Below are 111,104 nucleotides of genomic sequence, written 5' to 3' on the forward strand. Positions count from 1 at the left end.
AGTTTTCCAGCGCGGCCAGTTCGTCTGCCGTCTGCATGATCTGCAGTCGTTCCGGGCGTTCCAGTTCAGCCATGGCGCTTCCTCGCTCAGGACCAAGAATACGTTGAGTTAGTATCTACCTCACTCGGCTTATAATTAGGATACACCTCATAACGCGTCAAGACCCTGCGATGGGTGAACAGCGCATCACACACATGATGAGCATCAAACGCCGGCTGCGCATTTGTGTAACTATGCTAACCAACTGATTTATATCGATAATTTATAGATTTCACTTGCCATTGCGTAGCGCCTGACGCATGGTGGAATCTGAACAGAAAACCGTTCCCTTTGGGAGGTTTCGATGCGGTATGATTATTCGGCACGCCTGCGCGATGACGTCAGTTCAGCCGTACAGACGGCATTCAAGACGGCGGGCATTGTCAACATCACGGTGGTGGCTGAACAGGTCAGGGTCAGGAATCTTGCCGAAAACGTCGCCCTCGAGGACATTGAACATCTGGTCCTGCAGGCTGCGCAACTCATTGGCGCGGCAATCGAATTCGACGGATTGAGCAACGGGTTGGCCCTGCTCGAAGATGGCCGCGCTGACGATCACGGCGAGCGCTCGAGCACGCCGCTCGATCTGGCTTATCCAATTTCGATCCAGTAGAGCAATTCCGGGAAAAAGAGCAATTTTGGGAAAAGTGTGAGGCCCTGCCGATGCGGAGCGGCGCGCGGCTGGCCGGCGCGCTCGGTGTCACGCCCTATGCCGTCAATCGCGACGCGGCGGAACGGCTGTGGGAATTGAGCGAGCGGCTGCTATAGTCTGGTGACCCCACTGGAGAACGCCAGCCATGACCCTGAAAATCCGCAAGCTCGGCAGCCAGGGGCTGCAAGTCTCGGCCATCGGCCTCGGCTGCATGGGCATGAGCCAGTCCTACGGTCCAGCCGATGAGGCCGAATCCATCGCCACGCTGCACCGCGCCATCGAACTTGGCTGCACCTTCGTCGACACTGCCGAGGTCTATGGCCCTCATACCAACGAGGAACTGCTCGGCCGGGCTCTGAAGGGCAAGCGCGACCAGGTGACCATCGCCACCAAATTCGGCTTTCGCATCGAAAACGGCAAGCAGCTCGACGGAACCGATAGCCGGCCCGAGCATATACGCGGGATCGTGGAAGCCTCGCTTAGCCGGCTCGCCACCGACCATATCGACCTGCTCTACCAGCACCGCGTCGACCCGGCGGTGCCGATCGAGGATGTCGCAGGCGCGGTCGGCGAACTGGTCGCGCAAGGCAAGGTGCGGTTCTTCGGCCTGTCCGAGGCGGGGGCGGCCAACATCCGCCGGGCGCATACCGTGTATCCGGTGTCGGCTGTGCAAAGCGAGTATTCGCTCTGGGAGCGCAATCTGGAGCCGGAGATCATCCCGCTGCTCAGCGAACTCGGCATTGGCCTGGTGCCGTTTTCGCCGCTCGGCCGCGGTTTTCTCACCGGCGAGGTCAAACGCGCGGAGGACTATCCCGAGGGCGACTACCGCCGCAGCGACCCGCGCTACCAGGGCGAAAACTACGACGCCAATGTCGAGGCGGCGGCCAAGGTGCGTGACATCGCGGCAAGCAAGGGCGCCAAGCCCGGCCAGGTCGCGCTGGCCTGGCTGCTGGAAAAGGGCAACGGCTTTGGCGTCGACATTGTGCCGATCCCCGGCACCAAGCGGATCAAATATCTCGAGGAGAACATCGCCGCCGCCGCGATCAAGCTAGACGCCGCCGAGATGGCCGCGCTTGACGAAGCCCTGGCGCCGGGAAAAATCGCCGGCCCGCGCTATGGCGAGCGCGGCATGGCGATGGTCGATCGGTAGGCGCCCTCCAAGCATGATCCCGGAAAGTGGAATCCGGTTTTCGCTGGAGATCATGCTCAAACAAGAGATATCCAGTGCGCCCGCCACTGAATCTTACGAATTTGTATTCCAGCGGAAATGCGCGGGAAACATAAATGGGTCATTGCTTCGGGGGAGAACGGAGTTATCTCGATGAACAGGATCGCTGAAATCTTCTGGATTGCGTTCGCGCTGGTTCTAGGCGTGGCACTTGCAGTCGTCGCGGTACCGATCGTTGCCGTCGTTTGCTTTTTGGCGCTCGCGCTTCCCGTGGCAATGCGGAGGGTTCGTCGGCACCGCGATTGCGGCGATGTCGTTTCTCCCTCCACTCGAAAAGGCCCGGCTGATCGGTCCCGTGTTCCTCCGACCATAGAGACGACCTACACCGTCGTTGGGCAATCGTAGCCTGTGAGTGTCTCTGCGCTTGCGACAACGGTCGCTGCCGCCATTGCGCCGGATACGTTTCGGACGTTGCCGCATCGAACTGGTATCCTGGGTATCGTCCGCAACAAAAAGCATCAATGAATGTTGGATGAAAAAGCCCAAGAACCACCCGCAATACCATTGGTTCCACAGATCGACGGATGCAGCGGAAACGATGGCCTCGCCTTTCAAGGCGCGCCTGGCTGGCATCTGACACCACCCCGTGCATCGGTCGTCGAGACACTCGATGGCACAGGCGCCACTGGCCTGCACAATTTTATCGCGCAACAGTTTTCCATGCCGGAGGGGATAAGCGGGCGTGCGGCCGGGGCAGTTATGGGTCTGATAAACCACCTGCCCAACAGGCGAGCCATCGAATTGTTGGACATCGGCGAGCAGGATGACGTCCTCGAAATGGGATTTGGGCCAGGTTGGGCGCTCAAGAAAATGGTCAGACTTGCGCGCGGCGGTACGATTACCGGGGTGGATCGGTCGCCGACGATGTTTCGTCTGGCCCAGGCTCGAAATCGAGCCGCAATTCAAGATGGAAGGCTGAAACTGATCCAGGGAAGCTTCGAGACGTTGCCGCTGGAAAGCGCCTCGGTGGACAAGGTTCTGGCCGTTAACGTGCTCTATTTCTGTTCGCCGACCGGAGCCGCCCTCGCGGAAGCCCGCAGGGTTCTGCGTCCAGGCGGAACAATGTCGATCTACGCGACGGATTGCTCTTCCATGAGGAGATTGCAATTCATTGGTCCTGAAACCCGGCAAACATTCGATCTGAAAGGACTTGAGGATTTCCTCCGCAAGACCGCATTTGGGTCGGATCAGATCGACATTCAGATGATTTGGTTGCCATTCGGCTTTCGCGGCCTGGTGGCTCGATTGTGCAAGCGGTGACGTGGGGTGCTGACGGCCTAGCGCGCGGCCAGCTGACCATCTTCGAAGCACCTGTGGAGCCGGTGCCAACCACTGCGCTAGACGCAGGCGATTTGGTCTGGCAGTCCGATGATGAATGCCGCCATGCCGGGTCTACAACAGGTGGAAACGAGCTTGCATCGAGATGCGATCCCTGGTGACACCAGGAAAGCAGCCAATAGAGAATGGTCGACTTGGTCCAATGCCAACCTAAGGCAGGCGAAACGATGCCAAACAAACTTGTGATGATCATTCGTCATGCCGAAAAGCCGATTCAAGGGGGTCCGGACCTCGGGGTTACCGAACAGGGCGAAAGTGATCCCGCGTCACTGACGGTGCGCGGCTGGCAACGCGCGGGAGGCCTTTGCCGATTTTTTTACGAGCCGCCTCTACCTCTAGGCAGGCCAGCATCAATTGTTGCGTCGGGCACGATCAAAAGAGATGATTCCGGCACTCGGAGCAAGCGGCCTAGCCAGACAATCACTCCACTGGCAAGGCGCCTTGGTCTTGAACCGGATGTCACCCATTCAAAGGGGCAAGAGCAGTTAGCGGCGGATGCCATCCGCACAGCCCAATCACCGGTGTTGGTCAGCTGGCAACACGAGTCCATTCCTGCTCTGGCAGCCGCGCTTGTCGGCGGCACAGGGATCGCTCCACAATCATGGCCCGATGATGATTTCGACAGCATCTGGGTGCTGGAGGCTGATCAGGCAAATGTCTGGTCTTTCTCGCGGGAACGCCAGGCACTCCTGGATGGTGATGACACCGGTCAAATGAGTTGAGTGTCTGCCTTGGGTCACATCGCGTCATGCGAGGCTCGCAACTGAACGGCCGCAGTGTCGAATCCGGCCGTTCGGAGTGATCGGGTTTTGACCCTAACTCGCAGACGCTGCCTGAACTTTCCCGGGCGCGGCCCGCTGCCGGCGCTGGCGGCGTTTGGCGACGAGCTTGAGGGCAACCGGCGGCTCTTTTGACAGCGCCCCCACCACGGCGTCCACCATGCCATGCGCGACGAAATCCGCGCTCATGTCATGGGCCAGTCTGTCGGTCGTCTCCTTGTCGTCATTGCCGGTCTCCGACCAGAACACGATGCCCACCCGCAGTCCCGCCTTCGCACGCTTCAGCCGGCGAACCAGAAAGCGGGCATGCTTGACGGAATCCCGATTCAGGAAGCCGACCACGACGGTGTCGATGGTTTCGAGCTCAAGGCGGCGAATGCTCGCCGGTTCCATGTCGGCGAAGCCTGCTTTTGACGCTGTCGCACCCTGCACTTCCAGCACCTGCGCCAGCATCGCGGCGGCGGCATCGTCAAGTTCGCCACGCCCGCCGGCGCAAAGCACCGACATGCCGGTGCCATCGGGCAGGTCGATCTCGTCCTCGCCGGCGGCATCGCCATGGTCGCCCGGCTCCGCGGCCTCGGGCGGGACATCCTCCTCGGCCGCTTCCTCTTGCGCGCTGTCGTCGAGGTTGGCCACCAGCATCAGGGCACTGGCCGCCACCTGACGTCGCTGCAGATCGCCCATGACGCCGCGCACACGGTCCCGCTCGCCCAGCAGAAGTGCCGGAATGGCAACCTTGTCGTAGAATTCGAACAGATATTTCTCCTCCAGCATCTCCTCGGCGTGGTCGGTGGCTTCCTCCGGATCACCGGCCAGCAGCCGCTGGTAGAGGCGTGCATGGGGTTCGAGCACGGGCTCGTTGCCGAACAGCACGTCGAGGAATTCGAACTGCGGCACGTGCCTGCCCAGCACCACCAGACAGACGGTGAGCGGCGTCGACAGGACCAGTCCGAGCGGCCCCCATAGCCATGTCCAGAAGATGGCCGCAACGATGATCGCCAGCGGCGACAGCCCCGTTCGCGAACCGTAGAGCCAGGGTTCGACGACGTTGCCGGTGACCAGCTCCATCACCACGAACAGGGCGGCCGTCCACAGCACGAGCGACCAGCCGGGAGCCACGGCCAGCGCCAGGAACAGCGGCAGCAGCATGCCGATGGCCGGGCCGATATAGGGAACGAAACGCAGCGCCAGCGCAAGCAGCCCCCACAGCAGTGCATTCGGAATGCCGAGGATCCACAGCCCGGCCGCAATCGGTATGGCGTAGACGATGTTGACGACCAACTGCATCAGCAGATAGCGACCCACCCGCTTGCCGGCATCCCGAAGCGCCTCGGTGGTGCGGTGAAGGTCGCCGTAACCGACAAGCCGGATGAAGCGGTCGCGCAGATCCTCCCGCTCGAGCAGCATGAATATGACGACGACGATGATCAGTCCGGCCGACCCGAGCGGGCTGATCAGCGGGCCGACTATGTTCTGCAGGACTTCGAGCGGCCTTTCGCGCGAGACGATCTCGACGGGCACCGGCTCGCGCGGCGGCTTGTCGGGAGTAGCGGCCGGCAGCGAGGCGTCCTGCCTGTCGATCTCCTGGCCGACACGCTCGACCACGCTGCTCAATCTGGCAATGATGCCTCCTCCGACGCCGGTTTCCTTGAGTGAACGGATCTTGGCCAGGATGTTCGTCTGGTAGGCCGGGATGTTCTGCGCCAGTTCACTGACCTGCGTGGCGACAATGAAGGAGAACAGGGCAAGTGCCGCGAAAGCGCTAAGAACGCTGACGATGACGGCGGCAATCCTGGGAATGCCGACCCGTTTGAGCGCCGAGACAAGCGGCGCGAGTGCGAAGGTCAGCAGCAGCGCGATGGCGATCGGCAGGAAAACCTCGCGCCCGAAATACAGCGCCGCCACAGTCGTGACAGTGGTTGCCACGTTGGGCAATGCGGTTCGCGGGTGGGGCGCGGCGGCCGCAAGAATGTCCTCCAGCCCCGGAGACGCCATGTCGTTTCGACGATTGGCCACCACTTGGTTTCTCCCCTGCCAACCGTCATGATCGGGCATATTGAGCCGGCGTGCAACTTTCGCCGGTGACGAACCGCTCCTCACATGTTGATGCGAAGCGTCGCGGCCCCCCAGGCCGCGACATCGCGCGCCATGGTGATGATGGCGCAGGGCTGGGTCCAAACCGATCCGGGCGGCGCGGACGCACGGCTCACTATCGAAGAGAGCGTTCCCAGCCCTAGCCGGGCAGCCGTGAGCCTGGATGCGTCCGCATCTGCCGGCGGCCTCACGCTACAGTGATTGGCAAGGATGAAACCCCGCGCTGCCAGAGGCGTTTTATGGCTGCAATGCAGTCGAGGTTCCAATGCAAACCGCATGGTTCTCCAAACCCGTGGTGGTTTCAGTCGGCATCGCCGGTTCCACCCGCAATCTGTCCAATGCCCACCAGGCCATCGAATTGCTCACGACACATTGGCGCGACGCCGGCAGCGCGAAACATCAGTCCGCGCTACGCGCCTGCCGCCGGGCGACGAGCGGCGAAGTCTCCCCCGACATCGCCAGGGAGGCTTTTGTCGAGGCCGCGCGCGAGGCGCATATCCTGGTCGAGTAAGCCGGGTCGGGCAAGCTAGCTCTGTTCACGCACTGTAGCGGTCGTTCACAATTTCGTGACCGACGGAACCGTTTGAAACGGCAGGCGTTTTTTTGCAAGCGTCTTTTCTCAGGCAACGTTAGGAGGCGTTTATGCGCATCATGAACCTCGTCACCCTCGCCCTCATCATCCTTGGCGGTCTCAACTTTCTGTCCATGGGTGTAACGGGCTATGACATAATCGGCACGGTCCTCGGCGGCGCCATGTTGGCCCGCCTGGCCTATCTGATCGTCGGCCTTGCCGCCATATGGCAGCTCATGCCGGGCTTCCAGAGCTTTACGGTTGGAGAAGTCGATGCCGAAAGGCATATCCATCATCATCCGTGACTGGTAAGATCTGGTAAGATATGGGGCGGCGGAAAAATCCGCCGCCCCATATCGCGTAAAGCCCGATCAGGCGGCCGCCATCGGTGTTCCCCGGCGAAGACTCAGACTGTTCGCGTCCTATGCCTGGCCAGCGCGTGCTCGATCAGCACGTCGATGGTCTGGCTGTAGCCTATGCCAATCGCCGCCAGCGCCTTGGCGTACATCGAAATGTCGGTGAAGCCGGGAAGCGTGTTGACCTCGTTGACCAGCAGCGAACCGTCGGCGCGCAGGAAGAAATCGACGCGCGCCATGGCTTCGCAACCGAGCGCCTGGAAAGCCTGCCGCGCCATGTCGCGCGCTTTGTCGGCGACCGCGGCCGGGACATCGGCCGGCACCTTGACCACCGCGCCGTCGGCATCGAGATATTTGGCCTCATAGGTGTAGAAGCCGTGCTTGCCGGCCGGGATGATCTCGCCAGGCAGCGACACCGTCAGCGTGCCGTCGGCCCGCTCCAGCACCGAGCACTCGATCTCGCGGCCTTCGACGAATTCCTCGATCAGCGCCTTGCCGTCATAGCGGAAAGCCGTCTCAATGGCCTGCTGGAAGCCGTCCCTGTCATCCACCTTGCTCACCCCGAAAGACGAGCCCTGGCGCGCCGGCTTGGCGAAGAACGGCAGACCGAGCGCCCCGGCAATCTCCTGGAACGAACTGACATCGTTTCGATGCAAGGTGACCGAGCGGGCAACGGCAAGGCCGGCCTCGCGCATCAGCCGCTTGGCGACATCCTTGTCCATGGCGGCAGCCGAGGCGAGGATGCCGCAGCCGACATAGGCGACGTCGGCGACCTCGGCATAGCCCTGCACCGAGCCGTCCTCGCCGAACGGCCCGTGCAGCACGGGGAAGACGACATCGACCGGCGGCAGGTCAGGCTGCGTTCCATCCCGCGCCACGGCAACCAGCCTGCCCTTGCCGCCGGGCAGCAGCGCGACCTCCACACCGTCCTCGGATACCGGAGCCCCTGCCGCATCGCCGGTCGACGAGCCTTGCAGCAGCCACCTGCCGTCCCTGGAAATGGCGATCGGAACGATCTCGTAGCGGGTCCGGTCGATGGCCTTCAGCACATTGGCGGCCGAGAGGCGCGACACGTCATGTTCGGCCGAACGCCCGCCGTAAAGAATGGCCACTCTTGTCTTGTCCGTCATCGAAATCCCTCAACTGTCAAAAATCAAATGGTGACGGCAATGCCGCGATTGGCGAAGAAGCGGTCGAAACCGGCCGGCGCCAACACTGCGTTCTCCTGTGTGGCGCTGGTATGGCCGGACGGATTGTGGAAGCGGAAACCCTCGTCCGACGCCGCCGTGACCAGCACCAGATGGCCGCCCTTCGAGGGCGGCTCGCGTTCGGGCCAGCGGATCGAGCTGCTGACCGAAGCGATGAAGAAGCGCGACCGCGCCAGGATCGCCGGAATGTCGGATGTCGCGACATTGGTCATCACCTCGGCTTGCAGGCCGAAGTCCTCCTGCACGAAGCTGACGAAAGGCGCGTAGATCAGCCCCTTGATCGAGCCCGCGGTAGCGACGTAGCCGCCATATCTGGTGCAGCGCCTGGCGAGTTCGATCGTCGGCACGATCTCGCCGCGCGTCGCCAGGATCATCTTCAGGCACGCCATGCCGCAGATGTTGGCGGCCCAGAGCGCGTATTCGTCTGATGTCTCCGCCCCCGAATTTTGCCACAAGGGATCCCGCCGCAGCGCAATGTCGGCGCCCTCGGCGAGCACCTCCATCGTCATGTCGGGCGTTTCCCACTGGCTGAAAAACGGCACGGCTTCAGGCAGTCGGCTCATGCGGTTCCTCGGCTGTCTTCGGATTCTCGTATACGAGGATACGGGGCGAATGAAAAGCGTCATAAGGTGTGTTGAAATTCAGGGTCAGGCCGAATCGCAGCAAGCCATTGTTTGCAGATCGGCTGAATATCAGCGCGCCTTAGAAGGTGATCTTCACGGACGGAGCACTGCGCACCGCCGGACCGTGGTGGACGGCCTCGATGTTGTTGCCGTCCGGATCGAGCAGGAAGGCGGCGTAATAGCCGGGATGATAGGGTCTTTCGCCCGGCGCGCCATTGTCCTTGCCACCGGCGGCGCGCCCGGCCTTGTGGAAGGTATCGACCATGGCGTGGTCCTTTGCCTGGAAGGCGAGATGATGGCGGCCGGTGAGCTTTCCCTGCGCCGCCCGGCTGTCGGCACTGGAGACGAACAGTTCGTCGGCCCAGAAATAGTCGTCGCCGACACCGCCGATCGGCACATCGAGCGCCTGCAGGACCGCCTCATAGAAACGCCGGCTGGCAGGGAGATCCCTGACCACCAGATGGATATGGTCGACAAGCCGGCCGCGATGCAATTCCATGAAGGTTCCTCCTCGCAAGGCTTTCGAATTTAGGCTTGGACAGGGCGCCGTCAATGCGGGCGCATGCTGACCGCCAGGTTCTACCACACGTTCGGCCCATGGCCCCGGGCCTGTCCTTCAAACAAAAAGCCCGCCGAGAGGGGGGAGCCGGCGGGCCTTTGGAAAGCTCAAACCGAGCTTTCTGATGTCTGAGGGGGGATCAGACATGGTGAGAACTTCTATGTGCCGCAGAGGTTCCACCGGAACGAAAAAAACCGCCAGCGAGTTGTCGGTTCACGGAAGCCGGACGTGCGTCAGGCGTTCAATCCCGCTCAACTGGAACCTTTTGTCCGGAGCCAAGTTTTGTGGCGCGGCTGGGAGGAATTGAATTGGACAGTTTTCAGAGGCTCGAAGCGCTGGTCGACAGCGCCGGCGTCGACGGCATCGAAGAAGCGAACGCTTTGTTGCGTCGTTTCAAAGGCAGATCAGAAGCGGTCACCGCGGCCATCGAAGAGTTCATGCTGGATTTCATGACCTTGGTCTTCGTCGTCGAAACCGGCGAGGACGATTTCGAAAAACCGATCCGCAAGCTGGCCCGCACCAGGCTTTCAAATCTCAAGGGCCTGATAGGCGTGGCAGCGTAGGAGCGCCGACTTCCGGCGCCGGGCTTGCCCCATCAGCAGGGCCGCCAGATGCCCTCGGTCGCAGCGCGGCGGTCGGCGAGCGTGAACGACAGCCGCAGCGTGTTGCGCCCTGTGACATCGGCGACCTTACCGAATTGTATGAACCGTCCGATTGTCAAACCATCGGATCAGGACGATGCTTTGCCGAGCCTGTCAGCCGCGCGGTACGCGGCCATGAAAGATCGACAGATGCGCATTGAAATCAAGCCCAACGGCACGCGCTTGCGCATTGATCCGGCGCGCCGGCAATTCCTCCTTGGCGTTGCTGGAACACTGCTTGCCGGCCCCGCCATCGCCAATGTGCCGGTTGCCTATGATGCCAACGCCATGCCGCCTATGGACAGCCGCGCCGGCTTCATCGAGTGGATGAAGAAGAACCGGGGCGAGGATGCCGGCTTCCTCGGCCAGCGCTGGGACCGCTTCCAGGCCCTGCTCGCCCACAAGGACGTCTGGGACAAGCGCGACATGCGGGCCTATCTGATGACGCCGCGCGAGGAGTTCGTCACCAAGGCCAATCTGAGCCGCGCCTATGAGTGGCACTATCTCGATATCGGCTACGGCGTGACGATCACCGGCCCGCACAGCGTCGCGCGCATGACCAATTCGCTCGAAATCCGACGCGGTGACAAGGTGCTCGAGATCGGCACCGGCTCCGGCTACCAGTCCGCCTATCTGTCCAACCTCACCGACAAGGTGTTTTCGATCGAGATCATCAAGCCGCTGGCGGCAAGGACGCGCGCGCTCTACGACGGGCTGATCGCCAAGGGCTATTCCGAATACAAGGCGATCCACACCCGCAACGCCGACGGCTATTATGGCTGGCAGGAAGAAGCGCCGTTCGACAAGATCATCGTCACGTGCGGCATCGACCACATCCCGCCGCCGCTGCTGCAGCAGCTGAAACCGAACGGCATGATGGTCATTCCGGTCGGCCCGCCGGGTGCCCAGCATGTGCTGAAGGTCACCAAGCACCAGGAGGCCGACGGGACGTTCAATGTCGTGCGTGCCGACATCTACAATGGCGGCACGCTGTCCTTCGTGCCCTTCACCAAGCTTGAAGGCGGCGCCATCAAGGGCACTCACAACGGCCCTTGAGCCCATCCGGAACCGCGGATTTACCCCTTCAGGATGGCCGCCAGCCGTGGGATGCCCTCGCTCACCGCGCGCCGGTCGGCGAGCGTGAAGGAGAGCCGCAGCGTGTTGCGCCCTGTGCCGTCGGCAAAGAAGGCGCTGCCGGGCACGAAGGCGACGCGCGCTTCCTTCACCGAACGCGCCAGAAGTGCCGTGGCGTTCGCGCCTTCAGGCAGCGTCATCCAGACGAACATGCCGCCTTCCGGGCGGCTCCAGGTCACGCCCTCAGGCATGTTGGCTTCGAGCGCTGCGAGCAGGCCATCGCGGCGCTCGCGGTAGGCGCCGATGAGTTTTTCCACCTGGCCGTCGAACACGGCTTCGGCGACGCGGTGCATCACCACCTGATTGATTGACGGGCTGTGCAAATCGGAGGCCTGCTTCATCAGCACCAGCTTCTCGACGACGTGGCGCGGCGCGCACACCCAGCCGACGCGCATGCCCGGCGACAGGATTTTCGAGAACGAACCGCAATAGAGTGTGCGCGCTCTGTCGATGCCGCCGGAACGGGCGCAGTCGAGCGCCAGGATCGGCGGCACGCCCTCGCCGTCATAACGCAGCGCGCGATAGGCGGCGTCCTCGATGACGGCGATGTCGAGTTCGCCTGCAAGGTCGAGCACCGCCTCGCGTTGCTGGTGGTTCAGCGTGTTGCCGGTCGGGTTGGCGAAGTCCGGCACCAGATAGGCGAACTTGACCTTGCCGCCATTTGCCGCGGCCGCCGTGCGATAGGCATCGGGCGTCATGTTGCCGCCTTCCGGCCGCAGCCGGTCGTAGCGCGGTTCGTAGGCGTTGAACGCCTGCAGCGCGCCGAGATAGGTCGGCCATGTGACCAGGGCGGTATCGCCCGGCGACAGGAACAGCTTGCCAAGATAGTCCAGCGCCTGCTGCGAGCCGGAGGTGATGAAGATGTTGGCCTCGTCGCAGGTGACACCGAGCTTGCCCATCTGCCCGGCCAGCCAGCGCCGCAGCGGCAGATAACCTTCCGAGACCTGGTACTGCAGCGCCGCCCCCGCCTCGCCGCCGCCCAGCACATCGGCGTAGGCGTCACGGATGGCATCGGCCGGAAACAGCGCCGGGTCCGGAATGCCGCCGGCGAACGAGATGATGTCGGGCTGGTCGAGCAGCTTCAGCAGCTCGCGGATTTCGGACGCTTTCATGCGCGACGAGCGCGAAGCCAGCAGATTCATCAAGGTCAAGGCACGCCTCCCGCGACAGTTTTGATATAGGTCAACCTGACTGACCTATATCAGCCCTTCCCGGCAAATTGAATAGAGCCTGAAAGCCTTCCGCTATACGCCAGACACCGCCGGTCCGGAACGGTGCCGGGCATTACAAGGTTTTCTTGTAGCCGAGATGGTTGCCGGTGAAGCCGAGGCTCTCATAAAAGCGGTGCGCGTCCGCCCGCCCCTTGTCGGTGGTGATCTGGACCCGGCCGCAGCCGCGCGCCCGGCATTGCGCGATCGCCCATTCGAACATCAGCCTGCCGATGCCGCCCGAGCGCCGATGGCTGGCGACGCGGACCGCCTCGATCTGGCCACCCCAGGCGCCCTTGCGCGAGAGCCCGGCAAGGAAGGTGATCTGCAAGGTACCAATCACCTCGCCGCCATCCACGGCCACCGCCAGCAGTTGGTTCGGATCGGCATCGATGGCGTCGAAAGCATCGACATAACCCCGCGCCAGCGGCACCGAGGCATCCTCACGGCCAGCGCCAAGCGGATCGTCGGCCAGCATCGCGACGATATCAGGCAGGTCGGACGCTTGCGCTCGGCGGAAGGTGATCATGGTTGCATGACTTACGGCGCGGCGCAGGTGGCGGCAAGGCACTTGAGTTGGCAGCGCAGGCGCCGCCCCTCATCTGCCTGCCGGCATCTTCTCCCCGTATAGTGACGGGGAGAAGGGCGCCGTGTCCGAAGATTTCGCCAATCGCCAGCGTTGCAGAAAAGAGCGCCGGCGTTGAAGCTGCCCCTTTCTCCCCGTCACTATACGGGGAGTTGAGGAGTGGTCCGCATAGCGGACGAAAAGCCAATTGCTTGGCTTTTCGAACGACGAACGTCCGGCAGGACAATGAGGGGCAGCACGAACCTTGCAGGCTACACCCCGCCCTCATACGCCAGCTGCGCCTGCATCAGCGCCCGATCGAGCCTTTCGCCCTCCGCATAGCCAGACAGATTACTCGGCCGCTCGATACCGGGCAGCAGCCTTGGACACGGCTCGGCGGCGCCGACCACCGTCCGCACCGGGATGACACCGGCCCAGACCGGATGCCCGTAATCCTCCTCGTCGTCGCCGACGCCCTTGGCGCGCACTTTTGCCGACGCCTCCTCGATGCGCATGCCGATCACCGTCGTCGCCTTGGCTTCCTGCGTCGAGATCGGCCGCAAGGTCGCGCTGCGGCCGGGATAGAAGCGGTCGACGACGCCGGCCAGCGCCTTCAGCTTCTCCTCAGGCTCATCGACGATCCGCGCCGTGCCGAAGCACATCGCCGAGCGGTAGTTGGCGGAATGGTTGAAGCCCGATCGCGCCAGCACCAGCCCGTCAAGATGCGACACCGTGAGACACGCCGGCGTGCCGCCGCGCAGCTGGCGCAGCATGCGGCTGGCCGACGAGCCGTGCCAGTAGAGCATGTCGTCCTCGCGCCAGTGGATGGTCGGCGTGCAATAGGGCTGGCCGTCGAATGTATACGCGACATAGCACAGCAGCCCGGCATCCAGCACCGCGAACACCGCCGCGTGGTCATAGCTGCCGCGCTCGTGCAGGCGCTTCACCCGGTTGCGGCTGGTGGTCGGAAAGCTGGCGGCGACGTCGTTCACGGCTTGCATCCTTGTTGGTTGTCTGCCAACCATGCGCCATGACATTGGTCGATAAAAGAACCAATCCTGCCAAGAAAACTCAGACCAATCAGCCGGATTGGTCCGAACTGATCCCGGTCCTGCCGGGCGACGGCCCGCGCAGCCGCGAGCTTTACGCGGCGCTGCGGCGGCTGATCGAGACCGGCGCGCTGGCCGCCGGGGCCAAGCTGCCGACCACCCGCGATCTGGCGCAGCGCTTCGGCCTGTCGCGTTCGGCGGCGGTCGCCTGTTTCGAAACGCTGATCTCGGAAGGCTTTGCCACAGCCAAAGTCGGCGCGCCCAATGTGCCGCATCTGCCGATGACGCTGGTCAAGGCGCGTCCACCCGAGATCGATGTCGCGGCGTCGCTGCCCTGCGGCCTAGGCGTGGCGGTGTCCGATCCGCGCACGCTGAACCTGTTCCGCATCCTGTTGTCGCGCCACCTCGCCCGCCCCGGGCCTGAGCATTTCCGCTATGGCGACCCGCGCGGTGGGCTCGCCCTGCGCAGCGCGATTGCCAACTATCTGAGGACCGCGCGCGGCGTACGCTGCGATGCCGGCCAGATCGTGCTGACCTCCGGCACGCAGCAGGGACTCGATCTCCTGGTGCGCGCCACCATCCGGCCGGGTGACCCCGTGTGGCTGGAAAACCCCTGCTATCCCATGGCGCATGCCGTGCTGGCCGGCAGCGGCGCCAGGGTTTTCGGCGTGCCGGTCGACGAGGAAGGGCTCGATCCCGAGATCGGCGAAAGCCTGTGCCCTGGGGCGCGCGCGGCCTATGTCACGCCCTCGCATCAATATCCGCTCGGCGTGACGATGACGATGCGCCGCCGCCTGGCGCTGCTCGACTGGGCACGGCGCAACGATGCCTGGATCATCGAGGACGATTATGACAGCGAGTTCCGCTATGCCGGGCCGCCGCTGACCTCGCTGCAAGGCATGGATGGTTCGGGCCGCGTCGCCTATCTCGGCACCTTCTCGAAAATCCTCTTCCCCGGCCTGCGCATCGGCTATGTCGTGGTGCCGGAAGCGCTGCTCGATGCCGTCATGGCGGTCAGGGCGCGCGCCGACCGCTTCCCCTCGACGTTGGCCGAAGGCGCGCTGACAGACCTGTTGAATGAGGGCCATTTCGCCGCGCATCTGAGACGCGTGCGCCGCCGCGTCCAGGCCGCGCGCGACGTGCTGGTCGCCGGCCTCAACGCCCATTGCGACGACGCTCTCGAGGTGACCGTGCCCGAACAGGGGCTGCACCTGATGGCGACGCTGAAGGGTGCCGGACCGGACACCGAAATCGTCGAGGCGGCGAAGGCCGCAGGCGTCGGTGCCCGCGCTCTGTCCTCGATGTTCATCGACGGTCCGGCACGCCACGGCCTGGTGCTGGGTTTTTCCGGTTTTCGGACGAGGCGCTTTTGGCCGCGACGGTCAGGCTGGGCAAGGCGATGCGGTAGCGCCGCCACCGCGTCACCACTTCACCAAGGCACGGTGCGGCCGAGATAGTCGACATAGTGCAAACCCGGGGTGCCCTGCTTCGAAAGCAGGACATTGACCAGGCTTGGGATGCTCTCTTCGATGCTGAGCCGCCCGTCCGGTCCGCCGAGCTCGGTGCGGACCCAGCCGGGGGCCATTGTCACCATGGCACGTGAGGGCCGGCGGGCCGCGAAGCTGCGCATGAACATGTTCGGGGCCGCCTTGCTGCCACGGTAGACCTCCCTTTGGCCGCTCTCATTGTTGGCGATGCTGCCTTGTCCGGATGACATCACACCAATCAGGCCCGTCGCGGGAACATATTGCTCCAGGCTCTCGATAACCCGCATCGGGCTCAGCGCATTCGTGACCATGACCCTTATGAACTCCTCGGTCGTCACATCCGCGATTGTTTCAGCCGGATTGTTCGTCACCCCGGCGTTGACGAACAGCATGTCGAACACCCGGCCCGACAGGCGGTCGCGCAACGCAGCGACCTGATCGGGCTCGCAGATGTCCAGTGTCTCGATTTCGACCCGGCCTTCGGACGCGTCGGCGAGATCGCGCAGTTTGGTCCGGCTTCCGCCGCCTCGCACCGTGCCGACGACGTTCCAGCCTTTCTTCACGAATTCGGCGGCGATCGCGAGGCCGAGACCGCGAGATGCGCCGATGAGAAGGATTGTGCCGGCGGGGGCACTCGAAACGCTTGTGGGCATGGGTCAACCTCTTTCGTTGGTGACCACACATATGGGCGACCGGAAGCTAGGCGCCAGACGCGTCAAAATCAAAGTATGGTTGCACCCAACGCTATGTCAGGCAAAGCGGATGGAGTAGGCTTGGCTTGATGAACGATGTGGACCTGAACCTTCTCGTGGCGCTGGATGTGCTGCTCGCCGAAGGCAGCGTGACGGGTGCGGCCCGCCGCCTCGGCTTGAGTTCCTCGGCCATGAGCCGGACCCTCACGCGGCTTCGGTTGGCAACAGGCGACCCTCTGCTCGTCAGGGCCGGGCGCGGGCTTGTGCCGACACCGCACGCCACCGAGTTGCGCGAGCGCGTTCATGAGCTGACCCGGGATGTGCGAGCGGTTCTGCGGCCGCAAAACACGCAGTTGGGCGTGGCAGCACTCGAACAGACGTTCACCATCCGCGTCAGCGAAGCGTTCCTTGAATTCCTCGCCGGCCCCGTCGTAACCGCCGTGGCGCAGGCGGCACCACGCATCCGCCTGCGTTTCGTGGCCAAGCCCGACAAGGACGCGCGTCCGCTTCGCGAAGGTCTCATCGATCTGGAGATCGGCTTGCTTGGAACGTCGGCGCCCGAGATCCGCACCCAGCTCCTGTTTTATGACAAGCTCGTCGGCGTGGCCCGGATTGGACATCCGCTTCTGGCAGGCACGGTTACATCAGAACGATATGCGGCCTGCAACCATGTCGTGGCATCCAAGGAAGGCGACAGGATCGAGCCGATCGATGGCGCCTTGGAGAAGCTTGGCCTTGCACGAGCCATAATGGTTGTCGTGCCCGGCTACCCCGACGCCATGCGGATCGCGCGCCAATCGGATTTGGTCGCGGCCGTGCCGCGTTCGTGTCTTGGCAACACCATGGCAAGCGACCACGCCGCCACGGCAGGCCTCGAGAGCTTCGAGCTTCCCTTCCCCATGCCGGAGTTCAAGATATCGGCGATGTGGCATCCCCGCCTGGACGCCGACCCTGCCCATCGCTGGCTGCGCGACACCGTGATGTCGGTTTGCCGGGCCGCGTATCCGCGGCGATGAGGGATGGCCCTGCCTGGTCAGGCTGGGCGGGGTTATAGCAGGTTGCAATGGACAAGCGTCGCGCCGCCCCTCATCCGCCTGCCGGCACCTTCTCCCCGTATAGTGACGGGGAGAAGGGAGATGGCCGCAACCTCGCCGCCCCTTTTTGCAACGATGGAGATTGGCGAAATCGCTGATGACAGCTTCTTTCTCCCCGTCACTATACGGGGAGTTGAGGAGTGGTCCGCGTAGCGGACGAAAAGCCAATTGCTTGGCTTTTCGAATGACGAACGCCCGGCAGGGCAATGAGGGGCGGCGCGCACGTTTGAATTCAGTGACCAGGCGTTCGCACGCAACGCCCGCCAACCTCAATCCGCATCCGCCGGCGCGGCCTTGCCGCACTGCGCCAGCACCTTGCCAATTGCCCCGCTCGATCCCTTCAGCGGAAAGCTGATCTCACCGTATTTGGCGGCGCTGACGCTGACATCGCCTTTCGAGCGGAACAGGTCCAGCAACGGATCGGTTTTGGTGAGATCGACCACGAAGTAGTTGTACATGGCTTCGAGCTGCAGCGTCTTCGTCACTGTCTTGCCGTCGGCCTTGAAATCGAACGCGCCGCTGAGGCCGGGCTCCAACTGCTGGCCGGTGGCGCCAAGGTCGTAGCTCAGCACCGGCGCATCGAAACAGGTCAGCATCAGATGCGCATCGCCTTTCGGCCCGCCGCAGACCGAAGCGGTCAGGACGCTGCCACCCTCGTCTTCCTCCATCTTGGCGCTCCAGCCGCTGCACGACGCGGCAACCGCCGGCTGCGCGGCCTGCAACGCCGCCAAGACACCGGCGACAATGAGATATCGCATGACTTCTCCCCTCACACATTTGCCGCCGCACCCGTCGGCATCCTATAGGAAAAGCCTTCCGGTGGCATTGCCCGTCGCGGCAATATCGTCCGGTCCTGATTTTTGCGGAGCGTGGTGTGAGAGCTTTCATTCGTCTGTGCCTGCTGGTGGCAGCCCTGCTGGCTTTGCCGCTGGCCGCCCATGCCGACTGGAAGCCGGTCGAGAAGGTCGAGACCTACGCCATCTCGGGCCAGTCCGGGCCGGAGCTGTACCGCTCGATCGGTGAGAACGGGCCGAAGCTCGGCGTCGGTCGCGCCATCGCCCACACCAATTTCAAGCTGACCTGGACCAGGGACTATCAGGCGCGAGCCGGAGCCTGCGTGCTGGTCTCGGCACGGCCGAAGCTCATCATTACCTACACCTTGCCCAGCCCCACTTCGCCGCTGCCGCCAGCCATCCAGAAGAACTGGGAGGTTTTCATCGCCGGCGTCAGCGCCCACGAGAAAGTGCATGGCGCTGAAATCATCGACATGGTGCGCAAGATCGAGACAGCGACCGTCGGCCTCAGCGTCGCCGACGATCCCAAATGCGGCAAGATCCGCACCGAAATGACGAAACGCCTGTCCGAACTGTCACAGGCACAGCGGCAGGCGAGCCGCGATTTCGACAGAGTCGAACTCGGCCAGGGCGGCAATCTGCAAAAACTCATCCTTGCCCTGGTGAATGGCGGCTGACGCAGGCCATGGCGCCATGCCGCCGCACCTTTGCGATGCGACGGCACCATACGACTTTCTTCGGCCTGACCCGCCCTATCGGCTCAGATCGAGCGCCGCGCTCAGGTCGCCCATCGGCGGCTGGTCGTTGTCGCGCAGCGCCTTGTCGCGGGCGACGATGCCGGACAGCACCGGCAAATCGTAGCGCGCGGTGATGAAGCGCAGAATCGACGTCGTGTCGTATTGCGTGTGGTCGACCGTGCCCATCTTCGCATAGGGCGAGATGATGAAGGCGGGGATGCGGTTGCCCGGCCCCCATCGGTCGGCCTTGGGCGGCGCGACATGGTCCCAGAAGCCGCCATTCTCGTCATAGGTGACGACCACCAGCATGTGGCTCCATTGCGGGCTTTTCTCGAGATGCGAGACGAGGTCGGCAAGATGCTGGTCGCCGCTCGTCACATCGGTATAGCCGCCATGCTCGTTGAGATTGCCTTGCGGCTTGTAAAAACTCACCGCCGGCAGCTTGCCGTCGTCGATGTCTTTGATGAACGCGGCGCCATCCAGGCCGCCATCCTTGAGGTGTTCGGTCCGGGCAGCCGTGCCGGGCGCATAGGCGGCGAAATAGTTGAACGGCTGGTGGTGGAACTGGAAGTTCGGCACCGGCGTCGCGTTCTTGCCGTCGAGCGTGGCCTGCCAGGCACCGGCATACCAGGCCCAGCTGACGCCTTTCAGCGACAGCAGGTCGCCGATGGTGATGTCGTGCTGCGGCGGCAGCGTCGTCGGCTGCGAAGGGTCGGCCAGCGCCGCATCGCCGCCTTCGGCCGGCTTGTTGGCGCTCGGCTGGTAGGGCGGCTGCATGGTGTTGACGGCATGGAAATCGGGCGTGATGGCGCCGTCATTGACGAATTTCGGCGCGCCGCCGAGTGCCGAGGCCGGCGAATTGTCGGCAACCTTCAGCGTCGTGCCATCAGCCTCGACGACGGCGATCTGCCCTTTCACCGGGCTGGTGTCGGCATGCGGATAGACCGGCGTGCAAGCGCAGGCGAGCTCGAAATGGTTGAGGAAGGAGCCGCCGAAGGCGCCCTGGAAGAAATTATCGGCCAAAACATATTTCTTCGCCACCGCCCACATCGGCAGCACCGACCCGTCATAATGGCCCATCACCAGGCCGCCGGAATCGGCCCAGGCGACGAACTTGTCGTTCTTCCCGCCATTGATCTGCATCTGCTCCTGATAGAAGCGGTGCCAGAGGTCGCGCGTGATGACCGAGGTCTTCTCGTTGAAGCCGCTGGCGTCGTCGATGGCGAAGCTGGCATTGGCCAGATGCGCCGACTGCGCCTCGGTCACCGGCGGCGTCACGCCCTTGGCGGTCAGCCCGCCCCAGGCCGGCGGCAATTCGGTCAGCGGCTTGCCGTCGCGGTCGAGTTGGCGCGCCTGGTCGGCCGAGACGTTGGCCAGCCCATTGGCGCCGGGGAAGCCGCCATAGAGATTATCGAAGCTGCGGTTCTCGGCATAGATGACGACGACGGTGTCGATCTTGTCGAAGCCGGGAGGGGATGCCTGGACGGCAGAGGCGACCGATGCCAGCGCCGTCGAGGCGAGGCAAAGGGAGAGAAAGGACCTGGTCATGGGAAGATGCCTCGTGGCTGGGGGATGGCTGGAGGAACCCTTGGACGCTAGGACCGGGGCTTGTCAGCTTTGTGACATCGCGGCAACCGTTCCGCGCGACGTCGGTGAAATCAGCTGATACGTCGGCGGGACAGCACCCCCTCTGTCCTGCCGGACATCTCCCCCACACGGGGGGAGATCAGATGTCGCCTCGGCTTTGGCCAATCACCAAAGTTTGAAAGCAAGCGAGGCCGCGCAGCTGCCAATCTCCCCACTCGTGGGGGAGATGTCCGGTAGGACAGAGGGGGCGCGAAGGAACGCGACGCAGGCAAAAATTGGACCTCCCCAAACGGTCATCACTCCGTAGCAAAGCCGGCATACGCAAATGCAGAAACGGACTGGAGTGCCATGAGACGATGGAATTCCGCTGCCTTGGCGGCACTTGCCGGCATCGCAATCCTCTGGCCCGCCGACGGCCTGCCAGCAGGCAGCGTCCATCCCGGGCCGCTATCGCGCGCGGATGCCTTCGCGCGGACGCAGGCGCTGACAGCACTTGGCCGCAAAATGTTCTTCGACCCGTCGTTGTCCGCCTCCGGCAGGCAATCCTGCTCGTCCTGCCATGACCCGCACCATGCTTTCGGTCCGGCCTCGGCGGCACCGGTCGAGATGGGCGGACCGAATCTCGACCAGCCAGGACGGCGCGCCGTGCCGTCGCTGCGTTACCTCCAGGCGGTGCCCGCCTTCACCGAGCATTTCCACGATTCCGAGGATGAAGGCGACGAGAGCGTCGACAACGGCCCGACCGGCGGCCTGACCTGGGACGGCCGCATCGACCGCGGCCGCGACCAGGCCAGGATCCCGCTGCTGTCGCCGTTCGAGATGGCCAACAAGGATGCCGCCGCCGTCAGCGCCGGATTGCGCAAGGCGGCGTACGCCGACGACTTCAAGGCCGCCTTCGGCGATACCGTGTTCGACAACCCGGACGACGCCTTTGACGCCGTCGCCGAGGCACTTGGCACCTTCGAGCAGAGTGCGCCCGACTTCTATCCCTACTCCAGCCGCTACGATGCCTTTCTCGCCGGCAAGGCGACGCTGTCGGTGCAGGAATTGCACGGCCGCGCGCTGTTCGAGGACGAGACCAAGGGCAATTGCGCCAGCTGCCATCTGAGCGAACCCGCCAATGACGGCGAGCCGCCGCAATTCACCGATTTCGGCCTGATCGCCATCGCCGTACCGCGCAACCCGGCGATCCCGGCCAATGCCGACCCAGCCTATTTCGATCTCGGCCTGTGCGGCCCGCTACGCACCGACTTCCGTGGCCGGGCGCAGTATTGCGGCCTGTTCAAGACGCCGACGCTGCGCAATGTGGCGCTGCGTAAAAGCTTCTTCCACAATGGCACTTTCCACACGCTGCGCGATGCAGTCGCCTTCTACGCCAGCCGCGACACCGACCCCGGCCGCTGGTATCCCCGCAACGCCGATGGCACGACCAAGCAAAATGACGATTTGCCAAAGGCTTACTGGGCCAACCTCAACCAGGACCCACCCTTCGGCAAGAAACCCGGCAACAGACCGGCTCTGACCGACCCCGAGATCGACGACATCGTCGCTTTTTTGCAAACGCTGATTGATGCCGATCAGCCGTGACGCACCCTTGCCTTCTCCCCTTGTGGGAGAAGGTGGATCGGCGCGCAGCGCCGAGACGGTTGAGGATGTTGGAAGATATGAGGCGTCGGCGTTCTCAGGAACACCCCTCATCCGACCTCGCTCCGCGAGGCCACCTTCTCCCACAAGGGGAGAAGGGAAGTCCCACCGATCGACGCCTCACACAGCGCGAATAATGCCGCCGTCGACGCGGATGTTCTGGCCGGTGATGTAGCCGGCGCCTTCGGAAGCCAGGAAGGCGATGGTCGCGGCGATCTCTTCCGAGGTACCGTAGCGCTGCATCGGCACGCTGTCGCGGCGCTCCTCGGTGGCCGGCAGGCTGTCGATCCAGCCGGGCAGCACATTGTTCATGCGCACATTGTCTGATGCATAGGTGTTGGCGAAGATTTTTGTGTAGGCGGCAAGGCCGGCGCGAAACACCGCCGAGGTCGGGAACATCGGGCTCGGCTCGACCACCCAGGCCGTCGAGATGTTGATGATGGCGCCGCCCTTCTGCTTGACCATCTGCGGCGCGACGATGCGCACCGGCCGGATGACGTTCAGCAAATAGACATCCATGCCGGTGTGCCATTGCTCGTCTGTGATCTCGAGGATCGGCGCGCGCGGCCCGTGGCCGCCGCTGTTAACCAGCACGTCGATGCGGCCAAAGCGTTCCAGCGTCAGGTCGACGAGACGCTGCAGATCGTCATTCGACTGGTTGGAGCCGGTGACGCCGAGACCACCAAGCTCCTTGGCCAGCGCCTCGCCCTTGCCCGAGGATGACAGGATGGCGACCTTGAAGCCATCCGCCGCCAGCCGCTTCGCCGCCGCCGCACCCATGCCGCTGCCACCGGCCACGACGACAGCCACTTTTTCTGAACTCATCTGATTTTCCTTCTTGGGTTGGCGCGAGCGAAGCCTCAGGCGGTGGTATAGCCGGATTCTTCATCCGGTTCGAACCAGAAAGCCTGAACCAGCATGCAGAAAAACTCTCGCATGTCGCCGGGAATTCACGGAGGACCCTGCAGGAGACTGGCCAGATTCGTTGCTTATGTCGGCGCCGCCCCTCATTGCCCTGCCGGGCATTTCTCCCCGTATAGTGACGGGGAGAAAGAAGCTGTCCGCAACGCTGGCGATTGGCGAAATCAACGATGACAGCGTCCCTCGCCCCGTCCCTATACGGGGAGAGGATGCCGGCAGGCAGGTGAGCAACTGTGTTTGTCAGGGTCGGGCTGGGTTCCACGGTTCGTTGTTTCGGATCATGGCACTGAGGATGGTCAGTATCTTTCGCGCGACGGCGATGAGAGCGACTTTCGGCGCCTTGCCGTTTGCAATGAGGCGCTGATGGAAAGCCTTGAGCACAGGATTGGAGCGACTGGCGGTGAGTGCTGCCATGTAGACCACCCTGCGCACGTCATGACGGCCACCCCAGATGCTGCGCTTGCCTCGGAAAGTGCCGGTGTCGAAGTCGTAGGGCGCGAGGCCGGCAAGGGCTGCGATCTCTCGTCGCGAGGCCTCACCAATCTCGGGAGCCAGAGCAAGCACGGTGTGGCTGAACACTGGGCCGGCACCGCAGAAGGACTGGATCAGGCGATCCCTGGCCGCGAGCGCTGGCTGGCTGGCGACGAGTTCGGCCATCCGTTTGGCAAGCAGAGCGATATCGAGCTCGATGCGCCGCAGCCGCCGGGTGAACATGCGCTTGACCGTCGGCTCGCGTATCTGCTCGAGCTGGTTGGCGAGGCTGACCTTGTCGTCGCTGAGCTGCCTGCGGGCAACGACCAGATCGGCGAGTTGCTCGGCGATTGGGTCACAGCGCACCGGCCGGGTCGGCAGTTCGGCGGTGTAGCGCGCAATCAGCAGCGCATCGATGCGATCGTTCTTGGCCAGCCGGCCAAGGGCGCGGGCATAGTGGCGCAGCTTGTGCGGATTGACGTTCCTGGCCGGCAGGTTCGCCTTGCGCAGCGCCTTGGCCACACCGCGCTCATAGCCGCCGCTCGGCTCCATGCCGATGGCGCGCACATTGCGACCCGTCAGCCACTTGATCAGCTCGGCCCAGCCGTCCTTGTCGTTGTCGAAACGGGCTCGTTCTAGCGTCTGAAACACCGACACATCGAGCCACCACTTGGCGACGTCAATACCGACGTCCTGAACCGTCTCTTCAGCCATCTCCTCAATCCCTTCCTTGTGTGCGGGGGCTTGCCCCTTGCAACTGTTCGGGTTCACAAAGAAGGCGGTCGGGCCCCAGCTCACCTACGGTTTAGGCCACCTGAGGGGCGACGGGCTCTCGACCGCCGCCACGAACCGGAACATCCACCGGTTCGTGGCACCCTCCATTATGCATATTCCAAACACACAAGGGGCAGCGCAGACGGCCAAGGGAGATGCGCGATGGCCGCCCCCTACCCCTCCACCGTCTCCAGCACACTCAGCAGCGTGCCTTCCATGTCCGGCTCGTCGCCGGAGCAGACGCACAGCATCTCGGCGTCGCCCTCGCCCACCGAGAGGTAGGCGTGGCCCATGGTGGAATCGATGTAGACGCTGTCGCCCTGCTTCAGCCGCACCGGCGCGTACTGGTCGGTGTGCAGTTCGATCTCGCCCTTGAGCACGATCAAGAATTCCTCGCCGGCATGTTTCGTCAGCGGGCCGAACTCCTGCGGCGTACGGGCGCGGGCATAGGCGTGGATCGGCACCATGCGCTTGCGCACCAGATCGGTCGCCAGATAGCGGTAGTCGTAGTTGCGGGTCAGCTGGCGCAGCGTGTTGGACTGCGAGGTCACCGAGCGGCGGGTGCGCGCCGCCGGCTGCTTGCGGTCGCCGCTGAGCAGCTCCGTCACATGGATGCCGAGCCCCTCGCAGATCTGCAGCAGCTTGTCGTAGCTCAGCGACATCTGGTCGTTCTCGACCTTGGACAGCGTCGACACCGCGACGCCGGTCAGCGAGCTGACCTCCTGCAAGGTCCAGCCATGCGTTTTCCTCAAGCTGCGCAGGCAATCACCGAGGTTCGGTTGCTCCGACATCGTCAGCTCCATGGCGCGGCGTCAAGCCGCTTCTCCACCCTAGGTAGTCCAACTTCCTGTCGCCATCAACAACGCTAACAATTTTCTTATACGCTAAATATTGACTGGATACGAAATTATTTCTACGCGTGGTGGATGCAGTCGAATTCCCCCAGAAAGATCGTCGTCATCGGCGGCGGCATTGCCGGCCTCTCGCTGGCGGCCGCCGTGCAGCTGTGGGCCGAGGTCATCGTGCTCGAGCGTGAGCCGCATCTCGGCTATCACGCCAGCGGCCGCTCGGCGGCACTGTTTTCCGAGACCTATGGCAATGCGCTGGTGCGGGCTCTGTCGCTGGCCAGCCGGCAGCAAATCGTCGATGGCGGCTTTGCCGCACACCGGCGCGGCGCATTGCATGTCGGCGGCGTGGATGACGGCGAAGCCATCGACCGCATGGCCGCCGATTTGCAGGCCCTGGTGCCGCGCGTGCGCCGCCTGTCCGCATCCGAGGTCAATGCGCTGGTGCCGGTGATCGCCACGCAAACCACCTGCGGCGGGGTGCATGAACCCGGTGCGCTCGATGTCGACACGGCCAAAATGCTGGCGGCTGCAGCCTCGGCATTGAAGGCCGGCGGCGGGTTAATCCGCACCGGCGAGGAAGTGCGGGAGATCGCTCGCACGGCAGCCGGCTTCCGCGTCACCACCAACGCTGGCACCCATCAGGCCGACATCGTCGTCAACGCCGCCGGCGCCTGGGTCGATGTCGTCGCCGGGCTGGCCGGTCTTGCCGGCCTCGGCTTTCGGCCAAAGCGGCGCACCGCCTTCCTGTTCGACCCGCCTGCCGGCACCGACATCGCCGCATGGCCGCTGGTGGTCGACCTGCACGAGCAGTTCTACTTCAAGCCGGATGCCGGCAGGCTGATCGGCTCGCTGGCCGACGAGACCGATTCCGAGCCTTGCGACGCCTGGCCGGAGGACATCGACGTCGCCATCGCCGTCGACCGCATCGAACAGGCGACCAGCTTGCGCATCGGCCGTCCGTCGACGCCGTGGGCCGGCCTGCGCACTTTTTCGCCCGACCGCAGCCCGGTCGTCGGCTTCGATCCGCGCCTGCCCGGCTTCTTCTGGCTCGGCGGCCAGGGCGGCTACGGTTTCCAGGTCTCACTGACGCTGGCGCGGCTGGGCTCGGCGCTGCTGCGCGGCCAACCCTTGCCGGACGATCTCGCGGCGCTCGGCGTCACCACAGCGGCGCTTGCGCCCGACCGTTTCATCACCTCGGCGACGACGCCATGAACTTCACCGGCCTGCCCTTCCCTCAACCCGTAAAGTGTCATCAGGAGCGTTTGCGATGAAATCCACCGTTCTGCGCGCAGTCCTTGTTTCCACGTCACTCCTGGCCTCATCCGTCCTTCTCGGCGGGCAAGCCCAGGCCAAAACCCTGGTCTACTGCTCGGAAGCCAATCCCGAGACCTTCAATCCGGCCATCGGCACCGCCGATTCCACCATGGACGCCGCCGCCAAGACGATCTTCAACCGGCTGGTCGAGTTCAAACCTGGCACGACCGAGGTCGGACCGGCGCTGGCCGAAAGCTGGGATGTCTCGCCCGACGGCAAGACCTACACGTTCCATCTCAGGCATGGCGTGAAATTCCAGTCGAACGACCATTTCACGCCATCGCGCGACTTCAACGCCGACGACGTGCTTTACACCTTCAACCGCCAGCGCGACGCCAGCAATCCCTACCACAAGCTCGGCGGTGGCGCTTACGAGTACTTCAATGCGCTGGGCATGGGTACGCTGATCGACAAGATAGACAAGGTCGACGACTACACCGTGCGCTTCACGCTGACGGCCGCCAACGTCACCTTCCTGCCCGGCATCGCGCTCGACTATCTCTCGATCCTGTCGCTGGAACAGACCGAGAAGATGGTCGCCGCCGGCACGCCGGAACTGATCGATAGCGAACCGGTCGGCACCGGCCCGTTCATCCTGCAGGCCTATGTGCCCGACAGCCAGATCCGCTACGCCGCCAACAAGGATTACTGGCGCGGCGCGCCGAAGATCGACACGCTGGTGTTTGCCGTCACGCCGGAGCCGACCACGCGCGTCCAGCGCCTCAAGGCCAATGAGTGCCAGGTCGCCGCCCCGCCGCCGCCGAGTGCCGTCGCCGACTTGCGCGCCGACCCCGACATATCAGTGCTCGACCTCAAGGGCCAGAACATCGGCATCCTCGGCTTCAACGTCGAGCACAAACCGCTCGGCGATGTGCGCGTGCGCATGGCTTTGGCCAAGGCCATCGACCGCAAGGCGATCGTCGACGCGGTCTATGCCGGCGCCGGCACCGTGGCCGGCAGCGTCGTGCCGCCGGCGCAGATCGGCGCCGTCACCGATGCCGGCATCGACTATGATCCCGATGGCGCGAAGAAGCTCTTGAAGGAGGCCGGCCACGAAAGCGGCCTGTCGATCAGCCTGTGGGCGATGCCGGTGTCGCGGCCCTACAATCCCAATGCCAAGCGCATGGCCGAGATGATCCAGGCCGACTGGGCGGCCGTCGGCGTCAAGGCAGAGATCGTCAGCTTCGAATGGGGTGAGTATCTGAAGCGCACCGCCGCCGGCGAACAGGACGCCTTCCTGCTTGGCGGCAGCAGCGACAATGGCGACCCCGACAACATGCTGAGCTATCTGCTCTCCTGCGACGGCGTGAAGGGTGGCTCCAACCGCTCGCGCTGGTGCGATCCGGCCTTCGAGAAGCTGCTGCAGGACGGCCGCGTCGCCGCCGATCCCAAGCAGCGCGCCGACATCTATGCCAAGGCGCAGGCGATCCTCAAGGTCGAGGTGCCGGTGGCGCCGATCGCCCATTCGGTGGTGGCGATCCCGATCCGCAAGAGCGTGCTCAACTACGTGCTCGACCCCTTCGGCCGGCAGAATTTTGCGGCGGTGGATTTGGCCGAGTAGGACTTGGCGCCTGTCCTTCTCCCCCTGTGGGAGAAGGTGGATCAGCGCGCAGCGCCGAGACGGATGACGGGTGCTGGACGGAATGAGACGTTGGTGTTCCCTGGAACACCCCTCATCCGACCGAGCTGCGCTCGGCCACCTTCTCCCACAGGGGGAGAAGGGAAGAACTGACAACAAAGCGAGATCACCATGCGCGAAAATTTGAACGCCCTCCTCAATACCTACCTTGCCGACGGCGCGGTGGGCGCCTCGCTGGCTTATTCGCTGAACGGCGCGGCACCAACCGCCATCACCGCTGGCCTCGCTGACCGGGAGCACAACATTGCCGTCCTGCCGGACCGGCAGTTCAAGATCGGCAGCTGCACCAAGACCTTCGTCGCAGCCGCCCTGGTCAAGCTCGCCGAAACCGGCAAGCTCGACCTTGGCGCGCCGATCGCCTCCTGGTTCCCCGATTTGCCGGGTGCCGCCGCCATTTCGGTGCGCCAGCTGATCAATCACCGCAGCGGCCTGCCCGAATTCGAATATTACATTCCGATGGATCCGGGCCGGCAGTGGACGCCGCGGCAGCTGGTCGACATTGCCTTCGCCTCGGACACCCAGAGGGCACCGGGCGGCCCTGCGGTCTACAACAACACTGGCTATGTGCTGGCCGGCATGGTCATCGAGGCGGTCTCCGGCCAGTCGCTGGGCGGTTATGTCAGAAGCGCGGTGCTGCAGCCGCTCGGCCTGAAAAACACCTGGTCGCCGGCGACCGAAGCCTTTCCGGAAAAGTCGATGGTGCGCGGCTACTACCACCGGCCGCCGCCGCCGGCGAATGCACCGACCGACATCGCCTCCGGCGGCGAGATGTGGCGCATGGACGGCGTGCTGCCCTATTCCGACGAATTGCAGGATTCCTCCGATTCCTTCCCGTTTGGCGCCGCCTATGGCTGCGGCGACATGGTGTCGACGCCGTCCGACATGGTGGGTTTCATGCGCGGCCTGTTCTCCGGCAGGCTGTTGTCGCCGCCCTTCTTCGCCGAGATGTTCGAACACCGCGTGCCGGCCAGCTTCCCGGGCACCCGCATGCGCGAGACCGGTGCCGGCATGTTCCAAAGTGCCTACGCCGGCCGCGCCTTCTACGGCCATCAGGGCAGCATCCCCGGCTACGTCGCCGTCATGCTGCACGACCCGAAGTCAAGCCTGACCATCGCCATGACCAGCAATGTCGGCTCCGGCAACCGGCTGTCCTTCCAGGCCAGCGGCCTGCACCCGGTCGTCGATCAGGCGATCGAGATCATTCTCGGGTAAGCATCAGGGCCGCGCCTGGCGCACCAAATCGGCGACGGATCAAGGTGTGTTGAGATTCAGGTCAGGCCGAGCCGAAAACGGTGGCTTTCGAGAACTGGAGCGGACTTTCGGGTCCGTGAGCACCGGAAGCGCAGGAAGCCGTCGTTTGCAGGCCGGCGTCACCTGAATATCAACGCACCTTGGGCAAGCCGGGCAGCATCTGGCTTAGCACGCGATCGCGAAGAAAGACGTGATGGAAGATGGCCGCCGCGGCGTGCAGGCCGGCGAGCCATAGGATGATATCGCCGAGCGTGCCATGGATGTCGGCCAGCGCGGCGCCGGCGTCCCATGGGCCGAAAAACGGACCGATGGCTCCGAAGCCATAGACCGTCACCGGGTGACCGCCGAACCATGCGCCGAGCATGGCCGACGCCGGGACCGCAAACAGCAGCGCATTGAGCGCCCAATGCGTTATCTTCGAGGCGACCTCCATCCAGGCCGGCATCGGCGGGGAGTCGGGAATGCGGTCGAACAGGCGCCAGACCAGACGGATGACCAGCAGCCAGAAAACAGCAAAACCGAGAGACTCGTGAAACAGTAGCGTCGAGGCGTTGGCCGCGGAATAGACGCGCGTGGGCGGACCGCCTGCCGAGACCAGGAAGGCGATGAGCACAAGCAGCGCCGTCAGCCAATGAAATGCCTGGGCGAGGCTTCCGTAGCGAGTTGTCGTACCGGACAGCGACATGCAAAAGCTCCGTTGGTCTCCGCAACATTGCCTGAACGTGGCCCTATATCGGTTGTTCCTCAAGTGAACATCTGCGTTTTGCCGTTTGTGTGACGGCGGGCCGCGCGACGGCAAGGGTACCGCTGGCGCGACGGCAAAGATGCCGCGCGGCGACGGCAAGGTGCCGCACAGAGGTGGAACGCCTCGCCGGGATATGAGACGGTATCCGCAAGCCACCACTGGAGATGCCGGATGAAACCCACATTGCCGCTGCTGTTGAGCCTCAATGGCGGCTATGTCGATACGGCCGGGTTCCTGGCGCTGCAGGGCCTGTTCACCGCGCATGTGACAGGAAATTTCGTCACCCTGGGCGCCTCGCTGGTGCTCGGCATTTCGGGCGTGCTGGCAAAACTTCTGGCGCTGCCGGTGTTCTGCATCGTCGTCATTCTGACCCGGCTGGCCGGCGAGCGCTTGCGCAGGCATGACCGGCCGGCGCTCGCCGTGTTGCTGGCGGACAAGCTGGCGCTGCTGACCGCCGGCGCCACGCTGGCGATCCGCTTTGGCCCCTTCGCCAGCGGCGACGGCGCGGCGGCGATCGTCACCGGCATGGTCCTGGTCGCCGCGATGGCGATCCAGAACGCGGTGCACCGCGTCCACCTCGCGGCGGCACCGCCCTCGACGCTGATGACCGGCACCACCACCCAGATCATGATCGACCTCGCCGATCTCATCGGCGGCGTGACGCCGGAGGCCCGCCCTGCCCTCATTGCCCGGCTGCGGCGCATGGCGGCGGCGGTCGCCGTGTTCGCCGCCGGCTGCGCCGCCGCGGCGCTCGGCTTTGCCTTCGCCAATGTCTGGTGCTTCGTCGTTCCGCCGGTGATTGCGCTCTTCGCCCTGCTGCTGCGGCTTTCGGAGCCTTACGAGGAAGCGAGACCGTAGATCAGCGGGCTGGCATCGGCCTAAAGATCGCCACCGCAGCCGCGGCGATCGCCGCATTGTCCTTCGCGATAGTCCCATCGGCGAGCGTCTTGCCGTCTTCCAGCCCGACCCGCGTCGACCAGCGCTGGCGATGCGCAAGCGCGACGAACGGCCAGACGGTGGCGTCGACGCCGTGCAGCAGGATCGGCCTCAGCACCTTGGCGCGCCCGAGCACGGCGGCGATGCCGTGCGCCTCGTCCAACGCCGCCGGCAGGTCCTGGATGTCGATCTCGATCAGGATGCGCAGCACGCGGTTGTGGTCGGCCAGCCCGACGAAGCGCTCCGCATCGGCTGTTGTGGCAAGCCCCGCCTCGATGCCGATGCCACGGCCGCGCAGCAGCTCCATCACGGCGGGCGCGTCGGCCTCCGACAGATTGACCGAGGCATAGTCGGGCAGTTCCCGCCACGCGGCGATCGCCGCACGGGTCCGCTCGACATCGTTCTCGATCCAGGCGCCGGTCGACACGCCGACCAGCGTGCCCGGACAGGCCTGGCGCACCGCCAGCACGGTGGCGTCGACGGCCACCAGACTTTCGCGCCCGTCCGCGCCGCGCGGGTGGATGTGCAGTTCGGCCGCACCGGCGTCGACGCAGGCCGCCGCGTCATCAGCCATCGCCTGTGCGTCGAGCGGCAGCTTTGGGTGGAAATCGCGCGGACGCGCGCCGTTGATGCAGGCCTGGACGATCATGCGGTCTCACCTCGGACAGGGAAGCCGCAGTCTAGCCGCACGGCCGCGAAACTGCCAATCTCCCCCTCGTGGGGGAATTTGGCAGTTCCACGGCCGCGCGGGCAAGGTTGGCGGCATTTGAATAAAAGCCGCCTGTGGATATTTACCCCACGTTCCGCCAGGCCCGGCAAGATACATTAGGGCGGGATCATGGAGGGACCATTGACCAGCGATTTTTCAGCCGCCCGTCTCCATCTCGAACGCGCCTATCACTATCTGCGTGGCAATGACGAGACCAGCCGCGAGGCATGTGAGGCCCTCGATCTGTTGATCGAAATGGTGGCGGAGGCCCAGCACAAGCGGCCGGTGACAGGCGTCATAGCCTTTCCGCGATCGGCGACGCGGTGACGATTTGACCGGGCTCGAACAGTCTTGCCCCAGGTGACTGGAGCAGCGAACCCGTCACGATGCCCTTCGCCTGCCCGGCGTCCCGGCGTCCGCCGTCGCCCGCGCGACGATCTGCTCCAGCGGCTCCGGCCGGTGCAGCAAAAACCCCTGGCCGAAGGCGACGCCCATATCGGCGAGCATGGCCAGCGTGTCCTGCCGTTCGATCTTCTCGCCGACCACGTCGCAGCCGAGGCTGCGGGCGATGCTGGTGATGGCCAGCACGATCTCGCGGTCGAAGCGGCTTTGCGTGATGTGCTCGATGAAGGAACCATCGATCTTGATCGTGTCGACGGGGAAGCGCCTGAGATATTCGAACGAACTCATGCCGGCGCCGAAATCGTCGAGGCTGACCCGGCAGCGCCGCTCGCGCGCCTTGCGCACGAACTGTTCGGCGGCGTCGAAATTGGTGACGGCCGCGGTTTCGGTGATTTCGAAACCGATGCCCGAATGCGGCGCCCCGGTCTCGTCGATGACGCTGTCGACGAACTCCCAAAGCTGAGGATCGCTCAGCGTCTGCGCCGACAGGTTGAAGCCGAGCGTCAGCGCGCCCGAGCGCAAGGCCGCGCCATGCCGCGACAGCGCGGTGCGGATGATCCAGCGGTCGAGCCTGGAAGCGATGCCGAACCGCTCGGCCACCGGAATGAACTCGCCGGGCGGCACCAGCCGGCCATTGCGCCCAGCGAGCCTGGCCAGCACTTCGACATGGCGGCTCTCTTGCCAAGGCTTGCCCAGCAGATGGATTTCCTGGCCGAACAGTTTTAGCCGTCCGTCTTCCATGGCATCGACGGTGTCGGCCGCGACGCGCGCCGCGTTGAGCCCGCCGGAACCGGATGTCGTCCTGGTGGAGAAGACGGCGAAGCGGTTGCGGCCGGCAGCCTTGGCCGCGTAGCAGGCATCGTCGGCGCAGGCGAGCGCATCGGCCACCGTCGTGCTGGCGTCATCGATGAAAGCAATGCCGATCGAGGCCGCCAGCTTGCGCGATGACGTGGCCGGGCCGAGATCGGCTTCGCGCACCGCGCCAAGCACGGCCGTGGCGATCCGCTCGGCCTGCGCGGCGTCGCAATGCGGCACCAGCAACGCGAATTCGTCGCCGCCCAGCCGCGCCGCATGCGCGGCCTGCGGCAGGCAGCCGCTGATGCCGGCGGCGACGCTCTTCAGTGCCAGGTCGCCGGCGGCGTGGCCGGCAAAATCGTTGAGCGCCTTGAAGTAGTCGAGGTCGACATAGAACACCGCCAACGGCGCCCCCGCCGCGATATGGTCTCTGAGCAGCCGGTCGAAGGCGGACCGGTTCCACAGGCCGGTCAGCGCGTCGTGGCGGGCCGCATAGGCAAGTTCCAGCTCGCGCAATTTTTCCTCGGTGATGTCGCGGACCGTGCCGAGGATCTGGCCGACAGCACCCGCGGCGGCGACGAAGCGCACCAGCGATTCGATATGGCGGATCTCGCCGTCTCGCCTGATGATGCGGTATTGATTGGCAATGACGCCGTCCGTTCCGATCGGCGCGCGGTGGGCGCGCTCGGTGGCTTCCTTGTCGTCGGGATGCAGATAGCTGTGCCAGAGGTCGGCCGGCACCACGTCGGTGTCAGAGACGAAGCCGAACATGTCCCTGGTGCGGCTGTCCCAATAGCTCTTGTTGGTGGCGATGTCGTAATGCCAGATGCCGGTGCCGCTGGCGGCGAGCGCCAGGCGGAAGCGCACATTGACCTGTTCGAGCTCGGCTTCGGCCGCCTTCTGCTTGGTGATGTCGGTCTGCACGCCCATCAGCCGCAGCGGCTTTCCGGACGCGTCGCGCTCGACGATGCCGCCGCGATCGAGCACCCACACCCAATGGCCCTGCTTGTGCTTCAGCCGGAGCTCGGTCTCGATGGCATCGGTCTGTCCGGCAATGTGGCGATCGCCGCTGGCCAACGCCCGCTCGCGATCATCGGGATGGGTCAGTTGCAGCCACAGGTCGCTGGTGTTGGCTAGTTCGCTTTCGTCATAGCCGAGCATCCGCGCCCAGGTCGCCGAATAGAAGCAGTCGCCGGTCGCAAGATCCCAGTCCCAGACGCCAAGATGGGCGCGTTCCAGGGCCTTCGCCCAGAACGTTCCATTGCGACTTTTCTTGTCCTGACGCGCCATCATCTGCTTCGCTCATCCCGCCACGCGGCAATCTGCAGCAAACCAGAGAAGAAACAGTTACCGCTGGAAGGCCGGCCATGGCGGCGATCCGGCGTTGCCGGCTGTGTGAGCGTTACCGGTCGTGAAATGTCCCCGTAGCCCTTCGATTGGCCGGCAAGAACCGGAGTTTTGCGCCCGCCGGATCGTCTTACTGCTTGCCCGGGGTCATCGGCGCGGATCGGTGACCTCTGGCAAACAACAAGAGGACCTCCCAATGACCAAACAGGAAGACAACAAGGCCGTCGTCATCAGATGGTTCACCGATTTCTGGGGTGAAACCTGCGATCTGTCGGTCGTCGACGAGATCGCCGCACCGGACATGCTGCTGAAATACTCGCTGCATGAGCCGCGCCGTGGCCGCGACGACATCAAGGCCTTCATGACCGACTTCCGTGCCGCCTTCCCTGACCTCAGCTTCTGGGCGACCGCCGACCTCATCGCCGAAGGCGACTACGTCGTCGGCCAGTGGGAGGGCGGCGGCACCCACACCGGCCCGGCATTCAGCGATTTCCTCGTCGGTTCGCTGCCGGCCGCCACCGGCCGCACCATGCGCTTCACCGGCACCACCGTGCTGAAGGTGGTCGACGGCCGGATCGTCGAGGAGATCGGCCTCGACGACGGCCTCGCCGCCCTCACCCAACTCGGCCTGATCAAGGCCGCCTGAGGAAACGCAGGCAATGAATGAATGAGGTCCGCATGGCCGTGATGCGGACCTCTTTCCGTTTGCCCGATCAGGCTGGACCCTCCTGACAGTTGGCAGGAAACGGGTGGCGAAGCTGGCTTCCGGCGGCTTCAATGCGGCCATGTTCATCACCCTGGCCAAAAATCTGAAATCCACGCCGCTGCAAGTCGCCGATGATCCGCGCTGGGCGCGTATCGTCGCGCGCGACAAATCGACCGACGGAGAATTCTGGTACTCGGTGGCGACGACCGGAGTCTATTGCCGGCCCTCCTGCCCGTCACGGCGCGCCAACCCCAAGAACGTGCAGTTGCACCACACACTGGGTCAGGCCAAGGCGACCGGCTTTCGCCCATGCCGGCGCTGCAACCCGGACGGCCCTTCGCTGGAGGCCGGCAACGCCGCGATGGTTGCCGATGCCTGCCGCAGGATCGAACGGAGCGAAGAAGAGCCGTCGCTCGGCGACCTGGCCGCCGCCGCCGGTCGCAGCCCCGGTTATTTTCATCGCGTCTTCAAGGCTGTCACCGGGCTGACGCCGAAGGATTATGCCGCCGCGCAGCGTGCCGCCAGGGTGCGCCAGGGCCTGGAAGACGGCAGCAGCGTGACAGCGGCGATCTACGATGCCGGCTTCAATTCGAGCGGGCGTTTTTACGAGAAATCCACCGGCATGCTGGGCATGACGCCGACGCGCTATCGCGCCGGCGGCGCGCATGAAGAGATCCGCTTTGCCGTCGGCGAATCCTCGCTCGGCACAATCCTGGTCGCATCGAGCCAGAAAGGCGTTGCCTCGATCCTGCTCGGCGGCGATCCGGACATGCTGGTGCGCGACCTGCAGGACCGTTTCCCCAGGGCACGGCTGATCGGCGGCGACCGCGACTATGAGGCGCTCGTCGCTCGCGTCGTCGGTTTCGTCGAAGCGCCGGCGCTCGGCCTCGACCTGCCGCTCGACGTGCGCGGCACCGCGTTCCAGCAGCGCGTCTGGCAGGCCTTGCGAGACATCCCGGTCGGCCAGACAGCCTCTTATGCCGAGATTGCAGAGCGCATCGGGGCGCCAAAGGCGACCCGCGCCATCGCCGCCGCCTGTGCGGCCAACACTCTTGCTGCCGCCATTCCCTGTCACCGAGTGATCCGCAAGGACGGCGCGCTGTCCGGCTACGCCTGGGGCGCGGAGCGCAAGCGCGCGCTGCTCGACCGGGAGGAGGCGTCTGGTGGACCGGGCGCGGTGAAGACAGCTGATAACGCGTACCGGTCTACGCGAGCCTGACGAGCACCGGGCGGCAATGCGCGCGATGGCAAGGTCTCCCACCACCGATGCGACCATCCAGGCCCGCAACGGCGGTGCAATTAGCGCCCGTGCCCAAGACGCGAAATCACTGGTGATGGCTGCTATTGGCGAGCTTGTCGGTGACGACAAGGCCGAGTGGAGCCGCACCGCGACCGGCGAGATCGAGTTGCGGCTGTTGACCGGCGAAGTGTTCTTGCTGGGCGAGCTTTCCGTCACGCGTGTCGCCTGACGAAATGTAACGGTTCGAAATCAGCGCTCTACGGCGCCCCCTCTGTCCTGCCGGACATCTCCCTCCTTGTGGGGGAGATGTCCGGCAGGACAGAGGGGGCGCCACAGAACTCGACGGCGGGTGTTGAGTTTTTCACAGGCTACGATCTTGAATTTGAAAGCAAGCATCGGAGTGAGAGGCGGCCTGCACGTAGCTAGGGTTCAGGCACAAACAAAGGAGTGGAAGGCAATGAACCTCATGCAAACCAATATGCCGGCGACTTTCCACAAACCCGCCGCCCTCGACACCATCGCCTATGCCATCGGCGAATCCGCGATCGGCAAGATCCTGGCGGCGCGCAGCGAGACCGGCGTCTGCGCCATCCTGATCGGCTCGCACGGCAGCGAACTGGAGCAGGACCTCGCCAACCGCTTCCCCGGCAAGGGGCTGGTCGAAGACGAGGCCGCCTTGCGCGACGATCTGGCGGCGATAGCACGCTTCATCGAAACGCCCAGCGTCGGTCTCGACCTGCCGCTCGACATGCGCCACGGCACGCCGTTCCAGCGGCGTGTGTGGGACGTGCTGCGCGCTATCCCCTGCGGCGCCACCATCACCTACACCGCACTTGCCCGGCGCCTCGGCCAGCCGAACGGCGCCCGCGCCGTGGCGACGGCCTGTGCCGCCAACGCGATCGCGCTCGGCATTCCCTGCCACCGCGTTGTCCGTGCCGACGGCACGCTGTCCGGATACCGCTGGGGCGTCGAGCGCAAGCGCGCGCTGCTCGACAAGGAGGCCGCGCTATGAACGCCCACGCCAAGGTTGCCACATCCGTGGTCGAGGCAGCGCAGACACGCGTTGCCGCTTACGACTGGCCGGCCGTTGCCGCCGAACTCGACGGCTTCGGCTGCGCGGTGATCGAAAAGCTGCTGTCGCCCGAGGAATGCCGGCAGGTTGCCGGCCTTTATCCGCAGGAACAGCATTTCCGCAGCCACATCCACATGGCCAGGCACGGCTTCGGCAAGGGCGAGTACCGCTATTTCCGCTATCCTTTGCCCGACCTGCTTGGCGGCCTGCGCAGCGCGCTCTATCCCAGGCTGGCCGAGGTCGCCAACCAGTGGAACGAGCGCATGGGGCAAGCCATGCGCTATCCCGCGACGCATGCCGCGTTTCTCGAACAGTGCCATGCCGCCGGCCAGACGCGGCCGACGCCGCTGCTGCTGCAATATGTGCCCGGCGACTTCAACTGCCTGCACCAGGACCTCTATGGCGACCTCGCCTTCCCGCTGCAGGTGGCGATCCTGCTCTCCGAACCGGGCAAGGATTTCACCGGCGGCGAGTTCGCACTGACCGAGCAACGGCCGCGCATGCAGAGCCGGGTCGAGGTGGTGCCGCTGCGCCAGGGCGACGCCGTCGCCTTTGCCGTCCACAACCGGCCGGTGCAGGGAACCAAGGGCAATTACCGCGTCAATTTGCGCCACGGTGTCAGCCGGCTGCGCTCAGGCATGCGCCACACGGTCGGCATTATCTTTCACGATGCCAAGTGAGCGTGGTGGGGAAGCAATCTGGCGGTCGAATGACCCCGCCCTTCGCAAGCTCAGGGCGTTCGACGCCCGAAAGCCAAGCAATTGGCTTTTCGTCCGCTAGCGCGGACCGCCTCTCACCCCACAGGGCAGGGCTATCGCATATGGGAAGCCGTTTTCGCCCTACGAGTACCCCCACCCCTAACCCCTCCCCACAAGGAGGAGGGAGACTCTCGTAGACGCTGACACCGGCAAAACTACCCAAGTTCGACGCTGAGTATGATGGACAAAGGCGCGCGGCAGCATTCCCTCCCCCTTGTGGGGAGGGTTAGGGTGGGGGTACTCATAGAGCGAAAGCCTCAGCTTCCCATATGCGAGCCCTGCCCCACCGGGGGAGAAGGCAAGGCGCTGCTTCATCCAGCGTCGGCGGACGCCATATCCAGGATCCACGGGCAGGCATAATAGTCGGTGATATGGTCGATGACGCCGTCGGCGGCGTGGATCCGCACCAGATACGCCGGCCGCCACACCTCGCCATATAGCCTGTCGAGGACCAGCACAATTTCTCCGCCGATCGCGCCCCGCCGCATGCGCCAGGGCAGCTCGCTGCGCTCATACTCGACGAAATAGGGCGAGCCCGACAGCAGGCCGTTGTAGCAGTCCGAGACCCGCAACCGCGCATCGGCGCTGGCCAGCGCCCGCACGCCGTCCCAGTCCCTGATATTGAAGAGCTCGACATAGCGATCGAGCAGCCGCGCCAGTTCGGGATCGTGTGCCGGTACCGCGACCGGCTGCGCCGGCAAGGTAGCGAGCTTGGCGCGGCCGCGGTTGAGCGCCGATTTGACACCGCCTGTGGTCGAGCCGACTAGATCGGCGATTTCGTCCAGCGAATGGTCGAAGACATCCTTGAGCAGCACGCAGGCGCGCTCCTTCGGCGGCAGATACACGACCAGCCGCTCGATGGCATGGCCCGCGCCGGGACCGGCGGGCTCGACGGGCAGCACGAGGTCGTCGCCGGCATAGCCGGCCTCGGCCCGCTGTAGCGCCTGACGGTTGCGGATGAAGTCGATGCAGCGATTGTGGGCGATGCGGAACAGCCAGGGCCGTAGCGCCTGCGCATCGTCGAGCCGTTCGATCTTGCGATAGGCCTCGAACAGCGCCTCCTGCATGATGTCCTCGCCATCGAGGGCCGAACCGGTCATGCGCGCGCAGTACCGGTGCAGCTTGACGCGCAGATGCGAAACCGTCTCCAGGAACGCTGCGTAGCGCAGGTCGAACAGACCTTCGGGGCGCGGCTGCATCCCCTGCGCTGTCTCACGAGATTTACGGACCTGCTGGTTCATCGCGGCACATAGGTCAGGGTCACCACGCCATTGTCGAAACGATGCGTGCCGACGAGATCGAGGTTGATGGAATCGACATCATCGAAGGCGCGCTTGCCGTGCCCGACCCGTATCGGCACGATCGACAGATGATACTCGTCGACCAGCCCTGCGGAAAGCAGCATGCGGTCGAGCCGCGACACCCCGTATTTCAGGATATCGCCGCCCGGCTGCCGCTTGATCGCGGCGAGTGCTTCAGCGACGTCACCGTCGAGCACGGTTGCATTCCACCCCGCCGCCTTCAGCGTCGTCGAGGCGACCAGTTTCTTCATGCCGTTGATGCGGTCCATATACGGACCCTTGATGTCGGGCCAGCGCGCTGAGAACATCTCGTAGGTGACGCGGCCGAGCAGAAAGAAGTCGACGCCGGACAATGCCTGCAAGGCGTGCGCCTGGTTCTGCTCGTCGAAGAAGGGCGACGCCCACGCCATCGGCGCTTCGATGACACCATCGAGCGATACGAAGCTCGACACGATCAGCCGGCGCATCGTCAGGCCGCCTTGTCGCTGCTGTTGATGTCCGGCAGCCCAAGCCTCGGCCGCACCCAGGCGGCGAAGCGGCCGATCGCGTCGTCGGCTTCCGGCGCCCGGCCGGCCATCATCTGGAAGGAATGCAGCATGCCGTCAAAGACGTCGAGCCGCGTCTCGACGCCGGCCAGCCTGGCGCGATCGGCGAACATGCGGCTTTCGTCCACCAGCGTCTCGTCCGCGCCGGCTTGCAGAAAGACAGGCGGAAGACCGCTGAGGTCGGCATAGAGTGCACTGACCTCCGGATCGAGCCGGTCGCCATCGCCGATGAAGTTCGTCACCAGCCAGTCGACGCCGGCCTTGGCGAAAGCCGGATCCTTGTCGCGGTTGGTTTCGTAGCTGGCGCCGGTCAGCGCCATGTCGAACCAGCCGGAGATGATCAATGTAGCAACCGGCAGCGGCCGCCCTTCGGCACGCAACCGCTGCAGCACGCCATAGGTGAGCACCGCGCCACAGGAATCGCCGGCAAGCGCGATGTGCCTGGTGTCGACGCCTTGCCCGGTGCGGTCGGTGAGCCAGGTCCAGGCTGTCATCGCCGCATCGCGTTGGGCCGGATGCTTGGCCTGGTGCGCCAGCGGATAATCGTAGAGCAGTGCCCGACAGCCAACCGCCTTGGCCAGATGGCCGACCAGCTTGCGGTGCGTGTACATCGAGCCGCCTATGAAGCCGCCGCCATGCGCGTAAAACAGCACCCGCTGCTCGTCGGCGCCCTTCGGCACGATCCACATCGCCGGCACGCCGCCAGCATCGACCTCGATATAGTCGACGCCGCCCGGTTCGCCGGTCAGCGCCGTCCAGTGCGTGTCGTTGAAGTCGATGATCGCTTGCGGGCTGGTCAGCTTGCCCGCATTGGCCGCGATCGCCGCGTAGTGGTTCCTGTTTGCCTCGCTCTGTATGCTCGCCATCATGGTCTCCCGGGGTTGCGGATCGCGGGCCGCGCGACCTTCAAAGCCTAGGACGAACGGGAGGGCAGAAAGGATACGTCGCAGCGGATGCTTTTTTGCGGGCGCGGCTAATTCCCGCCGCCAAACATCGCGGCATGACGCCGGGCGAATTCGACGAACGGCGTTGCGCGCACGCCAAACATCTCATGCGTCGCCAGATGCACCCGCGATTTCGGCCGCCGCAGCCGCTCGGCCAGTTGCTCGTCCAGCGCATCGGCGAAGTCGGCTGAAATGCCGTTGGCCAGCAGACTGCGCCGCCGCACGTCAGGGCTGACATCGACATAGCGGACCGGCCTGCCAATCGCTTGCGATATCCGCGCCGCGACATCGCTCATGGTCAGCGCCTCGGGCCCGGTCATGTCGAGGCTCTCGCCTTCATGGCCGCCATCGCGCAGCAGCCGGAAGGCCACCTTGGCGATGTCCTCGACATCGACCGGCGACAATTCGGTGTCGCCGAGCGCAAGGTAAAAAGCGCCCTCGGTGGCGATGATCGACACGTCGCGCAGATAGACCTGCATGAACTGGCTGGGGCGCAGATGCGTCCACGCCATGCCTGCCCCTTCCAGATAGCGCTCGATCTCCTCATGCATGCGCGTGAAGCGGAATTTCGTCGCGTCATAGCCGATGTTGGATTCCGCGCCGGAAAACTTCACCATATGGGCAATACCAGCCTGTTTGCAGGCATCGATGAAGCAGCACTGCGTTTCCGTCATGTCCTCGGCGGCGGTCGATATCATCAGCACGCGGTCGATGCCGTCAAGCGCGGCGCCCAGCGTTTCAGGCCGGCGCATATCGCCCTCGACCAGTTGTACGCCGATAAGCTCGTCGAGGCCCGCCGCCGATGCCCGTGCCGGATTTCGCACCAGCGCCCTCACCTCATGCTTCTGCCGTGCGAACTCGCGCACGATCGCCTTGCCGTTCAGGCCGGTGGCGCCTGTCACCAGGATCATGGTCTTGTCTCTCCGTTCAGGGTTGCCACGGCCGCCCTGGCGACCGCACCTTGAAGACGAAGAGACGCGGGCAAAGGATTCCGCCCAAACAACTTTTTTGTCGGCGAGATGCCTTTGCCATGCCACCGGTCAGCCAGCCGGCGCGTAGCGATTGACCACCATGCCGCAGGCATAGGCCTTCGAGCCAAGCAGGCGCAGGGTCTTGAAGCCGCCCTGATCAAAAATCCGGCGCCCAGCGCCCAGCACTGCCGGGTTGACGAACAGCTGGAATTCGTCGACCAGCCCGGCCGCGATCAGCGCCGACGCAAATCCTGCCCCGCCGAAGACGGCCATGTCGCCGCCATCGCCCGCCTTCAGCGCCTTGACCTCGCGCGGCAGGTCGCCGCTGGCGACGCTCGTGCGCTCCCATCGCGAGGCTTTGAGCCTGTCGCTCAGCACCACCTTCTGCGCATCGACGATGCGCTGCGCGAAGGCATAGAACGGATCGCTCGGAAATTTCTTCGCCGCATTGCCCCAATGGGTGAGATACCCCTCCTCGGCCATCTTGCGGCTGAGTAGTATGGTGTCGATGCCGGCGAAGACGGCGTTGAAATCCCGCTTCAGCCCGTCGTCCCAGGCGCTGTCGTCGCCCCATTCCCAGAGCTGCCAGGGACGGTCCTCATTGGCGCCGACAAAGCCGTCGACCGACATCTGCATCTGCAGGATCAGCTTTTTCATCGTCATTCTCCTCGGTTTGTCAGGGCTCGAGGGTGCGGGCGAAGTCCAGTACCCAGCGATCCCTCTACGACCACAACGGTTTACATTTGGAATCATTGACGCGGAGCAAAAATGGTGTCAATAGTAAATTGATTTAAAAATAGAACCATAGAAATGTCGACGCGCGAAAAATCCGGTTGCCCGATCAACCTGTCGCTCGAACTGCTCGGCGACCGCTGGACGCTGCTCATCATCCGCGACCTTATCTTCGCCGGGAAAAAGCATTTTCGGGAATTCCTGCGGTCCGACGAAGGCATCTCCTCGCGCACGCTGGCCGAGCGCCTGCAGACGCTGCAGGACGAAGGAATCCTCACCCGCGGCGACGACCCGACGCATGGGCTGAAGACGGTCTACCGGCTGACCGAGGCCGGCATCGACCTGCTGCCCGTGCTGGCGACCCTCGGCGCCTGGGGCAGCAAGCACCGCAAGGCCAACGATCAACTGGCGCGGATCGCCAACGAGCTGGCGGCCGGTGGCGACGCCGCGCTGGATCGCATGAAGGTGGCGTTGCGGGCGGAGCATATTGTCTAGGCGAATGCATTTGAGCAGAATTCGGTCGAAACCAGAACCGCTCTTCTGCCCAGAACCGCTCTCTTCTGCGAAGCCGGCGCCGCCCTCATTGCCCTGCCGGGCATTTCTCCCCCGTAGAACGGGGAGAAAGAGGCTGGCCGCACGCCGGCGCCCTCTTTGCACCGCTGACAAATAGCGAAAGCGGCTATGGCAGCACCCCCTCTCCCCGTCTCTATACGGGGAGTTGAGGAGTGGTCCGCGCAGCGGACGAAAAGCCAATTGCTTGGCTTTTCGAATGACGAACGCCGGCAGGCAGGTGAGGGCAGCGCCAACGCTCGAAACTAAGCGACGCAAACTCAGCATTCCAAAACTCACGCCATCTTGACAACCATCTGCTTTTGTTCTCTATCTGTTCTCATCTATCAGCAACTGCGGATGTGGGGATGGAAACGACAGCCACCATCCTGCATGCCGATCTCGATGCCTTCTATGCCTCGGTCGAGCAGTTGCTCGATCCGTCGCTGCGCGGCAAGCCGATCGCTGTCGGCGGCGGCGTCGTGCTGGCCGCTTCCTATGAGGCGCGCGCCTTCGGCGTGCGTGGCGGCATGCCGGGACGCAAGGCGCGCGAGCTCTGCCCGCAGTTGATCTTTGTCGGTGGCAATTTCAGCGACTACCAGCGGCTGGGCGACGCAGCGATAAAGGTACTCGACGATTTCACGCCCGTGGTCGAGCGCATTTCCATCGACGAGGCCTTTGCCGATGTCGCCGGCTGCACGCATCTGTTTGGATCCCCGCAAGAAATCGCCACGACCATCCGCCACCGCGTGCGGGCCGAACTCGGCCTGCCGATCTCGATCGGCGTGGCGCGCACCAAGCATCTGGCCAAGATCGCTTCGCAGGTGGCCAAGCCCGACGGGCTGGTGGTGGTCGACCCCGGCACCGAGCTTGCCTTCCTGCATGACCTGCCCGTCGGGCTGATGTGGGGCGTCGGCCCGGCGACCAAAGCGCGGCTGGCCGAGATCGGCATCGAGACCATCGGCCAGCTGGCCAGGACGCATAGCGGCGCGCTGACGCGGCTGCTCGGTCCCGCCGCCGGCGAAAAGCTGTCGGCGCTGTCCTGGAACCGCGACCTGCGCAGACTGGAGACGAAACGTCGGGCGCACTCTGCCGGCGCGCAGTCGGCGCTTGGGCAGAAACCCGCCGTGGCGCGGGTCATCGTACCCACTCTGCTGCATCTGGCCGACCGCGTCGCCAGCCGGCTGCGCGCCAAGGCTCGGCCCGGGCGCACGGTGACGGTGCGCGTGCGCTTTGCCGACCTCAGCACTGTTTCGCGCTCGATCACGCTCGACCAGCCGATCTCGGCGACAACGATCCTGGCCGAGATCGCCGGCGATCTGGTGCGCGGCGTGCTTGCCGACCACCGCCAAGAGAAAACAATCTCGCTGCTGGCGATCTCGGTCTCGCATCTCGAGGAAAGTGCCGAGTTGCAGCTCGAACTGCCGCTCGGCCTCGCCGACGAGAAACGCCGTCCCGGCACCCGCAAAGGTCTGGCCCGCTTCGGCGCCGACCGCGCCATCGACAAGATCCGCGAGCGTTTCGGCAAGCAGGCGGTCGGCTACGGCACGGTGGCGCTGGAGGCGGCGCGCTCGGTTCCCGACGAATTCAGGGAGTTGGCGGAGAAGGAATTGTGAGCGGGGAACGGCGAAGCATCATTCCGTCGCCTCGCCATCCCAGTACTGCCTCACCGCAGCCATGTCGAAAATGCCGTCGCGCCGGCGCAAGGCGTCGACCGCGACCTTGTTCGAGTCGGGATAGACGCACACCTCATTGGGGTTGTGCTCGCCAATCATCAGGTAGCGGCACGGTCCGGTACCGCTGTTGAGGAAGGAATGGCCAACCGGCCGGCCGGCGGGAAAGCAGACATAGTCGCCGGCCTTCATCTTGTAGTGCTCCTCGCCAAGCAGCAGTGTCACCTGCCCTTCCAGGATCAGCGCATGCTCCTCCTCCAGCATGTGGTAGTGCCTGGGCGCCAGGCGCATGCCGGGGGCAGGCGCCTCGATCAGCATGCCGACATGATAATCGGGCCGCCCCAAGGCGGCATAGGTCAGATGCCTGGACCGGCCGCCGAAGCGCGGGCCTTCGCCTTCGACCTTCCATTCGACGGTGTCGCTGGCGATCGGCGGGATCGGTGCGGCCGCGGCCTTCGTGACACCGGCCGTCACATCCGACGGCAACGGATCGCCGGTGGCCAGGCCGGTGTTCTCGCCGTCCCAGTAGGTTCGGGTTGCCGCGAGATCGAAGAGCGCGCGACTGCCCAGGGCGCGCACCAGCACCTTGTTGGAGGCGGTGTAGACGACCACGTCATTTTGGTTGCGCTCGCCGACGATGACATAGCGGCATGGCGCGGCGCTGGTGTTGACGAGGCAATGCCCCGCCGCGGCACCCGCCGGAAAGCAGATATAGTCTCCAGCCTTCATCTCATAGGCGGCGTCGCCGACATAAGCGGTCAGCATCCCTTCTAGGATGAAGACATGCTCCTCCTCGAAAATATGGTAGTGCGCCGGCGAGGTCTGCTTGCCCGCCGGCAACTCCTCGATCGCCACGCCGACATGATAAGTCTCGCCAAGGGCGGCAAGCGACAAATGCCGGTAGCGCACGCCGAACCGCGGCACATCGGACCATTCGGTCCACGGCACCTCATCCGATGCGAACGGCACTGGCGCTTTGTCGTCTGCCATCGGAGCCTCCTGGTCTGTCGCGCTGCCCTCATCGCACAGCCATGCTGCAAGAGGGTCTACGACAGAACCAAGCTGCCAGCTTCCGGCATCGTCGCCAAGTGGCGCTCCGCTAGGCTCCTGACACAGCCAGACAGGAGCCGCTTGCGATCACTCCCTGATCGCCTTGCCGGCCTTTTGCAGCAGCTCGAACGCCGCGAAGCGCTTGGCGTGCCAGCCGGCCAGCGAAGCATCGGGATGGTAGACCTCGCCGAGTTCCGACATGCCGGCCATGGCCGCCGTGACATCTTGGTAAGCCCCGGCAGCGACAGCGCCCAGCATCGCCGAGCCGAGCAGCACCGGCTCCGGCGAGGTCGACGCCACCACCACCATGCCCGTCGTGTCGGCAAGCAGCTGGCGCACCAGCGGGCTTTGCCCGGCGCCGCCGCTGACCACGATGGTGTCGACGGGAATGCCCTTGTCATGCTGCGCCCGCACGATCTGGCGCGCGCCGTAACCCAGCCCGCAGACGCCCGCGACATAGAGCCCGATCAGGCTGTCGAGGGCGGTGTCGAGATCGAGCCCGGCAATCAGCGCGCGCGAATCGGGGTCGGCGAAGGGCGCGCGGTTGCCGAGGAATTCCGGCACGACATGGATGCCGCTAACCAGCGCCGGCGCGGCCGCCGCCCCTTTGCGGCTTTGCGCCTGCAGCGCCAGCCAGGCGCTGAGGCCGAGGCCCTCGACCTGAGCCTTGGCCGTCGCCTCGCCGGCCGCCGGGTGCATGCGCACGAGATGGTCGATCGCGGCACCCGCCGCCGATTGGCCGCCCTCGTTCAGCCACAGGCCCGGCACCATGGCCGAGAAATACGGCCCCCAGACGCCGTCGACGAAGGCCGGCTCGGCCGTCGACGACAAGGTGCAGGCCGAGGTGCCGAAGACATAGGCCATGCGCGACAGAACGCTGCCGAAATCGCCGCGCGCGCCGACCGTGCCGACGCCGCCGGCATGCGCGTCGATCAGCCCGGCCGCCACCGCGGTGCCGGGACGCAGGCCAAAGTCCGCCGCCGCTTGCGCGGTCAGGCCGCCGCCGAGTGCGGCGCCGGCCGGCACGATCTCGGTGCCGATGCGCGCGAACGCCTCGTCGGCCAGCGAACCCAGGCCGATCTTGCGGAAATAGGCCTCATCCCAGCGGCTCTCATGCGCCAGATAGGTCCATTTGCAGGTCACCGTGCAGACCGAGCGGGCAAGGCTGCCGGTCGCCCGCCAGGTCAGGAAATCGGCGAGGTCCAGGAACTGCCAGGCGGTGTTGAAGGTGGCGGGCATGTTTTCCGCCAGCCACAGAAGTTTCGGCGTCTCCATCTCCGGCGAGATGACGCCGCCGACATAGGTCAGCACCGCCTCCCCGCTGCGGTTGACGCGGCGCGTCTGCTCGGCGGCGCGGTGATCCATCCAGACGATGATGTTGCGTTCGGCATTTCCCGATTTGCTTGCCGGCAAGGGCACGCCGCCCTCGCCCAGCACCACCAGCGAACAGGTGGCGTCGAAGCCGATGCCGGCGATCGCCTCGGGCACTATGCCGGCATCGGCGACAGCGGCGCGGGTGGCGGTGCACACCGCCCGCCAGATGTCGTTGCTCGACTGCTCGACAATGTCGCCGGGCTCGCGCCAGACCTCGATGTCCTGCTTGGCCGAAGCAAGCAGGTTTCCCGTGTGGTCAAACACCCCGGCACGCGCGCTACTGGTGCCGACGTCGATGCCGAGATAGTGGGGCATGGGATCTCTCATAGGGAATAGGCAGTAGGGCAGTAGGGCAGTAGGGCAGTAGGGCAGTAAAGATTAGCGAGACGGGGTAGGAAGCAGAAAGCGTTTTCTAACGGAGGTCGGACAGCAAGGCTGTGTCTACATCTTCCCCTACTGCCCTACTGCCCTACTGCCCTATTCCCCTCACAAATCATTGCTCTGCGGCAAAATCACCAGGTCCCGGATCGTGACGTTGCGCGGGCGGGTCAGCATGAACATCACCGCTTCGGCCACTTCGCGCGGCTGCATCAGGCCGCCGGCGGCGAGCTCTTCCTCGAGCTTCGCCTTCGGCCAGTCGTCGACCAGCGCCGTCACCACCGGGCCGGGCGCCACCGCGCCGACGCGCAGGCCGTGCTTGGCGACCTGCCGGCGCACCGTGTGGACGAAGGCCTGCACGGCGTGCTTGGAGGCGGTGTAGATCGGCTCCCAGACCACCGGAACCAGCCCGGCGATCGAACTGGTGACGATGATGTCGCCGATCTTGCGCTCGACCATGTGCGGCAGCACCGCGTGTATCGAGCGGAACACGGCATTGATGTTGAGGTTCAGCATGCGATCCCAGGCGTCGGGATCGCCTGCCAGCACCTCGCCGCCGACATAGGCGCCGGCATTGGCATGGAAGATGTCGAGTTGGCCAGCCTTCTCCAGGATCCGCGGCATCATGGTGGCGACGCTTGCCGGCTGCATCAGGTCGATCACCAGCGGGATCGCCTTGGGGCCAAATTCCGCGCACAGGCTGTTCAGCGTCACCTCGGCGCGGTCGACCAGCACCACGCTGGCGCCCGCCGCCAGCATGTATCTGGCACATTCGAGGCCGATGCCCGATGCGGCACCGGTGATTGCCGCAACTTTTCCAGACAGTTCCTGACTCATGTTCTTCTTCCTGTTGATGGATTCAGGCCCGGCCATGGGAAACACGCGAGCGGCGAGCCAGCGAGTCGACGATGACTGCGATGGCAAGCACGGCGCCTGTGATCATGTACCGAAGCGACGAGGACAGATCGAGCAGCGTCAAGCCGCTGGCGATAGACTGGATGACGATGATGCCGAGCAGCGCCGAATAGGCACTGCCGCGGCCGCCGAACAGGCTGGTGCCGCCGATGACGGCCGCCGCGATGGCGTTGAGGTTGACGTCGCCGGTGCCGGCCTGCTGGCTGGCCGAGGCAAGGCGGGCCGCCGACAGCACGCCGCCGAAAGCGGCCAGCATCGAGCACAGCACGAAGGCGCTGGAATAGATCAGCCGCACATTGATGCCGGCGCGCCTTGCCGCCTCGCGGTTGCCGCCGACCGCCGACATCGAGCGGCCCCACTTCGTCCGCGTCAGAGCATAATGCATGGCGATGACCATGCCGACGAACAGGCCGAACATCCACGGAATGCCACGCGCCTGGTTGAGATAGAAGACGATGAGTTCGAGAATGACGGTGATCACCACCGCCCGCGTGATCAGGCCACCGGTCGACGGCGCCGACAGATTGGCGGCGCGGCGCCGTGCAACGGTGCGCAGGCCGGTGACCAGCATGACGATGCCGGGCACGGCCGCCAGAGCGAACGACACAAATTTCGGCATCACCAGCAGCTGGCCGAAATTCACCAGGTTCGAGCCGTAAGGCAGGTTGATCGAGCCGGTCGAGCCGAGGATGTAGAGCTGCAGGCCAAGCACCGCCAGCAGGCCGGCCAGCGTCGAGACGAAACTCGGCATGCCGAGCCGGTTGAACAGCAGCGCATAGAGCGCGCCGATGAAGCCGCCGACGGCGATCGCGGCGAGGATGGCGAGCGCCACCGGCCAGCCCTGGTTGACCCACAGCGTGCCGACCAGGGCCGAGGCAAAGCCGCTGATCGAGCCGACCGACAGGTCGATCTCGCCGACCATCAGCACGCAGACGATGCCAAGCGCGATGACGCCGACCGTGGAGGAATCGAACAGCAGATTGACCAGATTGCTGCTCGACAGGAAGATCGGATTGATGCTGGCAAACACCGTCCAGATGATGACCAGCCCGACGATGACCGGCAGCGAGCCGAGATCGCCCGAACGCACCCGGTCGAAGAACGCGCGGATGCTGCCGCCAAGCCCGGCCTCGTGCTTGACGCGCACATCGGCGCGGTCGAGCTGCGGCGGCACGGGGACTGCGTGTTCCACTTCGCGGCTCATGGGCGTGGCTCCTGCGTTTGATCCTGCCTGGCTTGGCGGCGCTCGGCGCGCCGCGACACCGAATTGTTCGAGGCGCCGGTGATGGCGCTGACCAGCTCCTGGTTCGAGGCTTCGGGGGTGAAAATGCCGTTGTTGCGGCCAAGCCGCAGCACGACGATACGGTCGGCCACCGCCCGCACATCCTCCATGTTGTGGCTGATGATGACGACGCCGAGGCCGCGGTCGCGTACCCGCTCGATCAAATTGAGCACTTCGGCGGTCTGCGCCACGCCTAGGGCCGCCGTCGGTTCGTCGAGCAGGATGAGCTTGGGTTCGAGCAGCAGCGAGCGGGCGATCGCCACCGTCTGGCGCTGGCCGCCCGATAGCGACGCGACCACTTCGCGCACACTGGGGATGCGCGCCGACAGCTCGTTGAGCAGCGTCCAGGCGCGCACTTCCATCGCCACCTCGTCCAGCCGCAGCGGGTGGAGCTCGCGGCCGAGGAAGATGTTGGCGACGATGTCGAGGTTCTCGCACAGCGCCAGATCCTGGAACACGGTGGCGATGCCGAGCGTCAGCGCCGCACTCGGGTCGGCAAGCGCGACCTGCTTGCCGCGAAAGCTGATGGTGCCCGAGCTTGGCTGGTGCACCCCGGCCAGGATCTTGACCAGCGTCGACTTGCCGGCGCCATTGTCGCCGACCAGCGCCACCACCTCGCCGGCATGGACATCGAGATCGATGTCGGTGAGCGCCGAGACGGCGCCGAAATTCTTCGAAACGCCGCGCAGGCGGAGCACCAGCTCGCCTGTCGGAACCGGTCCGTCCGGGATATCGATCATGCCTGGAACACCTTTCATAAGAACCGGTTCAAAAGCGGTGAGCGCTGCCTGGCCACCGCGCAGGCGACCAGGCAGCGGAGCGGGCAAAGGTCGCGGTCAGTTCCCGATGCCCAGTTTCTTGCAGCCTTCCGCGTAGCGATCGACGCAGAGTTCGGCTGCGGTGTTGATCTTCTTGTCGATGATCTCGGCCTTCAGGTTTTCCTGCGTCACCACGGCCGGCGTGAACAGCTGCGATGGCGTGTCGTAGAGCGTCATCTCGGCCTTCGGCGTCTCCCCCGACAGCAGCTTCACGGCGATGTTGGCGGCGGCTGCCGCCACGATCTCGCTCGGCTTGGAGATGGTGTTGTACTGGTCGCCGGCGATGATCAGCTGCAAGGCTGCGATCGTCGCGTCATTGCCGGTCACCGGCGGCACCGGATCGACGCCGGCCGCCTTGAAGGCGGCGATGGCGCCACCACCGGTACCGTCATTGGCGGCAACGACGCCGAGGATTTTCGGGCCGAAGCGGGTGATCTGGCCGCCGGCCCATTGCTGCGCCTTCGGCGGCGCCCATTCCGGCGTGTCGTATTCGGCCAGGATCTGGTAGCCGCTGTTGTCGAGCCCTTCATGGATGCCCTTCTTGATCAGGCCGGCCGCCGCGTCGGTCGGCGAGCCGTTGATCTGCAAAACGCCGCCAGTGGCCGGATCGACCTTCAGCGCCTTCAGATGCGCGACCAGCGAGTCGGCGATCGCCTTGCCGATGCCTTCATTGTTGAACGAGACATAGAAATCGGCCGGCGCGGTCGGGATCGGCCGGTCATAGGCGATGACCTTGATGCCCTGGCTCTGCGCCAGCTTGACCAGCGAGGCGGCGGCGGTCGAGTCCACGGGATCGAGCACGATCGCCTTGGCGCCCTGCGAGATCACCGAGTTGAACTGCTGCTGCTGGCGCGAGGCATCGGCATCGGCGTTCTGGTAAAGCACCTTGCAGCCTGGGCACAGCTTCTTCATCTCGGCGGCGAAGCCGGGAAAATCATGCTGTTCGTAGCGGGTCGAGGCCTGGTCGGGCATCAGGAAGGCGACAGTGGCGTCGGTGACCTCGGCGGCCCTGGCGATCGCGGCGGTGCCGGCCAGCAGCGACAGCGCAAGCGCTGCCATGCCGGCGGATTTGATTGAAAATTTGGTCATTCGGTCTTCTCCGTTTCTGGATCTGGTTGTAAGAAGGTCGTTGACTGCTTTTGTCTGACGACGCGCCTCCGCCCTCGCCCCAACTGCAATTGGGAACCAGGGCCCGGCGCCGGCCTTTCAAGCCGCGCCGACATCCTCCGCTGAGGGAGGATTTTCGAGACAAGCGCTCTCCATCGCGGACCGCGTCATGCGGCCCACCTTGTCATGCGAAAAACTGTGGTTCCTCCCTTGGTTCCTCCCTGGCTCCTCCATTAAGCGGCTTTTCCCGCGTTGATGTTGTCGGCCAGCAGGCGCCTGAAACGCGAGGGCGGCATGCCCTTCTCCGCCAGGAACTGCCGGTTGAAATTGGACAGATTGTTGAAGCCGACCTCGTAGCAGATGTCGGTGATCGAGGCCTGCTCGTCGCTCATCAGGATCTGGCAGGCGAGGTTGATGCGCAGCCGCTTGACATATTGTACCAGCGACATGCCGGTGTGGCGGCGAAACGAGCGCGAGAAGGCGCCGGTCGACTGGCCGGCGATGGCTGCCAGGTCGGCTTCGTCGAACAGCTGCGTCAGGTTTTCCCTTATATAGGCGAGCGCCTTGTTCATGCCGGCGGTCATGTAGCCCGAGGGATCGGGCCGGTAGCTGGCGCTGGCCAAAAGCTGGAACTCCTGCGCACGGCTGAGCAGGCCTGATATCATCATGAACAGCTCGATGCGGCGCACCCCTTGCGCCTGCATCATCTCTTCCATCAGCGGCGCCAGCTCCTTGCTGGTGCGGCTGGAAAACAGCACGCCGCGCCGCGATGCCTCGAGCAGAGGCGCGAGCCCGGCCAGCTCCGGCAGCACATGCATGGCGTCGCCGATGAAGCTTTCGGAAAACTGGATGATGCGGCCGCGCAGCGGGATGGACGTGTCCCTCGGGATATCGCTCACCCAATTGTGCGGCAGGTTGGGCCCGGTCAGCACCAGATTGCCCGGCTCGAACTCGCCGATGAAGTCGCCGACGAAATAGCGGCCATTGGTGAAGATCACCTGGTGCAGTTCATATTCGGGATGGAAATGCCAGCGCACCGTGTGGAAGGGGTAGCCATGCGACCACGCCTTGAAGGACTCACCACGTCGTATCTGGACAACTTCCAGGTCCGGTTCCATGTCCGTTTCCTCCCGGGCCGGCACGGATCGTTGCCGCGTTCGGCCCACATTCCCTAAACCGGCCGAATTGGTTTCGGCTCTGCATTTCGGGACCACGCTACCGGCTCATGACTTGAGGCGCCACCACGATTCAGGGCAACGGATGATACTTTTTTGACCGACAGGGGATGCGAAGAAGCGATATTCGGGCAGGATGGGTCAGCTTTGCTGACACGCCGGCCGTGGTTCGGGGGTCAACAGCAAGTCCTGCCCGTACCCGTCAGAGTCCTTCCGGTCCGGATAGAAGCGGTCATGTTTGGGCGGACCGAGTCCCGCGTCGCCCTCACCCGAACCGCCATCCACGCCCAGCCGGCGCATTCGAATCCACGTCATTCCGTTGAAAAGGTGGCCCGGCAAAGCGGCCGGCCATGCCGCGTCGGTCGGCCGGTCAGGGCCGATTTCGCATAATACCTTGGGGTTATGGTCGCCGTGCGCCGGCTAAGTCATGTTTCCTCTCATCTTCAAGAAATGCGAACGGAAGCCTGCGCGGAACAGTTCGATCTCAAGCCCGCCCTGGTCTCCGGAAAAAGCATCGGACACATCTTCCCGGAGGCGGAACAATGAAAGACACTGTCAAACTCGACCGCGCGCTCGGACTCTGGTCCGTCGTGCTCTTCGGACTGGCCTACATGACGCCGATGATCGTCTTCGGCACCTTTGGGGCGCTGGCGGCGACAAGCCAGGGCACCACCGCGATGGCTTATCTCGTCGCGGCCGCGGCCATCCTTCTCACCGCCATCAGCTACGGCGTCATGGCGCGCGTCTATCCCGTCGCCGGCTCGGCCTATACCTATGCCCGCCGCTCGATCAACCCCAGCGTCGGCTTCCTCGTCGGCTGGGCGGTTCTGCTCGACTATTTCTTCTTGCCGATGGTGATCTGGCTGATCGGTGCCGCCTATCTCACCTCGGCCTTTCCCGCGGTTCCCGCCTGGCTGTGGATCGTCGGCTTCATCGCGCTGACCACGCTGGTCAATGTCGTCGGCATCGCCTTCGCCAACCGCGTCAACTTCATCCTGATGCTGGTGCAGCTTGGCGTGCTCGTCGCCTTCCTGGTGCTGGCCGCCCGCTATGTGGTGGCGCTGAACGGCCCTGGCGGGCTCGTCTCTGTCACGCCCTTCTTCAAGAGCGGCGTGCCCTTCTCCGCCTCGGTCGCGGGTGCGGCAATAGCCGCTTATTCGTTTCTCGGCTTCGATGCGGTGTCGACGCTGACCGAGGAGACCAGGGACGCGCGCCGCACCATGCCGAAGGCGATCCTGATCATCGCGCTCGCCGGCGGCCTGATCTTCATCGCCTCGGCCTATGTCACCCAGCTCGCCCATCCAGGCGCGGATTTCGTCTCGGTCGACGCCGCCGCCACCGAAATCGCCAAGGCCATCGGCGGCGACCTGTTCGTCACCATCTTCCTGGCGACGCTGGTCGTGGCGCAATTCACCTCCGGCCTTGCCGCGCAGGCCAGCGTCGGCCGGCTGCTCTACGCCATGGGGCGCGACACCGTGTTGCCGACCTCGTTCTTCGGCAATCTGCATCCGAAATGGCACACGCCGATCCTCAACCTAATGCTGGTCGGCGCCGTCGGCCTCGCGGCACTGACCATGGACGTCACCACCTCGACATCGTTCATCAATTTCGGCGCCTTCCTCGCCTTCACCGCCGTCAACGTCTCGGTGATCGCTCTCTATCTGAAGCGCGACCAGCAGGTCCGTCCGCTCGGCGTGCTGATCGGGCTGGTCGTCCCGGCGCTGGCGGCGGTCTGCGACCTCTTCCTGCTGTGGAATCTCGACGAGAACGCCAAGGTCCTCGGCCTTATCTGGCTAGCGGTCGGCGTCGTCTATCTCGCCTACCTGACCAGCTTCTTCCAGGTCGCGCCGCCGGAAATGGACTTCGCAGAGTGACGCGGACTTGTTCCAAAGGGTGTTGAGATTCAGGTCAGGCCGAGTCGAAAACGACGGGTTCCGAGAACCGGAGCGGAGCGTACTTTTCGTACGTGAGCACCGGAAGCGCGGGAAACCGCCGTTTGCAGGCCGGCATCACCTGAATATCAGGCGAGGAACAGCCGGAACAGCTCCGCCTGGCTCGATATGGCCAGCTTGGAATAGATCTGCCGGCGATGCACCTTGACGGTGTTGGGCGACAGCGAAAGGACCGCGGCGAGCGAGAGGTTGGAATGCCCCTTGAGAACCAGAGTGACGATTTCAAGCTCGCGCCGGGTCAGCAACGGATGCTCGATCCTCGCCGTTGGGCCCGCGTTCTTGAGGTCAAGCGAGAGGCCAGGAGCATGAAACCAGTGTCGCGCCGCAAGCGCGCAGACGACCGGCGCGGCGGATCTGAACCGCTCCAGTTCGTCCACGGCAAAAAGCGGCGCCGTGCCGGTTCGCGACAGCGACAGAACACCGGCAAAGCCGCTTTCCAGCTTCAGCACGAAACCGATCTCGTCGACGATCTCGGTCGTAGCGTAATGCTGTCGATGATATTCGCTCTGCAGAAAATCGTCGGGCGCCAGCTCCCGCATCACGATCATGCGCTCGGTGCCGTCACTACGAACAGCGTCATAAAACGGGTCCAGCACGAAGGCACCGGCAAGGTAGCGGTCGACGATGATCGAGCGCGCGGCTACGATCTTCTCATTGTAAAGGTCGAAGGCGCGACCGCCCGGCGAATAGAGGAAACCGTTCATCATCTGGAAGGGCGCAAGCAGGCGCAGCGCCGCCGCCAGCGCATCGGGAAATCCGCGCGAGCCGATCGCGTTGGCCGCCGCGCCGAGGCTGGCATTCCAGGCATCGAAGGACGCATGCGAGCCGGCTTGTCTGGCTGCGGACTTCATCGAAACGGTAGACCTCATGCTTGCGGCGTTGGCGAGATTGCGCAGGTGCGCCCGCGCGGCACAAGCACCTATTGCATGTCACAGGTCCTTGCGGGAGGCGAAAACCGCCCGGCATCAAAGCACCCCCGGAGACCCGAACCATGACCCATCCGCTGGACCTGACCGCCAGGGCGATCGCTGACGGCATCCGCTCGGGTGCCTTCAGCGCCGAGACGGTCGTGGGCGAGTCCATCCGCCGCGCCAAGACGGTCAGCCAGACGCTCAATCCCTTCGCCGTCATCCGCGAGGAACAGGCACTGGAAGCGGCGTGCCAGGCCGACCTCGCCGTGGCGCGCGGCGAGGCGACCGGGCCGTTGCATGGGGTGCCGTTCGCGGCCAAGGACCTGACGCCGACCGCCGGCGACCTGACGACGCTCGGTTCATGGACCCGTGGAACCTGGATACCGACGCAGACGGCGCTCTGCATCCGCCGCCTGCAAGCCGCCGGCGCCATCTTGATGGGCAAGACGACGACGCCGGAGTTTGCCTTTTCCAGCTTCACCAACAGCCCGCGTTGGGGCGTTACCCGCAATCCGTGGAACCCGGAGCGCACCAGCGGCGGCTCTTCCGGGGGAGCTGGGGTCGCCGTGGCAACGGGCGTCGTGCCGTTCGCGGAAGGCACGGACATGGGCGGCTCGGTGCGCATTCCAGCTGCCTTCTGCGGTATCGTCGGATTGAAGCCCAGCCTCGGCCGCATCCCGATGACCATCCTGCCCAGCGTGTTCGACAACATCTCGCATTTCGGGCCGCTGGCGCGCAGCGTTGGAGACGCCGTCGCCTTCATGGAGACGGCGGCGGGCGGCAGCGACGAGGACATTGCCTCGCTGCCGATCGGATTCGACGGTTCGGCGGCGCGGACCGGCGGGCTCGAAGGCAAGCGCTTCGCGCTATCGATCGACCTCGGCTATTACGCCATCGCGCCGCAGGTCGAAACGGTCATCCGGCAAGTGGTCGCCGAGATGCGCAAGGCTGGCGCCATCGTCGACGAAGTGCCGATGGGCTGGACGCGCGCCGTCAACGACGAATGGTTCGATCTCTGGTGCGTCTTCATGTCGGCCTTCTTTGGCGGCGAACTCACCGAGCATCGCCACCATATGGACCCGTCAATCGTGTCGATGATCGAACGCGGGCTGGCGATGAACGCGACCGCCTACAAGCGGGTGGAGCTGCTGCGCACCGCGATGTGGCGGGACATGGCGCGGCTTTACGAACGCTACGATGCCCTGCTGTGCCCGACCTGCGCCATCACAGCACCTCCGGTGACCGAGACGGACGACGACTATGCCGCGACGCTGCCCGATGGCCGCTTCAAGGGGCTCGACCTGACCTGTCCCTTCAACATGCTGCCGCAATTGCCGGCGCTGTCGCTGCCCGCCGGATTTGCCGCCGACGGGCTGCCGGTCGGCCTGCAGATCGTCGGGCGGCGCTTCGCCGACGAACAGGTGCTGTCCATGGCGGCGGCCGTGGAAGCGCGGCTGGCCGCCGCCGGCTTCAATACGCCACCGATGGAGGCAGCGGGCCGGTCGTTGGAACGTTGAAGGAGCGATGAGGCGTCATCGTCTCATCCTCACCCAAATCGCGCCGCCGTCCACGCGCCGCTCGCCGCATTCGACTCCACCGCCGCCGCAACGAACTTCACGCCGCGCGCGCCGTCGACGACATCGGGCACCTGCGCCGCACGCGCCGGGTCGACCTCGCCGCCCGAACGATGGGCGCGGATGATGTCGGCGGCGTCGCGGTAGAAATTGGCGAAGGCCTCGATATAGCCTTCGGGGTGCGCCGCCGGCATGCGCGACACGCGCCGGCTCTCTTCGGTCGAGCCATGGCCGCCACGCACCAGCGTGCGCGTTTCCTCGCCGTAGATGGAGAAGCGCAATTCCTCCGGCCGCGCGCCCGACCATTCCAGCCCGGCTCTGTCGCCATAGAGGCGCACGGAGAGATCGTTGTAATGGCCGGGCGATGTCTGGCTCGCGAGGAGCGTGCCGCGCGCCCCGCCTGTCCAGCGCACCAGCACATGCGCATTGTCGTCGAGCCGCCGTCCCGGCACCGCGGTGAACAGGTCGGCCGACACCGCCTCGGCCTCGCAGCCCGAAATGTAGCTCGCTAGGTTGAAGGCATGCACGCCGATATCGGCCAGCACCGCCGACTGCCCTGCCCTTGCCGGATCGGTGCGCCATTCCGCCTGCTTCTGGCCCTCGGCATCGATCGGCCTGGTCAGCCAGTCCTGGATGTAGGCGCCATGCACGGAGACGATGCGCCCCAGCTCGCCCGCCGCCACCATTTCGCGCGCCTGCCGAACCATGGCGTATCCGGTGTTGTTGAGGGTGACGACGAAGCGGCGCTTTTTCGCCCGCGCCAGCGCCACCAGCGCTTCAGCCTCGCCCAATGTCGTCGACAACGGCTTGTCGCAGATCACGTCGATGCCGGCCTCGAGAAAGGCGGTTGCGATCGGCGCGTGCAGATGGTTGGGCGTGACGATGACGACAGCTTCGATGCCGTCCGGTCGCGCGGCTTCGGCCTGTGCCATGACCCGATAATCGGCATAGCTGCGCTCCGGCGCGATGCCGATCTCGGCGGCCGAGGCGGCGGCGTTTTCAGGGTCCGAGGACAGCGCCCCGGCGACCAGCACGATCTGGTCGTCAAGGCGCATCGCCAGCCGGTGCACGGCGCCGATGAAGGCGTTGCGGCCGCCGCCGACCATGCCGACCCGCAAACGTTGGCGTGTCGATCCGTCCGATGTTGCATAGACCATTTTCAAATTCCTCCAGATATCCCGCTAATTCCTTGACATAGGTCTTGAGCATTCGAGCCAACGCCCACCGTCGAGTTCTGTGGCGCCCCCCTCTGTCCTGCCGGACATCTCCCCCACAAGGAGGGGGATTGGCAGCTTGGTCGCCGGCGCCATTCTTGCGACATCCGAGATTGGCGAAGGCAGTCGTGGCAGCCGATCTCCCCCCGCGTGGGGGAGATGTCCGGCAGGACAGAGGGGGGCGCCGTAGAGCACTACTCGAGCAGTTCACGTCCTTCTCCGAGGCCACGGCCTTCCAGTCGAACACGATTTCCAATTTCCATATTGTAAAACGTTCGTGCCGCGCTAGCCTGAAATCATGAGTGGGGCTGGCAAATCATCGGGACGGTCCATTACCGACGAGGCTGCGACGCGCAAGCGCGGACGCTCGCTGGCGGCGCTCGGCTACATCCAGCCGCGGACCTATGAGGAACTGCGCGCGGTGCTGTCGTCCGGCACGGTGCATTTCCCCAAGCGGCTGCGCCAGGTCGCGATCTTCCTTTGGCAGCATCCGAGCGATGTGGCGCTCGGCACCATCGCCCAGGTGGCGGCACAGGCCGGCGTGCAGCCCTCGACGCTGGTGCGGTTCGCCCAGATCTTCGGCTATGCCGGCTTTTCCGATTTCCAGGGCCTGTTTAAGGACCACGTCAAGGGATCCTGGCCGGACGGGCGCGGCGAGCAGCGGACCGAGGCCGAGCCCAACGCCAATCTGCATTTCCTGCACGGCATGGTCGGCGCCTCGCAGGCTTCGCTTGGCCGCATCGAGAGCGGCTTCGACGTTGAGAGTTTCGACAAGATGGTCACGCTGCTGGCAGCCGCCGACCTGATCTATGTCATCGGCTCCAAGCGCGCCTTTCCCGTCACCACCTATCTGTCGCTGACGCTCTCGCAGCAAGGCGTGCGCAACGTGCTGGTCGACAATGTCGGCTCCACCGCGCTCGACCAGGTCGGCTGCATCGGCAAGCGGGATGCAGTGCTGGCGGTCTCCTTCAGCCCCTACAATTCGATCACACCCGACCTTGTCGCGGTGGCGCATGAGCGCAGCGCCCGCATCGTCACCATCACTGACAGCACCTTCAGCCCGCTGATCCGGCTGTCTGACACCTGGCTTGAAGTGGTCGAGTCCGACTTTGCCGGCTTCCGCTCGCTGGCGGCGTCGCTCGCCGTCGGCATGGCGCTGGTCCATGGCGTCGTCGCCCGCCGCGGCACGTGAGGCGCTACTGGCACAATTGACTATCGGGAATTGACGTTCCATATCTGGAAAAATAGAAACTTTGTTCCGGGAGGAGGAATGGAGATCAGGCTCGACGGCAAGGTGGTGCTGGTCACCGGCGCGACGCAAGGCATCGGCCGCGCCATCGCCGAGACGCTGGCGCGTTCGGGCGCCGGCGGCCTGCTGGTCACCGGCCGCGAGAAAGCGCGCGGCGATCCCGTGGCGGCCGAGCTTTCCCAGTTGGGCACGCCGACTGTCTTCGTCGCCGCCGACCTCTCCGACCCGCAAGCCCCCGCCCTGCTGGCGCAGGCCTGCATCGAGCGCTTCGGCCGCATCGATGCGCTGGTCAACGCCGCCGGCCTGACCGACCGCGCGTCCTTCCTCGATGCCAATCTCGACGACTGGGCATCGCTGTTCGCCGTCAACGCGCGGGCGCCGTTCTTCCTGATGCAGGCGGCGATCGCCGACATGAAGAATCGCGGCCTGGGCGGCGCCATCGTCAACATTCTGTCGATCAACGCGCATTGCGGCTCGCCGGAGCTCGCCGTCTATTCCGCCAGCAAGGGCGCGCTGGCGACGCTGACCAAGAACGCCGCCAACGCTCATCGCTTCGACCGCATCCGCGTCAACGGCATCAATGTCGGCTGGACCGACACGCCGGCCGAGCGCGCCATGCAGGCCGACACGCTCGGTCATGGCCCAGGCTGGCTCGACGCCGCCAACGCCGCGCAGCCTTTCGGCCGTCTGTTCTCGACGAACGATATCGCGAACCTCGCCGTCTTCCTGCTTTCCGACGCGGCGGGACCGATGACCGGCACGCTGGTCGACCAGGAACAGTGGGTGATCGGGGCGAACCGGTGAGCGTAGCTTCTGCATCGCCCGAAGGGCTTGGCCCGGCACTGCTTAGCCGGCTTCCATCCTCCGTGCAGAAGCCGGCCTATGACCGCGCGGCGCTCGCGCCCGGCATGGCGCATCTGGGCGTCGGCGCCTTCCACCGCTGCCATCAGGCCGAATACACCGACGATCTGCTGGCCAGCCATTTCGACCGCTGGGGCGTGGTCGGCATCAACATTCGCCCGCCCAGCCTCACCGAGACGCTCGGCCGGCAAGGCGGCCTCTACACGCGGTTGATCCGCGAGAACCAACGCATCGAGGCGCGCGTCATCGGAAGCATCGTCAAGGTGGTCGACAGCCAGTCCAGTGCCGCCCCGGCGCTCGACGTGCTGTCCTCAGCTGACATCGACCTGGTGACGATGACGGTGACCGAAAAAGGCTATTGCCACATCCCGTCAAGCGGCGAACTCGATCTCGACCATCCCGACATCGTCCACGACCTCGCCAACCCCGGGACACCGCGCAGCGTGCCCGGCATATTGGCGCGGGCGCTGGAGCTGCGCCGGGCCACGCATGGAAGGCCGCTGACGCTGCTCTCCTGCGACAACATTCAGACCAACGGCGTCATCCTGGCCAATGTCGTGCAGGCTTTTGCCGAACGACGCGGCAATGGTCTCATCGACTGGATTGCGGCCAACGCCACCTTCCCTTCGGCCATGGTCGACCGCATCGCGCCGGCGGTCACGCAAGCCGATCTCGACAGCGTCGAGCAGCGCCATGGCTACCGCGATGCCGCCGTCGTCGTCGGCGAGCCGTTCCGGCAATGGGTGATCGAACAAAAGTTCGCCGGCCGCATGCCGCGCTGGGATCGCGTCGGCGCGACCTTCGTCGATGACGTCACACCGTTCGAGCATCTCAAGATGCGGGTGCTCAACGGCGCCCAGACGACGCTTGCCACGCTCGGCGTGCTGGCCGGCCTCGAACACACATTCGATGCCATCGCCGATCCGTTGCTGTCGGCCTTCGTGCGGCGCATGCTGGTCGAGGAGACGCTGCCGACGCTGCTGCCGGTGCCTGATATGGAGCCATTGGCCTATGTCGAGCAGAGCCTCGGCCGGCTGAAGAACACCGCGATCCGCCACCGCAACCACCAGATCGCCACCGACGGCTCGCAGAAGATCGTCCAGCGCCTGCTCAACCCGATCCGCGACCGGCTCGGACAAGGCGCAAGCATCGGGCTGCTGCCGGTGCCGGTCGCCGGCTGGATGGCCTATCTGATCCAGGCCTCGGAAAAATTCGGCAAACGCTGGCCGGTGTCGGACCCCTATGCCGGCAAGGTCGCCGCGATTGCCGACGCAACCGGCCGCGATCCACACGCGTTGGCCGCCGGCGTCCTTGCCATAGACACGATTTTCGACCCCGGCCTTGCCGCGAACGACACGTTTCGCAAGGCCGTCATTTCAGCGCTCGGCGCGCTGCTTTCGGACGATCCGATGGCGGCCGTCAGGCACAGTCTGCAACAAGGTGAGGCCGCACGGTTGAAGCGGCCCTCACAATCGGCATTATAGCTATCGGTCGTGAAGTCGCGAGCCGAGCAATTCCAGGAAAAGTGTGAAACGGTTTTCCGTCCGGAATTGCCTCAAGAACAAAGGGATAGAGCGGTTCTTCGTTTCCGTGAAACGATGAACCGTTCTAGGGAGGCATGATGAAACTTGGAGTGCTCACCGCACCATTCGCGGAGACGCCGCTTGGCGAGGTCGCCAGCTGGGCAAGCTCGGCCGGCTTCGAGGCGCTGGAAATCGCCTGCTGGCCGAAATCCTCGGGCGCCAGCCGCCGCTATGCCGGCACCAGCCATATCGACGCCGCCTCGACCTCCGCTTCGCAGGCGAAGGAAATCGTCGCTTCACTGGCGGAGAAGAACCTTTCCGTCTCCGGCCTCGGCTATTATCCCAACCCGCTGCATCCCGATCCCGCCCACCGCGAGGCGGTGATCGGCCATCTGAAGAAGGTGATCGTGCTGGCCGCCAATATGGGCGTGCCCGCCGTCAACACCTTCTGCGGCGGCGACGCCTCGAAAACCGTCGACGTCAACTGGCAGGACGCGCTCACGGTCTGGCCCGAAATCATCGCCCATGCGCGCGACCATGGCGTCAAGCTCGCCTTCGAGAACTGCCCGATGATCTTCAGCTATGACGAGTGGCCGGGCGGGCACAACATCGCCTATTCGCCGCTGGTCTGGCGCCGCATCCTCGAAGCCTGGGGCGGCGATGTCGGCATGAATTTCGACCCGTCGCACCTGGTCTGGCAGATGATCGACCAGGCCCGCTTCATCAGGGAATTCGGCCCCTACATGCTGCATGTCCACGCCAAAGACCTGATGATTGATCATGATGGACTCTATGAGCGCGGAATCCTTTCGGCTGGCATAGGCTGGCAGGTGCCGCGCATGCCGGGGCTCGGCGATGTCGACTGGAACGGCTTCTTCTCCGGCCTCTACCGGGCCGGCTATGACGGGCCTATCATCATCGAACACGAGGACCGTCGGTTCGAAGGCAGCGACGACAAGGTCAAGCGGGGTTTCCTGCTCGCCCGCGACGTGCTGCGTCCGTTCGTCAAATGACGGCGCACATGCATGTTGCCCAAAAATGCGTGGCGGTTTTGGGAACACGACAAGCATAGGAAGAGGAAATTAAGGCGCGCCGCATGAATCTCTTTACAAACGACGCGGTTTAACGACTTGAAACTGAACTGAAAAACAATGTGGAGGAAGTTTGACATGAAAAAATACCTGACCATGGTCCCGCTACTTGCCGGCGCGGCCTTCCTGGCTTCGGTGGGCGCCTCGTCCGCCGCGGGCAAATACACGATCGGCATCTCCAACACCGTGCAGGGCAATGGCTGGCGCGAGGAGATGGTCTGCGCCATGAAGGCGCAAGCGCTGGCTTCCGGCGAGGTCGCCAAGCTCAACATCGCCCACCGCAACACCGACGCGGCCGGCCAGTTGGAAGACATCCGCAACCTGATCAGCGCCAAGGTCGACGCCATCGTCGTCAACCCGGCCGATCCGGCCGGCATCAAGGCGGGCCTCGAGGAAGCCACCAAGGCCGGCATCGTCGTCGTCGCCGTCGACCAGGCGGTCACCGAGCCGTCGGCCTACATCATCTCCAACAACCAGGAACAATACGCCTATCTCGGCGCCAAATGGCTGTTTGGCCAGATGGGCGGCAAGGGCGAGGTGTTCTACATGCGTGGTGCGGCCGGCGCGTCCGCCGACAGCGATCGCGACAAGGGCTTCAAGAAGGCGCTGGCCGAATTCCCCAACGTGAAGGTCGCGCAGGAAGTTTTCACCGGCTGGCAGCAGGACCAGGCCAAGCAGCAGATGCTGTCCTTCCTCGCCACCGGCACGCCGTTCAACGGCGTGTGGACCTCCGGCATCGACAACGTCATCGTCGACGCGCTGGTCGAGTCGCAGGCGCCGTTGGTGCCGGTGGTCGGCGCCGACAATGCCGGCTTCGTCGGCCAGCTGAGCTCCGTCAAGGGCCTCGTCGGCGCTGCCGTCACCAACCCCGGCTCGATCGGCGGCGCCGGCGTGACGCTCGCCCTGCAGATCCTCGACGGCAAGAAGCCGGCACAGCAGACCGTGCTGGTCAACCCGCAGCTTTGGGACAACGCCACCGAGGAAGGCAAGGCCAAGCTGAAGGCCGCCGCCGATCCGTCGCTGAGCCCAGAATGGCCGGTGTCGATCTCGATCCCCGACTGGACGACGTACACGAAGGACCAGATCGTGGCGTGCAAGGGCCCGGGCGAGTAAGCACTGCTTTGAATTGCATGGCGAGGACGGCGGCTGCCATCCTCGCCATGCAAGGATTTGACAGGTTAGCGCTCTACGGCGCCCCCCTCTGTCCTGCCGGACATCTCCCCCTCAAGGGGGGAGATTGGGCAGTTCCGGCGCCGGCCTTCGTCTTGCAACGTTGAAAATTGCCGAAAGCCAAGGTGACAGCCAATCTCCCCCCTCGAGGGGGAGATGTCCGGCAGGACAGAGGGGGGCGCCGTAGAGTATCAGCCCATCAAGACAGTCGGGCTCCATAACATTTAAACAGCTTAGAACGAGAACCCAGCAACTTGACCGCCAACCCCCTCCTAGACGCCACCGGCGTCGCCAAGAATTACGGCGCGGTGGCAGCACTTCGCAACGCGTCGCTGTCGGTGCTGCCGGGCGAGGTTCATGCGCTGATGGGCGCCAATGGCGCCGGCAAGTCGACGCTGGTGAAGATCCTGACCGGCGCCATCCAGGCCAACGCCGGGCGCATCCTGATCCGGGGCGAGGCGCGCGACGTGCGCTCGCCCGCCGCGGCGCGCCGCGCCGGCCTTTTGCCCGTCTACCAGGAGCCGTCGCTGATCCCCGATCTCGACGTGCTGTCCAATCTGCGGCTGACCGGCACGCCGGTCGAGCCGTTCCGCGCCTGGGTGCGCGAACTCGGCATTCCCGACCTCGACATCCGCGACACCGCGCGCGACATTCCGCTGGCCGTGCTGCGCGTACTTGACCTGGCGCGTGCGCTGGCCGTCGAGCCCGACGTGCTGCTGCTCGATGAGATGACGGCAGCCCTGCCCGCCAACCTCGCCGAAAAGGTGCTGGAAGTGGTGCGCCGCCAGGGCGACAGCGGCCGCGCGGTGATCTTCATCTCGCACCGCTTCGTTGAGATCTCGGCGCTGTGCGACCGCGCCACCGTGCTGCGCGACGGCGAGACCGTCGGCGTCGTCGACATCGTGCCCGGCGTCGAGGAAAAGATCGTCGAGCTGATGCTCGGCGCCCGCATCGAAAAGACCCATGTCGCCGCCCGCAGCGCTGCCCAAAAGGCCGCGCCCGCCCCTGCCCGCCCGCGGCTCTCCGTGCGCAATTTGCGTGTCGGCACCAAGCTCAACGACGTCTCCTTCGATCTCGCCGATGGCGAGGTCGCCGGCGTCGTCGCGCTCGAAGGCCAAGGCCAGGACGAGCTGTTCGCCGCCCTTGCCGGTTCGATCCGGCCCTCGGGCGGCACCATCGAGGTCGACGGCCAGCCGGCGAAATTTTCGCATCCCATCGATGCCATCCGCGCCGGCCTCGCCTATGTGCCGGGCGACCGCGCCGAGGCGCTGGCCATGCAGCGCTCGGTGCGCGAGAACATCGCACTGCCCTTCAGCGCCGCCCTGCGCAACTGGGGGCCTATCCGCATGCGCCAGGAGCGCGCCAAGGTGGTCAGCGCCATCGAACGGCTGCAGATCGACACCCGCGCGCAAGGCGAAGTGCAGCGCCTGTCCGGCGGCAACCAGCAGAAGGTGACCATCGCCCGCTGGATCGCCGCCGATACGCGGACCCTGCTGTGTTTCGACCCGACGCGCGGCATCGATGTCGGCACCAAGCAGGAGATCTACAAATTGCTGCGCGAGCTCGCCGGCCACGGCAAGTCGGTGCTGTTCTACACCTCCGAGCTGGAAGAAGTGCAGCGCGTCTGCGACCGCGTCATCGTCATCTTCGGCGGCCGCGTTGTTGACATCTTCCCGGTCGAGGAGGCCGACGAGCCGGCGCTGATGCGCGCCGCCTACGGCCTGCCGCGAGGCGCCAAGGCGGATGTCGGCATCCTCGCCGATCCTCACTCTTCTTCTCCGGAGACCTCGAATTCGCCTGGGGCGACGCCATGAACCATTTCCTGCGTCGCCAGGGCTGGGTCGCCGGCCTGTTCGTCCTCTTCGTCGTGCTGTTCATCGTCACAAAACTGATCCAGCCGGCCTATGGCAGCAACGATTTCGGCTCGCTGGTGCGCGCCGTGCTGCCTTACGCCTTTGCCGTCGCCGCGCAGGCCGTCGTCGTCATCGCCGGTGGCATCGACCTGTCGGTCGCCGCCATGATGGCGCTGACCAGCGTCACCGCCGCCTCGATGATGGCCGGTGCCAGCGAGGAATACGCGCTGTTCGTGGTGCCCTTCGTGCTCGCCATGGGCTTCGTGCTCGGTGCCGTCAACGGCTTGCTGATCGTCGTCACCCGCGTGCCCGACATCGTCGTCACGCTGGCCACTCTGTTCGTGCTGCAAGGGGCTGCCCTGTTGGTGCTCGACGCACCGGGCGGTGCCGCCGCCGAATGGCTGAAGGCGCTGATCTCGGGCACCGTGCCGATACCGGGCCTGCCCGACGGCATCGACGCCTGGCTGCCGAAGGCGCTGCTGGTGCTGATCGTCTGCCTCTGCATCATCTGGATTCCGCTCAGGCGCTCACGCCTCGGTCTCTCCATCTACGCCATCGGCTCGAGCGAACTGGCGGCGTTCCGCAGCGGCGTGCCGGTGGCGCGCACCCGCATCATCGCCTACGCGCTGTCGGGCCTGTTCGCAGCGATGGGCGGGCTGGCGCTGACCATGAGCACCGGCATCGGCGCCCCCATCCCCGGCCCCTATCTGCTCGCCAGCGTGGCAGCCGTGGTGCTGGGCGGCGTGGCACTCGGCGGCGGCAAGGGCGGCCTGCTCGGCCCCATCGTCGCCGTCTTCGTGCTGCGGCTGGTGCGCACCGACCTGACGCTGCTCGCCATCGACCCCAACGTCACCGCCATCATCGAAGGCGCCATCATGGTCGCCGTGGTGATGTTCGGCGCCTTCATCACCATGAGGGGGCGGAAGTAGTGGCAAATCCATGTGAGCTCGGCGATCCTTCGCGCCCCCCTCTGTCCTGCCGGACATCTCCCCCTCCAGGGGGGAGATCGGATATCGTCACCGATTTCGCTTCTTTTCGACGTTGTAGAAGGAACGCCAGCGGCGAAGCTGCCAATCTCCCCACTGGAGGGGGAGATGTCCGGCAGGACAGAGGGGGGCGCCGTAGAGTACCATCCTTCCCCGGCACCAACACCACGCGAACCCAATCGCGAGCAGCGTCATGAGCACAACCGCGATCACCCCCGTCCCCTTCGGCCGCCGCGTCAAACGCTTCATGGCCGACCGGCCGCTGATCCCGCTGGTCATCCTGCTCGTCATCCTGGTGGTGATCCTGCAGATCCTGCGTCCCGGCATCGTCAACGAGCGCTGGATCGCCAACACCATCAAATTCGCCATACCGCTTGCGATCCTCGCCGGCTGCCAGACCATGACCATGCTGACCGGCGGCATCGACCTCTCGGTCGGCACGGTGGCGACGATGAGCGCCTTCATCATGGCCACCCAAGTCGTCAACCAGGACCCGGCGCTGGCCTTCCTGCTGGCGATGATGCCGGCGGTGCTGATCGGCCTGGTCAACGGCATCGGCGTCGGCGTCTTCCGCGTCCATCCGCTGATCATGACGCTGGGCACCAGCCTGATCGGCACCGGCTGCCTGCAGGTCTACCAGCGCACGGTGATCGCGTCCGGCGCCAAGATCCCCGACTTCCTCGCCTGGCTCGGCACCGGCGTCACCTGGGGCATGCCGAACGCCCTGCTGCTGTTCGTGCCGCTGGCGGCGCTGATCGTCTTCACGCTGAACCGCACCGGCTTCGGCCGCCTGCTCTACGCCGTCGGCGACAATGAGCGCGCAACGCGCCTGTCGGGCGTGCGCTACTGGCAGGTCATCACTGCGCTCTACATCACCTCCAGCGTGCTCGCCGGCATCACCGGCCTGCTCTATATCGGTCTGATCAAGGCCCCTTCCCTGTCGCTTGCCGAACCCTTGGTCCTGCCTTCGGTGGCTGCAGCGGTGATCGGCGGCACCTCGATCTTCGGCGGCCGCGGCGGCTACACCGGCACCATTATCGGCGCCCTGATCCTCACCGTGCTGACGACGCTGCTGACCATCCTGCAGATGCCGGAGGGGGCAAGGCGGATATTGTTCGGGCTGATCGTGCTGTTTGTCACGGCGGCTTACCTGCGGATTGTGGAGGAGCGGTAGAGGGTGGAGGCAACTGCTTTGGGCCGAAAGCGGAAGGTTGGCTTGCGGTCGCCGAGAAAGGAGAGCGGACCTCAGGTCCACGTGACACCAGCCAAAACTAGTCTCGCCATCGGCCTCGTTTCGCGGCGGTCTTCTCGCAGCCGGATTCCATGTGCTTGGAACCAATGACGGGCCAGACTGTTTTGATACGACGCCGACGTCCCGGCCGGCTGGGTAAACAGCGATCTTGAGGAGCTCTCATCATGAACATTTCGTCCAGATTTCGTTCAGTCTCGGTTGCCGTGATCGCCGCCGCGGGAGTTAGCTTTGCCAGCGCTGCGCACGCCGACAGCGGTACGATCCGCTTCGCCATATACAAGGCGGCCTTCTTCGTCGGCGGCTCCGGCGGCGAGGGCACGCTGACCTTCCATGGCCGCAAGTATCCCATTTCAGTCGGCGGCGTCTCGGGCGGCCTCGCCTTCGGGGTCTCCAAGACCTATTTCCAAGGCACCGTTCGCCACATTCGCCGCGCCCGAGATGTGACCGGGGTGTACGGTGCAGCGGGCGGTGGCGGCGCGCTCGGCAAAGGCGCCCAGGTGATCGTCATGACCAATGACAAGGGCGCTCAACTCGAACTCTCGGGCAAGCAGGTGGGCCTGCAAATCAACGCCGATCTCAGCGGCATGAGCATCTCGGTGAGGTAGGGCTGTCACTCCGTTCGTTTTTCCTTGGATGGGCAAGCAGCCGGACCGAAAAGTCCTGAGTGCGGTCGATGATGGCCATGGCAAGCGCATGAACCGACGGCAGCTTTGGGCAAGCGTCCTCGAATCCTGAACGGCCGACATGAGGTTGCAAAGCTTCTTCCAGCCTGGTCCAGCGGTGCTTTCTTAATTCGCACCCTACCCCATCACACCGCCAGACTCCCCTGCTCCACCTCCCCAGCATTGGGATCGCCCGGTGCAGTCGCCCAAGCCAATTCAACCAGCGTCACCGTCCGCCGACCCACCCCGTCGAGCTGACAGACGATCAGGCCTTGCTCCTCGATATAGGTCAGCAGGCGCCGGGCGCGGCGTAGCGAGTGGGAGCCGTAGGCGCGGGCGATCGCGGCGTCGCTCGGGCACGGCCAGCCCTCCTTCGCCGCCCGCGCGATCATCATGAACACGCCCTGCATATCCTCGGGCAGCAGCGAGGCGCGCACCGAGACGTCCTGCCAGGCGTCATCGCCTGCCGCCATGTCGGAGCCGAGGCCGGCGCGGGCGCGCGTCAGCATGCGGCGGAACTCCGGCAAATCGGGCACGACCGAGGCGAGGCCTTCGATACGGCAGCGCACCACGAACTCCTGGTAAAGCACGCCGATGACCCTGAAGCCCGCGTCAGGTTGGGCGAGGATGGCGCGTAGCACGCGGTCGACGCGCTCACGGCGCTCGGCCAGATCCTCGGCGCTGATTTGCGGTTCCACCGGCTCGGGGCGGAATTCGAGCGCCGCCGACTTCGCCGCCATCAGCTGGTCGAGCAGGTCCGGCGACGTCGTCCGGCGCTGCGTCCGCACCGTCTCCGGCGGCGGCGCGGCCAGGATGATGGCGCGTGCGTCCTCAAGCGCTGATTCCGGAAGCGGCATCAGCCTTGGCGTGCCGTTGCGCGGACTTGTATCGGTCGGGCCGATACGCAGGCCGAGCGGCCGGCGCGACAGCGCCGGGCCGAGGGCCATGAACTGCCCACGCTCCAGGTCGCGAAAAGCCTCCGCCTGCCGCCGCTCCATGCCGAGCAGGTCGGCGGCACGCGCCATGTCGATGTCGAGAAAGGTGCGGCCCATGAGGAAATTGGACGCCTCGGCGGCGACATTCTTGGCGAGCTTGGCCAGCCGCTGGGTGGCGATGATGCCGGCAAGCCCGCGCTTGCGGCCACGGCACATCAGATTGGTCATGGCGCCGAGCGAGAGCTTGCGCGCCTCGTCGGACACCTCGCCGGCCACCGCCGGCGCGAACAGCTGCGCCTCGTCCACCACCACCAGCATCGGATACCAGTGGTCGCGGGCGACTTCGAACAGCCCGCCGAGGAAGGCGGCGGCGCGCCGCATCTGGTTCTCGGCGTCGAGCCCTTCGAGATTGAGCACTGTGGAGACGCGGTGGATGCGCGCCCGCTCGCCCGCAGCCTGCAGGCCGCGCTCGGTATGTTCTTCGGCATCGATCACCAGATGGCCGAAACGCTCGCCCAGCGACACGAAGTCGCCTTCGGGGTCGATGATGGTCTGCTGCACCCAGGGGGCACTCTGCTCCAGCAGCCGGCGCAAGAGATGCGATTTGCCGGAACCCGAATTGCCCTGCACCAGAAGGCGGGTCGCCAGCAGCTCTTCGAGATCCAGCGTCGCCGGGGCGCCCGCGGTCGTGTGTCCCATCTCGATCGCAACGGTCATTTCGACTCAGGCGCTCCTTTCGCAGACGGGCTTATCAAGGGGATTACAGCCCGTCGAGCGCGGCATCGGGGTTGTACAGGAACAGGTGGCGCCTGTGGATAGAAACCTCTTGTTCACCATGGGCCGGCATTCCGATTGAAGACGTCCGCCAGGCGCTTAGCCTGATCCTGCATTGCGTCCCCAACGTGGTGCGTCCCTAACCCCACCCGTGGCGACCGGCGTCTTCAAGTTCTCTCCAACCCGTATACGTCGGTCGCCAATTTTGCCCGATCCGCCTAGAGCATGATCCCGAAAAGTGGAAACCGGTTTTCGGACAAGATCATGCTCAAACAACAAAGAGATAGAGCCCCATCCCGATTCCATCGGGATGGAACAGGCTCTAGTTCCTACGTCGTCCAAACTTGCTCACTGGCGCAAACTTTGGGTTGACCGCCCCGGAGCGTGAGGCGACACTTCCCCGACGCTAGAGGTGCGAGGAGGAATTGCGATGGATGAGCCCGAACGGTGGCGCCACATGTCGACGGCGCCGAGGGATGGCAGCCGCATCCTGGTCACGGTTCGCCCGTCCGAACAGGGGCCGGCGGAAGTCGACCTTGCCTATTGGTCGCGCGCCGACCAGTTCGCCAGCGAGGGCTGGCGCGCTTCGGATTCCTCGCCGGGGCGCGTCGTCGAATATGCCGATCCGGAACTGAAATGCTGGATGCCGCTGCCGACAGCCAACCTCAGCCGCGCGTCGATGCCGGCGCCCTGGGAAGGCGACGACGCCCAGCAACTGGACGGCTCGGGGATTTGAGGGTTGGCGAAAGCGGTGAAGCGGCCAATCTCCCCCCTTGCGCGGGAGATGTCCGGCAGGACAGAGGGGGGTGTGAAGAAACGCCATCTTTCGATTTCAACCATTCCTACCGAAAACCTGTTGAAGGCACGGCTACATCCGATCGTCGGGTCGGCGGGACAGCACCCCCCTCTGCCCTGCCGGGCATCTCCCCCGCAAGGGGGGAGATCGGCAGTTTCGCTGCCAGCCCAGCTCCCCTCAGAACAAAAACGAAGCCGTCGCCGGGTTCGGGCCAGTGCGGCCGTCGGGCGAATCCATGCCACGGATCGTCTCGAGGTCCTGCGCGTCCAGTTCGAAATCGAAGACGTCGAAATTGGCGGCGATGCGATCCTGGCGGATCGACTTTGGAATGACGATCAGCCCTTCCTGAAGGTGCCAGCGGATGATCGTCTGCGCTGGGGATTTGCCATGCTTCCTGGCAATGCCAGATATGGTCGGGTCGCTCAGCAGCCGGCCGCTGCCCAGCGGGCTCCAGCTTTCGATGCGGATGTCGTGCCCAGCATGAAAGTCCCTGAGGCCGCGCTGCTGGAAGCGGGGATGCAGTTCGATCTGGTTGACGACCGGCGTCACACCGGTCTCGCCGATGATGCGCTCCAGATGGTTCTGGTTGAAATTCGAAACGCCGATCGATTTGATGCGACCGGCCTGTTTCAGTTCGACCAGCGTCTTCCAAGCCTCGACATATTTGTCCTGGCTGGGCACCGGCCAGTGGATCAGGAACAGGTCGAGCTGCTCGATGCCGAGCTTTTCCATCGTCTCGTCGAAGGCGCGCAGGGCCGCATCGCGCTGGTGCGCGCCATTGCGCAGTTTGGAGGTGATGAACAACTCATCTCGCGGCACGTCGGCACCGCGGATCGCCTGGCCGACGCCCTCCTCGTTCTGGTAGCCTTCGGCGGTGTCGATCAGGCGATAGCCGGCCTCGATCCCCCAGCCCACCACCTCAGCGGTGATGTTCTGGTCGACCTGCCACACACCAAGGCCCAGCTGGGGAATGGCGGAGCCGTCGTTCAACGCAATCTGTTCAGTCATGGGAGATCCTTTGCAAAGCTGTTCCAGGGCGGTCCGCCCGGTGCACAGCCTATCTAGGATCGCGATGCGGCAACGGCCAGCCAACAGCGGACAAATCTGTCGGGGCGATTTGGAATCGTGTTGTCGAGCAACGGCCTATCGGGGCCGCCGCACGGCGCGCAAGACCCCGGCGGACACACTGCCGCAAAAGAGGCGGTCGCCGCCATCGGATTCCAACCCGGAAACGCCCATGCCAGGCGGCATGTCGAGCTTCTCCAGAACCTTGCCGGTTTGCGCGTCGACGCGACGCAGATCGCTCTGGTCGCCTTCCCAGGTGGCGTGCCATAACTCGCCGTCAACCCACGTCACCCCGGTGACGAAGCGGTTGGATTCGATGGTGCGCAGGATTGCCCCGGTCTCGGGGTCGACCTGATGGATCTTGCGCTCCCGGTACTGCCCCACCCAGAGCGTCCCTTCGGCCCAGGTGAGCCCGGAATCGCCGCCGCCGCCGGGCGCTGGGATGGTGGCCAGCACCGCCCCGGTATCGGGGTCGATCTTCTGGATTCGATCGTTGGCAAGCTGGAAGAAATGCCGGCCGTCATAGGCCGTGCCGGCGTGTGCCGCGACATCGATCGCGCGCAGCGCCTGCCCGCTTTCTGGATCGAAGGCGGTCAGCTTCTCGCCCGAGGCAAACCAGACATTGTTGCCGTCAAAACTCACTCCATGCACCCTCTCCACATCCGGAAAGGGTCCGTATTCGCGCAGGATTTCGGCCGCTGAGTGTTTCATATCTTGATCCTCACCATGTCGTCCTTGCTTCTTTGCCAGAGCATCATCTCTTCCGAAAACCGGATTCCACTTTCCAGGATCCTGCTTTAGCCGTTCGGTAGCGGTGCCGGGAGTAACAAGGTGGTCGTGAATCCCGCCACCGGCGGTGTCACCCAGCGGCGCGCCCGGCCGTGCCCGAACGACTGCGCCTTGCCGGCCTCGCCAAGCTGCTCCAGCGCCCGCTGCACGCTGCGCTGGCCGGTGCCAAGCGCCAGTGCCAGCGCCGAACTCGCCCAGGATTCACCATCGGCGAGCAAGGCCAGCACCGCCGCATGCCGCTCCTCGATCGGTCGCGCCAGCACCACCACCTCGCGCGCCTGGCTTGGCGCCAGCGCGAAGCCTCGCGGCGTGGCATTGATGTCGGCCAGCGTCCGCAGTTCGGCGCGCAGCCGGCCTATCTCGACCCGCAGCCGCGCCCGATGCGATTCATCGGCGTGCCTGCCGCCAAAGGCCTGTGCGATAAGCGTCGCCCGCGACACATCCGCCGGCCACGCTTCGGCGAGCGTGCGCGCCAGCGCAAACAGCACCGCGCGGGTTGCCAGTGAGACCGTGGTTTCCTGCTTGCGCACGAGATAGCGCAAGGCATCGACGACCAGCGCCGGCGATGCCTGCAGCGCTTCGACCTCCTCAAGCAGCAGCGGGCGCTGCCGGCCCTGCACGATCAGCCGCGCCGCCGGCGTCTCCAGCGCCAGGAAGGCGCTGTCGACCTCGGCCATCAGTCCCGGAATGCCGGCCCGGCGGGCGGCGTGGCGGGCCCATTCCAACGCCGTGCGCGCGGCTTTCGTCTTCAGGCGCCGCATCGCGATGCCGGCGACGGCCAGTTCGTGCGCGGCTCTCGAGGCCGGCGGGAGCGGCGCCGGGTCGAGCCCGGCCAGCACCTCTTCGGCCTCGTCAAGGCGCCCGATCAGCAGCAGGCGCCGCACTTTGAGATGGCCGGCATGCGCGGCGTTCAGCCGGTCGCCATGCTTTTCCAGCGTCGCCCGCGCCGCATCCAGCGCTTTGGCCGGCCAGCCGAGGTCACGCGAGACCAGCGCGATCTCGGCTTCGGCGACGACGCATCTGGCGCGCGCCACAGCCTCTTTCGCGCCGAAGGCGCGCGCGGCCCGCCGCAGCAGCACCTTGGCGCGGTCGAGGTCGCCGAGCTGCGCCATGGCGATGCCGCGCAGCGCCAGCGCCGGCGCGTCCTCGCGCAAGGCGACGCGGTCCAGCGCGCCGAGCGGATCACCCGCCGCCAGCGCCAGTGCCGCTGCCGTGATCAGCGAGTCCATTCAAATCCCGTCACACTTGTAACTCCCAGCCCTGCGCGTCACGGCCCTAACTTAAGTCACCGCCGCCAGCCAGCAAGCCGTATCGGCAACAGGCGGCACGCCAAGGGAGCACACTGACCATGCCTGACACCGCCGATCCAACCCTCCACGCAACGAACGACATGGCTGGGCGCAACGGGCGCCATCCCTGCTGCGGCGGGCCAGTCCATTCAAATCCCGCCACGTTTGTAACGCCCACGGCAGCACTTCACTCCCCTGCCCTGCCGCACGATCAGCAACCAACAACACACCGCAACGATGCGACGACAGACTGACAAAGGAGACGACCAATGACCAAGCACACCGCAATGAAGACCCCGCCGATCGTTTCAAGACAGGAATGGGAAGCCGAGCGCGAAAAAATGCTGGTGAAGGAGAAGGCGACGCTGCGCGCCAAGGACGCGCTGGCCGCCGAGCGCCGGCGCATGCCGTGGATGGAAGTCGACAAGGCCTATGTCTTCGAGGGGCCGAATGGCAAGGCGAGTTTGCTCGATCTGTTCGAAGGCCGCCGCCAGCTGATCGTCTACCGCGCCTTCTTCGAGCCGGGCGTGTTCGGCTGGCCCGATCACGCTTGCCGCGGCTGTTCGCTCGGCGCCGATCAGGTCGGCCATCTCGCCCATCTCAACGCCCGCAACACCACGCTTGCCTACGCCTCGCGCGCACCGCAGGCCGACATTGCGCGGTTGAAGAAGAAGATGGGCTGGGAGATGCCTTGGTACACCATCACCGACAGCTTCGACAAGGATTTCGGCGTCGACGAATGGCACGGCCACAACATCTTCATCCACGACGGCGACCGCGTGTTCCGCACCTATTTCATCAACAGCCGCGGCGACGAGGCGATGGGCACCGTCTGGAGCTACCTCGACGCGACGCCGCTCGGCCGCCAGGAGATCTGGGAGGACTCGCCCGAAGGCTATCCGCAGACCCCGCTCTACAGCTGGTGGAACTGGCACGACAATTACGACGCCGGGCACGACAAGACATGGGCCGACGTGTCGGCTGCCGGCGAGGCGGCGTTCCGGGACAAGGGCGAGAATTAAAATCTGGCGAGAAACGGTGGCGCACGCTCCAGCTTGGTTTCCTCTCCCTCACGCAGTGGGGGAGAGGTGGCTCGGCGAAGCCGAGACGGGGTGGGAGCTGCGCCCTACGAAGGCCCCCACTCCGGCCGCTTCGCGGCCACCTCTCCCCCGCCTTTGGCAGGGGCGAGGAACCCAAGTCCTGGAAGGCTGCGTCGCAATCTTTCTACCTCCCCTTGTGGGGAGGTCGGACCGCAGGTCCGGGTGGGGGTACTCCACGCTCGAACCATCAAGGGAAAAGGAACCATGAGCGATATCCACAGAGGCGCCGGCGGCGCGGCCCCCGAAAACACCAACGCCACCCCTTTCGGCATCGCCGATTGGCTGTGCCTCGCCGCCGCCCCCACCTTCGCCCTGATGGCGCTGCTCACCTGCATTCGAGGTGACGATGCGGCCATGCTGTGCATGGGTGGAAATACCTCGCCGCTCGCTGGCCAACCCTTAACCGGAATGCCGGCAATGTACCTTCTGATGAGCGCCTTCCATCTGGCGCCCTGGCTGAGGGTGATGTCCGGCCGGCAGGTTCGCCAACCATGAGGCTGGTCAGGCTGAGAGCGCCGGGTGGCTTGGACAAGCTCGAGCTGGTCGAGGAAGATCATCGCCAGCCAGGCCCGGGTGACGTGCTGGTCAGGATCCGGGCCTGCTCGTTGAGCCTGCGTGACGATTTCGTGGCGCAAGGCAAGATGCCGCTCGCCGACGGCCGCGTTCCGCTGTCCGACGGCGCCGGCGAGGTGATTGCCATCGGCGACGATGTCGATGCGTTCAAGGTCGCGGACAACGTCGTCAGCACCTTCTACCCCTGGTGGCTGGACGGTGACATGACGCCCTCCACCAGGCGCGACATTCCGGGAGAGAGTTTTGATGGCTTCGCCAGCCAGTATGTGTGCATGCCGGCGCAAGCCTTCACCAGGGCACCTGTGGGCTATACGCATGTGGAGGCGGCATCGCTCACTTGCACCGGTGTTACCGCCTGGCGCGGCCTGGTCGTATGCGGCAAGGTGAAGCCCGGCGACACCGTGCTGGTGCTCGGCACGGGCAGCGTATCGCTGTTTGCGCTGCAATTCGCCAAAGCCGCGGGCGCCCGGGTCATCGCCACGTCGTCCGACGACGAGAAGCTGGAAAAGCTCGAGCGCCTCGGCGCCGACGCCGTCATCAACTACAAGGCCGTGCCGGACTGGGGCCGAAAGGCCAGGGATTTGACGGACGGACGCGGTGTCGATCATGTGATCGAGGTCGGCGGCCCCGCCACGCTGGCGCAGTCGATAACCGCCTGCCGCACAGGCGGCCACATCGCACTGATCGGCGTCCTCACCGGCTTTGCGGCGGAAGTGTCGATCCCGGCCCTGTTTTCGAACCAGATCCGTGTCAGCGGGATTTCGATCGGCAGCAGAGCGGCCCAACAGGACATGATCCGGGCCATAGAGGTCAACCGCCTGAAGCCCGTCATCGACCGCCGTTTTTCGCTTGAGGACATTGCCGCCGCCTTCACGCACTACGAATCGCAAAAGCACTTCGGCAAGGTCTGTCTCGAACTTTGAGCATTCCCAGATTGCCGAGACCGTTCGGGCGCGATTTCGCCATCGCGAACGGTGACCACCTCACCCGCAATACATCAGCAACAGCTAATTGACAGCCCGAAAGAAACGGCGCTCACTGGCTGCACAGGTGGCTCGTTACATCAGGCGGGCGATGTCGACCGCCGGCGTCACCTTGGGAGGATGCCATGCCGACAGTCATTGGCCATCACAACATCACGAAAGACAGCAAGCACTGGCTCAATTCACCCAAGCGCAAGGAGCTTTTCGGCTCCCTTGGGATCACCAACATCCGCACTTTCGTCGATCCGCAGAACCCCAAACGAGTGGCTCTGATGATGGACGTTCCGGACATGGATGCCCTCAAGGCAATGATGCAGAGCAAGAAAGCCGCTGACGCGATGGCCTTCGATGGCGTGGTGCCGGAGTCGCTGGTCATCCTGGTCCAAGCGAAAGGCTAAGGCACTTCCAGGAAAAGTGTGAAACGGTTTCTGGAATGCTCCAAGGTGTGTTGAGATTCAGGTCAGGCCGAGCCGAAAATGATGGCTTTCGAGAACCGGAGCGGAGCGGACATTTGGGTCCGTGAGCACCGGAAGCGCAGAAAGCCGTCGTTTGCAGGCCGGCATCACCTGAATATCAACACAGCTTAATGCAGGTGCCTGAGCTTGTCGGGGTTGCGCACCACATAGATGGCCGCGATCTTTCCACCCTCGATGTCGAGGGCGGTCGTCTGCAGTTCGCCATCGGCTTCCAGCGTGACGAATCCGGGCAATCCGTTGACGAAACCGACGCGAACAAGTTTCGAGCCGTTCTTCTGAAGCCAGGCCGCGACACGCTGGTATTGTGCCATGACGGCATCGAACCCCAGGGCCGGCTCCCTGGCCGCCGGACGCTTTCCGCCACCATCGGCATGGGCGCTGACATCGGCCGTCAGCATCGCGCCGAGCGCCTTCATGTTGCCGCTGCGCGAGGCGGCGAAAAAGGCCTCGGCGAGTTCGAGGCCGCGTTGCTTTTCCACCTTGAAACGAGGTCTCGCCTCGCGGACATGGGTACGCGCGCGGGCAGCGAGCTGGCGGCAGGCGGCGGGTTCGCGCTGGATGGCGGCGGCTACCTCCTCAAATTCCAGCCCGAACACATCGTGCAGCAGAAAGGCCGCCCGCTCGAGCGGAGAGAGACGTTCCAGCACCAGCATCATCGGCAAGGTGACGTCTTCCACCTCATCCTCTTCCACGATGGGATCGGGAAGCCAGGGGCCGACATAGGTCTCGCGCTGGCGGCGCGCGGATTTGAGCTGGTCGAGACAAAGCCGCGTGACGGTGCGGCGCAGGAACGCCTCGGGTTCGCGTACCGCGCTGCGGTCGGCCTTCATCCAGCGGATGAAGGCCTCCTGCACGACATCCTCGGCGTCCGCCACGGAACCCAACATGCGGTAGGCGACACGCATCAGCGTCGGACGCAGCGGGGCGAACCCCGCCGCCGCATGCTCGGCCCCTGCGTTCGCCATCAGGCGGCCGCCGCCTTTGCGGCGGATCTGATCGTCGCCGGATCGGCCCAGCCGCCGAACCCGACCGCAAGGCGGTTGTAGCCATTGATGACATTGATCATCAAGGTGAGCTTGACCTGTTCTTCTTTCGTGAACTCGGCGTCTAGGGCGTCATAGGCACTTTCGTGCGTATGGCCTTCGCAAATCCGCGTCAGCGCCTCGGTCCAGCCGAGCGCGGCGCGTTCGCGATCGGTGTAGCAAGGCGCCTCGCGCCAGGCCGAAAGCAGGTAGATGCGCTGCTCGGTTTCGCCGTCCTCGCGCGCAAACACCGTGTGCATGTTGAGGCAGTTGGCGCAGCCATTGATCTGGGACGCACGAATCTTCACAAGCTCGGCCAGGCTGGGCTCGAGGCTGGAGGAAATGGCAAAGGATGCGCGCTGCCATTCCTTCATCAGCGAGGGAGCAGCGGCGAAGAGATCGAGTTTGGCTGTCATGATTGGCCTCCTTCTGTTGGTGCCGACATCATGACGAGCCAGGATCCGCCGGTGTGACATACGCATCAGGATTCTTGATGCATGCCGCCAGACCCGCTTAGGACGCCCTCGCCCCGAACCGCAGCCCGTCCATCAGCAGCGACACCAGCCGGCGCGAGCGGTCGCGCCATTCCGGGGTGTCGGGGGCCGAATAGATGCCCGACAGCGCATGCAGCACGTCGGAAGCGTCGACATCGCCGCGGATGGTGCCATCGGCCACCGCCGCCTCGACCAGCTCCCGCAAGGCCTGCGAGACCCGACCCGACGTGTCGGAAAACAGCGTCGAGTTGGTGGTGATCAGGATGCGCAGGCTGGTCGCCAGGCCGCGCTTGGTGGCGATGTAGTCGACGAAGCGCTGCATCCATTGTTCCAGCGCGACATCGGAAGGATATCTTTTGGCGAGCTCGCCGGCGGCCGCGCAGAGCCCCTCCACCTCGCGCCGGTAGACCACCTCGACCAGATGCTCGCGTGTCGGGAAATGCCGGTAGAGCGTGCCGATGCCGACGCCGGCGCGGCGCGCGATCTCTTCCAGCGAGGCATCGATGCCACGCTCGGCAAAGACTGCCGCCGCCACCTCGACCAGCCGGTCGCGGTTGCGCTGCGCATCGGCGCGCAGCGGCTTGGCCTCTTCGGCCTTCTCTTCAGCGATGGCGGATGGCTCTGCGGCCAATTTCTTTCTCCACGATATGTCAGGGGCTTGAACCCGGCCGGGTCAGCCCCCACGTAATAAACGGAGGCACCTCCGTTTTAGTGGAGTGCCTTCATCATATAAGAAGGGGGATCGGTATGTCACGTCTTTCGAGTTCGCAAATCAACGCCCGCTGGAGATTGGCAAAGGCGTCGGAGCTGTCAATCTCCCTCCTTGCGGGGGAGATCGGCTGTCATCACCGCCTTCGCCGTCTGACCCTCTTGCCCTCGCCTACTCCGACACCAGATCATTCCCTTCCGCGTCAAGCAACTGGAGCCAGACGCCCATGACCCAAACAACAATCCCCCTTCATCTCGACATCAATGGCCACCGCCACGCGCTTCAGATCGAGCCGCGCGTCACGCTGCTCGATGCCTTGCGCGACCGGCTCGGCCTGACCGGTACCAAGAAGGGCTGCGACCACGGCCAGTGCGGCGCCTGCACCGTGCATGTCGACGGCGAGCGCGTGCTGGCTTGTCTCACGCTGGCAGCGCAAGTCGAGGGCCGCACCGTCACCACCATAGAGGGGCTTGCACGGGAGGGCGAACTGCATCCCGTGCAGGCTGCCTTCCTCGAGCAGGACGCCTTCCAGTGCGGCTATTGCACGCCCGGCCAGATCATGTCGGCGGTGGCTTGCATCCGCGAGGGCCATGCCGGCTCCGACGACGAAATCCGCGAATACATGGCCGGCAATCTCTGCCGCTGCGGCGCCTATCCGCACATTGTCGCCGCTATCCGCCAGGCAGCCTTGGAGGTCGCATCGTGAGGGATTTTTCGTACCTGCGCGCCACGTCGCTCGATGCGGCAAGGCAGGCAGCCGCCCTGCCCGGCGCCATGCTGCTCGCCGGCGGCACCACGCTCATCGATCTCGCCAAATGCGGCGTCGCCGAGCCCGACAGCCTGGTCGACATCAGCCATCTCAAGGGGCTGGACCGGATCGCGGTCGACGAGCGCGGCGCCACCCTCGGCGCGCTGGCCAAAATGGCCCATGTCGCCGACCATGCCGACATCAAGAGCAGCTTCCCCGCCGTCTCCGAAGCGCTGTGGCAGGCGGCTTCGGCGCAGATCCGCAACATGGCGACCATCGGCGGCAATCTGATGCAGCGCACGCGCTGCCCTTATTTTCGCGATCCCTCGAATTTCCCCGCCTGCAACAAGCGTGAACCCGGCAGCGGTTGTTCGGCGCTTGGCGGCGTCACAAGAGGACACGCCGTGCTCGGCACCAGCGACGCCTGCATCGCCATGTATCCGGGTGACCTCGCCGTGGCTTTGGTCGCCTTCGACGCGATCGTCCATCTTGGCGACCGCCGGGTTGCGGCGGACGACTTTTTTCTCTTGCCGGGCACCACGCCCGACAGGGAACACGCGATCGAACCGGGCGAGATGATCACCGCGATCGAAATCCCCGGCTCCGCCGCCGCCCGCCGCTCGACCTATCTGAAGGTCCGCGACCGGCAATCCTATGAATTCGCCGCCGCGAGTGCTGCTGTCGGCATCGAGTTCGAGGCCGACGGACGCACCATTCGCGACCTGCGCGTGGCGCTCGGCGGCGTCGCGACAAAACCGTGGCGCGCCCGCGCCGTCGAAGCGGCATTGAAGGGCAAGGTGCTTGAGCCGGACGCTGTCCGCGCCGCCAGCCTGCTCGCGGTCGAAGGCGCCGCCGACCATGGCGCCAACCACTACAAGATTGAACTCGCGCCGCGCGTCGTCGCCCGCGCCATCCTCAAAATGGGAGAAACGGCATGACCGTTCACAACATCAGACATGGTGACGCGTCCGATGGCGGCGCCGACGCGGTTGGCGGCCGGCTGTCGCGCGTCGACGGCCCGGCCAAGATCACCGGTGCCGCGAAATACGCCGTCGAACAGCAGCTCGAAGGACTCGCCTACGCCGTGCTGGTCGAAAGCACGATTGCAACGGGCAAGGTGCGCTCGATCGACACGGCGGAGGCGCAGGAAGCACCCGGCGTGCTCAAGGTGTTGACGCCGGACACCATCATCAGCCTCAGGACCGCCTCGGACTGGTTCGGTACACCGCCGCCGGACAAGCCCTATTGTCCGCTGGCGCGCGACATCACCTTTTCGGGCCAGCATGTCGCGGCGATAGTCGCCGAGACTTTCGAGCAGGCGGTTGCGGCCGCAGCACTGGTCAAGGTCAGCTATGACGAGACGGCGGCCATCGTCGACCTCAGCGACGCCAAGGCCGGCGACGGCATTCCGATCGACGCCATGACCAAGGAATGGGGCGACGCGCAAGGTGCTTTCGCCTCGGCCCCGGTCCGGATCTGCGCCGCCTACAACACACCGCGCGAATACCAGGCGCCGATGGAGCCGCATGGCCTGATCGCGCGCTGGGAGGGCGACCAGCTCACCGTATGGGAGCCGAGCCAGTGGCTGGACGGCATGGCCCGCACCTACGCCGAATGGTTCGGCGTGCCGTTCGAGAATGTGCGGTTGGTCTCGCCCTATATCGGCGGCGGCTTCGGCTCCAAGGCACTGGCGCTCGGCCACGGCGCGGTGGCCGCATGTGCCGCCAAAATGCTCGGCCGGTCGGTGAAGCTGGTGATGACGCGGCCGCAGACCTTCACTGGCTATGGCGGCCGTGCCGCGACGCGGCAGACGGTGACGATCGGCGCCGACCGGCAAGGAAAAATCCAGTCGATCGTGCATCGCGGCGTCAATGAAACATCCATCGACGGCATGTGGGTCGAGCCGCTTGGCTCGGTCACCTCGATCATGTACGCGACACCGAACTTCTCCTCGAAGCAGAATGTCGTGCGGGTGAATTCGGTGGTGCCGGGCGCCATGCGCGCGCCGGGCGAAAACCCTAGCGCCTTCGGCATCGAAAGCGCCATCGACGAGCTCGCTTACGAAGTCGGCATCGATCCGTTGGAGATCCGGCTCAGGAACTATGCCGAGCAAGACCCGGAGGCAAAAAAGGCCTGGTCTACCAGACAGTTGCGCGAGGCCTTTGCCGCAGGTGCCGAACGCTTCGGCTGGGCGAGGCGGACGCCCGAACCGCGCTCGATGCGCGACGGCAACCAGCTGATCGGCTGGGGTGTGGCCGCCGGCACCTACCCGGTGCGGCGCGCCTATGGCGAGGCGATCGTGCGCATTCTCGCCGACGGCTCGGTCGAGGTCGAAAGCTCCTCGATCGACATGGGCCAGGGCACCTATACGATCCTGGCGCAGACCGCCGCCGAGACGGTCGGCGTGCCGACCGACAACGTCGTGGTGAAACTCGGCGACTCCCGCTTTCCCCGCGCCGGCGTCACCGGCGGCTCGCGGCTGGCCGGCGTCATGACCGGCGCTGTCTACAAGGCGGCGACCTCGGCGCTCGACCAGTTGATCGGGCTGGCGATCGGCGATCCGCGCTCGCCGTTCCACGCGCTGCAGGCCAACACGCTGGTCGTCGCCAACGGCCGTATGTCGTCGCCACGCGGCGACGGCCCCGATGTCTCGATTGCCGAACTGCTGGCGAGCGTCGGCCACAACCACATCGAAGCCACCGGCGACACCATGCCGGCCAATTCGAGCGCCGAGGATCGCTACAAGAACTACACCACCATCGCCATGGCCGTGCCGCAAACCGAGGGCGATTATTCCCGCCACAGCTGGTGCGCGCATTTCATCGAGGTGCGCGTCGACGAGGATTTCGGCACGGTGCGCGTGTCGCGCGTGGTCTCGGCGCTGGATTCCGGCCGGCTCTACAACCCCAAACTCGCCGAAAGCCAGTGGAAGGGCGGCATCATTATGGGCATCGGCCAAGCGCTGCTGGAAGAAGGCATCGTCGACCGCCGCCATGGCCGCATCGTCAACAACAACCTCGCCGACTATCTGGTGCCGACCAATGCCGACATTCCCGACATCGAGGTGATCTCGGTCGGCATTCCCGACCTGCATTCCTCGGTGCTCGGCGGCAAGGGCGTCGGCGAACTCGCCATCGTCGGCGTCGCACCGGCAATCGCCAACGCGATCTTCCACGCCACCGGCAAGCGAGTGCGCGACCTGCCGATCACGCTGGAGAAGCTGATTTGAGGGGTGAAACTGCCGGTCTCCCCCTCGTGGAGGAGATCGGCGGTTCTGCCGCTGGCCCCCTACTTCCCCTGCGGCTTCATGAACTGGCTGAGCAGATCCACCGGCAGCGGGAACACCACCGTGGACGAGCGCTCGCCGGCGATGTCGTGCAAAGCCTCGAAATAGCGCAGCTGCATGGCCTGCGGCTCGGCCGCCAGCATCCGGCCCGCCTCAACCAGTTTCGCCGCCGCCTGCTGTTCGCCCTCGGCATTGATCACCTTGGCGCGCCGCAGCCGCTCGGCTTCAGCCTGCTTGGCGATGGCGCGGATCATGTTCTCGTTGAGGTCGACATGCTTGATCTCGACATTGGAGACCTTGATGCCCCAAGCATCGGTCCTCTGGTCGAGGATCTCCTGGATATCGCTGTTGAGCTTGTCGCGCTCGGCCAGCATCTCGTCGAGCTCATGCTTGCCGAGCACCGAACGCAGCGTGGTCTGCGCCAGCTGGTTGGTGGCGGCCATGAAGTCCTCGACCTGGATGACCGCCCGCTCGGCGTCGACGATGCGGAAATACAGCACCGCGTTGACCTTCACCGAGACGTTGTCGCGCGAAATGACGTCCTGCGGCGGCACGTCCTGCACCACAACGCGCAGATCGACCTTCACCATCTGCTGGATGAAGGGGACGAGGATGATGAGACCGGGACCCTTGACCCCGGTGAAGCGGCCGAGCGTGAAGACCACGCCGCGCTGATACTCCCTCAGGATTCGGATGGCCGCGGACAAGAACATGATCACGACCAGCGCAACGATCAGATAGGCCACATAACCAATCATCATTGTCTCGCTCCATTCCTTCCGGCGTCGCGCCGCCGCACCGTCAGCACGAGGTCGCTGATGTCGGTCACCTCGACGCTGTCACCCGGTGCGATAGGTTCGTCGGCCTTCGCCCGCCAGCGCTCTCCCTGGGCCAGCACATGGCCCTCGCCGCCCTGCCAGTCGAGGATCTCGGCCGGCAAGCCGCGCATCGCCTCGCCGCCGACGCGCGGTGGGCTCCTGCGCGCCGCCCAGAGATAGGTGCCGGTCAGCAGCGCCAGCCCAAGCGTCAACACGGCGGCGGGACCGATGACGGCCCATGACATGGCAAAGCCCGGACCCTCGACTCTCAGAAGCATGGCGGCGCCGAACAGAAAGGCGGCCACGCCGCTGAGCCCAAGCACGACGGTGGGATTGAAGGCCTCGATGACGAGGAAGGCGATGCCGAGCAGCATCAGGGCCAGGCCGGCATAGTTGATCGGCAAGAGATTGAGCGCATAGAGGCCGAGCACGAGGCAGATGGTCCCGATGACGCCGGGCGCCACCGCGCCGGGGCTGGTGAACTCTAAGATGATGCCATAGACGCCGACCAGCATCAGGATGACGGCCGTGTTGGGGTCGGTGATGACGGCGAGCAGCCGAATGAACCAGCCGGGCTCCAGCGTCTCGACCGGCAGTCCTTTCGTCGCCAGAACCACTCTCCTGCCGGCCACATCGACCGTGCGCCCATCGGCCAGTTGCAGCAGCTCGGTGGTATCGACGGCGACGAAGTCGATAACATGTTCCCGCAGCGCCGCGTTGGCTGACAGGCTCGCCGCTTCGCGCACGGCCTTCTCGCCCCAGTCGCCATTGCGCCCGCGCAGTTCGGCAAGCGAGCGGATCAGGGCGACGGCGTCGTTCGTCACCTTGGCCATCATCGCGTCGCCCGCCGGCCGCCCGGTGGCGTCCTTCTCGCCCTTGTCCTTGTCGCCGCCCGGAAGCGACGGAAGCCCGCCCATCTCAACCGGCGTCGCCGCACCCAGATTGGTGCCGGGCGCCATCGCCGCGACATGGGTGGCGTAGAGGATATAGGTTCCGGCGCTGGCGGCATGGCCACCGGCCGGCGCGACATAGCCGATGACGGGCACCGGTGAAGCGAGGATATCGGCGATCATCTCGCGCATGGAGGTGACCAGCCCGCCGGGCGTATCGAGCTGAAGGATGAGAACTTCGGCGCCCCGCGTCGCGGCTGCATCGAGCGCTTCCTTGAGCTGCCTGGTGCTTGCCGGCCCGATGGCGCCGTCAATGGCGACGCTCAGCGCAACCCTCTCGCTCCCGGCCGAAGAGAAGGGAGAAAAGACAGCTGCGGCGACGAAGGCCGCGGCAAGAAGGGCCACCCGCGCGAAGGTCACGCTCAAAGCTCCATGGATTCAATATGGGTTGTATTTTGGCGAAGTCCATGAGGGGAGCCCACGCCAGAACGGCAGCGCGCTGGAGAATAGCCCGACGAGCAGCGCGCTGGTCAGCATCGAGGGTGCGACCAGCGCTGTTCCCGCCTGCGCCGCGTCTTGGGCTGGGCCGCACCCGAATTGTCCTGAACAAGCGCCGCAGTGCTGTCTCGGCGGGACTCGCGGCCGCCGAACTACCTGGCGCCGCTCGGCGTCGAGCCGAAGCGGCGGCGGAAACAGCGATTGAAATAGGATATGTCGGAGAAGCCGCTGAGCAGCGCGATCTCGCTGATCCGCATCTGATCGTTGCGCCTGTCGCGGAGCATTCGATGCGCCTTCTGCAAGCGCAGTTCGAGAATACGCTCGGCAAAACTCACCCCGGTTTCCTGCAGGATATCGTGGACATAGCGCACGGAGAGCCGCAATTGCCAGGCAACGCTCTGGGCCGAAATGGCGGGATCGGCGAAATTGTCCCGCATCTTTTGCACGATGGCCTGCAGCCTTGCCGCGCGCAGGCCGCGCAGGCCCGCCAGTTCGGCGGCCTCGCCTTTGGCGCCGGTCGCCAGGCCGATCAGGTCGACGATCGTTTCGGTGGCATGGCTGACAAGATCGGGAGAGAGCAAGGCAGGGCCTGCTTCCAGGAAGCTGCAATAACGCTTGAGCATATCGAGCGCCTCGTTGTCGGCTCCGATGCGCAGCGCCAGCCGGTCGTCGAGATGAGCGAAGGCGTTCTCCAGCACGACGCGAGGCAGCACCACATTGGCCCAGACATTGTTGTCGCCGCCGGTCATTTGCAACGCTTCCGAAGCCGAGACCAGCGCGGCTTCGCCCTTGCCAACGCTGTAGTCACGGCCAACCTGGGTGCCGCTGAGTACCGTCTCGCCATTGTTGACCAGCAGGAGATAGCCGTCACGGCCGTCGGCGGCGATATCGCTCGCCTTGCGGCTGGCATGGCTGATCGTCCCGGCCATCTGCCCTAGCACCAGCGGCCCGACGGCCGTGGCTTCGATCGCGGCTTCGAACGACAGCTTCTCGGAAATCGTATATTCGACCGACCATATCTCGGCAACGTGGATGTCCTGCCAGAGCATGAACCGTGCGCGCTGGTCCAGATGCGGCGGCAGGTCGACTGACGAGAAGACATTCTTTTGCAAGGAGCAACCGAGCCTTTTCTACACTCACCTCTTCACTTGGACACGCAACGTACTGGACCCGACAACGGCTTGTCCAGAGCAGGAAATACTTGTGCTGTGGGCGACAATTTCATTGCTGCTTTGGACAAGAATTTGCCCGAACTTCATCGGTTCGGCTGGCAGAATGCCAGAAACACTCGGAAATATCCGTCAGGCCGGCGGCGCTCAATCCAACCGCCACGCTGGTCGTCGCCTATGGCCCGCATCGCATCGCCGCCCATGGCGCCTGTGGCGATCAATGGGGGCCAAACTGCCACAGTGCGCGGAAAAGGCACGGCACCTCGTTCCAGTCCAATTCCAGTGCGGCCCTGCCCAAGACAACAGCTGGGCTCCGGTGACATGTCAGCCTCAGGGCGAAACGACTGTCATGTCAGGGGATTGAATGCCGCAGAATATATTTGAAGGCCGCAAGGCGACGCTGATGTCGACCGCGTCGTTGGGTTACCGCAACCTCTTGCGCAATCCTCGGCACATGGCCGGCGTCAGTTCGCTCGCGCTGATGCTTGGCTCGACCGGCGTGGTGGGAACGACCTTGCCGGCGGCGGCGGCGGACGCGACCTGGACGGGTACAACATCCAGCAATTGGTTCGATCCCGCCAACTGGAGCCCGAATGCGGTGCCCGACGCCACCAATTTCGTCAATATCAACACGCTCACGCCGAACCCCACGGTGATAAGCGGCCTTGGCGCCAACGGGCTCGTGGTTCTCGTGGGCAGGAATGCCGGCGATGTCGGTTCGCTGAAAATCATCAACGGCGGGACCCTCAGTGATTCACAAGGCGCCGTAGGCAGATTCGCGGGCTCCACCGGCACGGTGACTGTGGACGGCGCGGGATCGGCATGGCTGCACGCCGACGATTTCTACGTCGCGGGCGAGGGCACGGGGACGGTCGCCATCCTCAATGGCGGCTTGATCAGCAATATCGGGGGTATCCTGGGGGACGGCAGCGAAGCCGTTGCAGTCCTGTCCGTGGACGGTGCCGGCTCGGCCTGGACCAACAGCTCAACCCTCGTCATCGGTCAACATGGTGCCGGTACGCTAGAGGTCACCAACGGCGGTGCCGTCAGCAACGCCGCTGGGTCCATCGGCAAATTCACTGGTTCGAACGGCTACGTCTCGATCGACGGTGCCGGCTCCACCTGGACCAACAGCGGATCGTTGACTGTCGGCGGTTACGGCATCGGCACTCTTGTGATCACCAATGGCGGCGCGGTCGGCAGCGACATCGGCTATGTCGGCTTGTATTCAGGTTCGACCGGCTCGGCGACGGTCGATGGTGCGGGTTCGACCTGGACCAACAATGGGACACTCAAAGTCGGCAATGACGGCGACGGCGCGCTGGCAATCACGAACGGCGGTGTGGTCAGCAATGTTGACGGCTATGTGGCCTACAGCACCGATTCAACTGGCAAGGTGACGGTCGATGGCATCGGCTCAACCTGGCTCAACAGTGGGAACGCGTCTATCGGCCTCGACGGCACAGGCACGCTGAATGTTTTGAATGGCGGCGCGGTCACCGACAGCGTTGGCTACGTGGGGAACGACGCAGGTTCGTCCGGCACAGTGAAGGTCGACGGTGCGGGCTCGACATGGACCAATAGCTCGGATCTCTATGTCGGCAACAACGGCACGGGCACTTTGGCGATTACCAACGGCGGTGCTGTCAGCAATGTCATCGGCGCTGTGGGCTACGCGGCGGGCTCGACCGGCATGGTGATCGTCGATGGTGCCGGCTCGACTTGGACCAACAGCGGATCGCTGATTGTCGGCGATTTCGGCACCGGCACTCTGGCGATCATCCATGGCAGCGCTGTCAGCAACAGCTGGGGGGCTATTGGCTATTCGGCGGGCTCGACCGGCATGGTGTTCGTCGACGGTACCGGCTCGACCTGGACCAACAGTTCCAACCTGGCTGTCGGCGATTTCGGCACCGGCACTCTGTCGATCACCAACGGCGGCGCTGTCAGCAATGACACGGCCTATGTCGGCAATTCGGCTGGCTCGACCGGTACGGTGTTCGTTGCAGGCGCCGGCGCGACCTGGACCAGCGCAGACCTGTTCATCGGCGGTCTCAGCACCGGCACGCTGACGATCTCGAACGGCGGCGCAGTCAGCAGTGACTCGGCCTATGTTGGCTACGGTGCCGCCTCGATCGGCACCGCAACGGTCGACGGCGGGGGCTCGACCTGGACCAACAATGGAACACTCAAAGTCGGCAATGACGGCGACGGCGCGCTGGCAATCACGAACGGCGGTGTGGTCAGCAATGTTGACGGCTATGTGGCCTACAGCACCGATTCAACTGGTAAGGTGACGGTCGATGGTATCGGCTCAACCTGGCTCAACAGTGGCAACGTGTTCATCGGCCTCGATGGCACAGGCACGTTGAATGTTTTGAATGGCGGCACGGTCACCAACAGCATTGGCTACGTGGGGAACGACGCAGGTTCGTCCGGCACAGTGAAGGTCGACGGTGCGGGCTCGACATGGACCAATAGCTCGGATCTCTATGTCGGCAACAACGGAACCGGCACTCTGGCGATCACCAACGGCGGTGCTGTCAGCAATGTCATTGGCGCTGTGGGCTACGCGGCGGGTTCGACCGGCACCGTGTTGGTCGACGGTGCGGGCTCGACTTGGACCAACAGCTCGGATCTCGTTGTCGGCGGCTCCGGCACGGGCACACTGACGGTCGCGAACGGTGGTTTCATCAACAGCGGAATCCTGACCATCGGCAACTCCGGAAGCGGCACGCTGGCCCTCTCGAACGGCGGCAAGGTCAACAGCACCTATGGTGTTGTCGGCGATGCTGCTACGGGTGTTGGTACGGCAACGGTCGATGGTGTGGGCTCGACATGGAGCAACGGTTCGGCCCTCTATGTCGGCAACACCGGCACCGGCACGCTGACCATCTCGAATGGCGGCAAGGTCACCAATGCCATAGGCGTTCTCGGAGATTTCTCGGGATCTCGGGGCATGGCGATGGTGACTGGTGTCGGGTCGACCTGGGCCAATGGTTCAAACCTGTTTGTCGGTCTGACTGGCTGGGGAACGTTGGCGATCGCGAATGGCGGTGCGGTCACCAACAGCGAGGGCCATATTGGTGACTTCGCAGGCGCCAAAGGTTCAGTGACGGTCGATGGCGCGAACTCGACCTGGATCAGCCTTTCGGATCTGGTCGTTGGCAGTGCGGGCACTGGCACACTGAATGTCTCGAACGGCGGCGCGGTTTCGGTCGGCGGCATCGTCAACATTGCCAGCCAGGTGGGCTCCGTCGGCACGCTCAACATCGGCGGTGCAGCCGGAACGGCCGCATTTGCGCCCGGCACGCTCAACGCTGCGAGCGTCCAGTTCGGCGCCGGCACCGGTGCGATCAACTTCAACCATGCGAGCGCGAACTATATCTTCGCTTCGGCGATCAGCGGGCTGGGGACGATCAACCAGATCGCCGGCAACACCAACCTGACCGCCGATTCGAGCGGTTTCACCGGTGCGACCAACGTGATCGGCGGACGGCTGGCCGTGAACGGTTCGCTGGCCAACTCGCTGGTGACGATCACGGGCGGCATGCTGGGTGGCAACGGCACGGTGGGCGGCATCGTGGCGCAATCAGGCGGTATCATCGCACCGGGCAATTCGATCGGCACGCTCAATGTCGCGGGCGATATCGACCAGGCAGCGGGCTCGATCTACCAGGTCGAACTGACCTCGACCGGCCAGTCCGACCTCATCCAGGCGACGGGCACGGCGACGATCGCCGCTGGCGCGGTCCTCGACGTTGTTAAGACGGATGCCGCGCCTTATGTCCTGGGCACGCATTACACGGTGCTGCAAGCCAATGCGGGCGTCACCGGCACCTACACCTTCAGCAAGGCCGGCCCGTTCATCGGCCTTCTCGCCAATTACGACGCGACGCATGTCTATCTCGATGTGGTGCAGACAAAGTCCTTTGCCTCGGTCGGCCTGACGCCCAACCAAATCGCCACCGGCGGTGGCAATGAAAGCCTTGGCGGCGGCAATCCGCTCTTTGATGCCATTGTGGGCTTGCCGACCTATGCAATTGCCCGTGGCGCCTTCGACCAGCTTTCAGGCGAAATCCATGCCTCGGCCAAGGGCATGCTGGTCGAGGACAGCCGCTTCGTCCGCGACGCCGCCAACGCCCGTGTTGCTGCTGCCTTCGGCGATGCCAGCGTGGCAGCATTGCCGGTCGTGGCCTATGGCGAAGGCGGGCCGGAGACGGTCGCTGCCGACACCGACCGCTTCGCCGTCTGGGGCCAGGCTTTTGGTTCGTGGGGCAATACGAATTCTGATGGCAATGCCGCCGCCTTCGACCGCTCGACCGGCGGCTTGCTGGCAGGCGCCGACACGCTGGTTGGCGGCTGGCGCGTGGGCTTGCTCGGCGGCTACAGCCATTCGTCCTTCGACGCTGACGACCGAAACGCCTCCGGCAAGAGCAGCAGCTATCATCTTGGCCTCTATGGCGGCACCAATTGGGGTGCCATCGCCTTCCACACCGGTGCCGCCTACAGCTGGAGCAGCCTGTCGACAAAACGCTCCATCGCCTTCAACGGCTTTGCCGATTCACTATCAGCCGACTACGATGCCGGCACCGCGCAGGTGTTCGGCGAACTTGCCTACAAGGCCGATGCCGGGGACTTCAAGTTCGAGCCGTTCGCCAATCTCGCCTATGTCAGCGTACACACCGACGGCTTTACCGAAACGGGTGGCGCGGCGGCCCTGACCAGCGCCGGCTCGACCACCGACGCCACCTTCGCCACGCTCGGACTGCGCGGCTCGACCGACTTTGCGCTTGGCGGTGTGACCGCCACCGCGCACGGCACGCTCGGCTGGCGTCACGCCTTCGGAGACGTCACGCCGACCTCGAGCTTCGCCTTCGCCGCCGGCGATGCCTTCACCATCGCCGGCGTGCCGATCGCCAGGGATGCCGCTCTTGCCGAAGCCGGCCTCGACCTGCAACTCGCCCCCAATGCCACGCTCGGCCTGTCCTATGCCGGACAATTCGGCGGCGGCGCCGTCGACCAGGGCGCAAAGGTCAATCTGGGCGTGAGGTTCTGACGACAACGACAAAGGCCGCCAGCCAGAACGGCAGCGCGCTGGAGAACAGCCCGACCAGCAGCGCGCCGGTCGGGATCGATGGCGCAAGCAGCGCGGTTCCCGTCTGCGCCGCGCCGAAGGCGCATGATGGGCAACCGGCCCTCCTGTCGCAAGGAAGGGCGGACTGTCGGCTGGGGCAAGGGCCGGCATCAGCGGTTCGAAAGTCAGCCAGGCATCACTTGCAGCCATCCATGCCACTGGTTCAGCGTCACCCTGTCTAGGCGGCGGCCGCAACCGAGCGCTTGAAGACGATGGTGATCCTCGTGCCCTCGCTGGCGCTCGAATTCACGTCGAATTCCGCCTTGGCATTCTCGGTCAGCGAGCGGGCGATCAGCGCGCCGAGCTTGCCGCGCCTGGGCCAGGTCTCGCCTTCCGGCAGGCCGATGCCGTCATCGGCGACGACGATGCGGCAGCCATCGCCATCGACGATGCTGTGCAGCGTGATCGTGCCGCCGTCGCGCCCCTGGAAGGCATGTTTGAGCGCATTGGTCAAAAGCTCGTTCACCACCAGCCCGGTCGGCATGGCGACGTTGATCGATACCGGATAGGTGTCGACCTTCATGTCGAGGCGGATGCCCTCGACCGCATGCGAATTCATCACCGCCGACGCGATCCGGCTGAGATAGACGCCGAGATCGACCTCATCCTTGTCATTGTCGCCCGACAGCGTCTGGTAGAGGATCGCCAGCGCGTCGACGCGCCCCGCCAGCCTCTCGAAACGCTTCTGGTCCGGCTCGGCCGCGTTGCGGGTTTCGAGGCGGATCAGCGCGGTGATCATCTGCAGATTGTTCTTCACCCGGTGCTGCAGTTCGCGCAGCAGCGTGTCTTTCTCGCGGATACGCTCGTCGATCGAGCGCGTATCCTCCGTTTCACCATGGGCCGAGACGTCGACCAGCGCCACCAGCCGGAAGCAGACCTTGCCATCGTCATCCTCGATGACGTTGGAATAGACGTCGACGATCGCCGGCTGGTCTTCTGTCCGCTCTAGCCGGAACGTGCCGACGAAATCGGTCTCCTCGACCACCGCGTCGAAGAGCGCCCGGTCCTTCTGCTGGTGCAGGCCGGTGCCGGAAAGTGCCGCCCAATGTTCCCGAGCGAGCTTCGCCGCCTTCAGACCGGACAGTTTCTCGAATTCCGGATTGGCGTAGACGACGCGCTCCTTCGAACCCAGATCCGAGACGGCAATGGCGATCGGCACCTGGTCGAGAAATTTCTTGAACTGTTCGCTTTCCAGCGCGCTGGCAAGGTCCGGCGTTTCGAGCAACTGCCCGACCGCTTCGGCCTTCTGTGTGTCGGATGTCATCTGCGGCGCCTGTGCTGTGTATGGGCGCTATCAATATCAGTGATACGATCAGCCCGCCATCGTCAAAGCTGGGAGCGGCTTTTCACGCGCCGCGTAGCCACCTCGAAGCAAACAGTCGAGGCCTGGAAACCATTACCTCGACGCCAGCCGCGGAGTGGTCTTGACGTCGATGATCTCCGGTTTCGCGCTGTCGACCGTGCCGTCCCAGCCGCCGCCGAGCGCCTTGTTGAGGGCCTTATTGCTGATTGGCCGTTGCCCGCGTCTCGCCCGTCTCCTGCCCAGTATCCTGCTTGGCCGCCTTGCCCTTGAAGATGCGGCGCACCGTGACGAACAGCAGTGGCACCAGGAACACGCCGATCACCGTTGCCGCGATCATGCCGCCCATCACGCCGATGCCGACGGAATTCTGCGCGCCCGAGCCCGCACCGCTGGCAATCGCCAGCGGCGTGACGCCGAGGATGAAGGCCAGCGACGTCATCAGGATCGGCCGCAGGCGCTGTCGCGCCGCTTCCAGCGTCGCCTCGACCAGACCCATGCCGGCCGCCTGCCGCTCGATGGCGAACTCGACGATGAGGATGGCGTTCTTGGCTGCGAGGCCGATCGTGGTCAGCAGCCCGACCTTGAAATAGACGTCGTTGGTCTGGCCAAACAGGCTTGCCGCCAGCAGCGCGCCGAAGATGCCGATCGGCACCGCCAGCATGACCGCGAACGGGATCGACCAACTCTCATACAGCGCGGCCAGGCACAGGAACACGACCAGTGCCGAAATGGCGTAGAGGGATAGCGCCTGGTTGCCCGAAAGGCGTTCCTGGTGCGACAGCCCGGTCCATTCGTGGGAATATCCGGCGGGCAGCTGCGCGACCAGCCTGTCGATTTCGTCCATGGCGGCACCTGAACTCACGCCCGCTGCCGCCGCGCCCTGGATCTCGACCGCCGCCGAACCATTGTAGCGTTCGAGCCTGGGCGAGCCGAATGTCCAGTGGCTGGAGGCGAAGGCCGAGAACGGCACCATGGCGCCGCTGGCATTGCGGACCTGCCATTTGTCCAGATCTTCCGGCTGCATGCGGAAGTCCGCATCCGACTGCAGATAAACCGGCTTCACCCGTCCGCGATCGATGAAATCGTTGACGTAGTTGCTGCCCCAGGCGGTTGAAAGCGTGTTGTTGATGTCGGCGAGATTGACGCCGAGCGCGCTGGCTTTTTCCTGGTCGATGTCGACCGAGAATTGCGGCTGGTCTTCCTGGCCGTTAGGCCTTGTGTTGGCAAGCAGCTTGCTTTGCGCGGCAAGGCCGAGAAGCTGGTTTCGCGTCTGGATCAGTGCGCCATGGCCGGCGCCATTGACGTCCTGCAGGTAGAAATCGAAACCGTTGGTGTTGCCGAACCCCTGGATGGCGGGAGGGGCAAGCGCAAAGACCTGCGCGTCCCTGATCTTGGAAAAGGCCCCCATTGCCCGGCCGGCGATCGCCCGTGCCGCCATGGCCGGCGATGTACGCTGGCTGAAATCCTTCAGCCGCACAAAGCCGATGCCGACATTCTGGCCGGCGCCGCCGAAGCCGAAGCCGGAGGCGGTGAAGACGCCGTCGACCGCGTCCTTTTCGTCCTTCAGATAGTGGTCGGTCACCTGGGCCAGCACACGCTCGGTGCGGTCCTGCGTCGCGCCGACCGGCAGCTGCACGCTGGTGATCAGAATGCCCTGATCCTCTTCCGGCAGGAACGAGCTCGGCAGCCGCACAAACATCCAGCCCATGGCAATGACGATTGCCAGGAAGACGATGAGGAAGCGCTTGCCTCTGTTGATGATGCCGTGCGAGCCGTCGCGATAGGCCAGCGTGCCGCGATCGAAGACACGGTTGAACCAGCCGAACGGGCCTGTCTGCGTCGCATGGTCCTTGGGCGGCCGCAGGATCGTGGCGCAAAGTGCTGGCGTCAGCACCAGCGCGACCAGCACCGACAGCACCATCGCCGAGACGATGGTTACCGAGAATTGCCGGTAGATGATGCCGGTCGAACCGCCGAAGAAAGCCATAGGCACGAACACGGCCGACAGCACGGTGGCGATGCCGATCAGCGCGCCGGTGATTTCGTTCATCGACATGCGCGTCGCCTCCTTCGGCGGCAGGCCTTCTTCCTGCATCACGCGTTCGACGTTCTCGACGACGACGATGGCGTCGTCGACGAGCAGGCCGATGGCGAGCACCATGGCGAACATGGTCAGCGTGTTGACCGAATAGCCGAACAGGGAGAGCACGCCGAAGGTGCCGAGCAGCACCACCGGCACGGCGATGGTCGGGATGATGGTCGCGCGCAGGTTCTGCAGGAAGATGAACATCACCAGGAACACAAGCACGATCGCCTCGGCCAGCGTCTTGACCACCTCCTCGATCGACAGCCGCACGAAGGGCGAGGTGTCGTAGGGATAGACGACCTCGACCCCTTGCGGAAAGGTCGAGCTCAGGCGGCTGATGGTGGAGCGCACCGCCTCGGCCGTGTTGATGGCGTTGGCGCCGGTCGCCAGGTTGACGGCGACGCCGGCCGCCGGCTTGCCGTTGTAGTTGGCTTGCGTCGTATAGCTTTTGGCACCGAGCTCGACGGTGGCGACATCGTTGAGGCGAACCAGCGAGCCGTCCGTCTGGCTCTTCAGGATGATGTTGCGGAACTGTTCGGCGGTCTGCAGCCGGCTCTTGGCCGTCACCGTGGCGTTGAGCTGCTGGCCCTTGCGCGCCGGCAGGCCGCCGAGCTGGCCGGCCGAAACCTGCGTGTTCTGCGCCTGGATCGCCGAGGCGACGTCGCTCGGCATCAAGGCATATTTGGCGAGCTTGTCCGGATCGAGCCAGATGCGCATGGCATAGCCGGAGCCGAAAAGCTGCGTCGAGCCGACACCCTCGACCCGCTTCAGCGTGTCGTTCACGGTGGCATCGACATAGTCGGCGAGATCGGTCGAGTTCATCTTGCCGTCGCCGGAGACGAAGCCGATGACCATCAGGAAGCCGGTCGAGGATTTGGAGACGGTGATGCCGTTGCTCTGCACAACCTGCGGCAGCTGCGACTGCACCAGCTGCAGCTTGTTCTGCGTCTGCACCTGGGCGGTGTCGGGATCGGCCGCACTGGTGAAGGTCAGCGTGATCGAGGCCGAACCGGTCGAGGTCGACGTCGCCGTCATGTAGTCGAGATTGTCGATGCCGGTCATGCCTTGCTCGATGACCTTGGTCACCGAGTTTTCCACCGTCTGGGCATCGGCACCCGGATAGGTCGCGCTGATGTTGACCGTGGTCGGCGCGATCTGCGGGTATTGCGAGATCGGCAGCGTGGTGAGTGCCAGCAGGCCGCCCAGCATGATCACGATGGCGATCACCCAGGCAAAGATCGGCCGGTTGATGAAGAATACGGACATCGCCTCAGTTCCCGGTCGACTGGCCGTTGCTGGCCATCTTGGAAGGGGTGGATGCGGACGAGGTCCCCTGCGCTCGGTCCTTGACCTCGCCGGTCGTCTCGTCGATCGTCACTTCGGCACCCGTTGCATCGCCGCCGGGGCGCACGAGCTGCATGCCCTCGACGATGACGCGGTCGCCGTCGCCGACACCGGCATCCACCAGCCAGTTGTTGCCGACGCTGTTGCGCACGGTGAGCACCCGCGTCTCGACCTTCCCCTGCACGTTGATGACCATCGCCGTCGCCTCGCCCTTGGTGTTGCGGCTCACGGCGCGCTGCGGCACCAGGAAACTGTTCTGGGCGACGCCCTCCTCGACCAGCGCCCGCACATACATGCCGGGCAGCAGCAGGCGGTCCGGATTGGGAAACTCAGCCCTCAGCGCGAAGGTGCCGGTGGTCTGGTCGACATTGGCGCCGGCGAATTCCATCTTGCCGGTCTGCGCATAGATGGTGCCATTCTCGAGCTTCAGCTTGACGCTGACATTGGGGCCGCTGAGTTTCAGCCGCCCTTCGTTGATTGCCTGGCGCAGATTGAGCAAATTGGTGCTCGACTGCGTGACGTCGACATTGATCGGATCCAGCGAACGGATGGTGGTCAGCACCGTGTCCTGGTTGGCGGTGACCAGCGCTCCGGGCGTCAGCGTGGACTTGTCGATCCGGCCGGCAATCGGCGCGGTGATCGAGGTGCGGTCGAGGCTGATACGCGCGCTCTCGACGCTGGCCTTGGCCGCTGCCACATCCGCGTTGGCCTGTGCCAGCGTGGCCGCGGCATCGTCATAATCCTGTTTCGAAACCACATTCTGCTTCAGCAATCCGGCATAGCGGTCGAACTTGGCCTGCGCGGTAGGCACTGCCGCTTCCGCCTTTTGCTGCGCCGCGACCGCGCTGTCATAGGCTGCCTTGTAGCTTGCCGGATCGATGAGGTAGAGCGGCTGTCCCGCCGCCACTTCGCTGCCTTCCTTGAACAGGCGCGACAGGATGATGCCGTTCACCTGCGGGCGCACCTCGGCAATCAGCGAAGCGGCCGTGCGCCCTGACAGTTCGGCGGTGATCGCGACCGATTGCGGATGCACGGTGACGACGCCCACCTCGGGCTTGCCGGGCGCGCCCATGCCGGCGGGAGCCTTGTTCTCCTGCGAACAGCTCACCAGAAAAAGCGCGCCGCACAGCATTGCGGCCCAGGGCGCGAGACGGCGTGCCGGCAGGGAAGACTGGCTAGACGGGATAGACATGGCCTGGATGATCTTTCGCTGGAGTTGCGGTCGCCGCCTGGCTGTCGGCATCGGATCGGTCCACCAGGAACCAGCCCGGGTTGAGGGCGGCGTCGAGCAGTGCTTCGAAGCGGCTCATGTCGCGCTCCTTCTGTGCGGTCGAAGGTATTCGAGGATCGAAGTCCCGGCCGCGGTGCCCATCAGCATCAATATCCCGATCAGCAGCGACATGCCAAGCGCGTTGCCGGAGTCTTACGCGATCTGGCGATTGCCGGGCCGCTCCGAAAGCGGCAGCGACAGGCGCCAGGCGGCGAAGCTCAGACGGATCGCGCCCTTGAGCGTGTCGGCTGGCATCGCCGGCGGCAGAACGCGCGCGGCATGGCCGAGCGAGAATCCCGGGCGGATCGATGCGATCAGCCGCAGCATCATCATGGCTTCCCACATTGCTTCGATTCCATGATTTGAAGGATCGGGTGGCGGGAACACGCCCCGCCACCCCGAAACCGGCCGGCCCGAGAACGGGTTGGATATCGGGCCGGCCGGCGCAGCCGATCAGAGCTGCTCGCCGTTCCCGGGCTGGGGCGGCGGGACCTGTCTGCCATCGTCGGGCAGACCTCGGGGGCCGGCTGCGTCCTCCGGCGGGCCGCCCCAGGGACGGGCGGGGCCGTGGGGGCGATCCGCCGAAGCGAGGATTTCGAGCTGCTCGGGGGTCAGCTTGGCGCGAAGTGCCGCGATCGCGTCCCTCAGCTTGCCGGCCGAGACCGCCCGTTTGGTGATATCGTCGGCCAGCCTTTCCTGGAAGGCGAAGGCATCCGGTTTGCCGCCCGGGCCCGCCGCATCCAGGCCCCTTGCCTCCGGTCCGCCCGGACCACCCTCGCCAGGACCACCAGGACCGTGATCGGGCCGAGGCGGCGTCAGCACGGCCTGCAGCGCGCTGGTATAGTCGCGCCAGGCATCGAGTTGCTCGCTGCGCACGCCGATGCGGGTCTCGAGCGCCGCAAGCCGCGCCGCCAGCATGAATTCCGGCGGCGGCCCCATGCGGCGGGGACCAAAACCTTCCGGACCGGACCGCATCGGGCCGTGCCAGGGCATCGGGCGATGGTCTCGTCCCGGGCCATCCTGCATGGCCATGACCGGTGGCGGTTCGCCGCCGGGCGCGGCGGCCGAATCGACCTGTTGCGCCAGGGCCGGATGAACGAGGGCGGCCGAGAACAGGCCGAGCGCGACGAATCTGCTCTGCATGATGTAAATCCTTTCCCGCATGCTTCGGATGGCAGGAAGATAGGAGGCGTCTTTTTCCGCTTTGCTTCGGCGTGTTGCCGAAGGTTTCCAGAATAAGGAGATTTGTTTCCGAATGTTTCCGCCGGCCCATTGGCAACATTGCGTTGCAATTTTCCATGCCGTTTACCGGCGGCTCTCCCTATAATCCCGAACCAACAGGCAAGCGGGCGAGCAATGCAGGTACAATCCCATATCCTTGTCGTCGACGACGACCGCGAGATCAGGACGCTGCTCCAGCGCTATCTCGATGGCCAGGGGTTTCGCGTTTCGGTGGCGGCGGACCGGCGCGAGTGCGAGCAGAAGCTCGGCGCCGGCCAGTTCGACCTGCTGGTGCTCGACGTCATGCTGCCCGACGGCTTCGGCCTCGACATCTGCCGCAGCCTGCGTGACCGCAAACCGCACATTCCGGTCATCCTGCTGACGGCGCTGAAGGAGGATGTCGACCGCATCATCGGTCTGGAACTCGGCGCCGACGACTATCTCGGCAAGCCGTTCAACCCGCGCGAACTGACCGCCCGCATCCGCGCCGTGCTCAGGCGCTCGGCACCGGAGGAAGCAGCACCGCCGCCGCGCGCCCGCTCCTACTTTTTCGCCAGCTACAGGCTGGAACCCGACACCCGCAAGGTGACGGACGCGCTAGGCGCGCTCATCGATCTCACCGGCGCCGAATTCGATCTGTTGCAGGTGTTCCTCGACCGTCCCGGCCGGCTCTTGTCGCGCGACCAGCTGCTCGATCTGACGCAAGGCCGCGAGCGCGACCCGCTCGACCGTTCCGTCGACGTGCTGATGAGCCGGCTGCGCCGCAAATTTGGCGAGACCAGCGAAGGGCCGCTGTTCAAGACTGTGCGCAATGGCGGCTACCAGTTCACTGCCCGCGTCGAAGCGGCGGAGACCGAGGCATGAACTCGTTACGCCGGCGGCTCATCCTGTTGCTGGTCGCTTCGATCGTCGGTGTCGTCGGCCTGGCGACGGTCGCCGTCATCAGCGTCCGGGGCGGCGGACCGCCGCCGGAATTGACCGTGCCCTGGATTGCCCAGCAGATGGAACTCGTGGTGCGGCTGCTGCCCGGTCCGATTCCGGACGTTCTGCGGGTTCAACTCGGCGACCATGCGGCTGGCGGCAAGGTGGACCGGGCGGAAACGGCGATGCTCAACGACATCCTGCGTCGCCGCGGCCTCGACCTCCTGGCCATCGTCAGCGACAAGGCGGACGAACCCGGCCAGCTTGCATCGGTGCGCCTGCCCGACAATCGCTGGGCGATCATGGAAGTCCCCCACATCACGCCGCCAAGGCGCGAGTGGCTGGTCCTGGCCGGCTGGATCTCACTGATCGTGGCCGGCGCCACGGCCGTCTCGGTCTATTTCACCGCCGTGCTGATCCGGCCGCTCGAGATGCTTGAGGCCGCCGTCTCCAAGATCGGATCGGATGGCATGCTGGCGGCGGTGCCGGAAGTGGGTTCGGCCGAGGTCAAGGCGACCGCGCATGCGCTGAACCAGCTCTCGTCCCGGCTGAAGACAGCCATGGAGAGCCGCATGCGCCTCGTCGCCGCCGCCGGCCACGACCTGCGCACGCCAATGACGCGCATGCGGCTGCGCGCCGAGTTCCTCGATGACGAGCGCGACAAATGGCTTCACGATCTCGATGAGCTCGACCGCATCGCCGACAGCGCCATCCGCCTGGTGCGCGAAGAGGTGAACCAGGATGCCGTCGAACCGGTCGACCTGCAAAGAATGGTGCGCGACATCGAAGCCGAGATGGTCTCGCTCGGCCGTGCCGTATCGATCGGGCATCTGGATGCGGTTTCGGTGCAAGCCGGCGCGCTCGGCCTGCGCCGGGCCTTGCGCAACCTGATCGTCAACGCCGCCACCCATGGCAAGGCGTGCCGCGTCGACCTTGCCGTGGCCGACAATCGCGCCGTGCTGACCATCTCCGACCACGGACCCGGTATTCCGCCGGACCTGCTGAACAAGGCGTTCGAGCCCTTCTTCCGCGTCGACCCCGGCCGCCTGCAATCCATCCCGGGCGCTGGTCTGGGCTTGGCCATCGCCAAGGAAATCATCGAGCGCTACGGCGGCAGCGTGACGCTGGAAAACCGCAAGGGCGGCGGGCTTGAACAGACGGTGGTGTTTGAGGCTGCGTGATGGGGCTCCCCACCTCCCCCTTGTGGGGAGGTCGAACCGCAGGTTCGGGTGGGGGTGCTTGGCGCCGACCCCGCAGAACGTGGTTCCTCGCCCCGCAAAGCGGGGAGAGGTGGCTCGGCGAAGCCGAGACGGAGAGGGGGAACGGCGCGGCTTATAATGATTCAGAGGGAAGCCCGCCAGCGTCGCAGGGCCCCTCTCCGGCCGCTACGCGGCCACCTCTCCCCCATTTCATGGGGGCGAGGAAACCCTTATCCTGTTGGGGGTCGGCGCCGACCCCCACCCCGCTGCCCCGCAGCGACCCTCCCCACAAGGAGGAGGGTAAAAAAATTCAGCCCGCCATCGCCAGCGGCACCGCGCTCTTGTTGGGGATCTGGATGTCGATTTCCAGTGTCGACATGGTTTCGCCGCGGTCCATCGAGACCTGCAGGTAATCCTGGTCGATCTGCACGTGTTTGGCGATGACGGCCATGATCTCCTCGCGCAGGATGGAGACGAGGTCGGGCTGGCTGCGGTTGCGGCGCTCATAGGCGAGCAGCACTTGCAGCCGCTCGCGCGCCACCGGCGCGCTGGAGCGCCGCTTGAAAATGTCGAGCAGGTTCATGCCGCCCTCCTTCCCAGAAGCCGGTCGAGAAAACCCTTGCGCTCGAACGGCACGACGACCGGCAGCTCTTCGCCTTCGAGCCGCCTGGCGGCGTCGAGATAGGCGCGTGCCGCGGCATTGAGCGGTTCCGACAGCGTCACCGGCGAACCGAGGTTGGAAGCCCTCAGCACATCCTGGCTCTCGGGAATGATGCCGAGCAGCGGCGTCGACAGGATTTCCAGCACGTCGTCGATGGAGAGCATTTCGCCGCGCGCGGCGCGCGCCGCGTCGTAGCGCGTGACCAGCACATGCTTGGCGATCTGCTCGCCCTGCTCTGCCCGCAGCGTGCGGGCATCGAGCAGGCCGATGATGCGATCGGAATCGCGCACCGAGCTGACTTCCGGATTGGTGACGATGACCGCCTCGTCGGCAAAGCGCATGGCAAGCTGCGCGCCGCGCTCGATGCCGGCCGGGCTGTCGCAGAAGACATAGTCGAACACCGAGCGCAGCTTGTCGATGACTTCGCCGACACCCTCTTCGGTCAGCGCATCCTTGTCGCGCGTCTGCGAGGCCGGCAGCAGGAACAGCGTCTCCACCCGCTTGTCGCGGATCAGCGCTTGCGACAGTTTCGCCGAGCCCTGGATGACATTGACGAGGTCGAACACCACGCGCCGCTCGGCGCCCATGATCAGGTCCAGGTTGCGCAGGCCGACATCGAAGTCGACGAGCGCCACCTTCTTGCCGGTCTTGGCGACCGCGGCACCAAGGGCCGCCGTCGAGGTCGTCTTGCCGACGCCCCCCTTGCCCGAGGTGACCACCACTACCTTGCCCATCAAAATGCCTCCGTTGTTGTTGTTTTGTTGGTCGAGCGGCCCTGTCAGCCGCCCAATATCAGTCCAAACGCCCAATATCAGTCCAAACGAATGTCAGTTGAGCGGCTCGACACGCAGAGCGTCTCCGTCGAGAAACGCCTGAATTGGCTTGCCGCGCGAAACACCTTCCATCTCCTCAGCGGTGACGTACCAGCCGTCGACCGCCAAAAGCTCGGCCTCGTTGCGGCGGCAGAAGATGCGCGCGCCTTTGTTGCCGAGCGCGCCCGCCGAAGCGCGCCCGCGCAGCGTGCCGTAGACATGGATCGAGCCTGCCGCAATGATCTCCGACCCGGAAGCGACCGAACCCAGCACGATGACATCGCCATGCGGATGCACGATCGCCTGGCCGGAACGGATCGGCGACTTGATCATCAGCGTGCCCGAAGCTTCGTGCCCAACTTGCGGCTCGCTTTCGCCGGCCTTGCTTGCGCCAACCTTGCCCGCGCGGCCCTCAGGCGCCTTGCCCTCGGTCTTGCCCTCTGATTGGCTGGAAATCTCCGCCCTCGCCTTGCGGCCGGGCTGCGCCAACAGGCCGTCCGTCGTCGCCTCCTTGGCTCCAACCAGCACCGGCGGCAATTCGGCGCCGAGCGAGGCCCCTTCGAGCTCGATGGCATAGATGCGGATGCCGCGCGTGGCGAGCTCAGCGACCAGCGCCGCGATCTCGCCCGCCCCAGGCTTCAGCATGTTCAAATCCAGCAGCACCGGCCGGCCGGCAAAATAGCCCGGCGAATTGCCGATCCAGTGATCCAGCCCCTCCAGCCAAGTGGCCAAAGGCGCCTCCGGCGTCAGCGTAAAAGCGACGAAAGAGCGGGCGCGAAAGCGAATGGATTTGGCCTCGAGGGGAGCGGCAAAAGTCACGGCTGGCGAATCCTTACTGATAGGTAAACGCTAGCGAGTGAATGGTTAATGAATGGTTAATAAGAGGGGTGGGGGCGCAGCTTGGCAGTCTTCGAAAGGTCGGCTGAACGCCAGTAGCGGTCGCTACCCGCAACACGCTGAATGTCTTGATAGGGGCCGCTTCCAGCCTGTCCGGTTTCGGTTGTAGCATTCAGTAAGCGGACACCTGGTCGAATTAGCTCCGCGGTTTCGAGAAAGCGCTTGGCTGGCGGCTCGCTTCAAGCTTTCATACGGTCGCGGGAGTAATCAGCATGTCGTCACTCGATTTCGAGGTCGAAAAGGCCGCATTCCGCAATTACTATAACGACAATGCTCAGCGCCTTGAGCAGGCGAAGATGGCATTCCTAACGCTCCTGAGTTCGCTGCTCGCCCACGGCGATCACGTCGTGGCGGCTACCGGCCGAATCAAGGATCGCGAGGAATCGATCAAGAAGTTCACACGCAAGTATCAGGAAGCTCTCGAAAAGAGCCGAACGCCCTACTGTTGATTTCCACTAGGAACTGACCCGGCAACACAGGATATTTCCATCGAGAATTGACCCATGTTTGAACCTTGCCCCGCGTTTTTCAGCGGGGGCTACGGAGTGATCGACATGGCGTTATTGAGCGTGATCCGACGCTGGCATTTTCGAGAGCATTTATCGATCCGGGAGATTTGCCGCAGGACCGGCCTGTCTCGGAATACCATTCGCAAATACCTTCGCCTGGGCGGCGTGGAGCCGAAGTTCATGGTTCCCGAGCGGCCTAGCAAGCTTGATCCTTTTGCCGACCGATTGTCAGCCTGGCTGAAGACGGAAGCCAAAAAGAACCGCAAGCAGAAACGCACGATGAAGCAGTTGCATGCCGATCTTGTGAGCCTCGGCTATGAGGGGTCCTATGGTCGTGTTGCTGCTTTTGCTCGGGAGTGGAAGGCGGATCTGCAGAGAGAATTACAGACTTCGGGGCGTGGGACTTTCGTTCCACTAGCCTTCGATCCGGGTGAGGCTTTCCAGTTCGACTGGTCGGAAGACTGGGCGATCATCGGCAATGAACGCACCAAGCTACAGGTGGCCCACACGAAGCTCAGTTACAGCCGGGCCTTCACCGTTCGAGCTTACCTTCTGCAGACGCATGAGATGCTGTTCGACGCCCACGACCATGCTTTCCGCGTCTTAGGTGGCGTGCCTGGGCGCGGCATCTACGACAACATGAAGACCGCCATCGACAAGGTCGGGCGTGGCAAGGATCGCGACGTCAATGTCCGCTTCATGGCCATGGCCAGCCACTACCTGTTCGAGCCCGAGTTTTGCAATCCAGCGTCTGGCTGGGAGAAGGGCCAGGTCGAGAAGAATGTTCAGGATGCTCGCCATCGACTGTGGCAGCCGGTGCCACGCTTTCCTTCGCTGGAAGCCCTGAATGACTGGCTGGAGCTTCGATGCCAAGAGTTCTGGGCGCAGACCCCACATGGCAAAATGCGCGGCACCATCGCCGATATCTGGGCTGAGGAAGTGCAGGCTCTCATGCCGACGTCCCGACCGTTCGACGGCTTTGTCGAATATACCAAGCGGGTTACCCCGACCTGCCTCGTGCATCTGGAACGCAACCGCTACAGCGTTCCGGCATCCTTTGCCAATCGGCCGGTGAGTCTTCGGGTCTATCCGGACCGTGTCGTTGTCGCCGCGGAAGGTCTGATCATCTGCGAGCACCGACGCATCATCGACCGATCGCATGATCGGCCGGGACAGACAGTCTACGACTGGCGGCACTATCTGGCGGTCGTGCAGCGCAAGCCCGGTGCTCTTCGCAATGGCGCACCGTTCACCGAGCTTCCCGAAGCCTTCAGAATGCTGCAGCAGCAACTGCTCAAAAAGCCGGGTGGCGACCGTGAGATGGTCGATATCCTGGCGCTCGTGCTTCAGCACGACGAACAGGCCGTGCTGTCGGCCGTCGACATGGCGTTAAAATCCGGCGTTCCGACCAAGACCCATGTGCTGAACCTGCTGCATCGCCTGGTCGACGGAAAGTCCTCCACGCCGCCGCCGATCGACGCGCCACAGGCCTTGACGCTTACCAACGAGCCGAAGGCCAATGTCGAACGCTACGATGCCTTGAGGAAGACCTCGGAGGTGCGCCATGCGCCATAATCCTGCCAGCGGCGCAATCGTCATCATGTTGCGAAGCTTGAAGATGCACGGAATGGCGCAGGCTGTCGGTGAACTCACCGAACAGGGATCGCCGGCGTTCGAAGCCGCCATTCCCATCCTGTCGCAACTCCTCAAGGCCGAGACGGCAGAACGCGAGGTCCGATCGACAGTCTATCAGCTCAAGACCGCACGCTTTCCAGCCTATCGTGATCTGAACGGATTCGACTTCTCTAGTAGCGAGATCAACGAGGCTCTGGTTCGCCAACTCCACCGTTGCGCCTTCCTCGACGAAGCCAACAACATCGTTCTGGTCGGCGGACCCGGCACTGGAAAAACCCACGTTGCGACCGCCTTGGGTATCCAGGCGATCGAGCATCATCACAAGCGGGTTCGTTTCTTCTCCACGGTCGAGCTGGTCAATGCGCTCGAGCAGGAGAAGGCACAGGGTCGCTCAGGACAGATCGCCAACCGGCTTGTCCATTCCGATCTCGTCATTCTCGATGAGCTCGGATACCTGCCGTTCAGTGCATCAGGTGGCGCATTGCTCTTCCATCTGCTGAGCAAGCTCTACGAGCGCACAAGCGTCATCATCACCACCAACCTCAGCTTCAGCGAATGGGCCAGCGTCTTCGGCGATGCCAAGATGACGACCGCGCTGCTCGACCGACTGACGCATCATTGCCACATCCTCGAAACCGGAAACGACAGCTTCCGCTTCAAGAATAGCTCAGCTCATGAACCGAAAAACGCGAAGGAGAAAAACAGGAACTTGACCACCACACCAGACCCGAAACATACATAAAAGGCGGGTCAAATCTCGGTGGAAACGCCGGGTCAGTTCCTAGTGGAAATCAACACTGCAAGGAAGCCGGATTAATCTGGGGCCGCCCGTTCGGCAGAAGAAGCTCCTCCGAAATTTCTCTGGCTGCGTTCTGACGGATGCCCAGATCATATCGGGAAAAAGGTCACGGTCGGCTTCGTTGACATGCCCCCCAAATCCAACGCAGTGGGCGCCTCGTAAGAAGTTGGCCGCCCGATTGTAGAGACCCCGTCGAAACGACAGGATCTTCGACTGGTGCTGGATGATCGTGTAGGTAATGACTTGTTTCGAGGCGTCATCGGTCTCCGCCAGCACTCGGGCAATGTATTCAAACTGATCATCCCGCAGGTTCTCCAAGGGATTTTCCACGCCGATGTGTCCTATGCCCTGGAAATCAAGAAAGCGCTCACACGCTCGACGAGGCACGCACAGAACCATCTCAGCGGAAGGCCTCGGTGCATGTCGTTCCGCAGTGTAGACCTGCAGTTCCGTTGGTTCGTCCGCGCGATTTGATGGGAGCAACTCTCTAAGAAAGAACCGTCCCCGGCTTGTCCTGACGAAGATCGACGAGGTGTTATTTAGGATGTCAATGCTTAGGCGAGCCTGCATCGACTTCTGAGGGGTGCGGCTAAGTCCCGTTGCCGGAAAAAGTCCATCCTCAATCCCATAGTTTACGAGTGCACGCGCCTTCAGGGGGCGTCCGTGTTTCCGTAGAACGGTCTCCGCGACCCACAAGTAAGTTACATCTTCTTCCAAGCGCGCAAGTCGTCCCCAAACTGCGATTATTCATAGCAACTTTGACGTGCTCGAGGGCAGACAATAAACGCAATCCACCGAAATTCTCAACCAACTTATAGCTTCGGGATTTTTCTCCAGTCGGCACGTTCATTGCCGTGTTGTCGGGCGTCGCTTCTGAGCGGAACCATCCTCGTAGTATAGCCACTCGGCATGCCAGCTTCCAGGAAGTCGATAAGGCACTCCCAACGACTGTAATTAGGCGCAAAGCTGCCGTGTACTTAGCGGGATTAAGATTAAATCGGTCACGCAAGCCTGCGGTGCATCGCATCGCGACCGTCAAAGGCAAGCACCAAACGGCTCCCCTCAATGCCGCTTGAAATATTGCACCTCCCTCTCATGCTTCTCCGCCGCCTCGCGGGTATCGAACGTCCCCAGGTTCCGCCGCTTGCCGGTCTTTTCGTCCTTCTTGCGCGAATAGAGGCGGTATTTTCCGTTCTTGAGTTTCCGGATCATCTCGCTCTCCCTGATCAGGATTTCCGCTTGCCCTTGAGGCTGCGGGCGGCCTGCTCGGTTGCTGCGCGGTCGCCGCCCAGCCTGTCGATCAGTTCCTGTGCCTCGTCGCCCGATATGCCGGTGCGCATCGCCAGCGCCTCGACCGCCAGGACGTCGGAGCTGGCGATTTCGCGGGTTTCCGGAAGTGCATCGCCTGCCGTCAGCGGCAGCGCCGCCTCCCTGTCGATCTCGGCCGCTGCCTGGTGCCAGTGCCGTTCGGGGTCGCCGCCGCCTTCGCGTTCCCAGATCTGGTATGCGCGCTGCTGGATCTTCTCGTGCCGTTCGTCGCTCATGTCAATTCCTCCGTTGCGTCAGGGATGAACGCCGCGCCAATCCGAACGATCCAAAAAATTTGCGTGATCGGCGGGCGAAGAGCGTGACCCGCACGAAGGTGGCGCCCTACGGCGCCCCCCTCTGCCCTGCCGGGCATCTCCCCCACAAGGAGGGAGATTGGCCGGCACTTCCGCTTTCGCCAATTTTCAACGTTGCAAGAAAAACGCAGGCACCGAAGCTGCCAATCTCCCCACAAGTGGGGGAGATGGCCGGCAGGCCAGAGGGGGGCGCCGTGGAGCGCGACGGGCTGAGGCTTCACCTTCCCCCCGCAAGGGCCAACAACGGTAGGCAAAAAGAGCGCCCAGACACAATTCAGAAACAAAATTCAACAGTTCGGAAAAAATGGCGAAAAGATCGGATGGCATAATCATCCCGCGGCGGCCGGAAAATGGCCACGGCGCGACGCCAATGGGGTGGTTACCGGCAATGCAACGAGGTTCGAACGGATGGATGGGTGACCTGCCCGGCATGTCGCTCACCGCCAGCAGCGCCGAACCGGTGCGCCCACCCCGAGATCCAGATTATATGATATCGCTGCGGCCAATTATGTGATATCGGGCCGATCAAAGAGGGGTGAGACTCAGGCGGTCAGCGATCGCCGGTCGGAATTCCGAGCTTTTCCGTCATGGATGCTTCGGTCATTCCACCTCCATCAACAAGGGTCAAATCGCAGCGGCGGCACAGCCGACAATGCCTGCCGACGCGGCGGCATGATCAGGATGTGCTTGGCGTGCTCGGCCAGGACGAGAGAGTATGGAAATGGATCACGGTGTCGATATCGCCGGGCGCGGCGCAGCAAACCCGGCGAGCCAGCCCGAAACAGGCGTGGCAGGCGCTGACGCGCTTGCAAAAACCGCCTTCGGAACAATCGCGCGCGCCCAGATCCTGACGGGCGCCGACTTTGCTCGGGAAGGTCAGCCCGGTGAGCGGCTCGATACGGTCTTCGAGCAGCTCGCCGAGACATTTGCCGCGTTGCCGGCGGTGATCTCCGATGGACGTGTCTGGACGTATCAGGAGCTGGACAAGCGGGCCAACCAGTTCGCCCGCCTGCTGATCAAGCGCGGCGTGCGGCCGGGTGACCGGGTTGGGCTTATTCTCGACCGGTCGGCGGAGACCTATGTTGCGTTGCTCGCCGTGATGAAGGCAGGCGCGGCCTTCGTGCCGCTGGCCACCGCGTTTCCCCAGGAGCGGATGACGCTCATCATCGAAGACGCCAGTGTAAGCCTGATCGTGACGATCGCCGCCTATGCGTCGCGAGCCGATCAACTGCCGGTTCCCCATTTGTTGATCGACAGCGCCGCCGCCGAGATTGCCAAACAGTCCAGCGCACCGCTGAAGCCGCGTGCGGCGCCAGTTGCAGCCGACGACACCTGCTACATCCTCTACACCTCGGGCACCACCGGCAGGCCCAAGGGCGTGGTCATCACGCACCAGAGCTTTGTCAACTTCATACGGGTCGCCGCCGCATCCTACGGATACCGGCCGGGCGATCGTGTTTATCAGGGCATGACCATCGCCTTCGACTTTTCCGCCGAAGAGATCTGGGTGCCATTCGCCGCCGGCGCGACAGTCGTGCCGGCGCCGGGCCAGCTGCCTCTCGTGGGCGAGGAACTCGCGGATTTCCTGCGCCATCATGACATCACCTGCATGGCCTGCAGCCCGACCCTCTTGTCGTCGATGGCCAGCGACGTGCCCAGCCTGCGCACGCTGCTGGTGGGCGGCGAGGCCTGCCCTCACAATCTGGTGGTGCGCTGGTCGAAGCCGGGGCGGCAAATCCTCAACACCTATGGCCCCACCGAGGCGACCGTCACGGCAACGATGGGCGCGCTGACGCCTGATCGTCCCGTGACGATCGGTGCGCCGCTGCCCACTTACTCCATCGTCATTCTCGACGCTTCGGTGCCGAAACTGGCCGCGCCTGGTGAACTGGGCGAGATCGGCATCGCCGGTATCGGGCTGGCCGTAGGCTATCTCAACAGGCCGGACCTGACCGAACAGAAATTTATTGCCGATTTCCTCGACCTGCCAAACAACCCGTCGAAGCGCATTTACCGGACGGGCGACCTTGGCCGGATCAACGATATCGGTGAGATCGAGTATAACGGGCGCATAGACACACAGGTGAAGATCCGCGGCTATCGCATCGAACTCGGCGAGATCGAGGCGGTGCTGCTGGACCAGCCTGACATCGCG

At 64.6% G+C, this 111,104-nt stretch carries 103 protein-coding genes and 1 pseudogene (2 of these 104 only partly in view); 50 read left to right on the top strand and 54 right to left on the bottom strand.

What is annotated here, in order from left to right:
- Window positions 1–73, bottom strand: partial view of a hypothetical protein gene (locus BPNPMPFG_RS09575; protein WP_258594973.1) — the start only. The gene continues 167 nt to the left of window position 1, outside the view; 73 of the gene's 240 nt are visible here — the first part of the coding sequence; it begins with the start codon at window positions 71–73; the stop codon falls past the left edge of the window.
- Window positions 74–343: 270 nt separating this feature from the next.
- Here BPNPMPFG_RS09575 and BPNPMPFG_RS09580 point away from each other — a divergent pair, with 270 nt between their 5' ends.
- The 4 genes from BPNPMPFG_RS09580 to BPNPMPFG_RS09595 all read left to right on the top strand — a co-directional run bounded on the left by BPNPMPFG_RS09580 (window position 344) and on the right by BPNPMPFG_RS09595 (window position 3,979).
- Window positions 344–652 (top strand): hypothetical protein, encoded by a 309-nt coding sequence (locus tag BPNPMPFG_RS09580; protein WP_258594974.1) that lies wholly within the window; start codon window positions 344–346, stop codon window positions 650–652.
- Between the two features lie 184 nt (window positions 653–836).
- Window positions 837–1,841, top strand: coding sequence for an aldo/keto reductase (locus BPNPMPFG_RS09585; protein ID WP_258594975.1), 1,005 nt, complete (start codon window positions 837–839; stop codon window positions 1,839–1,841).
- Window positions 1,842–2,384: 543 nt separating this feature from the next.
- Window positions 2,385–3,179 (top strand): class I SAM-dependent methyltransferase, encoded by a 795-nt coding sequence (locus BPNPMPFG_RS09590; protein WP_258594976.1) that lies wholly within the window; start codon window positions 2,385–2,387, stop codon window positions 3,177–3,179.
- Window positions 3,180–3,424: 245 nt separating this feature from the next.
- The gene (locus BPNPMPFG_RS09595) at window positions 3,425–3,979 is read left to right on the top strand and encodes a histidine phosphatase family protein (RefSeq protein WP_258594977.1); all 555 of its coding nucleotides are present in this window, start codon (window positions 3,425–3,427) and stop codon (window positions 3,977–3,979) included.
- Between the two features lie 93 nt (window positions 3,980–4,072).
- On the opposite strand, the gene BPNPMPFG_RS09600 is transcribed toward BPNPMPFG_RS09595, so the two are convergent.
- Window positions 4,073–6,031 (bottom strand): AI-2E family transporter, encoded by a 1,959-nt coding sequence (locus BPNPMPFG_RS09600; RefSeq protein WP_258596690.1) that lies wholly within the window; start codon window positions 6,029–6,031, stop codon window positions 4,073–4,075.
- Between the two features lie 364 nt (window positions 6,032–6,395).
- On the opposite strand from BPNPMPFG_RS09600, the gene BPNPMPFG_RS09605 reads away from it, so the two are divergent.
- On the top strand, window positions 6,396–6,641 hold the full coding sequence (locus tag BPNPMPFG_RS09605) for a DUF982 domain-containing protein (protein ID WP_258594978.1): 246 nt from the start codon (window positions 6,396–6,398) through the stop codon (window positions 6,639–6,641).
- 131 nt (window positions 6,642–6,772) lie between these two features.
- Window positions 6,773–7,006 carry a DUF378 domain-containing protein gene (locus BPNPMPFG_RS09610; RefSeq protein WP_258594980.1) on the top strand — a complete coding sequence of 78 codons (234 nt, stop codon included), beginning with the start codon at window positions 6,773–6,775 and terminating at the stop codon, window positions 7,004–7,006.
- 101 nt (window positions 7,007–7,107) lie between these two features.
- Here the strand turns inward: BPNPMPFG_RS09610 and BPNPMPFG_RS09615 are convergent, their stop codons facing one another.
- The 3 genes from BPNPMPFG_RS09615 to BPNPMPFG_RS09625 all read right to left on the bottom strand — a co-directional run bounded on the left by BPNPMPFG_RS09615 (window position 7,108) and on the right by BPNPMPFG_RS09625 (window position 9,387).
- Entirely contained in the window at window positions 7,108–8,187 is a 1,080-nt protein-coding gene (locus BPNPMPFG_RS09615) for a D-alanine--D-alanine ligase family protein (protein WP_258594981.1), read from the bottom strand.
- A gap of 23 nt (window positions 8,188–8,210) precedes the next feature.
- On the bottom strand, window positions 8,211–8,828 hold the full coding sequence (locus BPNPMPFG_RS09620) for a C39 family peptidase (RefSeq protein WP_258594983.1): 618 nt from the start codon (window positions 8,826–8,828) through the stop codon (window positions 8,211–8,213).
- Between the two features lie 139 nt (window positions 8,829–8,967).
- Window positions 8,968–9,387, bottom strand: a complete 420-nt coding sequence (locus tag BPNPMPFG_RS09625) for a VOC family protein (RefSeq protein ID WP_258594984.1) — start codon at window positions 9,385–9,387, stop codon at window positions 8,968–8,970.
- Between the two features lie 368 nt (window positions 9,388–9,755).
- Between BPNPMPFG_RS09625 and BPNPMPFG_RS09630 the strand changes: the two genes are divergently transcribed.
- Together BPNPMPFG_RS09630 and BPNPMPFG_RS09635 are read left to right on the top strand one after the other, a co-directional pair.
- Complete coding sequence (locus BPNPMPFG_RS09630) at window positions 9,756–10,010, top strand: hypothetical protein (protein ID WP_258594985.1); 255 nt, start codon at window positions 9,756–9,758, stop codon at window positions 10,008–10,010.
- A 228-nt stretch (window positions 10,011–10,238) separates the two neighbouring features.
- Window positions 10,239–11,144: a protein-L-isoaspartate O-methyltransferase family protein gene (locus BPNPMPFG_RS09635; protein WP_258594988.1), complete on the top strand. Its 906-nt coding sequence runs from the start codon at window positions 10,239–10,241 to the stop codon at window positions 11,142–11,144.
- Window positions 11,145–11,164: 20 nt separating this feature from the next.
- Here the strand turns inward: BPNPMPFG_RS09635 and BPNPMPFG_RS09640 are convergent, their stop codons facing one another.
- The 3 genes from BPNPMPFG_RS09640 to BPNPMPFG_RS09650 form a co-directional block, all read right to left on the bottom strand.
- Window positions 11,165–12,364 carry an aminotransferase-like domain-containing protein gene (locus tag BPNPMPFG_RS09640; RefSeq protein WP_258596691.1) on the bottom strand — a complete coding sequence of 400 codons (1,200 nt, stop codon included), beginning with the start codon at window positions 12,362–12,364 and terminating at the stop codon, window positions 11,165–11,167.
- 142 nt (window positions 12,365–12,506) lie between these two features.
- The gene (locus BPNPMPFG_RS09645; protein ID WP_258594989.1) at window positions 12,507–12,959 is read right to left on the bottom strand and encodes a GNAT family N-acetyltransferase; all 453 of its coding nucleotides are present in this window, start codon (window positions 12,957–12,959) and stop codon (window positions 12,507–12,509) included.
- A gap of 308 nt (window positions 12,960–13,267) precedes the next feature.
- Window positions 13,268–14,020, bottom strand: a complete 753-nt coding sequence (locus BPNPMPFG_RS09650) for a pyridoxamine 5'-phosphate oxidase family protein (RefSeq protein WP_258594990.1) — start codon at window positions 14,018–14,020, stop codon at window positions 13,268–13,270.
- Window positions 14,021–14,025: 5 nt separating this feature from the next.
- Here BPNPMPFG_RS09650 and pdxR point away from each other — a divergent pair, with 5 nt between their 5' ends.
- Window positions 14,026–15,501, top strand: coding sequence for a MocR-like pyridoxine biosynthesis transcription factor PdxR (gene pdxR / locus BPNPMPFG_RS09655; protein ID WP_258594992.1), 1,476 nt, complete (start codon window positions 14,026–14,028; stop codon window positions 15,499–15,501).
- On the opposite strand, the gene BPNPMPFG_RS09660 is transcribed toward pdxR, so the two are convergent.
- Entirely contained in the window at window positions 15,474–16,184 is a 711-nt protein-coding gene (locus BPNPMPFG_RS09660; RefSeq protein WP_258594993.1) for an SDR family NAD(P)-dependent oxidoreductase, read from the bottom strand. The two genes, pdxR and BPNPMPFG_RS09660, sit on opposite strands and share 28 nt — an antisense overlap.
- Window positions 16,185–16,312: 128 nt before the next feature.
- On the opposite strand from BPNPMPFG_RS09660, the gene BPNPMPFG_RS09665 reads away from it, so the two are divergent.
- Window positions 16,313–17,239 carry a LysR family transcriptional regulator gene (locus BPNPMPFG_RS09665; protein ID WP_258594994.1) on the top strand — a complete coding sequence of 309 codons (927 nt, stop codon included), beginning with the start codon at window positions 16,313–16,315 and terminating at the stop codon, window positions 17,237–17,239.
- Between the two features lie 347 nt (window positions 17,240–17,586).
- On the opposite strand, the gene BPNPMPFG_RS09670 is transcribed toward BPNPMPFG_RS09665, so the two are convergent.
- On the bottom strand, window positions 17,587–18,075 hold the full coding sequence (locus tag BPNPMPFG_RS09670) for a hypothetical protein (RefSeq protein ID WP_258594996.1): 489 nt from the start codon (window positions 18,073–18,075) through the stop codon (window positions 17,587–17,589).
- Window positions 18,076–18,191: 116 nt separating this feature from the next.
- Between BPNPMPFG_RS09670 and BPNPMPFG_RS09675 the strand changes: the two genes are divergently transcribed.
- Window positions 18,192–18,788 carry a DUF922 domain-containing Zn-dependent protease gene (locus BPNPMPFG_RS09675; RefSeq protein ID WP_258594998.1) on the top strand — a complete coding sequence of 199 codons (597 nt, stop codon included), beginning with the start codon at window positions 18,192–18,194 and terminating at the stop codon, window positions 18,786–18,788.
- A 75-nt stretch (window positions 18,789–18,863) separates the two neighbouring features.
- Here BPNPMPFG_RS09675 and BPNPMPFG_RS09680 read toward each other — a convergent pair whose 3' ends face one another.
- Complete coding sequence (locus tag BPNPMPFG_RS09680; RefSeq protein WP_258594999.1) at window positions 18,864–20,396, bottom strand: acid phosphatase; 1,533 nt, start codon at window positions 20,394–20,396, stop codon at window positions 18,864–18,866.
- 387 nt (window positions 20,397–20,783) lie between these two features.
- Between BPNPMPFG_RS09680 and BPNPMPFG_RS09685 the strand changes: the two genes are divergently transcribed.
- The gene (locus tag BPNPMPFG_RS09685) at window positions 20,784–22,022 is read left to right on the top strand and encodes a cytochrome-c peroxidase (protein ID WP_258595001.1); all 1,239 of its coding nucleotides are present in this window, start codon (window positions 20,784–20,786) and stop codon (window positions 22,020–22,022) included.
- Between the two features lie 177 nt (window positions 22,023–22,199).
- Here BPNPMPFG_RS09685 and BPNPMPFG_RS09690 read toward each other — a convergent pair whose 3' ends face one another.
- From BPNPMPFG_RS09690 to BPNPMPFG_RS09700, 3 genes are all read right to left on the bottom strand, one after another.
- Window positions 22,200–22,904, bottom strand: coding sequence for an SDR family oxidoreductase (locus BPNPMPFG_RS09690; RefSeq protein WP_258595002.1), 705 nt, complete (start codon window positions 22,902–22,904; stop codon window positions 22,200–22,202).
- A gap of 336 nt (window positions 22,905–23,240) precedes the next feature.
- Window positions 23,241–24,185, bottom strand: a complete 945-nt coding sequence (locus BPNPMPFG_RS09695) for an IS110 family RNA-guided transposase (protein ID WP_258590634.1) — start codon at window positions 24,183–24,185, stop codon at window positions 23,241–23,243.
- 233 nt (window positions 24,186–24,418) lie between these two features.
- Entirely contained in the window at window positions 24,419–25,036 is a 618-nt protein-coding gene (locus tag BPNPMPFG_RS09700) for a helix-turn-helix domain-containing protein (RefSeq protein WP_258595003.1), read from the bottom strand.
- 135 nt (window positions 25,037–25,171) lie between these two features.
- Between BPNPMPFG_RS09700 and BPNPMPFG_RS09705 the strand changes: the two genes are divergently transcribed.
- The 3 genes from BPNPMPFG_RS09705 (at window position 25,172) to BPNPMPFG_RS09715 (ending at window position 29,258) form a co-directional block, all read left to right on the top strand.
- Window positions 25,172–26,305 (top strand): NAD(P)/FAD-dependent oxidoreductase, encoded by a 1,134-nt coding sequence (locus tag BPNPMPFG_RS09705; RefSeq protein ID WP_258595005.1) that lies wholly within the window; start codon window positions 25,172–25,174, stop codon window positions 26,303–26,305.
- Between the two features lie 55 nt (window positions 26,306–26,360).
- Window positions 26,361–27,968 carry an ABC transporter substrate-binding protein gene (locus tag BPNPMPFG_RS09710; protein ID WP_258595006.1) on the top strand — a complete coding sequence of 536 codons (1,608 nt, stop codon included), beginning with the start codon at window positions 26,361–26,363 and terminating at the stop codon, window positions 27,966–27,968.
- Between the two features lie 189 nt (window positions 27,969–28,157).
- Entirely contained in the window at window positions 28,158–29,258 is a 1,101-nt protein-coding gene (locus BPNPMPFG_RS09715) for a serine hydrolase domain-containing protein (protein WP_258595007.1), read from the top strand.
- A gap of 169 nt (window positions 29,259–29,427) precedes the next feature.
- On the opposite strand, the gene BPNPMPFG_RS09720 is transcribed toward BPNPMPFG_RS09715, so the two are convergent.
- Window positions 29,428–29,982 carry a cytochrome b gene (locus tag BPNPMPFG_RS09720; RefSeq protein ID WP_258595009.1) on the bottom strand — a complete coding sequence of 185 codons (555 nt, stop codon included), beginning with the start codon at window positions 29,980–29,982 and terminating at the stop codon, window positions 29,428–29,430.
- A 231-nt stretch (window positions 29,983–30,213) separates the two neighbouring features.
- Between BPNPMPFG_RS09720 and BPNPMPFG_RS09725 the strand changes: the two genes are divergently transcribed.
- Window positions 30,214–30,900, top strand: coding sequence for a YoaK family protein (locus tag BPNPMPFG_RS09725; RefSeq protein ID WP_258595011.1), 687 nt, complete (start codon window positions 30,214–30,216; stop codon window positions 30,898–30,900).
- 1 nt (window position 30,901) lies between these two features.
- Here the strand turns inward: BPNPMPFG_RS09725 and BPNPMPFG_RS09730 are convergent, their stop codons facing one another.
- A complete protein-coding gene (locus BPNPMPFG_RS09730; RefSeq protein WP_258595012.1) occupies window positions 30,902–31,627 on the bottom strand; it encodes a 3-keto-5-aminohexanoate cleavage protein in 726 nt (241 codons plus the stop codon).
- A 201-nt stretch (window positions 31,628–31,828) separates the two neighbouring features.
- Between BPNPMPFG_RS09730 and BPNPMPFG_RS09735 the strand changes: the two genes are divergently transcribed.
- Entirely contained in the window at window positions 31,829–32,014 is a 186-nt protein-coding gene (locus tag BPNPMPFG_RS09735) for a hypothetical protein (protein ID WP_258595014.1), read from the top strand.
- 54 nt (window positions 32,015–32,068) lie between these two features.
- Here BPNPMPFG_RS09735 and BPNPMPFG_RS09740 read toward each other — a convergent pair whose 3' ends face one another.
- Window positions 32,069–34,174, bottom strand: coding sequence for an EAL domain-containing protein (locus BPNPMPFG_RS09740; RefSeq protein ID WP_319945996.1), 2,106 nt, complete (start codon window positions 34,172–34,174; stop codon window positions 32,069–32,071).
- 253 nt (window positions 34,175–34,427) lie between these two features.
- Here BPNPMPFG_RS09740 and BPNPMPFG_RS09745 point away from each other — a divergent pair, with 253 nt between their 5' ends.
- The 5 genes from BPNPMPFG_RS09745 (at window position 34,428) to BPNPMPFG_RS09765 (ending at window position 37,929) form a co-directional block, all read left to right on the top strand.
- Window positions 34,428–34,877, top strand: a complete 450-nt coding sequence (locus tag BPNPMPFG_RS09745; protein ID WP_258595016.1) for an ester cyclase — start codon at window positions 34,428–34,430, stop codon at window positions 34,875–34,877.
- Between the two features lie 139 nt (window positions 34,878–35,016).
- The gene (ada, locus tag BPNPMPFG_RS09750; protein ID WP_258596692.1) at window positions 35,017–36,156 is read left to right on the top strand and encodes a bifunctional DNA-binding transcriptional regulator/O6-methylguanine-DNA methyltransferase Ada; all 1,140 of its coding nucleotides are present in this window, start codon (window positions 35,017–35,019) and stop codon (window positions 36,154–36,156) included.
- A 25-nt stretch (window positions 36,157–36,181) separates the two neighbouring features.
- On the top strand, window positions 36,182–36,406 hold the full coding sequence (locus tag BPNPMPFG_RS09755) for a hypothetical protein (protein ID WP_258595017.1): 225 nt from the start codon (window positions 36,182–36,184) through the stop codon (window positions 36,404–36,406).
- A gap of 228 nt (window positions 36,407–36,634) precedes the next feature.
- The gene (locus BPNPMPFG_RS09760; RefSeq protein ID WP_258595018.1) at window positions 36,635–37,189 is read left to right on the top strand and encodes a methylated-DNA--[protein]-cysteine S-methyltransferase; all 555 of its coding nucleotides are present in this window, start codon (window positions 36,635–36,637) and stop codon (window positions 37,187–37,189) included.
- Window positions 37,186–37,929, top strand: a complete 744-nt coding sequence (locus BPNPMPFG_RS09765) for a 2OG-Fe(II) oxygenase (RefSeq protein ID WP_258595019.1) — start codon at window positions 37,186–37,188, stop codon at window positions 37,927–37,929. Before BPNPMPFG_RS09760 ends, BPNPMPFG_RS09765 begins: the two co-directional genes overlap by 4 nt.
- A gap of 389 nt (window positions 37,930–38,318) precedes the next feature.
- Here the strand turns inward: BPNPMPFG_RS09765 and BPNPMPFG_RS09770 are convergent, their stop codons facing one another.
- The 5 genes from BPNPMPFG_RS09770 to BPNPMPFG_RS09790 form a co-directional block, all read right to left on the bottom strand.
- Complete coding sequence (locus BPNPMPFG_RS09770) at window positions 38,319–39,206, bottom strand: sigma factor (protein WP_258595020.1); 888 nt, start codon at window positions 39,204–39,206, stop codon at window positions 38,319–38,321.
- A gap of 38 nt (window positions 39,207–39,244) precedes the next feature.
- The gene (locus BPNPMPFG_RS09775) at window positions 39,245–39,775 is read right to left on the bottom strand and encodes a dihydrofolate reductase family protein (protein WP_258595022.1); all 531 of its coding nucleotides are present in this window, start codon (window positions 39,773–39,775) and stop codon (window positions 39,245–39,247) included.
- A 2-nt stretch (window positions 39,776–39,777) separates the two neighbouring features.
- Window positions 39,778–40,722, bottom strand: a complete 945-nt coding sequence (locus BPNPMPFG_RS09780) for an alpha/beta hydrolase (protein WP_258595024.1) — start codon at window positions 40,720–40,722, stop codon at window positions 39,778–39,780.
- A gap of 104 nt (window positions 40,723–40,826) precedes the next feature.
- Window positions 40,827–41,708 carry an SDR family oxidoreductase gene (locus tag BPNPMPFG_RS09785; protein ID WP_258595025.1) on the bottom strand — a complete coding sequence of 294 codons (882 nt, stop codon included), beginning with the start codon at window positions 41,706–41,708 and terminating at the stop codon, window positions 40,827–40,829.
- 129 nt (window positions 41,709–41,837) lie between these two features.
- The gene (locus BPNPMPFG_RS09790; RefSeq protein WP_258595027.1) at window positions 41,838–42,425 is read right to left on the bottom strand and encodes a dihydrofolate reductase family protein; all 588 of its coding nucleotides are present in this window, start codon (window positions 42,423–42,425) and stop codon (window positions 41,838–41,840) included.
- Between the two features lie 153 nt (window positions 42,426–42,578).
- Between BPNPMPFG_RS09790 and BPNPMPFG_RS09795 the strand changes: the two genes are divergently transcribed.
- Complete coding sequence (locus BPNPMPFG_RS09795; RefSeq protein ID WP_258595029.1) at window positions 42,579–42,995, top strand: winged helix-turn-helix transcriptional regulator; 417 nt, start codon at window positions 42,579–42,581, stop codon at window positions 42,993–42,995.
- A gap of 422 nt (window positions 42,996–43,417) precedes the next feature.
- Entirely contained in the window at window positions 43,418–44,665 is a 1,248-nt protein-coding gene (dinB, locus tag BPNPMPFG_RS09800) for a DNA polymerase IV (RefSeq protein ID WP_258595030.1), read from the top strand.
- An 18-nt stretch (window positions 44,666–44,683) separates the two neighbouring features.
- Here dinB and BPNPMPFG_RS09805 read toward each other — a convergent pair whose 3' ends face one another.
- The 7 genes from BPNPMPFG_RS09805 to BPNPMPFG_RS09835 all read right to left on the bottom strand — a co-directional run bounded on the left by BPNPMPFG_RS09805 (window position 44,684) and on the right by BPNPMPFG_RS09835 (window position 52,764).
- Entirely contained in the window at window positions 44,684–45,712 is a 1,029-nt protein-coding gene (locus BPNPMPFG_RS09805; RefSeq protein ID WP_258595031.1) for a cupin domain-containing protein, read from the bottom strand.
- A gap of 147 nt (window positions 45,713–45,859) precedes the next feature.
- Complete coding sequence (locus BPNPMPFG_RS09810) at window positions 45,860–47,461, bottom strand: FGGY-family carbohydrate kinase (RefSeq protein WP_258595033.1); 1,602 nt, start codon at window positions 47,459–47,461, stop codon at window positions 45,860–45,862.
- Between the two features lie 171 nt (window positions 47,462–47,632).
- On the bottom strand, window positions 47,633–48,361 hold the full coding sequence (locus BPNPMPFG_RS09815; protein WP_258595034.1) for an SDR family oxidoreductase: 729 nt from the start codon (window positions 48,359–48,361) through the stop codon (window positions 47,633–47,635).
- 22 nt (window positions 48,362–48,383) lie between these two features.
- Window positions 48,384–49,643 (bottom strand): sugar ABC transporter permease, encoded by a 1,260-nt coding sequence (locus tag BPNPMPFG_RS09820; protein ID WP_258595035.1) that lies wholly within the window; start codon window positions 49,641–49,643, stop codon window positions 48,384–48,386.
- The gene (locus tag BPNPMPFG_RS09825) at window positions 49,640–50,461 is read right to left on the bottom strand and encodes an ATP-binding cassette domain-containing protein (protein WP_258595037.1); all 822 of its coding nucleotides are present in this window, start codon (window positions 50,459–50,461) and stop codon (window positions 49,640–49,642) included. Before BPNPMPFG_RS09825 ends, BPNPMPFG_RS09820 begins: the two co-directional genes overlap by 4 nt.
- A 96-nt stretch (window positions 50,462–50,557) precedes the next feature.
- Window positions 50,558–51,628 carry an ABC transporter substrate-binding protein gene (locus BPNPMPFG_RS09830; RefSeq protein ID WP_258595039.1) on the bottom strand — a complete coding sequence of 357 codons (1,071 nt, stop codon included), beginning with the start codon at window positions 51,626–51,628 and terminating at the stop codon, window positions 50,558–50,560.
- A gap of 251 nt (window positions 51,629–51,879) precedes the next feature.
- Complete coding sequence (locus tag BPNPMPFG_RS09835) at window positions 51,880–52,764, bottom strand: AraC family transcriptional regulator (protein WP_258595041.1); 885 nt, start codon at window positions 52,762–52,764, stop codon at window positions 51,880–51,882.
- A 599-nt stretch (window positions 52,765–53,363) separates the two neighbouring features.
- Between BPNPMPFG_RS09835 and BPNPMPFG_RS09840 the strand changes: the two genes are divergently transcribed.
- Complete coding sequence (locus BPNPMPFG_RS09840) at window positions 53,364–54,695, top strand: APC family permease (protein WP_258595042.1); 1,332 nt, start codon at window positions 53,364–53,366, stop codon at window positions 54,693–54,695.
- 146 nt (window positions 54,696–54,841) lie between these two features.
- Here the strand turns inward: BPNPMPFG_RS09840 and BPNPMPFG_RS09845 are convergent, their stop codons facing one another.
- Window positions 54,842–55,624 carry a helix-turn-helix transcriptional regulator gene (locus BPNPMPFG_RS09845; protein ID WP_258595043.1) on the bottom strand — a complete coding sequence of 261 codons (783 nt, stop codon included), beginning with the start codon at window positions 55,622–55,624 and terminating at the stop codon, window positions 54,842–54,844.
- Between the two features lie 140 nt (window positions 55,625–55,764).
- Between BPNPMPFG_RS09845 and BPNPMPFG_RS09850 the strand changes: the two genes are divergently transcribed.
- Window positions 55,765–57,201 (top strand): amidase, encoded by a 1,437-nt coding sequence (locus tag BPNPMPFG_RS09850; protein ID WP_258595045.1) that lies wholly within the window; start codon window positions 55,765–55,767, stop codon window positions 57,199–57,201.
- Window positions 57,202–57,230: 29 nt separating this feature from the next.
- Here the strand turns inward: BPNPMPFG_RS09850 and BPNPMPFG_RS09855 are convergent, their stop codons facing one another.
- Window positions 57,231–58,415 carry a Gfo/Idh/MocA family protein gene (locus BPNPMPFG_RS09855; protein WP_258595047.1) on the bottom strand — a complete coding sequence of 395 codons (1,185 nt, stop codon included), beginning with the start codon at window positions 58,413–58,415 and terminating at the stop codon, window positions 57,231–57,233.
- Between the two features lie 355 nt (window positions 58,416–58,770).
- Between BPNPMPFG_RS09855 and BPNPMPFG_RS09860 the strand changes: the two genes are divergently transcribed.
- The 9 genes from BPNPMPFG_RS09860 (at window position 58,771) to BPNPMPFG_RS09900 (ending at window position 69,062) form a co-directional block, all read left to right on the top strand.
- Window positions 58,771–59,664 carry a MurR/RpiR family transcriptional regulator gene (locus tag BPNPMPFG_RS09860; RefSeq protein ID WP_258595049.1) on the top strand — a complete coding sequence of 298 codons (894 nt, stop codon included), beginning with the start codon at window positions 58,771–58,773 and terminating at the stop codon, window positions 59,662–59,664.
- A gap of 78 nt (window positions 59,665–59,742) precedes the next feature.
- Window positions 59,743–60,525, top strand: a complete 783-nt coding sequence (locus BPNPMPFG_RS09865) for an SDR family oxidoreductase (RefSeq protein ID WP_258595051.1) — start codon at window positions 59,743–59,745, stop codon at window positions 60,523–60,525.
- Entirely contained in the window at window positions 60,522–62,066 is a 1,545-nt protein-coding gene (locus BPNPMPFG_RS09870; protein ID WP_258595052.1) for a mannitol dehydrogenase family protein, read from the top strand. The genes BPNPMPFG_RS09865 and BPNPMPFG_RS09870 overlap by 4 nt, the downstream gene beginning before the upstream one ends.
- Window positions 62,067–62,200: 134 nt before the next feature.
- Window positions 62,201–63,118: a sugar phosphate isomerase/epimerase family protein gene (locus BPNPMPFG_RS09875; RefSeq protein ID WP_258595054.1), complete on the top strand. Its 918-nt coding sequence runs from the start codon at window positions 62,201–62,203 to the stop codon at window positions 63,116–63,118.
- Between the two features lie 156 nt (window positions 63,119–63,274).
- The gene (locus BPNPMPFG_RS09880; RefSeq protein WP_258595056.1) at window positions 63,275–64,309 is read left to right on the top strand and encodes an ABC transporter substrate-binding protein; all 1,035 of its coding nucleotides are present in this window, start codon (window positions 63,275–63,277) and stop codon (window positions 64,307–64,309) included.
- A gap of 311 nt (window positions 64,310–64,620) precedes the next feature.
- Window positions 64,621–66,180, top strand: coding sequence for a sugar ABC transporter ATP-binding protein (locus BPNPMPFG_RS09885; RefSeq protein WP_258595058.1), 1,560 nt, complete (start codon window positions 64,621–64,623; stop codon window positions 66,178–66,180).
- Complete coding sequence (locus tag BPNPMPFG_RS09890; RefSeq protein WP_258595059.1) at window positions 66,177–67,148, top strand: ABC transporter permease; 972 nt, start codon at window positions 66,177–66,179, stop codon at window positions 67,146–67,148. The genes BPNPMPFG_RS09885 and BPNPMPFG_RS09890 overlap by 4 nt, the downstream gene beginning before the upstream one ends.
- 250 nt (window positions 67,149–67,398) lie before the next feature.
- The gene (locus tag BPNPMPFG_RS09895) at window positions 67,399–68,379 is read left to right on the top strand and encodes an ABC transporter permease (RefSeq protein WP_258595060.1); all 981 of its coding nucleotides are present in this window, start codon (window positions 67,399–67,401) and stop codon (window positions 68,377–68,379) included.
- 242 nt (window positions 68,380–68,621) lie between these two features.
- Window positions 68,622–69,062, top strand: coding sequence for a lipid-binding SYLF domain-containing protein (locus tag BPNPMPFG_RS09900; RefSeq protein WP_258595062.1), 441 nt, complete (start codon window positions 68,622–68,624; stop codon window positions 69,060–69,062).
- 203 nt (window positions 69,063–69,265) lie between these two features.
- On the opposite strand, the gene BPNPMPFG_RS09905 is transcribed toward BPNPMPFG_RS09900, so the two are convergent.
- The gene (locus BPNPMPFG_RS09905) at window positions 69,266–70,771 is read right to left on the bottom strand and encodes a helicase HerA domain-containing protein (RefSeq protein ID WP_258595063.1); all 1,506 of its coding nucleotides are present in this window, start codon (window positions 70,769–70,771) and stop codon (window positions 69,266–69,268) included.
- Between the two features lie 487 nt (window positions 70,772–71,258).
- On the opposite strand from BPNPMPFG_RS09905, the gene BPNPMPFG_RS09910 reads away from it, so the two are divergent.
- Window positions 71,259–71,564 (top strand): hypothetical protein, encoded by a 306-nt coding sequence (locus BPNPMPFG_RS09910; RefSeq protein WP_258595065.1) that lies wholly within the window; start codon window positions 71,259–71,261, stop codon window positions 71,562–71,564.
- Between the two features lie 237 nt (window positions 71,565–71,801).
- Here the strand turns inward: BPNPMPFG_RS09910 and BPNPMPFG_RS09915 are convergent, their stop codons facing one another.
- The 3 genes from BPNPMPFG_RS09915 to BPNPMPFG_RS09925 form a co-directional block, all read right to left on the bottom strand.
- Window positions 71,802–72,632 carry an aldo/keto reductase gene (locus BPNPMPFG_RS09915; RefSeq protein WP_258595066.1) on the bottom strand — a complete coding sequence of 277 codons (831 nt, stop codon included), beginning with the start codon at window positions 72,630–72,632 and terminating at the stop codon, window positions 71,802–71,804.
- A gap of 135 nt (window positions 72,633–72,767) precedes the next feature.
- Window positions 72,768–73,400: a Vgb family protein gene (locus BPNPMPFG_RS09920; protein WP_258595067.1), complete on the bottom strand. Its 633-nt coding sequence runs from the start codon at window positions 73,398–73,400 to the stop codon at window positions 72,768–72,770.
- Window positions 73,401–73,486: 86 nt separating this feature from the next.
- The gene (locus BPNPMPFG_RS09925) at window positions 73,487–74,707 is read right to left on the bottom strand and encodes a helix-turn-helix domain-containing protein (protein ID WP_258595068.1); all 1,221 of its coding nucleotides are present in this window, start codon (window positions 74,705–74,707) and stop codon (window positions 73,487–73,489) included.
- 329 nt (window positions 74,708–75,036) lie between these two features.
- On the opposite strand from BPNPMPFG_RS09925, the gene BPNPMPFG_RS09930 reads away from it, so the two are divergent.
- The 4 genes from BPNPMPFG_RS09930 (at window position 75,037) to BPNPMPFG_RS09945 (ending at window position 77,821) form a co-directional block, all read left to right on the top strand.
- Complete coding sequence (locus BPNPMPFG_RS09930; protein WP_258595070.1) at window positions 75,037–75,789, top strand: DUF899 domain-containing protein; 753 nt, start codon at window positions 75,037–75,039, stop codon at window positions 75,787–75,789.
- A 282-nt stretch (window positions 75,790–76,071) separates the two neighbouring features.
- The gene (locus BPNPMPFG_RS09935) at window positions 76,072–76,362 is read left to right on the top strand and encodes a hypothetical protein (RefSeq protein ID WP_258595072.1); all 291 of its coding nucleotides are present in this window, start codon (window positions 76,072–76,074) and stop codon (window positions 76,360–76,362) included.
- A complete protein-coding gene (locus BPNPMPFG_RS09940) occupies window positions 76,359–77,363 on the top strand; it encodes a zinc-dependent alcohol dehydrogenase family protein (RefSeq protein ID WP_258595074.1) in 1,005 nt (334 codons plus the stop codon). Before BPNPMPFG_RS09935 ends, BPNPMPFG_RS09940 begins: the two co-directional genes overlap by 4 nt.
- A 185-nt stretch (window positions 77,364–77,548) precedes the next feature.
- Complete coding sequence (locus tag BPNPMPFG_RS09945; protein WP_258595076.1) at window positions 77,549–77,821, top strand: hypothetical protein; 273 nt, start codon at window positions 77,549–77,551, stop codon at window positions 77,819–77,821.
- Between the two features lie 185 nt (window positions 77,822–78,006).
- On the opposite strand, the gene BPNPMPFG_RS09950 is transcribed toward BPNPMPFG_RS09945, so the two are convergent.
- From BPNPMPFG_RS09950 to BPNPMPFG_RS09960, 3 genes are all read right to left on the bottom strand, one after another.
- Entirely contained in the window at window positions 78,007–78,864 is an 858-nt protein-coding gene (locus BPNPMPFG_RS09950) for a sigma-70 family RNA polymerase sigma factor (protein ID WP_258595078.1), read from the bottom strand.
- Window positions 78,864–79,337 (bottom strand): carboxymuconolactone decarboxylase family protein, encoded by a 474-nt coding sequence (locus BPNPMPFG_RS09955; RefSeq protein ID WP_258595079.1) that lies wholly within the window; start codon window positions 79,335–79,337, stop codon window positions 78,864–78,866. Before BPNPMPFG_RS09955 ends, BPNPMPFG_RS09950 begins: the two co-directional genes overlap by 1 nt.
- A 97-nt stretch (window positions 79,338–79,434) precedes the next feature.
- A complete protein-coding gene (locus BPNPMPFG_RS09960; protein WP_258595081.1) occupies window positions 79,435–80,046 on the bottom strand; it encodes a TetR/AcrR family transcriptional regulator in 612 nt (203 codons plus the stop codon).
- A gap of 304 nt (window positions 80,047–80,350) precedes the next feature.
- Between BPNPMPFG_RS09960 and BPNPMPFG_RS09965 the strand changes: the two genes are divergently transcribed.
- Genes BPNPMPFG_RS09965 through BPNPMPFG_RS09975 form a run of 3 tightly spaced genes read left to right on the top strand, consistent with a single transcriptional unit; the run spans window position 80,351 to window position 84,101 of the window.
- Window positions 80,351–80,830 carry a (2Fe-2S)-binding protein gene (locus BPNPMPFG_RS09965; protein WP_258595083.1) on the top strand — a complete coding sequence of 160 codons (480 nt, stop codon included), beginning with the start codon at window positions 80,351–80,353 and terminating at the stop codon, window positions 80,828–80,830.
- Entirely contained in the window at window positions 80,827–81,810 is a 984-nt protein-coding gene (locus tag BPNPMPFG_RS09970) for an FAD binding domain-containing protein (protein WP_258595085.1), read from the top strand. Before BPNPMPFG_RS09965 ends, BPNPMPFG_RS09970 begins: the two co-directional genes overlap by 4 nt.
- A complete protein-coding gene (locus BPNPMPFG_RS09975) occupies window positions 81,807–84,101 on the top strand; it encodes a xanthine dehydrogenase family protein molybdopterin-binding subunit (RefSeq protein WP_258595088.1) in 2,295 nt (764 codons plus the stop codon). The genes BPNPMPFG_RS09970 and BPNPMPFG_RS09975 overlap by 4 nt, the downstream gene beginning before the upstream one ends.
- A gap of 59 nt (window positions 84,102–84,160) precedes the next feature.
- Here the strand turns inward: BPNPMPFG_RS09975 and BPNPMPFG_RS09980 are convergent, their stop codons facing one another.
- The 3 genes from BPNPMPFG_RS09980 to BPNPMPFG_RS09990 all read right to left on the bottom strand — a co-directional run bounded on the left by BPNPMPFG_RS09980 (window position 84,161) and on the right by BPNPMPFG_RS09990 (window position 87,476).
- Window positions 84,161–84,919: a slipin family protein gene (locus tag BPNPMPFG_RS09980; protein ID WP_258595092.1), complete on the bottom strand. Its 759-nt coding sequence runs from the start codon at window positions 84,917–84,919 to the stop codon at window positions 84,161–84,163.
- The gene (locus BPNPMPFG_RS09985; RefSeq protein WP_258595094.1) at window positions 84,916–86,286 is read right to left on the bottom strand and encodes an NfeD family protein; all 1,371 of its coding nucleotides are present in this window, start codon (window positions 86,284–86,286) and stop codon (window positions 84,916–84,918) included. Before BPNPMPFG_RS09985 ends, BPNPMPFG_RS09980 begins: the two co-directional genes overlap by 4 nt.
- A 230-nt stretch (window positions 86,287–86,516) precedes the next feature.
- Window positions 86,517–87,476 (bottom strand): AraC family transcriptional regulator, encoded by a 960-nt coding sequence (locus BPNPMPFG_RS09990; RefSeq protein ID WP_258595095.1) that lies wholly within the window; start codon window positions 87,474–87,476, stop codon window positions 86,517–86,519.
- 421 nt (window positions 87,477–87,897) lie between these two features.
- Between BPNPMPFG_RS09990 and BPNPMPFG_RS09995 the strand changes: the two genes are divergently transcribed.
- The gene (locus BPNPMPFG_RS09995) at window positions 87,898–92,592 is read left to right on the top strand and encodes an autotransporter domain-containing protein (protein WP_258595096.1); all 4,695 of its coding nucleotides are present in this window, start codon (window positions 87,898–87,900) and stop codon (window positions 92,590–92,592) included.
- Between the two features lie 256 nt (window positions 92,593–92,848).
- On the opposite strand, the gene BPNPMPFG_RS10000 is transcribed toward BPNPMPFG_RS09995, so the two are convergent.
- From BPNPMPFG_RS10000 to BPNPMPFG_RS10025, 6 genes are all read right to left on the bottom strand, one after another.
- Entirely contained in the window at window positions 92,849–93,934 is a 1,086-nt protein-coding gene (locus tag BPNPMPFG_RS10000; protein WP_258595097.1) for a sensor histidine kinase, read from the bottom strand.
- A gap of 235 nt (window positions 93,935–94,169) precedes the next feature.
- A complete protein-coding gene (locus BPNPMPFG_RS10005) occupies window positions 94,170–97,325 on the bottom strand; it encodes an efflux RND transporter permease subunit (RefSeq protein ID WP_258595098.1) in 3,156 nt (1,051 codons plus the stop codon).
- Between the two features lie 4 nt (window positions 97,326–97,329).
- On the bottom strand, window positions 97,330–98,595 hold the full coding sequence (locus BPNPMPFG_RS10010; protein ID WP_258595099.1) for an efflux RND transporter periplasmic adaptor subunit: 1,266 nt from the start codon (window positions 98,593–98,595) through the stop codon (window positions 97,330–97,332).
- The gene (locus BPNPMPFG_RS10015; protein WP_258595100.1) at window positions 98,579–98,713 is read right to left on the bottom strand and encodes a hypothetical protein; all 135 of its coding nucleotides are present in this window, start codon (window positions 98,711–98,713) and stop codon (window positions 98,579–98,581) included. Before BPNPMPFG_RS10015 ends, BPNPMPFG_RS10010 begins: the two co-directional genes overlap by 17 nt.
- Window positions 98,714–98,826: 113 nt before the next feature.
- On the bottom strand, window positions 98,827–99,006 hold the full coding sequence (locus tag BPNPMPFG_RS10020) for a hypothetical protein (protein ID WP_258595101.1): 180 nt from the start codon (window positions 99,004–99,006) through the stop codon (window positions 98,827–98,829).
- A 120-nt stretch (window positions 99,007–99,126) separates the two neighbouring features.
- Window positions 99,127–99,816 (bottom strand): hypothetical protein, encoded by a 690-nt coding sequence (locus BPNPMPFG_RS10025; protein WP_258595102.1) that lies wholly within the window; start codon window positions 99,814–99,816, stop codon window positions 99,127–99,129.
- A gap of 213 nt (window positions 99,817–100,029) precedes the next feature.
- Here BPNPMPFG_RS10025 and BPNPMPFG_RS10030 point away from each other — a divergent pair, with 213 nt between their 5' ends.
- Window positions 100,030–100,758 (top strand): response regulator, encoded by a 729-nt coding sequence (locus BPNPMPFG_RS10030; protein WP_258595103.1) that lies wholly within the window; start codon window positions 100,030–100,032, stop codon window positions 100,756–100,758.
- Window positions 100,755–101,996 carry an ATP-binding protein gene (locus tag BPNPMPFG_RS10035; RefSeq protein WP_258595104.1) on the top strand — a complete coding sequence of 414 codons (1,242 nt, stop codon included), beginning with the start codon at window positions 100,755–100,757 and terminating at the stop codon, window positions 101,994–101,996. Before BPNPMPFG_RS10030 ends, BPNPMPFG_RS10035 begins: the two co-directional genes overlap by 4 nt.
- Window positions 101,997–102,324: 328 nt before the next feature.
- Here the strand turns inward: BPNPMPFG_RS10035 and minE are convergent, their stop codons facing one another.
- The 3 genes from minE to minC form a co-directional block, all read right to left on the bottom strand.
- The gene (gene minE / locus BPNPMPFG_RS10040) at window positions 102,325–102,597 is read right to left on the bottom strand and encodes a cell division topological specificity factor MinE (protein WP_024501686.1); all 273 of its coding nucleotides are present in this window, start codon (window positions 102,595–102,597) and stop codon (window positions 102,325–102,327) included.
- A complete protein-coding gene (gene minD / locus BPNPMPFG_RS10045) occupies window positions 102,594–103,409 on the bottom strand; it encodes a septum site-determining protein MinD (protein ID WP_258595110.1) in 816 nt (271 codons plus the stop codon). The genes minE and minD overlap by 4 nt, the downstream gene beginning before the upstream one ends.
- 93 nt (window positions 103,410–103,502) lie before the next feature.
- Window positions 103,503–104,306, bottom strand: coding sequence for a septum site-determining protein MinC (gene minC, locus BPNPMPFG_RS10050; RefSeq protein ID WP_258595111.1), 804 nt, complete (start codon window positions 104,304–104,306; stop codon window positions 103,503–103,505).
- A gap of 290 nt (window positions 104,307–104,596) precedes the next feature.
- Here minC and BPNPMPFG_RS10055 point away from each other — a divergent pair, with 290 nt between their 5' ends.
- The 3 genes from BPNPMPFG_RS10055 (at window position 104,597) to istB (ending at window position 107,270) form a co-directional block, all read left to right on the top strand.
- Window positions 104,597–104,833 carry a hypothetical protein gene (locus BPNPMPFG_RS10055; RefSeq protein ID WP_258595113.1) on the top strand — a complete coding sequence of 79 codons (237 nt, stop codon included), beginning with the start codon at window positions 104,597–104,599 and terminating at the stop codon, window positions 104,831–104,833.
- Between the two features lie 105 nt (window positions 104,834–104,938).
- Window positions 104,939–106,468, top strand: a complete 1,530-nt coding sequence (istA, locus tag BPNPMPFG_RS10060; protein ID WP_258595114.1) for an IS21 family transposase — start codon at window positions 104,939–104,941, stop codon at window positions 106,466–106,468.
- Window positions 106,458–107,270 (top strand): IS21-like element helper ATPase IstB, encoded by an 813-nt coding sequence (gene istB, locus BPNPMPFG_RS10065; RefSeq protein WP_258591881.1) that lies wholly within the window; start codon window positions 106,458–106,460, stop codon window positions 107,268–107,270. Before istA ends, istB begins: the two co-directional genes overlap by 11 nt.
- A gap of 39 nt (window positions 107,271–107,309) precedes the next feature.
- Here the strand turns inward: istB and BPNPMPFG_RS10070 are convergent, their stop codons facing one another.
- The 4 genes and pseudogenes from BPNPMPFG_RS10070 to BPNPMPFG_RS10080 form a co-directional block, all read right to left on the bottom strand.
- Window positions 107,310–107,657, bottom strand: a complete 348-nt coding sequence (locus BPNPMPFG_RS10070; protein ID WP_258595116.1) for an NUDIX hydrolase — start codon at window positions 107,655–107,657, stop codon at window positions 107,310–107,312.
- Between the two features lie 210 nt (window positions 107,658–107,867).
- Window positions 107,868–108,044 (bottom strand): annotated as a pseudogene (locus tag BPNPMPFG_RS43125) (winged helix-turn-helix domain-containing protein); the annotation flags it as partial.
- Window positions 108,045–108,389: 345 nt separating this feature from the next.
- Window positions 108,390–108,539 (bottom strand): hypothetical protein, encoded by a 150-nt coding sequence (locus tag BPNPMPFG_RS10075; RefSeq protein ID WP_258595118.1) that lies wholly within the window; start codon window positions 108,537–108,539, stop codon window positions 108,390–108,392.
- Between the two features lie 14 nt (window positions 108,540–108,553).
- Window positions 108,554–108,871: a DUF2934 domain-containing protein gene (locus tag BPNPMPFG_RS10080; protein WP_258595120.1), complete on the bottom strand. Its 318-nt coding sequence runs from the start codon at window positions 108,869–108,871 to the stop codon at window positions 108,554–108,556.
- Window positions 108,872–109,670: 799 nt separating this feature from the next.
- Here BPNPMPFG_RS10080 and BPNPMPFG_RS10085 point away from each other — a divergent pair.
- Window positions 109,671–111,104 carry the start of a Pls/PosA family non-ribosomal peptide synthetase gene (locus tag BPNPMPFG_RS10085; protein ID WP_413776867.1) on the top strand. Its footprint extends 2,679 nt past the window's final position, so the window shows 1,434 of its 4,113 coding nt (coding positions 1–1,434); it begins with the start codon at window positions 109,671–109,673; its stop codon lies off the right edge, out of view.

The organism is Mesorhizobium sp. AR07, from assembly GCF_024746815.1.
In the GTDB taxonomy this organism is placed as follows: domain Bacteria; phylum Pseudomonadota; class Alphaproteobacteria; order Rhizobiales; family Rhizobiaceae; genus Mesorhizobium.

What these genes read in the sequence shown, in the direction of transcription:
- BPNPMPFG_RS09580 (WP_258594974.1), top strand. Translation starts at nt 344, where the DNA reads ATGCGGTATGATTATTCGGCACGCCTGCGCGATGACGTCAGTTCAGCC.
- BPNPMPFG_RS09585 (WP_258594975.1), top strand. Translation starts at nt 837, where the DNA reads ATGACCCTGAAAATCCGCAAGCTCGGCAGCCAGGGGCTGCAAGTCTCG.
- BPNPMPFG_RS09590 (WP_258594976.1), top strand. Translation starts at nt 2,385, where the DNA reads ATGTTGGATGAAAAAGCCCAAGAACCACCCGCAATACCATTGGTTCCA.
- BPNPMPFG_RS09595 (WP_258594977.1), top strand. Translation starts at nt 3,425, where the DNA reads ATGCCAAACAAACTTGTGATGATCATTCGTCATGCCGAAAAGCCGATT.
- BPNPMPFG_RS09600 (WP_258596690.1), bottom strand. Translation starts at nt 6,031, where the DNA reads ATGGCGTCTCCGGGGCTGGAGGACATTCTTGCGGCCGCCGCGCCCCAC.
- BPNPMPFG_RS09605 (WP_258594978.1), top strand. Translation starts at nt 6,396, where the DNA reads ATGCAAACCGCATGGTTCTCCAAACCCGTGGTGGTTTCAGTCGGCATC.
- BPNPMPFG_RS09610 (WP_258594980.1), top strand. Translation starts at nt 6,773, where the DNA reads ATGCGCATCATGAACCTCGTCACCCTCGCCCTCATCATCCTTGGCGGT.
- BPNPMPFG_RS09615 (WP_258594981.1), bottom strand. Translation starts at nt 8,187, where the DNA reads ATGACGGACAAGACAAGAGTGGCCATTCTTTACGGCGGGCGTTCGGCC.
- BPNPMPFG_RS09620 (WP_258594983.1), bottom strand. Translation starts at nt 8,828, where the DNA reads ATGAGCCGACTGCCTGAAGCCGTGCCGTTTTTCAGCCAGTGGGAAACG.
- BPNPMPFG_RS09625 (WP_258594984.1), bottom strand. Translation starts at nt 9,387, where the DNA reads ATGGAATTGCATCGCGGCCGGCTTGTCGACCATATCCATCTGGTGGTC.
- BPNPMPFG_RS09635 (WP_258594988.1), top strand. Translation starts at nt 10,239, where the DNA reads ATGCGCATTGAAATCAAGCCCAACGGCACGCGCTTGCGCATTGATCCG.
- BPNPMPFG_RS09640 (WP_258596691.1), bottom strand. Translation starts at nt 12,364, where the DNA reads ATGAATCTGCTGGCTTCGCGCTCGTCGCGCATGAAAGCGTCCGAAATC.
- BPNPMPFG_RS09645 (WP_258594989.1), bottom strand. Translation starts at nt 12,959, where the DNA reads ATGATCACCTTCCGCCGAGCGCAAGCGTCCGACCTGCCTGATATCGTC.
- BPNPMPFG_RS09650 (WP_258594990.1), bottom strand. Translation starts at nt 14,020, where the DNA reads ATGGTTGGCAGACAACCAACAAGGATGCAAGCCGTGAACGACGTCGCC.
- pdxR (WP_258594992.1), top strand. Translation starts at nt 14,026, where the DNA reads ATGACATTGGTCGATAAAAGAACCAATCCTGCCAAGAAAACTCAGACC.
- BPNPMPFG_RS09660 (WP_258594993.1), bottom strand. Translation starts at nt 16,184, where the DNA reads ATGCCCACAAGCGTTTCGAGTGCCCCCGCCGGCACAATCCTTCTCATC.
- BPNPMPFG_RS09665 (WP_258594994.1), top strand. Translation starts at nt 16,313, where the DNA reads ATGAACGATGTGGACCTGAACCTTCTCGTGGCGCTGGATGTGCTGCTC.
- BPNPMPFG_RS09670 (WP_258594996.1), bottom strand. Translation starts at nt 18,075, where the DNA reads ATGCGATATCTCATTGTCGCCGGTGTCTTGGCGGCGTTGCAGGCCGCG.
- BPNPMPFG_RS09680 (WP_258594999.1), bottom strand. Translation starts at nt 20,396, where the DNA reads ATGACCAGGTCCTTTCTCTCCCTTTGCCTCGCCTCGACGGCGCTGGCA.
- BPNPMPFG_RS09685 (WP_258595001.1), top strand. Translation starts at nt 20,784, where the DNA reads ATGAGACGATGGAATTCCGCTGCCTTGGCGGCACTTGCCGGCATCGCA.
- BPNPMPFG_RS09690 (WP_258595002.1), bottom strand. Translation starts at nt 22,904, where the DNA reads ATGAGTTCAGAAAAAGTGGCTGTCGTCGTGGCCGGTGGCAGCGGCATG.
- BPNPMPFG_RS09695 (WP_258590634.1), bottom strand. Translation starts at nt 24,185, where the DNA reads ATGGCTGAAGAGACGGTTCAGGACGTCGGTATTGACGTCGCCAAGTGG.
- BPNPMPFG_RS09700 (WP_258595003.1), bottom strand. Translation starts at nt 25,036, where the DNA reads ATGTCGGAGCAACCGAACCTCGGTGATTGCCTGCGCAGCTTGAGGAAA.
- BPNPMPFG_RS09705 (WP_258595005.1), top strand. Translation starts at nt 25,172, where the DNA reads ATGCAGTCGAATTCCCCCAGAAAGATCGTCGTCATCGGCGGCGGCATT.
- BPNPMPFG_RS09710 (WP_258595006.1), top strand. Translation starts at nt 26,361, where the DNA reads ATGAAATCCACCGTTCTGCGCGCAGTCCTTGTTTCCACGTCACTCCTG.
- BPNPMPFG_RS09715 (WP_258595007.1), top strand. Translation starts at nt 28,158, where the DNA reads ATGCGCGAAAATTTGAACGCCCTCCTCAATACCTACCTTGCCGACGGC.
- BPNPMPFG_RS09720 (WP_258595009.1), bottom strand. Translation starts at nt 29,982, where the DNA reads ATGTCGCTGTCCGGTACGACAACTCGCTACGGAAGCCTCGCCCAGGCA.
- BPNPMPFG_RS09725 (WP_258595011.1), top strand. Translation starts at nt 30,214, where the DNA reads ATGAAACCCACATTGCCGCTGCTGTTGAGCCTCAATGGCGGCTATGTC.
- BPNPMPFG_RS09730 (WP_258595012.1), bottom strand. Translation starts at nt 31,627, where the DNA reads ATGATCGTCCAGGCCTGCATCAACGGCGCGCGTCCGCGCGATTTCCAC.
- BPNPMPFG_RS09740 (WP_319945996.1), bottom strand. Translation starts at nt 34,174, where the DNA reads ATGGCGCGTCAGGACAAGAAAAGTCGCAATGGAACGTTCTGGGCGAAG.
- BPNPMPFG_RS09745 (WP_258595016.1), top strand. Translation starts at nt 34,428, where the DNA reads ATGACCAAACAGGAAGACAACAAGGCCGTCGTCATCAGATGGTTCACC.
- ada (WP_258596692.1), top strand. Translation starts at nt 35,017, where the DNA reads ATGTTCATCACCCTGGCCAAAAATCTGAAATCCACGCCGCTGCAAGTC.
- BPNPMPFG_RS09755 (WP_258595017.1), top strand. Translation starts at nt 36,182, where the DNA reads ATGGCAAGGTCTCCCACCACCGATGCGACCATCCAGGCCCGCAACGGC.
- BPNPMPFG_RS09760 (WP_258595018.1), top strand. Translation starts at nt 36,635, where the DNA reads ATGAACCTCATGCAAACCAATATGCCGGCGACTTTCCACAAACCCGCC.
- BPNPMPFG_RS09765 (WP_258595019.1), top strand. Translation starts at nt 37,186, where the DNA reads ATGAACGCCCACGCCAAGGTTGCCACATCCGTGGTCGAGGCAGCGCAG.
- BPNPMPFG_RS09770 (WP_258595020.1), bottom strand. Translation starts at nt 39,206, where the DNA reads ATGCAGCCGCGCCCCGAAGGTCTGTTCGACCTGCGCTACGCAGCGTTC.
- BPNPMPFG_RS09775 (WP_258595022.1), bottom strand. Translation starts at nt 39,775, where the DNA reads ATGCGCCGGCTGATCGTGTCGAGCTTCGTATCGCTCGATGGTGTCATC.
- BPNPMPFG_RS09780 (WP_258595024.1), bottom strand. Translation starts at nt 40,722, where the DNA reads ATGATGGCGAGCATACAGAGCGAGGCAAACAGGAACCACTACGCGGCG.
- BPNPMPFG_RS09785 (WP_258595025.1), bottom strand. Translation starts at nt 41,708, where the DNA reads ATGATCCTGGTGACAGGCGCCACCGGCCTGAACGGCAAGGCGATCGTG.
- BPNPMPFG_RS09790 (WP_258595027.1), bottom strand. Translation starts at nt 42,425, where the DNA reads ATGAAAAAGCTGATCCTGCAGATGCAGATGTCGGTCGACGGCTTTGTC.
- BPNPMPFG_RS09795 (WP_258595029.1), top strand. Translation starts at nt 42,579, where the DNA reads ATGTCGACGCGCGAAAAATCCGGTTGCCCGATCAACCTGTCGCTCGAA.
- dinB (WP_258595030.1), top strand. Translation starts at nt 43,418, where the DNA reads ATGGAAACGACAGCCACCATCCTGCATGCCGATCTCGATGCCTTCTAT.
- BPNPMPFG_RS09805 (WP_258595031.1), bottom strand. Translation starts at nt 45,712, where the DNA reads ATGGCAGACGACAAAGCGCCAGTGCCGTTCGCATCGGATGAGGTGCCG.
- BPNPMPFG_RS09810 (WP_258595033.1), bottom strand. Translation starts at nt 47,461, where the DNA reads ATGCCCCACTATCTCGGCATCGACGTCGGCACCAGTAGCGCGCGTGCC.
- BPNPMPFG_RS09815 (WP_258595034.1), bottom strand. Translation starts at nt 48,361, where the DNA reads ATGAGTCAGGAACTGTCTGGAAAAGTTGCGGCAATCACCGGTGCCGCA.
- BPNPMPFG_RS09820 (WP_258595035.1), bottom strand. Translation starts at nt 49,643, where the DNA reads ATGAGCCGCGAAGTGGAACACGCAGTCCCCGTGCCGCCGCAGCTCGAC.
- BPNPMPFG_RS09825 (WP_258595037.1), bottom strand. Translation starts at nt 50,461, where the DNA reads ATGATCGATATCCCGGACGGACCGGTTCCGACAGGCGAGCTGGTGCTC.
- BPNPMPFG_RS09830 (WP_258595039.1), bottom strand. Translation starts at nt 51,628, where the DNA reads ATGACCAAATTTTCAATCAAATCCGCCGGCATGGCAGCGCTTGCGCTG.
- BPNPMPFG_RS09835 (WP_258595041.1), bottom strand. Translation starts at nt 52,764, where the DNA reads ATGGAACCGGACCTGGAAGTTGTCCAGATACGACGTGGTGAGTCCTTC.
- BPNPMPFG_RS09840 (WP_258595042.1), top strand. Translation starts at nt 53,364, where the DNA reads ATGAAAGACACTGTCAAACTCGACCGCGCGCTCGGACTCTGGTCCGTC.
- BPNPMPFG_RS09845 (WP_258595043.1), bottom strand. Translation starts at nt 55,624, where the DNA reads ATGAAGTCCGCAGCCAGACAAGCCGGCTCGCATGCGTCCTTCGATGCC.
- BPNPMPFG_RS09850 (WP_258595045.1), top strand. Translation starts at nt 55,765, where the DNA reads ATGACCCATCCGCTGGACCTGACCGCCAGGGCGATCGCTGACGGCATC.
- BPNPMPFG_RS09855 (WP_258595047.1), bottom strand. Translation starts at nt 58,415, where the DNA reads ATGGTCTATGCAACATCGGACGGATCGACACGCCAACGTTTGCGGGTC.
- BPNPMPFG_RS09860 (WP_258595049.1), top strand. Translation starts at nt 58,771, where the DNA reads ATGAGTGGGGCTGGCAAATCATCGGGACGGTCCATTACCGACGAGGCT.
- BPNPMPFG_RS09865 (WP_258595051.1), top strand. Translation starts at nt 59,743, where the DNA reads ATGGAGATCAGGCTCGACGGCAAGGTGGTGCTGGTCACCGGCGCGACG.
- BPNPMPFG_RS09875 (WP_258595054.1), top strand. Translation starts at nt 62,201, where the DNA reads ATGATGAAACTTGGAGTGCTCACCGCACCATTCGCGGAGACGCCGCTT.
- BPNPMPFG_RS09880 (WP_258595056.1), top strand. Translation starts at nt 63,275, where the DNA reads ATGAAAAAATACCTGACCATGGTCCCGCTACTTGCCGGCGCGGCCTTC.
- BPNPMPFG_RS09890 (WP_258595059.1), top strand. Translation starts at nt 66,177, where the DNA reads ATGAACCATTTCCTGCGTCGCCAGGGCTGGGTCGCCGGCCTGTTCGTC.
- BPNPMPFG_RS09895 (WP_258595060.1), top strand. Translation starts at nt 67,399, where the DNA reads ATGAGCACAACCGCGATCACCCCCGTCCCCTTCGGCCGCCGCGTCAAA.
- BPNPMPFG_RS09900 (WP_258595062.1), top strand. Translation starts at nt 68,622, where the DNA reads ATGAACATTTCGTCCAGATTTCGTTCAGTCTCGGTTGCCGTGATCGCC.
- BPNPMPFG_RS09905 (WP_258595063.1), bottom strand. Translation starts at nt 70,771, where the DNA reads ATGACCGTTGCGATCGAGATGGGACACACGACCGCGGGCGCCCCGGCG.
- BPNPMPFG_RS09910 (WP_258595065.1), top strand. Translation starts at nt 71,259, where the DNA reads ATGGATGAGCCCGAACGGTGGCGCCACATGTCGACGGCGCCGAGGGAT.
- BPNPMPFG_RS09915 (WP_258595066.1), bottom strand. Translation starts at nt 72,632, where the DNA reads ATGACTGAACAGATTGCGTTGAACGACGGCTCCGCCATTCCCCAGCTG.
- BPNPMPFG_RS09920 (WP_258595067.1), bottom strand. Translation starts at nt 73,400, where the DNA reads ATGAAACACTCAGCGGCCGAAATCCTGCGCGAATACGGACCCTTTCCG.
- BPNPMPFG_RS09925 (WP_258595068.1), bottom strand. Translation starts at nt 74,707, where the DNA reads ATGGACTCGCTGATCACGGCAGCGGCACTGGCGCTGGCGGCGGGTGAT.
- BPNPMPFG_RS09930 (WP_258595070.1), top strand. Translation starts at nt 75,037, where the DNA reads ATGACCAAGCACACCGCAATGAAGACCCCGCCGATCGTTTCAAGACAG.
- BPNPMPFG_RS09935 (WP_258595072.1), top strand. Translation starts at nt 76,072, where the DNA reads ATGAGCGATATCCACAGAGGCGCCGGCGGCGCGGCCCCCGAAAACACC.
- BPNPMPFG_RS09940 (WP_258595074.1), top strand. Translation starts at nt 76,359, where the DNA reads ATGAGGCTGGTCAGGCTGAGAGCGCCGGGTGGCTTGGACAAGCTCGAG.
- BPNPMPFG_RS09945 (WP_258595076.1), top strand. Translation starts at nt 77,549, where the DNA reads ATGCCGACAGTCATTGGCCATCACAACATCACGAAAGACAGCAAGCAC.
- BPNPMPFG_RS09950 (WP_258595078.1), bottom strand. Translation starts at nt 78,864, where the DNA reads ATGGCGAACGCAGGGGCCGAGCATGCGGCGGCGGGGTTCGCCCCGCTG.
- BPNPMPFG_RS09955 (WP_258595079.1), bottom strand. Translation starts at nt 79,337, where the DNA reads ATGACAGCCAAACTCGATCTCTTCGCCGCTGCTCCCTCGCTGATGAAG.
- BPNPMPFG_RS09965 (WP_258595083.1), top strand. Translation starts at nt 80,351, where the DNA reads ATGACCCAAACAACAATCCCCCTTCATCTCGACATCAATGGCCACCGC.
- BPNPMPFG_RS09975 (WP_258595088.1), top strand. Translation starts at nt 81,807, where the DNA reads ATGACCGTTCACAACATCAGACATGGTGACGCGTCCGATGGCGGCGCC.
- BPNPMPFG_RS09980 (WP_258595092.1), bottom strand. Translation starts at nt 84,919, where the DNA reads ATGATGATTGGTTATGTGGCCTATCTGATCGTTGCGCTGGTCGTGATC.
- BPNPMPFG_RS09995 (WP_258595096.1), top strand. Translation starts at nt 87,898, where the DNA reads ATGCCGCAGAATATATTTGAAGGCCGCAAGGCGACGCTGATGTCGACC.
- BPNPMPFG_RS10000 (WP_258595097.1), bottom strand. Translation starts at nt 93,934, where the DNA reads ATGACATCCGACACACAGAAGGCCGAAGCGGTCGGGCAGTTGCTCGAA.
- BPNPMPFG_RS10005 (WP_258595098.1), bottom strand. Translation starts at nt 97,325, where the DNA reads ATGTCCGTATTCTTCATCAACCGGCCGATCTTTGCCTGGGTGATCGCC.
- BPNPMPFG_RS10010 (WP_258595099.1), bottom strand. Translation starts at nt 98,595, where the DNA reads ATGTCTATCCCGTCTAGCCAGTCTTCCCTGCCGGCACGCCGTCTCGCG.
- BPNPMPFG_RS10015 (WP_258595100.1), bottom strand. Translation starts at nt 98,713, where the DNA reads ATGAGCCGCTTCGAAGCACTGCTCGACGCCGCCCTCAACCCGGGCTGG.
- BPNPMPFG_RS10020 (WP_258595101.1), bottom strand. Translation starts at nt 99,006, where the DNA reads ATGATGATGCTGCGGCTGATCGCATCGATCCGCCCGGGATTCTCGCTC.
- BPNPMPFG_RS10025 (WP_258595102.1), bottom strand. Translation starts at nt 99,816, where the DNA reads ATGCAGAGCAGATTCGTCGCGCTCGGCCTGTTCTCGGCCGCCCTCGTT.
- BPNPMPFG_RS10030 (WP_258595103.1), top strand. Translation starts at nt 100,030, where the DNA reads ATGCAGGTACAATCCCATATCCTTGTCGTCGACGACGACCGCGAGATC.
- BPNPMPFG_RS10035 (WP_258595104.1), top strand. Translation starts at nt 100,755, where the DNA reads ATGAACTCGTTACGCCGGCGGCTCATCCTGTTGCTGGTCGCTTCGATC.
- minE (WP_024501686.1), bottom strand. Translation starts at nt 102,597, where the DNA reads ATGAACCTGCTCGACATTTTCAAGCGGCGCTCCAGCGCGCCGGTGGCG.
- minD (WP_258595110.1), bottom strand. Translation starts at nt 103,409, where the DNA reads ATGGGCAAGGTAGTGGTGGTCACCTCGGGCAAGGGGGGCGTCGGCAAG.
- BPNPMPFG_RS10055 (WP_258595113.1), top strand. Translation starts at nt 104,597, where the DNA reads ATGTCGTCACTCGATTTCGAGGTCGAAAAGGCCGCATTCCGCAATTAC.
- istA (WP_258595114.1), top strand. Translation starts at nt 104,939, where the DNA reads ATGGCGTTATTGAGCGTGATCCGACGCTGGCATTTTCGAGAGCATTTA.
- istB (WP_258591881.1), top strand. Translation starts at nt 106,458, where the DNA reads ATGCGCCATAATCCTGCCAGCGGCGCAATCGTCATCATGTTGCGAAGC.
- BPNPMPFG_RS10075 (WP_258595118.1), bottom strand. Translation starts at nt 108,539, where the DNA reads ATGATCCGGAAACTCAAGAACGGAAAATACCGCCTCTATTCGCGCAAG.
- BPNPMPFG_RS10080 (WP_258595120.1), bottom strand. Translation starts at nt 108,871, where the DNA reads ATGAGCGACGAACGGCACGAGAAGATCCAGCAGCGCGCATACCAGATC.